This is a genomic window from Staphylococcus pseudoxylosus (assembly GCF_003697915.1).
In the GTDB taxonomy this organism is placed as follows: Bacteria; Bacillota; Bacilli; order Staphylococcales; family Staphylococcaceae; genus Staphylococcus; species Staphylococcus pseudoxylosus.
Genome location: NZ_RCVN01000003.1, coordinates 57,672 through 173,014 on the forward strand (window position 1 = coordinate 57,672; position 115,343 = coordinate 173,014).

105 protein-coding genes and 2 pseudogenes (1 of these 107 only partly in view) are annotated in these 115,343 nt (G+C 33.4%); 43 read left to right on the forward strand and 64 right to left on the reverse strand.

Translation table 11 applies throughout. The features are described 5' to 3' along the window. Nucleotides 1-317: the start of a M20/M25/M40 family metallo-hydrolase gene (locus D9V42_RS03360; protein WP_122063085.1), read on the reverse strand. It extends 1,282 nt beyond the left edge of the window; 317 of the gene's 1,599 nt are visible here — the first part of the coding sequence; the start codon lies at nt 315-317; its stop codon lies off the left edge, out of view. Between the two features lie 234 nt (nt 318-551). Next, nucleotides 552-1,943: an MFS transporter gene (locus D9V42_RS03365; RefSeq protein WP_122063087.1), complete on the reverse strand. Its 1,392-nt coding sequence runs from the start codon at nt 1,941-1,943 to the stop codon at nt 552-554. Between the two features lie 438 nt (nt 1,944-2,381). Between D9V42_RS03365 and D9V42_RS03370 the strand changes: the two genes are divergently transcribed. From D9V42_RS03370 to D9V42_RS03410, 9 genes are all read left to right on the forward strand, one after another. Further along, complete coding sequence (locus D9V42_RS03370) at nt 2,382-4,133, forward strand: sensor histidine kinase (protein WP_122063089.1); 1,752 nt, start codon at nt 2,382-2,384, stop codon at nt 4,131-4,133. A 2-nt stretch (nt 4,134-4,135) separates the two neighbouring features. Beyond that, nucleotides 4,136-4,900 carry a response regulator transcription factor LytR gene (locus tag D9V42_RS03375; RefSeq protein WP_122063091.1) on the forward strand — a complete coding sequence of 255 codons (765 nt, stop codon included), beginning with the start codon at nt 4,136-4,138 and terminating at the stop codon, nt 4,898-4,900. A gap of 121 nt (nt 4,901-5,021) precedes the next feature. Then, the gene (gene lrgA / locus D9V42_RS03380) at nt 5,022-5,465 is read left to right on the forward strand and encodes an antiholin-like murein hydrolase modulator LrgA (RefSeq protein WP_122063093.1); all 444 of its coding nucleotides are present in this window, start codon (nt 5,022-5,024) and stop codon (nt 5,463-5,465) included. Continuing rightward, on the forward strand, nt 5,462-6,163 hold the full coding sequence (gene lrgB / locus D9V42_RS03385) for an antiholin-like protein LrgB (RefSeq protein ID WP_119615149.1): 702 nt from the start codon (nt 5,462-5,464) through the stop codon (nt 6,161-6,163). The genes lrgA and lrgB overlap by 4 nt, the downstream gene beginning before the upstream one ends. A 245-nt stretch (nt 6,164-6,408) precedes the next feature. Beyond that, the gene (locus tag D9V42_RS03390; RefSeq protein ID WP_107530031.1) at nt 6,409-6,921 is read left to right on the forward strand and encodes a DUF4242 domain-containing protein; all 513 of its coding nucleotides are present in this window, start codon (nt 6,409-6,411) and stop codon (nt 6,919-6,921) included. A gap of 264 nt (nt 6,922-7,185) precedes the next feature. After that, complete coding sequence (locus tag D9V42_RS03395) at nt 7,186-7,926, forward strand: ABC transporter ATP-binding protein (protein WP_122063095.1); 741 nt, start codon at nt 7,186-7,188, stop codon at nt 7,924-7,926. Between the two features lie 13 nt (nt 7,927-7,939). Next, nucleotides 7,940-8,899, forward strand: a complete 960-nt coding sequence (locus D9V42_RS03400; protein ID WP_208639067.1) for an ABC transporter substrate-binding protein — start codon at nt 7,940-7,942, stop codon at nt 8,897-8,899. A 6-nt stretch (nt 8,900-8,905) separates the two neighbouring features. After that, nucleotides 8,906-9,667 (forward strand): ABC transporter permease, encoded by a 762-nt coding sequence (locus tag D9V42_RS03405; protein WP_107554360.1) that lies wholly within the window; start codon nt 8,906-8,908, stop codon nt 9,665-9,667. Nucleotides 9,668-9,681: 14 nt separating this feature from the next. Next, nucleotides 9,682-10,731 carry an acyl-CoA dehydrogenase family protein gene (locus D9V42_RS03410; RefSeq protein WP_122063097.1) on the forward strand — a complete coding sequence of 350 codons (1,050 nt, stop codon included), beginning with the start codon at nt 9,682-9,684 and terminating at the stop codon, nt 10,729-10,731. A 109-nt stretch (nt 10,732-10,840) separates the two neighbouring features. Here D9V42_RS03410 and D9V42_RS03415 read toward each other — a convergent pair whose 3' ends face one another. The 10 genes from D9V42_RS03415 to D9V42_RS03460 all read right to left on the reverse strand — a co-directional run bounded on the left by D9V42_RS03415 (nt 10,841) and on the right by D9V42_RS03460 (nt 19,313). Next, nucleotides 10,841-11,599, reverse strand: a complete 759-nt coding sequence (locus tag D9V42_RS03415; protein WP_122063100.1) for an alpha/beta hydrolase — start codon at nt 11,597-11,599, stop codon at nt 10,841-10,843. An 18-nt stretch (nt 11,600-11,617) separates the two neighbouring features. After that, nucleotides 11,618-12,310: an ABC transporter permease gene (locus D9V42_RS03420; protein ID WP_017722791.1), complete on the reverse strand. Its 693-nt coding sequence runs from the start codon at nt 12,308-12,310 to the stop codon at nt 11,618-11,620. Beyond that, nucleotides 12,310-13,254, reverse strand: coding sequence for an osmoprotectant ABC transporter substrate-binding protein (locus D9V42_RS03425; protein ID WP_122063102.1), 945 nt, complete (start codon nt 13,252-13,254; stop codon nt 12,310-12,312). The genes D9V42_RS03420 and D9V42_RS03425 overlap by 1 nt, the downstream gene beginning before the upstream one ends. Nucleotides 13,255-13,269: 15 nt before the next feature. Next, entirely contained in the window at nt 13,270-13,905 is a 636-nt protein-coding gene (locus D9V42_RS03430) for an ABC transporter permease (RefSeq protein ID WP_017722793.1), read from the reverse strand. Further along, a complete protein-coding gene (locus tag D9V42_RS03435; protein ID WP_107554356.1) occupies nt 13,905-15,089 on the reverse strand; it encodes a betaine/proline/choline family ABC transporter ATP-binding protein in 1,185 nt (394 codons plus the stop codon). The genes D9V42_RS03430 and D9V42_RS03435 overlap by 1 nt, the downstream gene beginning before the upstream one ends. 298 nt (nt 15,090-15,387) lie before the next feature. Beyond that, nucleotides 15,388-15,861: a thioesterase family protein gene (locus D9V42_RS03440; protein ID WP_122063104.1), complete on the reverse strand. Its 474-nt coding sequence runs from the start codon at nt 15,859-15,861 to the stop codon at nt 15,388-15,390. 1 nt (nt 15,862) lies between these two features. Then, the gene (locus D9V42_RS03445; RefSeq protein WP_107530041.1) at nt 15,863-16,828 is read right to left on the reverse strand and encodes a 3-hydroxyacyl-CoA dehydrogenase NAD-binding domain-containing protein; all 966 of its coding nucleotides are present in this window, start codon (nt 16,826-16,828) and stop codon (nt 15,863-15,865) included. Then, nucleotides 16,825-17,715 carry a beta-keto acid cleavage family enzyme gene (locus tag D9V42_RS03450; protein WP_122063106.1) on the reverse strand — a complete coding sequence of 297 codons (891 nt, stop codon included), beginning with the start codon at nt 17,713-17,715 and terminating at the stop codon, nt 16,825-16,827. The genes D9V42_RS03445 and D9V42_RS03450 overlap by 4 nt, the downstream gene beginning before the upstream one ends. A gap of 194 nt (nt 17,716-17,909) precedes the next feature. After that, a complete protein-coding gene (locus tag D9V42_RS03455; protein WP_107554352.1) occupies nt 17,910-18,458 on the reverse strand; it encodes a TetR/AcrR family transcriptional regulator in 549 nt (182 codons plus the stop codon). A gap of 258 nt (nt 18,459-18,716) precedes the next feature. Beyond that, nucleotides 18,717-19,313, reverse strand: coding sequence for a YdeI/OmpD-associated family protein (locus D9V42_RS03460; RefSeq protein ID WP_122063108.1), 597 nt, complete (start codon nt 19,311-19,313; stop codon nt 18,717-18,719). A 184-nt stretch (nt 19,314-19,497) separates the two neighbouring features. On the opposite strand from D9V42_RS03460, the gene D9V42_RS03465 reads away from it, so the two are divergent. Beyond that, nucleotides 19,498-20,853, forward strand: a complete 1,356-nt coding sequence (locus D9V42_RS03465) for an APC family permease (RefSeq protein ID WP_122063110.1) — start codon at nt 19,498-19,500, stop codon at nt 20,851-20,853. Nucleotides 20,854-21,125: 272 nt separating this feature from the next. Further along, a complete protein-coding gene (locus D9V42_RS03470) occupies nt 21,126-22,496 on the forward strand; it encodes a CitMHS family transporter (RefSeq protein WP_122063112.1) in 1,371 nt (456 codons plus the stop codon). Between the two features lie 179 nt (nt 22,497-22,675). Here D9V42_RS03470 and D9V42_RS03475 read toward each other — a convergent pair whose 3' ends face one another. From D9V42_RS03475 to D9V42_RS03490, 4 genes are all read right to left on the reverse strand, one after another. After that, nucleotides 22,676-23,854, reverse strand: a complete 1,179-nt coding sequence (locus tag D9V42_RS03475) for an MFS transporter (protein ID WP_107554348.1) — start codon at nt 23,852-23,854, stop codon at nt 22,676-22,678. A 322-nt stretch (nt 23,855-24,176) separates the two neighbouring features. Next, nucleotides 24,177-24,950: an ABC transporter permease gene (locus D9V42_RS03480; RefSeq protein WP_107554347.1), complete on the reverse strand. Its 774-nt coding sequence runs from the start codon at nt 24,948-24,950 to the stop codon at nt 24,177-24,179. Then, entirely contained in the window at nt 24,947-25,597 is a 651-nt protein-coding gene (locus D9V42_RS03485; RefSeq protein ID WP_122063114.1) for an ABC transporter ATP-binding protein, read from the reverse strand. The genes D9V42_RS03480 and D9V42_RS03485 overlap by 4 nt, the downstream gene beginning before the upstream one ends. A 103-nt stretch (nt 25,598-25,700) precedes the next feature. Beyond that, nucleotides 25,701-26,477 carry a CPBP family intramembrane glutamic endopeptidase gene (locus tag D9V42_RS03490; RefSeq protein ID WP_122063116.1) on the reverse strand — a complete coding sequence of 259 codons (777 nt, stop codon included), beginning with the start codon at nt 26,475-26,477 and terminating at the stop codon, nt 25,701-25,703. A 190-nt stretch (nt 26,478-26,667) separates the two neighbouring features. Between D9V42_RS03490 and D9V42_RS03495 the strand changes: the two are divergent. After that, a pseudogene (locus D9V42_RS03495) lies at nt 26,668-28,250 on the forward strand (FMN-binding glutamate synthase family protein). 56 nt (nt 28,251-28,306) lie between these two features. Here the strand turns inward: D9V42_RS03495 and D9V42_RS03500 are convergent. Continuing rightward, nucleotides 28,307-28,825, reverse strand: a complete 519-nt coding sequence (locus D9V42_RS03500) for a thioredoxin domain-containing protein (protein ID WP_122063118.1) — start codon at nt 28,823-28,825, stop codon at nt 28,307-28,309. A 199-nt stretch (nt 28,826-29,024) separates the two neighbouring features. Between D9V42_RS03500 and D9V42_RS03505 the strand changes: the two genes are divergently transcribed. Beyond that, nucleotides 29,025-30,101, forward strand: coding sequence for a M42 family metallopeptidase (locus tag D9V42_RS03505; protein ID WP_122063121.1), 1,077 nt, complete (start codon nt 29,025-29,027; stop codon nt 30,099-30,101). A 210-nt stretch (nt 30,102-30,311) separates the two neighbouring features. On the opposite strand, the gene D9V42_RS03510 is transcribed toward D9V42_RS03505, so the two are convergent. Beyond that, the gene (locus D9V42_RS03510) at nt 30,312-31,130 is read right to left on the reverse strand and encodes an SDR family oxidoreductase (RefSeq protein ID WP_122063123.1); all 819 of its coding nucleotides are present in this window, start codon (nt 31,128-31,130) and stop codon (nt 30,312-30,314) included. A gap of 222 nt (nt 31,131-31,352) precedes the next feature. Between D9V42_RS03510 and D9V42_RS03515 the strand changes: the two genes are divergently transcribed. The 13 genes from D9V42_RS03515 to hisIE all read left to right on the forward strand — a co-directional run bounded on the left by D9V42_RS03515 (nt 31,353) and on the right by hisIE (nt 45,812). Further along, the gene (locus tag D9V42_RS03515; RefSeq protein WP_107531486.1) at nt 31,353-32,891 is read left to right on the forward strand and encodes an AbgT family transporter; all 1,539 of its coding nucleotides are present in this window, start codon (nt 31,353-31,355) and stop codon (nt 32,889-32,891) included. 237 nt (nt 32,892-33,128) lie between these two features. After that, nucleotides 33,129-34,658 carry an exopolyphosphatase gene (ppx, locus tag D9V42_RS03520; RefSeq protein WP_167456081.1) on the forward strand — a complete coding sequence of 510 codons (1,530 nt, stop codon included), beginning with the start codon at nt 33,129-33,131 and terminating at the stop codon, nt 34,656-34,658. Between the two features lie 68 nt (nt 34,659-34,726). Next, nucleotides 34,727-36,886 carry an RNA degradosome polyphosphate kinase gene (locus tag D9V42_RS03525; protein WP_122063127.1) on the forward strand — a complete coding sequence of 720 codons (2,160 nt, stop codon included), beginning with the start codon at nt 34,727-34,729 and terminating at the stop codon, nt 36,884-36,886. Nucleotides 36,887-37,203: 317 nt separating this feature from the next. Next, the gene (locus D9V42_RS03530; RefSeq protein ID WP_122063129.1) at nt 37,204-38,520 is read left to right on the forward strand and encodes a D-serine ammonia-lyase; all 1,317 of its coding nucleotides are present in this window, start codon (nt 37,204-37,206) and stop codon (nt 38,518-38,520) included. Nucleotides 38,521-38,900: 380 nt separating this feature from the next. Continuing rightward, nucleotides 38,901-39,716 (forward strand): ATP phosphoribosyltransferase regulatory subunit, encoded by an 816-nt coding sequence (locus D9V42_RS03535; protein ID WP_107531482.1) that lies wholly within the window; start codon nt 38,901-38,903, stop codon nt 39,714-39,716. A 16-nt stretch (nt 39,717-39,732) separates the two neighbouring features. After that, entirely contained in the window at nt 39,733-40,350 is a 618-nt protein-coding gene (gene hisG, locus D9V42_RS03540) for an ATP phosphoribosyltransferase (protein WP_122063131.1), read from the forward strand. After that, nucleotides 40,340-41,596: a histidinol dehydrogenase gene (gene hisD / locus D9V42_RS03545; RefSeq protein WP_233665140.1), complete on the forward strand. Its 1,257-nt coding sequence runs from the start codon at nt 40,340-40,342 to the stop codon at nt 41,594-41,596. The genes hisG and hisD overlap by 11 nt, the downstream gene beginning before the upstream one ends. After that, nucleotides 41,596-42,600: a pyridoxal phosphate-dependent aminotransferase gene (locus tag D9V42_RS03550; protein ID WP_107554335.1), complete on the forward strand. Its 1,005-nt coding sequence runs from the start codon at nt 41,596-41,598 to the stop codon at nt 42,598-42,600. The genes hisD and D9V42_RS03550 overlap by 1 nt, the downstream gene beginning before the upstream one ends. After that, nucleotides 42,578-43,156: an imidazoleglycerol-phosphate dehydratase HisB gene (hisB, locus tag D9V42_RS03555; protein ID WP_122063134.1), complete on the forward strand. Its 579-nt coding sequence runs from the start codon at nt 42,578-42,580 to the stop codon at nt 43,154-43,156. Before D9V42_RS03550 ends, hisB begins: the two co-directional genes overlap by 23 nt. Next, complete coding sequence (hisH, locus tag D9V42_RS03560; protein WP_107554333.1) at nt 43,153-43,749, forward strand: imidazole glycerol phosphate synthase subunit HisH; 597 nt, start codon at nt 43,153-43,155, stop codon at nt 43,747-43,749. The genes hisB and hisH overlap by 4 nt, the downstream gene beginning before the upstream one ends. Then, complete coding sequence (gene hisA, locus D9V42_RS03565) at nt 43,724-44,428, forward strand: 1-(5-phosphoribosyl)-5-((5-phosphoribosylamino)methylideneamino)imidazole-4-carboxamide isomerase (protein WP_122063136.1); 705 nt, start codon at nt 43,724-43,726, stop codon at nt 44,426-44,428. Before hisH ends, hisA begins: the two co-directional genes overlap by 26 nt. Further along, the gene (hisF, locus tag D9V42_RS03570; protein ID WP_122063138.1) at nt 44,425-45,183 is read left to right on the forward strand and encodes an imidazole glycerol phosphate synthase subunit HisF; all 759 of its coding nucleotides are present in this window, start codon (nt 44,425-44,427) and stop codon (nt 45,181-45,183) included. Before hisA ends, hisF begins: the two co-directional genes overlap by 4 nt. Further along, nucleotides 45,180-45,812 carry a bifunctional phosphoribosyl-AMP cyclohydrolase/phosphoribosyl-ATP diphosphatase HisIE gene (gene hisIE, locus D9V42_RS03575; RefSeq protein WP_122063140.1) on the forward strand — a complete coding sequence of 211 codons (633 nt, stop codon included), beginning with the start codon at nt 45,180-45,182 and terminating at the stop codon, nt 45,810-45,812. The genes hisF and hisIE overlap by 4 nt, the downstream gene beginning before the upstream one ends. 88 nt (nt 45,813-45,900) lie before the next feature. On the opposite strand, the gene D9V42_RS03580 is transcribed toward hisIE, so the two are convergent. Beyond that, the gene (locus D9V42_RS03580) at nt 45,901-46,818 is read right to left on the reverse strand and encodes an ABC transporter substrate-binding protein (protein WP_122063291.1); all 918 of its coding nucleotides are present in this window, start codon (nt 46,816-46,818) and stop codon (nt 45,901-45,903) included. Between the two features lie 179 nt (nt 46,819-46,997). On the opposite strand from D9V42_RS03580, the gene D9V42_RS03585 reads away from it, so the two are divergent. Beyond that, a complete protein-coding gene (locus tag D9V42_RS03585) occupies nt 46,998-47,366 on the forward strand; it encodes a VOC family protein (RefSeq protein WP_122063142.1) in 369 nt (122 codons plus the stop codon). Between the two features lie 266 nt (nt 47,367-47,632). On the opposite strand, the gene D9V42_RS03590 is transcribed toward D9V42_RS03585, so the two are convergent. The 3 genes from D9V42_RS03590 to D9V42_RS03600 form a co-directional block, all read right to left on the reverse strand. Then, the gene (locus tag D9V42_RS03590; RefSeq protein ID WP_122063144.1) at nt 47,633-48,166 is read right to left on the reverse strand and encodes a GNAT family N-acetyltransferase; all 534 of its coding nucleotides are present in this window, start codon (nt 48,164-48,166) and stop codon (nt 47,633-47,635) included. Nucleotides 48,167-48,207: 41 nt separating this feature from the next. Beyond that, nucleotides 48,208-48,708: a GNAT family N-acetyltransferase gene (locus D9V42_RS03595; protein ID WP_122063146.1), complete on the reverse strand. Its 501-nt coding sequence runs from the start codon at nt 48,706-48,708 to the stop codon at nt 48,208-48,210. A gap of 155 nt (nt 48,709-48,863) precedes the next feature. After that, entirely contained in the window at nt 48,864-49,568 is a 705-nt protein-coding gene (locus D9V42_RS03600; protein ID WP_122063148.1) for an SDR family oxidoreductase, read from the reverse strand. A gap of 203 nt (nt 49,569-49,771) precedes the next feature. On the opposite strand from D9V42_RS03600, the gene D9V42_RS03605 reads away from it, so the two are divergent. Then, nucleotides 49,772-50,041 carry a DUF1413 domain-containing protein gene (locus tag D9V42_RS03605; protein WP_107554325.1) on the forward strand — a complete coding sequence of 90 codons (270 nt, stop codon included), beginning with the start codon at nt 49,772-49,774 and terminating at the stop codon, nt 50,039-50,041. 223 nt (nt 50,042-50,264) lie between these two features. Here the strand turns inward: D9V42_RS03605 and D9V42_RS03610 are convergent, their stop codons facing one another. From D9V42_RS03610 to D9V42_RS03630, 5 genes are all read right to left on the reverse strand, one after another. Continuing rightward, nucleotides 50,265-50,456, reverse strand: a complete 192-nt coding sequence (locus tag D9V42_RS03610) for a hypothetical protein (protein WP_029378284.1) — start codon at nt 50,454-50,456, stop codon at nt 50,265-50,267. Nucleotides 50,457-50,691: 235 nt separating this feature from the next. Beyond that, nucleotides 50,692-51,735: a mannonate dehydratase gene (gene uxuA, locus D9V42_RS03615; protein WP_122063150.1), complete on the reverse strand. Its 1,044-nt coding sequence runs from the start codon at nt 51,733-51,735 to the stop codon at nt 50,692-50,694. A gap of 19 nt (nt 51,736-51,754) precedes the next feature. Further along, entirely contained in the window at nt 51,755-53,161 is a 1,407-nt protein-coding gene (uxaC, locus tag D9V42_RS03620; RefSeq protein WP_122063293.1) for a glucuronate isomerase, read from the reverse strand. 20 nt (nt 53,162-53,181) lie between these two features. Next, nucleotides 53,182-54,585 carry an MFS transporter gene (locus D9V42_RS03625; protein WP_122063152.1) on the reverse strand — a complete coding sequence of 468 codons (1,404 nt, stop codon included), beginning with the start codon at nt 54,583-54,585 and terminating at the stop codon, nt 53,182-53,184. Between the two features lie 397 nt (nt 54,586-54,982). Beyond that, nucleotides 54,983-55,621: a bifunctional 2-keto-4-hydroxyglutarate aldolase/2-keto-3-deoxy-6-phosphogluconate aldolase gene (locus D9V42_RS03630; RefSeq protein WP_122063154.1), complete on the reverse strand. Its 639-nt coding sequence runs from the start codon at nt 55,619-55,621 to the stop codon at nt 54,983-54,985. A gap of 522 nt (nt 55,622-56,143) precedes the next feature. Between D9V42_RS03630 and D9V42_RS03635 the strand changes: the two genes are divergently transcribed. Both D9V42_RS03635 and D9V42_RS03640 read left to right on the forward strand, forming a co-directional pair. Beyond that, on the forward strand, nt 56,144-56,989 hold the full coding sequence (locus tag D9V42_RS03635; protein WP_122063156.1) for an HAD hydrolase-like protein: 846 nt from the start codon (nt 56,144-56,146) through the stop codon (nt 56,987-56,989). Between the two features lie 3 nt (nt 56,990-56,992). Beyond that, complete coding sequence (locus D9V42_RS03640) at nt 56,993-58,717, forward strand: glycoside hydrolase family 3 protein (protein ID WP_122063158.1); 1,725 nt, start codon at nt 56,993-56,995, stop codon at nt 58,715-58,717. Between the two features lie 648 nt (nt 58,718-59,365). On the opposite strand, the gene uidA is transcribed toward D9V42_RS03640, so the two are convergent. The 11 genes and pseudogenes from uidA to D9V42_RS03695 all read right to left on the reverse strand — a co-directional run bounded on the left by uidA (nt 59,366) and on the right by D9V42_RS03695 (nt 72,525). Continuing rightward, complete coding sequence (uidA, locus tag D9V42_RS03645; protein ID WP_122063160.1) at nt 59,366-61,159, reverse strand: beta-glucuronidase; 1,794 nt, start codon at nt 61,157-61,159, stop codon at nt 59,366-59,368. A 34-nt stretch (nt 61,160-61,193) separates the two neighbouring features. Continuing rightward, nucleotides 61,194-62,597, reverse strand: coding sequence for an MFS transporter (locus D9V42_RS03650; RefSeq protein WP_122063162.1), 1,404 nt, complete (start codon nt 62,595-62,597; stop codon nt 61,194-61,196). Nucleotides 62,598-63,127: 530 nt separating this feature from the next. Next, on the reverse strand, nt 63,128-64,342 hold the full coding sequence (locus D9V42_RS03655) for a helix-turn-helix domain-containing protein (RefSeq protein ID WP_122063164.1): 1,215 nt from the start codon (nt 64,340-64,342) through the stop codon (nt 63,128-63,130). Nucleotides 64,343-64,465: 123 nt separating this feature from the next. After that, complete coding sequence (locus D9V42_RS03660) at nt 64,466-65,539, reverse strand: YkvI family membrane protein (protein ID WP_107554316.1); 1,074 nt, start codon at nt 65,537-65,539, stop codon at nt 64,466-64,468. 300 nt (nt 65,540-65,839) lie between these two features. Further along, a complete protein-coding gene (locus tag D9V42_RS03665) occupies nt 65,840-66,613 on the reverse strand; it encodes an SDR family oxidoreductase (protein ID WP_107554315.1) in 774 nt (257 codons plus the stop codon). A gap of 241 nt (nt 66,614-66,854) precedes the next feature. Then, a complete protein-coding gene (locus D9V42_RS03670; RefSeq protein WP_107554314.1) occupies nt 66,855-68,213 on the reverse strand; it encodes a gluconate:H+ symporter in 1,359 nt (452 codons plus the stop codon). A gap of 208 nt (nt 68,214-68,421) precedes the next feature. Continuing rightward, entirely contained in the window at nt 68,422-69,960 is a 1,539-nt protein-coding gene (gntK, locus tag D9V42_RS03675; RefSeq protein ID WP_122063166.1) for a gluconokinase, read from the reverse strand. A gap of 35 nt (nt 69,961-69,995) precedes the next feature. Then, complete coding sequence (locus tag D9V42_RS03680; protein ID WP_107554312.1) at nt 69,996-70,676, reverse strand: GntR family transcriptional regulator; 681 nt, start codon at nt 70,674-70,676, stop codon at nt 69,996-69,998. 264 nt (nt 70,677-70,940) lie between these two features. After that, nucleotides 70,941-71,027, reverse strand: a pseudogene (locus tag D9V42_RS03685) (MerR family DNA-binding transcriptional regulator); the annotation flags it as partial. A gap of 61 nt (nt 71,028-71,088) precedes the next feature. Further along, a complete protein-coding gene (locus D9V42_RS03690) occupies nt 71,089-71,784 on the reverse strand; it encodes a GTP pyrophosphokinase (RefSeq protein ID WP_107530190.1) in 696 nt (231 codons plus the stop codon). 327 nt (nt 71,785-72,111) lie between these two features. Then, entirely contained in the window at nt 72,112-72,525 is a 414-nt protein-coding gene (locus D9V42_RS03695; RefSeq protein WP_122063168.1) for a DUF2188 domain-containing protein, read from the reverse strand. A gap of 183 nt (nt 72,526-72,708) precedes the next feature. Between D9V42_RS03695 and D9V42_RS03700 the strand changes: the two genes are divergently transcribed. Together D9V42_RS03700 and D9V42_RS03705 are read left to right on the forward strand one after the other, a co-directional pair. Then, nucleotides 72,709-73,869: a hypothetical protein gene (locus D9V42_RS03700; protein WP_122063170.1), complete on the forward strand. Its 1,161-nt coding sequence runs from the start codon at nt 72,709-72,711 to the stop codon at nt 73,867-73,869. Beyond that, entirely contained in the window at nt 73,869-75,086 is a 1,218-nt protein-coding gene (locus D9V42_RS03705; protein ID WP_122063172.1) for a cell envelope integrity TolA family protein, read from the forward strand. Before D9V42_RS03700 ends, D9V42_RS03705 begins: the two co-directional genes overlap by 1 nt. Nucleotides 75,087-75,237: 151 nt before the next feature. On the opposite strand, the gene D9V42_RS03710 is transcribed toward D9V42_RS03705, so the two are convergent. The 4 genes from D9V42_RS03710 to D9V42_RS03725 all read right to left on the reverse strand — a co-directional run bounded on the left by D9V42_RS03710 (nt 75,238) and on the right by D9V42_RS03725 (nt 80,122). Continuing rightward, nucleotides 75,238-77,106 (reverse strand): FUSC family protein, encoded by a 1,869-nt coding sequence (locus D9V42_RS03710; protein ID WP_244204772.1) that lies wholly within the window; start codon nt 77,104-77,106, stop codon nt 75,238-75,240. A 479-nt stretch (nt 77,107-77,585) separates the two neighbouring features. Beyond that, entirely contained in the window at nt 77,586-78,284 is a 699-nt protein-coding gene (gene budA / locus D9V42_RS03715; RefSeq protein ID WP_122063176.1) for an acetolactate decarboxylase, read from the reverse strand. A gap of 201 nt (nt 78,285-78,485) precedes the next feature. Further along, nucleotides 78,486-78,776, reverse strand: coding sequence for a putative quinol monooxygenase (locus D9V42_RS03720; protein WP_107554305.1), 291 nt, complete (start codon nt 78,774-78,776; stop codon nt 78,486-78,488). Nucleotides 78,777-78,844: 68 nt separating this feature from the next. Further along, nucleotides 78,845-80,122 (reverse strand): pyruvate MFS transporter, encoded by a 1,278-nt coding sequence (locus D9V42_RS03725; protein WP_122063178.1) that lies wholly within the window; start codon nt 80,120-80,122, stop codon nt 78,845-78,847. 246 nt (nt 80,123-80,368) lie between these two features. Here D9V42_RS03725 and uptA point away from each other — a divergent pair, with 246 nt between their 5' ends. Next, nucleotides 80,369-80,977, forward strand: coding sequence for an undecaprenyl phosphate transporter UptA (gene uptA, locus D9V42_RS03730; RefSeq protein WP_122063180.1), 609 nt, complete (start codon nt 80,369-80,371; stop codon nt 80,975-80,977). A gap of 292 nt (nt 80,978-81,269) precedes the next feature. Here uptA and putP read toward each other — a convergent pair whose 3' ends face one another. Next, nucleotides 81,270-82,826 (reverse strand): sodium/proline symporter PutP, encoded by a 1,557-nt coding sequence (gene putP / locus D9V42_RS03735; RefSeq protein WP_122063182.1) that lies wholly within the window; start codon nt 82,824-82,826, stop codon nt 81,270-81,272. 501 nt (nt 82,827-83,327) lie between these two features. Between putP and D9V42_RS03740 the strand changes: the two genes are divergently transcribed. Beyond that, nucleotides 83,328-85,280: a fructose-1,6-bisphosphatase gene (locus D9V42_RS03740; RefSeq protein ID WP_122063184.1), complete on the forward strand. Its 1,953-nt coding sequence runs from the start codon at nt 83,328-83,330 to the stop codon at nt 85,278-85,280. A 164-nt stretch (nt 85,281-85,444) separates the two neighbouring features. Here the strand turns inward: D9V42_RS03740 and D9V42_RS03745 are convergent, their stop codons facing one another. Then, nucleotides 85,445-87,244, reverse strand: coding sequence for a cation:proton antiporter (locus tag D9V42_RS03745; RefSeq protein WP_107554300.1), 1,800 nt, complete (start codon nt 87,242-87,244; stop codon nt 85,445-85,447). A 308-nt stretch (nt 87,245-87,552) separates the two neighbouring features. Here D9V42_RS03745 and D9V42_RS03750 point away from each other — a divergent pair, with 308 nt between their 5' ends. Both D9V42_RS03750 and D9V42_RS03755 read left to right on the forward strand, forming a co-directional pair. After that, nucleotides 87,553-88,602, forward strand: a complete 1,050-nt coding sequence (locus tag D9V42_RS03750; RefSeq protein WP_122063186.1) for a YkvI family membrane protein — start codon at nt 87,553-87,555, stop codon at nt 88,600-88,602. 245 nt (nt 88,603-88,847) lie between these two features. Beyond that, complete coding sequence (locus tag D9V42_RS03755) at nt 88,848-90,263, forward strand: anion permease (protein WP_107554298.1); 1,416 nt, start codon at nt 88,848-88,850, stop codon at nt 90,261-90,263. A 49-nt stretch (nt 90,264-90,312) separates the two neighbouring features. Here the strand turns inward: D9V42_RS03755 and D9V42_RS03760 are convergent, their stop codons facing one another. The 5 genes from D9V42_RS03760 to D9V42_RS03780 all read right to left on the reverse strand — a co-directional run bounded on the left by D9V42_RS03760 (nt 90,313) and on the right by D9V42_RS03780 (nt 94,084). Continuing rightward, nucleotides 90,313-90,879 (reverse strand): cysteine hydrolase family protein, encoded by a 567-nt coding sequence (locus D9V42_RS03760; protein WP_122063188.1) that lies wholly within the window; start codon nt 90,877-90,879, stop codon nt 90,313-90,315. 142 nt (nt 90,880-91,021) lie between these two features. Beyond that, entirely contained in the window at nt 91,022-91,615 is a 594-nt protein-coding gene (gene mhqD, locus D9V42_RS03765) for a methylhydroquinone degradation carboxylesterase MhqD (protein ID WP_122063190.1), read from the reverse strand. A gap of 30 nt (nt 91,616-91,645) precedes the next feature. Further along, complete coding sequence (locus tag D9V42_RS03770) at nt 91,646-92,545, reverse strand: VOC family protein (protein WP_122063192.1); 900 nt, start codon at nt 92,543-92,545, stop codon at nt 91,646-91,648. 81 nt (nt 92,546-92,626) lie between these two features. Further along, a complete protein-coding gene (gene mhqE, locus D9V42_RS03775) occupies nt 92,627-93,583 on the reverse strand; it encodes a ring-cleaving dioxygenase MhqE (protein ID WP_122063194.1) in 957 nt (318 codons plus the stop codon). Nucleotides 93,584-93,652: 69 nt separating this feature from the next. Continuing rightward, complete coding sequence (locus D9V42_RS03780; RefSeq protein ID WP_107530163.1) at nt 93,653-94,084, reverse strand: MarR family winged helix-turn-helix transcriptional regulator; 432 nt, start codon at nt 94,082-94,084, stop codon at nt 93,653-93,655. Nucleotides 94,085-94,293: 209 nt separating this feature from the next. Here D9V42_RS03780 and aldA point away from each other — a divergent pair, with 209 nt between their 5' ends. Next, nucleotides 94,294-95,745 carry an aldehyde dehydrogenase gene (aldA, locus tag D9V42_RS03785; RefSeq protein ID WP_122063196.1) on the forward strand — a complete coding sequence of 484 codons (1,452 nt, stop codon included), beginning with the start codon at nt 94,294-94,296 and terminating at the stop codon, nt 95,743-95,745. 110 nt (nt 95,746-95,855) lie between these two features. Here aldA and D9V42_RS03790 read toward each other — a convergent pair whose 3' ends face one another. Next, nucleotides 95,856-96,842 (reverse strand): metal ABC transporter solute-binding protein, Zn/Mn family, encoded by a 987-nt coding sequence (locus D9V42_RS03790; RefSeq protein ID WP_122063198.1) that lies wholly within the window; start codon nt 96,840-96,842, stop codon nt 95,856-95,858. 174 nt (nt 96,843-97,016) lie between these two features. Between D9V42_RS03790 and D9V42_RS03795 the strand changes: the two genes are divergently transcribed. Further along, nucleotides 97,017-97,295, forward strand: a complete 279-nt coding sequence (locus tag D9V42_RS03795; RefSeq protein ID WP_017723102.1) for a GNAT family N-acetyltransferase — start codon at nt 97,017-97,019, stop codon at nt 97,293-97,295. Between the two features lie 179 nt (nt 97,296-97,474). Here the strand turns inward: D9V42_RS03795 and D9V42_RS03800 are convergent, their stop codons facing one another. From D9V42_RS03800 to D9V42_RS15635, 4 genes are all read right to left on the reverse strand, one after another. Beyond that, a complete protein-coding gene (locus D9V42_RS03800; protein ID WP_122063200.1) occupies nt 97,475-99,244 on the reverse strand; it encodes an ABC transporter ATP-binding protein in 1,770 nt (589 codons plus the stop codon). Further along, a complete protein-coding gene (locus tag D9V42_RS03805; RefSeq protein ID WP_122063202.1) occupies nt 99,237-101,018 on the reverse strand; it encodes an ABC transporter ATP-binding protein in 1,782 nt (593 codons plus the stop codon). Before D9V42_RS03805 ends, D9V42_RS03800 begins: the two co-directional genes overlap by 8 nt. Before the next feature lie 222 nt (nt 101,019-101,240). After that, nucleotides 101,241-101,495: a hypothetical protein gene (locus D9V42_RS15630; protein WP_341866755.1), complete on the reverse strand. Its 255-nt coding sequence runs from the start codon at nt 101,493-101,495 to the stop codon at nt 101,241-101,243. 156 nt (nt 101,496-101,651) lie between these two features. Further along, entirely contained in the window at nt 101,652-101,786 is a 135-nt protein-coding gene (locus D9V42_RS15635) for a hypothetical protein (RefSeq protein WP_318755559.1), read from the reverse strand. Nucleotides 101,787-101,961: 175 nt separating this feature from the next. On the opposite strand from D9V42_RS15635, the gene D9V42_RS03815 reads away from it, so the two are divergent. Next, on the forward strand, nt 101,962-102,771 hold the full coding sequence (locus D9V42_RS03815) for a VOC family protein (protein ID WP_122063205.1): 810 nt from the start codon (nt 101,962-101,964) through the stop codon (nt 102,769-102,771). Nucleotides 102,772-102,894: 123 nt separating this feature from the next. On the opposite strand, the gene D9V42_RS03820 is transcribed toward D9V42_RS03815, so the two are convergent. The 7 genes from D9V42_RS03820 to D9V42_RS03855 all read right to left on the reverse strand — a co-directional run bounded on the left by D9V42_RS03820 (nt 102,895) and on the right by D9V42_RS03855 (nt 108,794). Further along, complete coding sequence (locus D9V42_RS03820; protein WP_122063207.1) at nt 102,895-103,554, reverse strand: NAD(P)H-dependent oxidoreductase; 660 nt, start codon at nt 103,552-103,554, stop codon at nt 102,895-102,897. A 109-nt stretch (nt 103,555-103,663) separates the two neighbouring features. After that, nucleotides 103,664-104,476, reverse strand: coding sequence for a Cof-type HAD-IIB family hydrolase (locus tag D9V42_RS03825; protein WP_122063209.1), 813 nt, complete (start codon nt 104,474-104,476; stop codon nt 103,664-103,666). Between the two features lie 302 nt (nt 104,477-104,778). After that, on the reverse strand, nt 104,779-105,303 hold the full coding sequence (locus D9V42_RS03830) for an NAD(P)H-dependent oxidoreductase (protein WP_122063211.1): 525 nt from the start codon (nt 105,301-105,303) through the stop codon (nt 104,779-104,781). A 76-nt stretch (nt 105,304-105,379) separates the two neighbouring features. Beyond that, on the reverse strand, nt 105,380-105,565 hold the full coding sequence (locus D9V42_RS03835) for a helix-turn-helix transcriptional regulator (protein ID WP_122063213.1): 186 nt from the start codon (nt 105,563-105,565) through the stop codon (nt 105,380-105,382). A gap of 17 nt (nt 105,566-105,582) precedes the next feature. Continuing rightward, the gene (locus D9V42_RS03840) at nt 105,583-105,909 is read right to left on the reverse strand and encodes a hypothetical protein (protein WP_122063294.1); all 327 of its coding nucleotides are present in this window, start codon (nt 105,907-105,909) and stop codon (nt 105,583-105,585) included. A 442-nt stretch (nt 105,910-106,351) separates the two neighbouring features. Then, nucleotides 106,352-107,887, reverse strand: coding sequence for a sodium:solute symporter family protein (locus tag D9V42_RS03850; RefSeq protein WP_122063215.1), 1,536 nt, complete (start codon nt 107,885-107,887; stop codon nt 106,352-106,354). A 25-nt stretch (nt 107,888-107,912) separates the two neighbouring features. After that, nucleotides 107,913-108,794, reverse strand: coding sequence for an N-acetylneuraminate lyase (locus tag D9V42_RS03855; RefSeq protein ID WP_122063217.1), 882 nt, complete (start codon nt 108,792-108,794; stop codon nt 107,913-107,915). A 255-nt stretch (nt 108,795-109,049) separates the two neighbouring features. Here D9V42_RS03855 and D9V42_RS03860 point away from each other — a divergent pair, with 255 nt between their 5' ends. Further along, nucleotides 109,050-109,925 (forward strand): ROK family protein, encoded by an 876-nt coding sequence (locus D9V42_RS03860; RefSeq protein WP_107555239.1) that lies wholly within the window; start codon nt 109,050-109,052, stop codon nt 109,923-109,925. 176 nt (nt 109,926-110,101) lie between these two features. Here D9V42_RS03860 and D9V42_RS03865 read toward each other — a convergent pair whose 3' ends face one another. After that, complete coding sequence (locus D9V42_RS03865) at nt 110,102-110,899, reverse strand: MurR/RpiR family transcriptional regulator (protein WP_122063219.1); 798 nt, start codon at nt 110,897-110,899, stop codon at nt 110,102-110,104. Between the two features lie 164 nt (nt 110,900-111,063). Between D9V42_RS03865 and D9V42_RS03870 the strand changes: the two genes are divergently transcribed. Continuing rightward, nucleotides 111,064-111,732 carry an N-acetylmannosamine-6-phosphate 2-epimerase gene (locus D9V42_RS03870; protein ID WP_122063221.1) on the forward strand — a complete coding sequence of 223 codons (669 nt, stop codon included), beginning with the start codon at nt 111,064-111,066 and terminating at the stop codon, nt 111,730-111,732. A 55-nt stretch (nt 111,733-111,787) separates the two neighbouring features. Here the strand turns inward: D9V42_RS03870 and srtA are convergent, their stop codons facing one another. Then, nucleotides 111,788-112,387 carry a class A sortase SrtA gene (gene srtA, locus D9V42_RS03875; protein WP_122063223.1) on the reverse strand — a complete coding sequence of 200 codons (600 nt, stop codon included), beginning with the start codon at nt 112,385-112,387 and terminating at the stop codon, nt 111,788-111,790. A gap of 204 nt (nt 112,388-112,591) precedes the next feature. Between srtA and D9V42_RS03880 the strand changes: the two genes are divergently transcribed. Then, nucleotides 112,592-113,092 (forward strand): GNAT family N-acetyltransferase, encoded by a 501-nt coding sequence (locus D9V42_RS03880; protein WP_107555235.1) that lies wholly within the window; start codon nt 112,592-112,594, stop codon nt 113,090-113,092. A 191-nt stretch (nt 113,093-113,283) separates the two neighbouring features. Then, nucleotides 113,284-114,453 carry an ArgE/DapE family deacylase gene (locus D9V42_RS03885; protein WP_122063225.1) on the forward strand — a complete coding sequence of 390 codons (1,170 nt, stop codon included), beginning with the start codon at nt 113,284-113,286 and terminating at the stop codon, nt 114,451-114,453. Between the two features lie 162 nt (nt 114,454-114,615). Here the strand turns inward: D9V42_RS03885 and D9V42_RS03890 are convergent, their stop codons facing one another. Further along, the gene (locus D9V42_RS03890) at nt 114,616-115,293 is read right to left on the reverse strand and encodes a haloacid dehalogenase type II (protein ID WP_107555233.1); all 678 of its coding nucleotides are present in this window, start codon (nt 115,291-115,293) and stop codon (nt 114,616-114,618) included. Nucleotides 115,294-115,343: the final 50 nt, after the last annotated feature.

Below are 115,343 nucleotides of genomic sequence, written 5' to 3' on the forward strand. Positions count from 1 at the left end.
GCATCGGGATCAAAAGCATACTCACTATATGAGCCAAAGTCTTCTACACCTACAGTATCAAAATGACTGATTAATACGATTGTTTTTTTAGAAGTAGGTGCCTGATAAAAAGCTACAACAGCTTCTTTTTCATCTTCAGTAACTTCAAGTAAAACCTGGGATTGATGCTGTTGAAAATAATCTAATTTTAATAGCAGATTCTTTACAAAATTAGGAAATGTAATCTCGCCTTGAGTATTAGTAACCGTCTCATGTTTAACTAAACGCTTTAATAATTTCAATCTATCTTCATAAGTTTGCCATAGTTGCTGTACCACATAACCCCTCCTAATGTAAACGCTTCCTCAATTATAATACGCTTTTAATTTCATAATCAATATATTCTCGTGAAAAAGCTTTGTGAAATTAATATTCATTTACTTAATATGGTATGAACGGCCAAATTTATATAAATATAAAAAAACAGAATTACGCAATCAATGGTATAAATTGAATGCGTAATCCCGTATCTACAATAACTAATTATAATTTAAAGTGTCATTAGTCTTAAGTTAATTATTAAATTGATTTTTTGGTACTAATATGAGTACTGCCAAAAATGCGATAATTGCTAATGCTGCATTGAACCACAAGCCAAACATTGCTCCAACTTGTATATTCGATACTACAGTCATCACAGTAAAGATCGTCCCAGATAATGCGACACCAAATGAATTTCCTAATGATGATGCCATTTTATAAACACCAGACGCAACGCCAACTTTATCTTCTGGTGCTGTTGATACTGCTGTATCTGTCGATGGTGTTGCGTACATACCTAATCCCATACCATAGATTAAATAACCTATTATACAAGCTACAATATAAACTGGCGTAGGTAAGAACGTGAATGAAATTAAAATAATGCCTATAGCGTTAAGTGCTGCACCAATTAGCATCGGTCTTCTTGGACCAATCTTTTGTAACACTTTTTCTCCGACTCTAATCATTACTAGCACAGCTACTAAATACGTAATAGACATGACACCAGATTGGAAAGAACTAAAATGTAACCCTGATTGGAAGTACGTATTAGCGACAATAAGTGTCCCTGCCACTGCATTTAATAAGAAGTTAGAGATTGTAGCACCACTATAACCTTTATGTTTAAATAGTTTAAAGTCTATAAGTGGATTTTTAACTTTACCTTCATAATATAAAAAGCAAAGTGTTGAAATAATAAATACAACAATGAGTGACATGATAAATGGTGAGAAAAGCCCATAATCCGATGATTCTGTAATAATCAAATTTACACTTAGCATTGCAATAATTAAAATAATAAGTCCTACTATGTCAAATTTAGCTTGTTTTGTTTCTTCAGTTTGTATGGCTTTTGTTTCTGGTGTATGTCTCATTAGATACATTGCCATTAATGCTACAAGAATTGAAATAATGAATATTGATCTCCAACCAATAAACGTAGACATTACACCGCCAAATAACGAACAAACTCCTGTGCCTCCCCAAGAACCGATTGACCAATAACTCAATGCGCGTTGGCGACGACTACCAATATAATATTCATTGATAATTGCCAAAGTTGAAGGCATAATACATGCTGCAGATAATCCTTGAATCGCGCGTCCAACAACAAGTAATGGCATAAACCCTGGTATTATGATTAATAACGAACCAACAATACTTAATACCAATCCGATATAGGTCATTTTCACCCTGCCATATCTGTCAGCAAGCCCTCCTGTTCCTACTACAAATAAACCACATAATAATGCGGTTAAACTTACCGCCACATTTATTGTTCCATAATTCGTATCAAATGATGATTCTAAATCTGGAATAATATTTACTAATGATTGTGCAAACAACCAAAATGTAATGACTCCTAAGAAAATACCAACAAGAAGTTTATTATCTCCTTCAAACGAATGTGTTGATTCCATATGCTTTTTTCCTCCTATATTTCCCGTAAACACATAGATCACATTTCAAAACAGGTATACACGCCTTTAACGCTATTTTCCATACAAACTGAAAAACCGCTAAAAAAGTCTATATCTATTTCAAAACTAATCTTTTAAGATACAATTGGTTTAAAATTCTGTAATAATTATATCAATTAATTTTATGTTAATATCTATAATTTTTACAAATCCTTTTAAAAGCCAATATTAATAAAATAACACTTAACTCTTAATAATGCTAAAGAACTGCGTCAATTATGTAGTTATTTACATAGAGAGTAATTTGATTCTTCCCTCTGATCACTGCTATATTGGGACATTGGACATAATTTATAAAAAATAATTCCCATAAAACTCATAATTTTATAAAATTCTGTATAATCAACCATGTCAAACTAATAAAAAAAAGGTGAAGTCATGTTAAATTTATTTATCTTATTATTAGAACGCGTTGGTTTAATTATACTGATTGCATATATTTTAATGAATATTGATCATTTTAAATCGATGATGAATGACCGAGAAAAGCGACGTTCGCAATGGCAACTGATTATAATATTTGGTTGTTTCTCTATGCTTTCAAATTTTACTGGCGTACAAATTCGTGGTGATGAAATTATCAACGGCACAGTCTATAATCATTTAAGCCCTGATGCGTCGTTAGCAAACACACGCGTATTAACAATTGGCGTATCAGGACTAATAGGTGGACCATTCGTCGCCTTAGCGGTAGCACTCATTTCAGGTATTTACCGTGTCTATATCGGAGGGGCAGATGCATACATATATTTGATTTCTTCTATTATTATTGCACTAGTTTCAGGTTATTTTGGTCATAAAGCTATGCGAGCTAATAGATATCCAACTATTGTAAAAGGTGCGCTTATCGGTGGTGCTACAGAAATTATTCAAATGCTTTGTATTTTACTATTTTCTGATAATACCGCTCACGCATGGACGTTAGTAAAACTTATTGCCTTACCTATGATATCCATTAATTCAATTGGTACAGCTATATTTTTATCAATCATACTTTCAACAATTAAGAAAGAAGAAGAAACCCGTGCAATCCAAACTCATGATGTCTTACAATTAGCTAACCAGACATTGCCTTATTTCCGTTCAGGTTTAAATGAGCAGTCCGCTAAACAAGCAGCTGAAATCATTCTAAACCTAATGCGTGTTTCAGCCGTTGCGATTACAAATCGTAAAGACATATTAACTCACGTTGGCGTTGCAAGTGATCATCACGTTGCGCAAAAAGCTATTATTACGGATTTATCAAAAATTGCTATTCAAACTGGCACTTTAAAGGAAGCCTATTCAAGTGAAGAAATTGGTTGTAACCACCCTGGATGTCCGCTAGAAGCTGCTATTGTTATGCCATTACATGTAAAAAATGAAGTCGTCGGTACATTAAAACTCTATTTTACTAACAAGCATGACGTTAACTTTTCAGATAAACAGCTTGTAGCTGGACTAGCAGATATATTTTCTAGCCAACTTGAGCTTGGACAAGCTGAGACGCAAAACGCGTTAATAAGAGATGCTGAGATTAAGTCGCTCCAGGCTCAAGTCAATCCTCACTTTTTCTTTAACTCAATTAACACTATTTCAGCATTAGTAAGAATAGATAGTGAAAAAGCAAGAGAATTATTATTACAACTCAGTCAATTTTTCCGTTCAAATTTGCAAGGTACACGTCATAATACTATTTCTTTAGAAAAAGAATTACAGCAGGTTGAGGCATATTTATCATTAGAACAAGCGCGTTATCCTGATCGATTCAATGTTAGTTTTGATATCGCTGATTCAAGCTATGGTGCTTTAGTGCCACCTTTTGCAATTCAAATCCTTGTAGAAAACGCAATTAAACATGCATTTAAAAATAGAAAACATGATAACAACATTATTGTAAAAGCCCACCAAAATAACTACGGGTTAAATATCTCTGTGTCAGATAATGGACAAGGTATACCAGTAAACAAACTTGATAAAATTGGGAAAACTAGTGTTTATTCAGAATCTGGTACAGGAAGTGCGTTAGAAAATTTAAATCAAAGATTAGATGGTTTATTTGGTTATAAAGCTAAACTTCATTTTGAATCAAATAAACAAGGTACAAAAGTAAGTTGTACAATTCCACATCACACTACAGAGGAGGGTTAATTATGAAGACAATTATCGTAGATGATGAACCGCTAGCACGTAATGAACTACACTATCTATTAAATCAAATTCGTTCTTTTGATTTAATTAAAGAAGCCGAAAATATCTCTGAAACTTTAGAATTATTACTTTATGATAACTACGATGTTATTTTTTTAGATATTAATTTAATGGATGAAAGTGGTCTTGATTTAGCTAATAAAATCAAAAACATGAAGCATCGCCCTTTGATTATTTTCGCTACTGCACACGATACTTTTGCGGTAAAAGCGTTTGAATTAAATGCCATTGATTATATTTTGAAACCATTTGAACAACAACGAATCGCACAAGCTATCCATAAAGTTGAACAAGTGCTTCACTCAAATATCGAACAACAAAATTTTATAAATAATGATAATAATCCTAATGATACACACAACAAAATTGAGAATACGCCAAACGTACTCCCTATTGAAGTTAATGAGCGGATTCATATTATTAATTTAGATGATATTATCGCAATTTCTGTCAATAACGGGGTCACAACGATAAATACGACACTCAATGAATTTGAGACTTCTGAACCGCTCAACCATTACGAAAAAAAATTAGACACTACCCAATTTATGAGAATTCATCGTGCCACTTTAATTAACAAGACACATATTCAAACAATTGAACATTGGTTCAACTATACTTATCAATTAACCATGACTAATCAATTAAAATTCCAAGTGAGCCGCTCTTATATGAAACCATTCAAACAAGATATGGGGTTATCTTGATTTTCAAGTTCTAATTTATGCATTTCAGAGACAACGTCTAGTAAGTCGCTTGCCAATTCAACTAAAGTAATCGCTTTCATTTTATAATTAACCCAAGATTAATACGGGAGGAACTTTAATTATGGAAGCAAACAAACAGCAACATGCAGCACAAACGCAGCATTCAAAAACATATAATTTTTTCCATCAAGCACTTGTGATTGCTATTATCATGCTTATTTCAAATATTATCGAAAGTTTCATGCCAATTCCTATGCCCGCTTCAGTTATAGGTCTTGTGTTACTATTTATAGCACTATGTACAGGTATTATTAAACTTGGTCAAGTCGAGAAAGTCGGCACAACGTTAACGAACAATATTGGTTTTCTATTTGTACCAGCAGGTGTATCAGTTATTAATTCACTAGGCATTTTAAGTACGAGCCCTATCCTAATTGTTTTATTAATCATTATTTCAACACTCTTATTGTTATTATGTACAGGATTCTTTGCTCAAATGCTTATAACTAAATCCTTTATTCCAAGAAAAAGACCACAAAAACAACTTGCGGAGGATAAATTATGATTGAACATTTAGCCATCAATACGCCCTATTTCGGCATCTTACTTTCATTGATACCATTTATTATAGCCACATTTTTATTTAAAAAAACTAATGGCTTTTTCTTATTCACACCACTATTTGTAAGTATGGTCGTAGGTATAGCGTTTCTAAAATTAACTGGTATAGATTATGCAAATTATAAAATTGGCGGAGACATCATTAATTTCTTCCTGGAACCGGCAACTATATGTTTCGCTATTCCTTTATATAAAAAACGTGATGTTTTAAAAAAATACTGGAAACAAGTACTAGGCGGTATTACTTTAGGTACCACTGCAGCACTCATTTGCATTTACTTAATAGCTGAAGCATTCCAATTTTCTAATGGCATTATTGCATCTATGTTACCTCAAGGTGCGACAACTGCTATTGCACTACCTGTTTCAGCGGACATCGGTGGCATTAAAGAACTAACTTCATTAGCTGTTATATTAAATGGCGTAATTATTTACGCACTCGGTACAAAGTTAATCAAACTATTTAATATTACCAATCCTATCGCTCGTGGCCTTGCACTTGGCACAAGTGGACATTCCTTAGGCGTCTCTTCAGCACAAGAATTTGGTGAAACAGAAGCTTCAATGGCATCTATTTCATTAGTTATTGTCGGTGTAATTGTTGTAGTTGTTGCTCCAATTCTTGCAGCAATATTACTTTAAATAATAGTAATTATATTATAATGAGAAAGAGAGAAATCAATAATCTAAAAGTTGATTTTTCTTTTTCTCATTTTCATTTCCATAAGCACAATGATTTAAAATTTTGGAAAGATACACTCAAGTTATATAAAATATAACAATTTTATAAGTTATCAGAAAATTAAAATTACTTATGATTATATCCTTGTATTGTGATAGGAATTGTTGTATTATGCATGTATTATTAACTTTGGAGGTTTAAATTTATGACATTATTTTTACTAGAAGCAAATGATTTAGCTTTTGCCTCAAATAAATCTGACTTAGAAAAGAAAGCTGCAGACTTAACTACAGGCTCTGTACCGACGCTTATCGAAGTACAAGCAACTGAAGATTTAACACATGGTTATTTTATCGTCGAAGCAAATAATGAAACGGAAGCAAAACAATTTTTAGAGGATGCTTCAATTAATATAAATTTAGTAAAAGAAGTTCGTTTAGTAGGTAAAGAACTAGATGAAGTTAAAGCCGGAGATCCAAAAATTGATTATCTAGTAACATGGAATATTCCTGAAGGTATTACCATGGATCAATATTTAGCTCGTAAAAAGAAAAATTCAGTTCATTACGAAGAAGTACCTGAAGTTCAATTCCAACGTACTTATGTATGTGAAGACATGACTAAATGTATTTGCTTATATGATGCACCAGATGAAGATGCAGTACGTCGTGCACGTAAAGCCGTAGATACACCTATCGATGACATTGAAAAAATTTAAAGAACTACTTTCTCAATGATATTGAGATTAGTAGTTCTAATAATTGAAGTAAAAAATCATAACTAATCACTTCACGAGTATGGGACATATATAACCCCTTTTACTTGTGAGCATTTAATATATCATGCACATTAAATGACTAATGTATAGTCATACTTGTGGGGGCGGGAATTTGAAATTCAACTATAATTTGGATTTCAATCCCGCTCCTTTATTATCAATTTAATCCCTACTAAAACGATACGAATAATTGAGGTGAAATACGTGATTCATATTGACCATATTCAACATCAATTTGGCGATAACCAAGTTATCAATGATTTTGAACTCAATATAAATAAAGGAGATATCGTTACTTTTATAGGTAAAAGCGGATGCGGTAAATCTACGCTATTAAATGTAATAGGTGGTTTTTTAACACCTACATCAGGCACAGTAAATATCGATGGTGAAATTAAACAAACACCTTCACCAGATTGTTTAATGATATTCCAGCACCACAATTTATTACCTTGGAAAAATATTAATGACAATATAAGAATTGGTTTATCACGACAACTAAGTGACAATGAAATTAACAAACATTTAAAAAGTGTTGATTTAAATAATAAAGGCACCTTATTCCCTGAAGAACTATCTGGTGGTATGAAACAGCGTGTAGCACTGTGTAGAGCACAAGTCCACCAACCAAATGTGATATTGATGGATGAACCATTAGGCGCATTAGACGCCTTTACTCGTTACAAATTACAAGACCAACTAGTTCAATTAAAAGAACAAACTGATGCTACGATTATTTTAGTAACACATGATATTGATGAAGCTATTTACCTTTCTGACAATATCATATTGCTTGGTGAAGGGTGTGAAATCATTAGTCAATACAACATTAAACAATCACACCCACGTAACCGCAATGATAGTCATTTATTAAATATTAGAAATGCAATTATGGAAAAATTTGCTTTAAATCACCATATGGCAGCACCGGAATACTATTTATAAGGAGTGTTAGACATTGAAAAAGTTATTTGTTCTTTCAGTAATGTTCCTTTTAATAGTTTCTGGGTGTACAAATGATAACCAGCAAACAGCTCATAACAATAATCAAAATAAAAAGACTATAAAAATCGGTTACCTCCCTATTACACATTCAGCTAATTTAATGATGACTGAACAAGTTAGACAACAAGCAAAAGAATCGGGATATAATTTAAAACTTGTACGTTTTAATAATTGGCCAGATCTTATGGATGCATTAAATAGTGGAAAAATAGACGGTGCTTCAACACTCATTGAACTCGCGATGAAATCTAAGCAAAAAGGTTCCAATATAAAAGCTGTCGCACTTGGACACCATGAAGGTAATGTAGTTATGGGACAACAAGGGAAGAAAGTTTCTGATTTCCATAAACATGAAAATTATAGTTTTGCTATTCCTCATCGGTATTCTACGCATTATTTACTATTAGAAGAAATTCGTAAACAACTGGGTCTTAATGCAAAAGACTTCAGTTACCATGAAATGGCACCTGCTGAAATGCCCGCAGCTTTAAATGAAGGACGAATTTCAGGTTACTCAGTTGCAGAGCCTTTTGGCGCACTGGGTGAAAAGTTAGGAAAAGGAGAAACAATTCAGCATGGAAGCGACATTATACCAGATGCGTATTGTTGTGTCCTTGTATTAAGAGATGACCTAATAAACAACCACACTGATGCTGCAAAAGCATTTATATCTGACTACAAAAAAGCTGGTTACAAAATGAATAATCAAAAACAAAGCGTGGATATTATGGATAAACATTTTAAACAAGACAGAGATGTTTTAGAACAATCTGCCAAATGGACTTCTTATGGTGATCTTACTATTGAAGAAAAAGGTTATAGCAAAATTAAGAAGTTAATTAATGAACACAAACTGTTTAAAGCACCAGATTATAATGAATTTATAGACCCAACGTTATATAAGGAAGGATAAAGTGAAATGACAACTACATTAATCAAAAAATTCACATTGCCCCTATTCACTTTCATCATTTTTCTATTTTTATGGCAATGTGTCATTTGGATAGGTAATTACCAACCTATTCTGTTACCAGGCCCTATTCTCGTAGCACAAAGTATATGGCAATTTATTATTTCCGGGGAAATATTCACACATTTAGGTATTAGTCTATTTCGTTTTTTTGTAGGTTTTGGAACTGCAATTTTAATAGGCGTACCAGTTGGGTTCTTATTAGGTCGTAGTAACACACTTTTTCATGCTATAGAGCCTTTATTACAGTTGATTAGACCCATCTCACCTATTGCTTGGTCACCATTCGTAGTTTTATGGTTTGGTATTGGCAGTCTACCAGCAATGGCGATTATATTCATTGCTGCTTTCTTCCCTATTGTCTTTAATACTATTAAAGGCATAAGAAATGTTGAACCGCAATATTTGAAAATTGCAGCGAATTTAAACCTCAAAGGATGGTCATTATATAGAAATATATTATTTCCAGGCGCCTTCAAGCATATTATGGGTGGTATTCATATGGCGGTTGGTACAAGTTGGATTTTCTTAGTTTCAGGCGAAATGATTGGTGCTCAATCTGGATTAGGCTTCCTAATTGTGGATGCGCGTAACATGTTAAATCTAGAAGATGTCTTATCTGCAATCTTCTTTATTGGCTTATTCGGATTCTTAATTGATCGACTCATTAGTTACTTAGAAACAATCATTTTAAAAAGATTTGGAGAATAAAGGAGCGTATATATATGAGTTTACAAACACTTATTAAAAATGAATTAGAACCTTATTTAATAGAAATTGACGAAGGTTCATACTACCCTAGAACATTTATTCAAAATTTATTTAAAGAAGGCTATTTCAAAGAAGATGACTTAACTAACAATTTAGAAGTGATCGAAGAAGTATCTAAATCATGCCTTACTACAGGGTTTTGTTTATGGTGTCAATTAGCATTTTCAACTTACTTGCAAAATGCTAAACAACCTCATTTTAATCAAGATTTACAACAGGCACTACTTAGTGGAAAAGTATTAGGTGCAACAGGGTTATCTAATCCCATGAAATCATTTAATGATTTAGAATCATTTAATTTAAATCATTATTACAAAGAGAATCAATTATTCGTGAAAGGTAAATTACCTGCAGTGAGTAATATAGGGCCAGACCACTATTTTGGCGCTATATCAAAAGCTGAAAACGGTGACGAATTAGTCATGTTTATTGTACATGCAAACCAAGACGGCGTTACTTTAGAGGAAAAATCAAATTTCTTAGGCGTTAATGGCTCAGCTACTTTTAAAATCGAACTAAACGATGTACTTATTCCAAAGAATCAAATTATCACTCATGATGCAAAATCATTTGCTGCTGATATCCGTCCTCAATTCGTTGCACTGCAAGTACCAATAGCATTAGGTTCTATTCGTGCTTCACTTGATTTGATACATCAATTTTCAGATGCACAAAACGGTATAAATAAATACTTAGAATACGATATTGATGATTTCGAATTACGTTTACAACAAATCAAAACAGACTTTTATCATTTAATCCAACGCAAAACTTTACAACATGATTTTGCTGAACTCATCAACTTAAAAAAACAAGCTGGCTACTTATTATTAGAAGTGAACCAAGCTTCTATGGTGAACGGTGGATCTAGAGCTTATTCACCCAAAGCACCACAAGCACGTAAATTAAAAGAAGGTTTCTTCTTCGCTGCGTTAACACCCACTTTAAGACATATAGGTAAATTGGAAGAAGAAATCAACCCTAAGCATATTACTTCAAAGTAATACATTTTTTCTTTATCGTTTGTACAATCAACTCTTCAAGTCAAAAAACCTCAACCATTTTTATGATTGAGGTTTTTATTTATGCTAAATCATTGTTTTAATTTGCTATTTATCCTACGAACCATTCAATTGCACGTTTTACAGCCTTGTCCCAATAAGCATAATCGTGCTCACCAGGTCCATCTTCAAATTGGTAAGATACATTTTGTGCATCCAAATATGCTATAAATTGTTTATTATCTTCGTAGAGTTGATCTTCTGTTCCACACATAATAAGTAACTCCGGTATTACTTTGCTTTCAGCTATTGCTTTATCTACTAAATAATACGGATCAAGTTCTGTATCCTGTGTCATTTTATCTACACCTGCAATTGCTTGGCCTGAAAAGTCATTCCAATCAATGTCTATAAAGGTTTGGGCATTAAATACAGATGATAATGGGCTCGCCTTAGCAAAACGATGACCTTGTGTTAAGGCATATTTAATCGTTCCATATCCTCCCATAGAATGCCCTGCAATAAAGTTATCCTCTCTCTTCTGTGATAACGGTAAGATTTGATGTGCATAATCTAATACTTCTAATACATAGTCAAAGTATTTATGACCAAATTCCATATTACTATAACCACTATGGTCAGCATTAGGCATAATCACTGCAATTTGATGGTCATTTGCATAACGCTCAATACTTGTATAGCGCATATAAGATGTTTCATCACTTGATAAGCCGTGTAACAATAACATTGTCTTTAATTGTTTGGGCTCTATCTCCGTATTAAAATAACTAACATCTTCAGGTAAAATTGCTATAAATTGATGGTTCATACCAATGGTTTTGGATTTGTAATTTATCGTTAACAACGCCATATCATTTCACTACTTTCATTACTGATTAATACCCTGTGGTCTATGCTTTTGTTTCTTCTGTGTTCTAGTCGTCGGGTCTAATCGTTTTTCTAATAATCTTAATACAACATCTATTAAAATTGCAATTAATGCAATAGGTATAGCGCCAGCTAAAATAAATGTTGTGCCATCTGTAGCATTTGTTCCACGGATTACAATATCACCTAAAGTCGGTGCGCCAATAAATGATCCAACAGCGACAACTCCAATAGCTACAACAAGCGCAATTCTTAGTCCGCCTAAGATAACAGATAAAGCTAATGGTAACTCTATCATGCGTAAGACTTGATTCCGTGTCATACCCATACCTTTACCGGCATCTTTAATATTTTCATCTACACCTACGATACCTGTAAAAGTATTTTTAATAATCGGTAATAAAGCGTATAAGAATACCGTTACTACTACTGTCGTTGGCCCTAAACCCATAACTAACATCAAAATAGCAAGCATTGCTATAACAGGTACAGTTTGTATAATATTTGCAATCGTAATAATCGTCCATGATAGTTTCTTATATCTAGCTATAATAATACCTAGCGGGATACCCACAATCGCTGCAAATAACACGCCATACACAGACATAAGTAGATGTTTAATAAATAAATCCCAAAGGTAGCCAAAGTTTACTGAATAATATTCGACTAATTGCTGTAATAAATTACCCTCCATTAGTTTTGATCACCCTTCTTATCATTTTCAAAATAGTTATGTTTTTTCAAGAAGTTTTCTGCAACAACTGCCGGCTCTTTGCCTTTACCATCAGCCTGATAATTAAGATTTTGCATTTCACTAGTTGAAATCTTCTTCTCTAACTTATTAATAATCGGTTTTAATTCAGGATATTTATCTAATAATTCATTTGTTGCTACCGAACTAGCTGCATAAGGTGGGAAAAAGCGTCTATCATCTTTTAACACTTTTAAATCATATGCCGCAATTCTCCCATCTGTTGAATACCCTACGGCTACATCGAGATTTTTAGAATTTAATGCATCATATACTAAACCAATTTGCATCGGTCTAACTGTATTAAATTTAAATCCATATTCTTTCGTAAATCCTGGATAACCATCCCCTTCACGATTTAACCATGAACTATCGACACCTAATTTTAATTCATCACTATGTGCTTTCAAATCAGATACTGTTTCCAAATTATATTTTTTAGCTGTTTCTTTTGTAACCATAAATGCATATGTATTTGCAAAACCATATGAATTAAAGAACGTTTGATTAAATTTGTTTTGGAAACCTTCTTGGGTAGCTTTCATTGCTTTTTCTGGGTCTTTAATAGGATCTTCATTTAATGCACCTGTTAAATCTGTACCATTGTAACGCGCACCAGACATATTTGCATCACCATTTACAAGAGCGTTGTGCTGAATTGTACTTGATCCTAAGTTATTTATTAATGTTGGTTTAATCTTTCCATCCGTATCATGTTCTATTAAAAGTCTCAACATATGAGACATAATTTGTGATTCACTCGTCGCAAGCGCTGTAATCTTGACTTCGTTGTCTGAGCTATTTCCACCTAAACCGGGTAAACTACATCCAGATAACACCGTCAGACACAGTACAAGTGCGATACAATACTGTTTCAATCGTTTCATAATGTCCTCCTTAATTTATCTGGATACTTTTAATCCTTTTGGCACTGCCCATTTTTCAACTAATGATAGTAATAGATCTACAATTAATGCTAATGCTGTGACAAGTACTGCAGCACTTACAATCATCAATGGATCGTATAAGTTTAATCCGTTAAATACAAAGTCACCTAAACCGCCGGCACCAACATAACTCGCAAGTGTAGCCCAGCTGATTACATAAACTGATGATAATCGAATGCCGCCTAAAATCAACGGTAAGGCTAATGGCAGTTCCACATCTTTCATTAATTGAAAACGCGTCATGCCCATACTGATTGCCGCTTCTTTAATATTACTATCGATATTTTTAACACCTAAAACAGTATTATTTAATATTGGTAAAAGTACATAGATAAATAAAGCTATGATTGCTGGTAATTTTCCCACGCCAAAAATTGGTATCATGACCGCAAGTACAGCTAATGTAGGAATCGTTTGTAATACACCAGCAACTGTAAGCACAATGTTTGAAGTTCTTTTCATCTTGGATAGAATTATGCCTAAAGGCACAGCTACTACAATGGCAATCAACAAAGCGATCATTGAGATATAAAAGTGTTCTACTGTTTTAGAAATCAGTTGACCACCATATTGCTCTATGAATTGTTTCATTATATATCAGCTCCTACATTATCGGGCTCTACAATTGCAGCTTCAGTAGCGCTAACATCCTCATCTAATTCTCCCCAAATACTGTCATAAACGATATCTACTAAGTTGGCTCTCGTAACTAATCCAATTAATGTTTTACCATCACTATCCACTACTGGCACATTTCTTACATTTCTCTTAAGGATTGTACGAACAGAGTCTTGTAATTTACTATCTATTCTCACTCTATAAATATCACGTTGCATCATATCAATAAGATCCTTATGCGTTCTTAAACCTTGATTGATATCTTCAATATCTAAATAACCTAATAATCTGCTATTGTTACCTACTACAAAAATAGTATCGACACGACGTGCTCTCATAATTTCTACTGCTTCATTCAATGTACTATCTGCATGTACTGTAACTGGTTTAATCATGGCATCTTTAACCGTACGCATGTTAGGTCTATCTTGTATCAATCTATTTTGACCAATAAAGTCACGTACAAAGTCGTTTGCTGGATGACGTAAAATATTGTCAGGTGTGTCATATTGAATCACTTGACCTTCTGACATAATACAAATTTTGTCGGCTAGCTTGATAGCCTCGTCCATATCATGAGTGACAAATATAAATGTTTTACCTAATTTTTGTTGTAACTCTTTAACTAAATCTTGTAGCGTGTCTCTAGTAATTGGATCCAAAGCTCCAAAAGGCTCGTCCATCAGAATAACATCTTGTTCAGCTGCCAATGCTCTAACAACACCAATACGCTGTTGCTGACCACCAGAAAGTTGTGATGGATATCTATCTAAAAATTCTTCAGGTAAGTCGACTAATTTAATTAATTCTTTTGCCTTTTTTTCTTTCTTTTCTTGTGACCATTTCAATAACTTAGGTACTAAAACAATATTTTCTCTAATAGTCATATGTGGCATCAATCCGATTTGTTGTATAACGTAACCAATTTTTCTACGCAATTCCACTGGATTCATCTTACGGACGTCTTTGCCATTAATTGTAATTTGGCCTTCAGTTGCTTCTATCATCCTATTTATCATTCTTAAGGCAGTTGTCTTACCACTACCACTTGTACCAATAAATGCTATAAATTCACCAGATTCAACCTCTAATGAAATATTATCCACAGCTTTTTTACCGCCGCCATAGACTTTAGATAAGTTTTTAATACTTAACATGGGTCAATTCCTTTCTATGTACATATTCAATTTCAACTATTTCCTTATAAATTTAGGGCTACCTGTGGATGTTATACAAATCCTAAAATAAGTAAAAACATGAGCACATATAGCCCTAATTTATTCATGTTTCGCTAAATACATCTAAATAAATAGCCATTTTGCTTAGATATTTTATCAACCTATATATAACAAGATACATCAATTAATAAAATTAAACAATTTATAATAGTGAATTTTGTTTCTTAATACATTCAAAAAACCTTTTATTCAATGGCTTAAAATTTATTAACAAAATTTATTTTCGTTTGATTCCGATATGATGCCCAAGCTCTTCTGGTTGATGTTGAATCAATGCAATATCAGCATAAAATTCAACTGATTTTCTAATAGATTCTGGAAATGGTTGCGGTTTATTAGATTTAGTATCCATCCCCATTAGCATCACTTCATATGTCGCACATCTGTCATTTTGTTCATTTTTTAATGTCATAAATACGTGTAAACGCTTTGCATCAAAATCAAACAATTCTACTGTGACAGTGAGGGGCTCATTTACTTTTATTTCTTTTAAATACATCACATGATTTTCAAGTGTGAATATAGTATATTTCAATTGTTCAATCGCTTGTAAATCTAACCCCAAATTAGCTAACCACGCGTCTGTTGCATCGCTGAATACTCGATTATACTCAGCATCATTCATATGACCATTATGATCTACCCAATTTTGTTTTACCGTTGTCGTATATTCAAATAATGATTGGGTCATATTAATACACCGACTGATTATTACTTTTTTTCATTGAAGGTGTCTCTTCTGGCCAATATGTTTCTGCAAGTTGTTTCACTTTAACTAAAAATTCATTGCGTTTTTGGTCAAGCTCTGACATGGTTTGTCCTTGTGATGAAGATTCACATCCATTGACGACTTCATCATAAAGTTCTTGTGTTAATTCAGGAGCTATTAATTTAGTCCAAGGTTTTTTCAATGCAGGGCCAAATTGTTTTAACATATGACGCATACCGCCCTCACCGCCAGCTAAATGGAATGTCATAAACGGACCATATTGTGCATAACGCAACCCAGCTGCATGGGTAAATGCTTTATCTACTTCTTCTGTAGTAGCGATGCCATCATTGACGATATGCAATGCTTCTCTCCATAAAGCCTCCATTAATCTGTCAGCTACATGTCCTTCAATTTCATGTCTCACATGTAGTACATCCATACCAATACTTTCGTAAATTGTTTCAGCTTTTACAGTTGTTTCTTCTGTAGTTAATTTACCAGGAACAATTTCAACTAACGGTAAAATATATACAGGATGGAATGGATGTGCTACTACTAGTCTTTCTGGATGTTGTAAATGCTTTTGTAATTCTGAAGGCATGATACCTGATGTACTAGAACCTATGATAGCATCTGGTTTTGCATAAAAATCTATCTCAGTTAATACTTGATCCTTTAATGATTCAATTTCTGGCACATTTTCTTGAATATGATCTGCATCTTTAACTGCTTCTTCTAAATGAGGAGTGAACGTTAAATTTTCTAAAGATGCATTTTCTGCTAAGCCAAGTTGTTCAGCATATGGCCAATTTTGTTTCACTTGTTTCAACATACTTTCAAATGCATTTTCACTCGGATCTGTCGCGATGACTTCATGTCCATGTGCTAATATTCTTGTAATCCATCCGCTACCGATTACACCTGTACCTACAACTGCAAATTTCATTTTGTACCTCCTTGTGGCGATCTAAGCTGATACTTATCACGCGCCTCTGCCGGTGTCATCGGCTCAATATCTAAAGCTTTGAGTATTTCTACTGCTTTTTCAACAAGTTGTTCATTAGATGCTTTTACACCTTTTGCTAAATATAAATTGTCCTCTAAACCAACACGAACGTTACCACCACGTTTTGCCGCTTCCTCTACTGTTGGAAATTGCATTCTTCCAATACCAAATGCTGACCATTCTGCATTTTCAGGTATACGTGTCTTAAAATATTCAATGGTTTCTGGATCATTTTCAGCGCCCCATGGAATACCTAAACAGAATTGGAATAGCGGTGTGCCTTCAATAAGTCCTTCATTTATCAATTGTTTTGCAAAAGAAATATGACCACTATCAAAGCACTCTAGTTCTGGTTTAACACCTGCATCCTTGACCAATTGAGCTTGTTTCCTCAACCAATCTGCAGGACTCAAATAAATAGCGTCGCCCATATTGACGCTACCACAATCTAATGTACACATTTCAGGTAATAACGTACCAACTGGTTCATGTCGCTCATCAGGGGTTTGCATATCGGATCCTTTTTCTGCTTTATATGGATCTTCGAGGCTTGGAATGAAATCTCCGCCTCCACCTGATGTGATATTAATAATGATATCTTCATCTGCTTCTCTAATTAGTCTTACTGCTTCTCTAAAAAACGCCACATCATGACTAATCTCCCCTGTTTTTGGGTCTCTCGCATGAATATGTGCTACAGTAGCACCAGCCTTTGCGCATTTAATTGCAGAATCAGCAATTTCTTGTGGCGTCACAGGGACATGCTTATTTTTATCTACAGTATCTCCAGCACCTGTCAATGCTGCTGTTAGCATAACTTTTTTCATTGATATAAACCTCCAAGAGCGTTTTTAATACATCGGTTAGTGTACCAACTGGACGGTTTAGTTTCAAGCCCTTGAAAATTTAAAAAAAGGAATAATCAACTTCAAATTGTCGATTATCCCTTTAGTAACGGTACTTAACATAGTTTGTTCATTTTATTATTTTTTTATAAATTACATAGACTCAAAAAAATAATTTAGTCATTTTTATCAATTTGAGTATATTCCGTCAATCTGTCCAAGACTTTTTCTCTCATCGATTCATCTAAATTATCTAAACCGAAAATTTCTGACAACCACAATCCATCAACTGCCAACCTCATTATAGTTGCGTCTACTTTATCTAGACCATCATTTTCAATATTGTGTTGCCATTCTTTGTATGTGTCCTGTAATGGTAATAGTAAATTACTGTTTATGCCTTGGGCAGCAAGCATACCAGATGTAATCGAACCGTTTTCAGCACGATGTTCACGAGTTGCTTCGATAAAGGCACGAACCCATTTACCGTTCCCATTATTATCTTTTTCTACATGTTCATTAACATTATTGCGATATAGTTCATCTGCATGGTCAACGAGTCCTTGTATTAACGCAAATTTGTTTTGAAAATGATACAATAAGCCACCTTTACTGACACCAGCTTTTTTAGCAACAGCATCTAAAGTTAAATATTCACTACCTTGTTCATCAACGATAGTTGCAGCTGCCTGTAATAATTGTATTCGTTTGGAAACTCTTGGCATTCATACACCTTCTTTCTCAATGTACTATCTGACCTGTTGTCTCGTAGTATTTTATATTCGAGCAAACTATATATGATAAACGAAAAAGTTGCAACTCTATCTTTCTATAAATTCTAAATTAAAGACATAAGTATATTATCATATTTCTAATATCATTTATGATCTATAACACAACCATGACGTATGGCACATTAGGATAATTAAAGGCCGAGACCTTAAATTTAAGCCCCAGCCTTAGCACTTTATACACTTTGAGAATTATCTATCATTCATGCCTTTTCCATTTAAAATATGATCTATATATTTTAACACGCGATTTTCACGTGTCGAAGCCCTTTTAGCCTGTCCTATGAAATACATATATTGTCTTTGTCTACCAGGAGTTAATTGATTAAATGCTTTTTCCAGTTCTGGCATTTCATCTAATTTCGCTTGTAATTCTACTGGCATTTCATAGTCTTCTGTTTCTTTCATAGGTACTTTTTTGCCTGATTTTTCAATTCTTATGGCTTCTTCAATATACCATTTAATTTCTTCTCTACGTCTTTCTATTTCTTCTAAACTTTCAAAGCGTAATTGTCTAGCTGCTTGTACATTTTTAGTTTGTTGAATCAATGTGTGATAAGGATCTTCCATAATAGCACCTTTTTCAAATAACAGGGCACAATAGTGCTTGAAGTCTTGTACAATCACTACGTTTTTATTTTCTAATGTATAACAAGGATGCATCCATTTATAATCTTCAACTAATTCAGTTTCTGTAATAATTTCACGCATCAATATAAATTCATCTTGCCACTGTTTTAATCTATCAATAAATGCATCTACTTTTATATGATTTTGTTGATTTGTCATAACAATTGCACCTCATTGTATTTTCTATTTATTTTTATTCTACTATAAATCACTCTATTTCCGCTATGATGGACTATTTCCTTTCTAAACCAAGTTTTCCGATTGATGTACTATGAATTAAATGCAAATTATGTTATGATTTTTTTATTATTTTTACAACTACATAATATATAGAGGTGATTGAATGCAACAAGCAACAAATTTAAAAAAAGTGTTAGGTCTTACAGACGTTTTGGGAATTGCGATTGGTCAAATTATCGGAGCTGGTGTCATGTCATTAACTGGTATTGGTATACAAATGACAGGTAGTGGTATAACACCAGCATTCATTTTATCTGCTGTTATCACGTTACTGACCATGTTTCCAATAGCAATATTAGGTTCAACGTTACCTACTACTGGAGGTATGTACCAATATACTAGTCGTTTATTGTCCCCCAAAACAGGTATATTTTGGCTGATGTTGTTTATGTTTTTACAAATTACCTTATCCTTATATGCGCTGTCGTTTGCGCAATATTTAGAAGGGCTTTTTCCTGGTGTTCCCGTTAGAACTGTCGCCTTCTTATTGTTAACTATTTTATTTATCGTGAATATCGTTGGCATAAAGTCTGCATCAATTATAGGAAATTTGATGGTAATCACTTTAATTGTAGCTCTATCTTGTTTCATCATCTTCGGTATGCCACATGTTCATTTTGGCGTATTTAATTCAAGCTCAATGTTCCCAGATGGATTTACAGGATTTTTCACTGCAGTCGGTTTAGTTTCTTTTGCTACTGGTGGCGCGCAAGTTGTTGCTGAATTAGGTGGAGAAATGAAAAATCCAAAAAGGGATATACCAATCGTTATAATTGTAGCTACTATATTTGTTGGTATATTATATGCCTTTATTGCATCAATTGCAGTTGGCGTTTTACCGATTCCCGAAGTAGCAGGCAGACCTTTAACAAGCGTAGCAAAAGAAATACTACCTGCCCCTATTTTCCTTTTCTTTATGATTGGAGGAGCAATGTTTGCCTTAGCTACAACACTTAATTCAACTTTTACATGGGTAACTAAAAGTTTATTAATCGCAATTCATGATGGTTATTTGCCTAAAGCCTTAGGGCACGTAAATAAGCGATTTGGCACACCACATTGGTTACTACTTATTTTTTATATTATTGGTGCACTACCTATCGTTACGGGGATGTCACTAAATGTTGTTGCGCAATTAGGTACAGGCATATCATTAATAGTATTTGCATTTCCTGCATTAGCAGTAACACAATTACCAAAAAAATATCCTGAAGCCTATAAACAATCGCCTTTTAAAGTGCCCTATCCTGTACTAATCATTATAGCAATTACTGCTATCATTGTTTTACTATATCAGTCTTATTTATTAATATCTGATTTGAAAATGGGTTATATGATAGGTACTTTAATATATATTCTACTTTCAGCTGCTATAGCACAAGTTTCAAATACTAAAGCTAATTTAAATATAGATGATATAGGTTTAAATTCAACTCAACTTTCAGAAAAAGCAAATTAACGAATTATCTTTGGCAGGAAGCAGGTTAGAAATCATAGTATGCTATTATGGTGTCAAACCTGTTTCTTTTTCTTTATTATACATTTAAAAAGATATAATTTCCTCCTGTGTATTTGTTTTACTTATTATTTAATATAAGTAAATTAATATGAAATAATACAAGAATACGCACTTAACAATATTCAACTTTGTTACAATTATCTATAATCATTACAATTTAATCAGATGATGATCAATTTTTTGTAAGCGCTTTAACTTAAGGGGGAAGTAAAATGCAACAAGAAAGTATTTGGTTAACAATTGTAGGCCTAGTGATTATTATTTCCATTGTAGGCTTATTAATTGCGCAACGTATTAGTCCTGTAGTTGGTATGATTTTAATACCAAGTATTGGCGCATTACTTTTAGGATACAATGTTGGGGATTTAGTGAAATTTTTCAATAGTGGATTGGATCAAGTTATAAACGTTGTTATTATGTTTATTTTCGCTATTATATTCTTTGGTATTATGAGTGACAGCGGTATGTTCAAGCCGCTTGTAAAAAGGTTGATATTACTCACTAGAGGTAATGTCATAGTAGTCTGTATCGTTACTGCTTTAATAGGTATCTTCGCACAACTTGATGGTGCTGGAGCAACAACTTTTTTATTATCTATTCCTGCATTATTACCACTTTATAAAGCATTAAATATGAATCGCTATTTATTACTACTTTTATTAGCACTAAGTGCAGCTATAATGAATATGGTTCCTTGGGGAGGACCAATGGCTCGTACAGCTTCAGTATTAAATGTCAAAAATGTTAACGAACTATGGTATGGCGTTATTCCTGTTCAGTTAATCGGATTTGCGCTTGTATTATTATTCTCAGTATATTTAGGCATTAAAGAAAAATCACGTATTAGTAAAAAGATTAATAACGGGGAAGTACCTGATACGCAACATCTAGATATTCATAAAATTGTAGATAATTATGAAAAAGATCAAGCTGTAAAGTTCCCAGTACGTGGTACTGCAGTTGATAAACCTTGGATTATATGGGTAAATGGATTACTAACGATTATTGTAATCGTTATGATGTTAGCTAATATCGCACCACCAGAGTTTGCTTTCTTGATTGGTGTTGCAATCGCATTGGTTATTAATTTCCCAAATGTAGATGAGCAAATGAGTCGCTTAAAAGCACATGCACCTAATGCATTAATGATGGCTGCCGTAATTATAGCAGCAGGTATGTTCTTAGGTGTTTTAAATGAGACAGGTATGTTAGAAGCTATTGCCGTCAACTTCATAACAATTATTCCAGACGCAGTCGGACCTTACTTACATATCATCGTGGGCATCTTTGGTGTGCCACTTGATTTACTTACGAGTACGGATGCTTATTATTTTGCCGTGCTTCCAATCGTAGAACAAACTGCGAGTCAATTTGGTGTGCCTTCGATTTCTACAGCATATGCAATGCTAATAGGTAATATTATTGGAACCTTTGTTAGTCCATTCTCGCCAGCCTTGTGGTTAGCAATTGGTCTTGCAGAGGCAAATATGGGGACATATATAAAATATGCCTTTTTCTGGATATGGGGATTTGCTATTATCATGTTGATTATCGCTGTATTAATCGGCGTAGTAGCAGTCTAAATTACTTATATCAATTTTAACTTTCAAACTTAAAATGGGGACCACTATCCGATACTAAATTTTACTTAGTAATTCGGATAGTGGTCCCCATTATTTATCTATAAACTATTTTATCGATTTTTATGATGACTCATTAGCTATATGCGTAACTAATTTTCGCACATGATCATATATAAACTTTATGTCTGAGCTTTATTAAATTTTGCGATATTTTTCAAACTAATGATTAATATAAAGGCTAATAAGGCAATCGCGGCACTAAAGTAAGTTGTTGCAAAAACATCTACTTTTGAAACAACTAAGCCACCTACTATACCACCGATACCAATGCCTGCGTTTAAACTAGACATGTTCCAACTCATAACTTGGCTCGTATCACCCTCTACATGTTCGATGATACCACTTTGTACAGCAGGATTCGTACTCCACTGCATGATATTCCATATAAAGATAACCATCAATAATAGACCTGTGCCCGGTAAGAAGACATTTAAGATTAACATCATAATGATAAAAATAGTTGTCGCAATCGTTAACCAACGTTTACTTGTGAGTTTATCTGATAAGAACCCACCCATTGATGTACCTATTACACCTGCTACACCATTAATCAACAATGCGATAGACACAAATGATAAATCATGGCCACTTTTCAGCATCAATGGATTAATATAAATAAATGTCACTGAATTGGCAACGAGTAGTAAAAACGTTATACTCAAATATTTTACAATTTCTGCCGGTCTTAATATTTTAGAATAACTACTTGTACGTTGCGTTGTTTCTGTACCTGTTTTAGGCGTTTCAAATTGTGGTTGTGGTACATAAAAGTACATTAGTATACCCACTAGCACGCTGACTGCGACGATAAATAAGAATGTATATCTCCACCCTACTAAGTCACCTATAATCGTCCCAATAGGTACACCAAACACATTTGCACCACTAAATCCTGAATATACAATACCAATCATTTTCCCACGGTGTTGTGGCGCTGTTAATAAGGCCGTTAACGCTAATATTTTAACCACGATTAACGCTGCCGCAGCAGATGATAAAATACGTCCAAACACCAAGATTGAAAAATTAGGCGCCATAGCAATAATTACATTCCCTATAATAAAAGTCGCTAACGCCCATAATAAGACTGGTCTCGGTGAAAAGCGATTAGTTAATTTTACTAATATTGGACCAGCTATAGCAAATGTGATTGCATATAAAGTCACTAACTGGCCCACTACCGCTTCTGAGACATGTAAATCATTACTCATTAAATTCATAATCCCAGCAACCATCATTTCAACCATACCTACTATAAATATACTTAAAATGAATGTTGCAATTCTCATCACTGACATAGATTCACTCCTCCCTTTTATAAATTTTTATTTTTACATAACCATTATATTATAAACCATTCGTCAACACGTTTGAACATTTTAAAATGATAATGATTATCCCTATGTAGTAAGCAGTTAAGATACCCATTCGTCTTTGGATTGTTAAATTTAAGTAACCTATAAAGAAGCGCTAAAAAATACCAACAAAACACTTAGCTTTGTTGGTATACCGTCTCAACTATAAATATGATAAACCCACCTTTAATTTGCGTACACCATTTTACTTTTGGAAAAGTAATTTTAGCAATAATCAAATAGACTATTTGAACACTGTTGTATATTATCTTTCTTCCGTATGCATATGGCGTCCAATCAGTTGATCTCGATGATTAAAGAATTGTTTATAACTTAAGTAAGTCGCAATTAAAGCTGACATAATCGTCGCAGTTGTATGAATAAATACAACCATCAACTGAAACTTCACTGCTTCTAAAGGTGCAACACCACCTAGTATCAACCCCGTCATCATACCAGGTATAGAGACAATACCATATGTTTTGACAGAATCAATCGTAGGTACAATTGCTGTTTTAATACTGTTTCTAATGGTTGCCTTAGATGATAACTTAGGATTTGCACCTAAAGCTAATTTAGCTTCTATTTGACTCATTTCTTTTACAAACTCTTTATCTAAATTTTGATAGGCTAAATTGATGGCTATCAGCCCATTACTTCCCAACATTCCTGCTATCGGTATAACTTCATTCGGTTTAAACTGTATCGCACCAGTTAAGATTACGCCTACTAATGGCAAGGCCACACCAACGAATATAGCTATAAATGAAATCCAAAACACATGATGCATGACTGGCGAAGCCCTACTTATTGTATTCCAAGAAGCATTTATAATAATGATTAATACAAACGTAAGCAGTAGCCATTTTTGGTTTACTCCAAAAATAAAATGTAAGAGATACCCCAATATCACAAGTTGGACCACTGCACGTAATGTAGCAATTAATAAATCTTTAATGATATGTAATTTTTCTTTATAAGAGACGATAATAGGAAATAACAATAGAAGGCCGGTTAATGCTAACGCAGTTGTACTCATGATAAATCATCCTCCTGTGCAATTCGACCTTCAACGACTTTAATTCTTTTCTTAAAGTGCCTACTAATTTGTTCATTACTATGAGTAATCCACAAAATAGAGACACCTTCTTGGGCTATATTAAAAATTAGTTTTTCAATTTTTTCACTATTTTGCTCGTCTAACGCACTAGTCGCTTCATCTAATAAAAGCATCTGTGGTTTGTACATTAACTGTCTTGCTATGGTTATTCTCTGTCTTTCACCACCGGATAAATGGTCTATTCTTGTATTGAAATGGTAATGACCCAAACCAACGGACTTCAATAAATATTTGGCTCTTTTGCGGTCAAATTTATCATTACGCACTTCTGCTGGAAAAGCTAAATTCTCTCCTATAGTTCTATCAAACAAGTCACTCTCTTGTAATAGATAACTGATTTTCATGCGCAATGTTTCTGGATCAATCTGCTCGTAAGGCTTACCATTCAAATATATTTCACCTTCCGTCGGACTAATTAAATTATTAATCAATCGCATTAATGTACTTTTTCCACTACCTGAAGGTCCTACAATCGCAATAGTATCCCCTTGCTCAATTTTCAAAGAAATATTGTTGATGATGTCACGGTTATCAACATGATATGAAACATTTTTCAGTTCTAACATGCTTCGGCCTCCCTCATATTTGCTTTACTCATCATTATTCCCTAACAAATGATGGAAATAACTAATTTCTAGAAAATATAACTTAACAACACGTTCTTAAAAGTTATTTTAAAATAACGATTGTTATAAATGATATGAAATTATTTAAACTGTGCAATGTGATAGAAACAGCTAAATTCATACCACTTTTGAGATAAACAAAGGCTAGACTTGCACCAATGATAATATAACTTCCTATTTCAAAAGGCGACGTGGCACCCATAACATGTACACTTGCGAAAAGAATCACTGACAGAACTGTAGCAAAACCATAGGTGATTTTTTTACCTAATTCATGAATAATTAAGTGTCTAAATATTAATTCTTCAATAAAAGAGGTTAAAATGACGATATCTATAAACAGCAATGGTAGCATCCAATTATTTTCAAATAATTCTTCTAGTAACATTTGATTCTGAGTTTCCCCATATTGAAGAGATTTAGGCAAAAAATCTGTCATCCATTCATATCCAGTAATTAATACTAATGAAACTATATAAGTTATCAAAATGACGAATAAATATTTTTGACCTGTCTTAAAACGCGCTATCGCAATCGGTAATAATCGATGGTTCTTATGTATTAAATAAAAACTTAGCAAAATAATAATTTCAGAGATTATTGCACTTATAATCTTGTAATCATTACCTACTACTTCACTTTTAATATTAAATAAAAAGAAAACTCCAAATATTACAGTCAAGACAATTAAAGGTACAACTTGATTGAAGAGTATATAAAAAGGAATAAGCCAGAAATCTCTTTTCACAATATGCTTACTCTGCCATTTGTTGTTTTCTTGAAATTGTTTCGTTCTTTTTAGCATTGATTCGTCATCCATAAGACACCTTCCTTTATATTTATGTATTGTAAATATATCATGATTCAAATTACTTATATATGTTTTATAAAATTTTTCATAGCAATTCATTTTTTAGAACTTTAATATTAAGTAACTTTTTCTTTTTTAAGTCATTTTATTGTAAAATGATCATTTTGTTGTAACATATAGTTAAATAGGGGGATGCTTTATGACAATATTAACCGTACTACAGTTTATTGTTAATATAATCATTGTTTTATTTCTAATAAGTGGTCTGATTATAGGTGCACTATTACTATTTAAAGATAAGCGTCAAAAACAACATAGCGTATTACGCAATTATCCTTTATTAGCTAGAATACGGTATTTTGGTGAGAAAATAGGCCCGGAGTTACGTCAATATCTCTTTTTAGCAGATACTAAAGGTAAACCTTTTTCTAGAAATGATTTCACTCATATCGTTGTAGCAGGCAAATATAATTCCAGAATGACAAGTTTTGGTACTCAACGAGATTATGAAGATGGGTTTTATATTCAAAATACTATGTTTCCTTTACAATCATCAGAATTGCACATCGATCAATCACCTATGATATCTTCTTTTATTTATCAGATAGATAATGAGCGTCTATTTAATCGTGACGAGCATAGAATAAAAACAGAAATTGACCCTTACTATTTATCAGACGACAATCAAATTATACTCGGACAAGAGCTTGAACACCCTTTCAAACTTAAACGTTTGGTTGGTCAATCTGGTATGAGTTACGGTGCATTAGGTAGTCATGCTATTACTGCCCTTTCTAAAGGTTTAGGACAAGCTGGTACATGGATGAATACAGGTGAAGGTGGACTATCAAAACACCATCTGTCTGGTGATGTAGATATTATTTTTCAAATCGGACCTGGTCTATTTGGAGTACGTGATAAACAAGGTGATTTTGATACAGACGCCTTTACACATTTATCACAGCATCCTCGGATTAAAGCATTTGAAATCAAACTAGCTCAAGGCGCTAAAACAAGGGGCGGCCATATGCAAGGCAATAAAGTCACTGAAGAAATTGCAGAAATTCGTAAAGTTGAGCCATGGAAAACAATAAATTCACCTAATCGTTTTGAGCAAATCAATAATCCGCCTGCATTACTTTCTTGGGTACATCAATTACAGCAACTTGGTCAAAAACCTGTTGGCTTTAAAATAGTCATCAGTAAAGTCTCAGAGGTAGAAGATCTGGTGCGCACAATGGTTGATACACAACAATATCCAAACTTTATAACAATAGATGGAGGAGAAGGTGGAACTGGTGCAACTTTCCAAGAATTAGAAGATGGTGTAGGTTTACCTCTTTTTACAGCACTGCCTATACTTACTTCTTTACTAGAAAAGTATGGCATTCGAGATCGTATTAAAATATTTGCTTCAGGCAAACTCATCACACCTGACAAGATTGCGATTGCACTTGGTTTAGGTGCAGATTTGATCAACATAGCTCGTGGCATGATGATTAGTGTAGGTTGTATTATGAGTCAACAATGTCATATGAACACTTGTCCAGTAGGTGTTGCCACAACAGACCCCAAGAGAGAAAAGGACTAATTATTGATGAAAAAAAATACCGTGTCACTAATTTTGTAACAAGTTTGCATGAAGGTTTATTTAATATCGCAGCTGCAGTTGGCGTTGAATCACCTACACAAATTTCTAAAGAGCATATTATTATTAAAAATAAGGATGGTAGTATTCAATCAATCCAAGACTATAAATTAAAATTAATAGAACATGTATAGAAAATCTAAAAACACTATGACAATCATTCAATATTGTTGTCATAGTGCTTTTTATTTTATCTACTTAATTGGTTTATTTTGTCAGTAATCAATGCTTCTATTTCACTTTGTTTATCTTGTAATGGGTTGAACTCAAATTGAACTTCATTAAAAAATACTGTTGGAATGCCTTTAATACCACGTTTAAATGTTTCTTCATTAATTGCTAATGAACGCTCATCCGCTTCTTTCTTAGGCGTTAAGTTAAATGTTTGTGTCATTTTTTCCTCAATTGCAGCAAAGCTCTTCTTCCATTCATCTTGCGTATCGTATAAGTCGCGTATAACTTCTATCGTTTCATTAACTTTTTGATAATCTAAATGTATATTTGCAACCGTTCCTTTTAATAAAGCTTGCTTAGTTTTATCAAAATGTTTGATTACATGTTGCACTTTACCTGCCTCAATAAATGGTTTTAGCGCCTTGTCTGCCGCTCTAAAATAGTTCTTACAATATGGACATGCAAAATTAATAAAAGATTCGACTTGAATTGGCGCTTCATTTGAACCCAATGTAAGATAATTAACTTTTGTCATTTTAACCCCTCCATTTTATCTAATATATTTATTGAAACACGATTGTTTGGTTATTGCACACTTTTAGTCTTAGTGAATTACTAAGATTTGTTTTTAGATTTATACAGTTCTTATCAATTTTTATTTAAATCAAATGACTATATGGTATTAATCTTAAAATGGTAAAATATATCTATAAATCAAAGTTGGGAGGGTTAACATGAATCAATCAGTAGAACTATTAAAATCTTTAACTGATGTCGATGGCATCGCAGGTCATGAAATGAAAGTGAAAGCTTTAATGCATGATTATTTAAAACCTGTTAGTGATGAAATTGTAGAAGACAACCTTGGTGGTATTTTTGGTAAAAAATCCGCAACAAATGGTAACAAAACATTGATGGTTGCCGGGCATTTAGATGAGATTGGTTTTATCGTTACTAAAATTGATAATGATGGATTTTTAAAATTCACTCCAATTGGAGGTTGGTGGAATCAAGTCATGTTGTCACAAAAAGTTACTGTCACAACAGACAAAGGTAAGAAAATAAGAGGCATTATCGGTTCTAAACCACCACATGTACTATCACCTGAAGAGCGTAAAAAAACGATTGATATGAAAGAAATGTTTATAGATATTGGTGTTAAAAGTAAAAAAGAAGCCGAGCAATTCGGTATTGAAATCGGAAATATGATTACGCCATATAGTGAATTTGAAACATTAGCAAACAACAAATATCTAACTGCAAAAGCCTTTGATAATCGCTATGGATGCGCACTTGCCGTTGATGTATTACAACAATTAAAAAATGATACCATCGATGTCAATTTAGTCGCTGGTGCAAATGTTCAAGAAGAAGTTGGACTACGTGGTGCTAAAGTTGCTGCTAATAAAATCAAACCCGACTTAGCAATTGCTGTTGACGTTGCAATTGCATATGATACACCAGGAATGTCTGGACAAGTTAGTGATACAGCTATTGGTAATGGACCTGTTGTCATTATTATGGATGCTTCTAATATCGGGCATGTCGGCTTTACTAAACATATTAAAGAGGTAGCTAAGAAACACAACATTTCTATCCAATTAGATACTACAGCTGGTGGCGGGACTGATGCTGGTAGCATACATGTTGCGAATGAAGGCATACCAACTGTTTCTATTGGTGTCGCATTACGTTATATGCATTCAAATGTATCGGTACTACACACAGATGATTACAAGAATTCAGTTGCACTGGTAGCTGAAATTGTTAAATCTTTAAATGATGACGTCGTAGAAGAAATAATTTGGTAATCTTTCTAACATAACTTGAGTAATTTTATGAAACTCATTTTTATATGTTAATGATTACACACTATGGAAAAAGACATCATACACTTAGCATATCATCAGTACTTTAATCTATGACCAATATGTGCTTAAACAGCTAGGCTGAGACAATTACTTTGTCTCAGCCTAGCTGTTTTATATAATTATTTTATTCATTATTATAGATTGCTTATTTTATTTAGTCGTATTTTTCCAGCTATCGTCACTTAACATTTCACCAGGCCATGTGTAAGCCATTACTCCACCATCAATAGTAATCGTCTCGCCAGTAATAAATGAACTGTCGTCTGAAGCTAGGAACGCAACAAGTTTCCCAATTTCTTCAGGTGTTCCTAATCTACCTAAAGGTGTAACCCATTTTTGATTTTCTCTAAATGCTTTACCAGACGCTTCATCAGCAGTCCCAGTCAATTTATCGACAAGTGGCGTTTCAATTGTACCTGGTGCAATCGCATTCGCTCTAATATTTTCTCGTCCATATTCTATTGCAGTGGAACGTGTGAAATTGATTACGCCACCTTTTGCAGCATTATAGCCTGAACGATTTAAATCTGCTGCTAAACCTGAGAATGACGCCGTGTTAATAATAGAACCGCCTTCATCCATCATTAATGGTAAGAAAAACTTAGTCATTAAAAACGTCCCTCTAAGATCGACGCCCATGATCTTATCGAAGACTTCTACAGGATATTCATGTATCCTACCAGCAGCATGATCAACACCCGCGTTATTAAAAAGTACATCAATTGTTGAGCATTTTTCTTTAATAGCTTCTGCAAATCGTTCTACTGCATGTTCATCTGAAATATCAACTGTATAACCTGAGGCTTTATACCCTGCATTATTAATTTCTTTAACCGTATCATGTACTCTTTCTGAGATATCTACCGCTATAACATGAGCCCCCTCTTTAGCTAAAACATGTGCGGTAGCGGCACCAATACCTGTACTGACACCTGTTAATATAGCTACTTTTTCTTCTAATCTTCCCATGATTACTCACGACTCCTTTTCTAAAATTAGCTTTTCTTCTAAACACATCTCAGTTATACACTTCCTTTTTTAATTACCTGCAAAACTTCATTTATTAGGTCTTTTAAATAAAAGCGTTTACAACAATTATATTTATTTAACTATCTAAGTTGTCAAAATTTTCATTTAATTATTAACTTTAATTTGTTATACTTTCGACAAGTTAATTGGGAGGTAAGGCTCATGTCATTAAATTCAAAAGAAAAACCAACGCTTATCAATAGATTTTTAAACATAGTAGAGAAAGTTGGGAACAGATTACCTGATCCTAGTATTTTATTTTTCTTAATGTGCTTAGGTCTCGCAGTATTAACTTGGATAATTTCATTTTTCCCTATCACAGTTAAACATCCTGGCACAGGTGATACCATTGCAATTAAAAGTATTTTAAGTAGTGATGGCTTATCAATGATATTAAATGATGCCGTTAAGAATTTTTCTGAATTCCCTGCACTAGGTCTTGTATTAGCAGTCATGCTTGGTATTGGTGTATCGGAAAAAACAGGTTATTTTGATAAATTGATGATACAAGTAGTACATAAAGCGCCCAAGAAAATTATAATTCCTGTAATTATATTAGTCGGTATCTTAGGTAATGCTGCTGGTGATGCCGCTACTATCGTGTTACCACCACTTACTGCCATGGTGTTTATCAAATTAGGCTATCACCCTATTGCTGGATTAGCTATGGCTTATGCGTCAGCACTTGGTGGTTTCTCAGCTAATGTCATGATTGGTATGTCTGATGCTTTACTTTATGCTTTTACAGAACCTGCAGCAAAAATCGTTTCTGATAATGTACATGTAAATGTCGCAATGAATTGGTACTTTATAGCAGCTAGTATTATCGTTTTATTACCAGCTGTATATTGGGTAACCATGCGATTTGTCATTCCTAGACTCGGAACATATGATACATCCAACTCAGATATTAAAGTTGATGAAGAAAATACAGGATTAACACCTGAAGAAAATAAAGCCGTTTTTTGGGCAAACATAAGCTTCTTTGCAATGATTGCTTTACTCATTATTTTAGCAATACCACAAAATAGTTTTCTAAGAAATGCTAAAACGGGTAGCTTACTTAACGATGCACCGATCATTAATGGCGTCGGTTTGATTATTTTAGTCTTATTTTTAGTACCTGGTTTAGTATATGGCATTAAAATGAAAGTATTTCATAACTCTAAAGACTTAGGTAAAATGTTGGCTGATTCTATGGGTTCGATGGGTTCTTTTATTGTGATAGTATTCTTTGCAGCACAACTACTAGCATTCTTAGAGTGGAGTAATCTCGGTGTTATTGTTGCAGTTAAAGGGGCTTCATTACTCCAAGGGCAAAATGGCATTGTATTAATCTTAGGCATTATTTTATTGAGCGCACTCATTAACTTATTGATAGGTAGCGCATCCGCTAAATGGGGCATTTTGGCCCCTATATTTATACCAATGTTAATGCTTGTTGGATTTCATCCTGCGTTTACACAAATGCTATATAGAATTGGTGATTCCATCAGTAATCCAATCACTCCGATGATGCCCTATTTACCACTGCTATTATCTTATGCGCAAAAATATGATAACAATATGAAATTAGGTTCTTTACTTTCAAGCCTAATGCCTTATACCATCGTTTTAAGTATTGTTTGGCCATTGTTTATGATTATTTGGTATTTATTAGGTTGGCCATTAGGTCCTGGTGGGCCATTAGATATGAAATAATATGTTGAAAATTACACACATAATAGACAAATCTAACAGTCAGTACATATAGCTAACTAGTGGATTTGTCTATTTTATATTGCACATTGTAATTTATGCGATTTATTTTAAATTAATTTCTATTGAGCAGTATGAAAATAATTAGTAACAAATTATTATATTTAATGTAATATAAACTTAAGAAATGGGTAAACAAAATAGAGCAATATAAATTACCTCATTAATATTTTAGGAGGCATTATGGAACGTATAGGATTAATTGATATCGGATCAAATACCATTAGATTGGTTATTTTCGAATTTGATAAAAAAACAGGACTAAATGAATTATTAAATATTAAAACACCCGCAAGATTAAGCCAATATTTAACTGAAGATCTAGCAATGAACGACGAAGGTATTAAAGTATTAACTGAAACGCTAAGTAGCTTTAAAAAAGTAGCAGATAAATTCGAAGTTGATGCATTACATCCTGTAGCTACTGCTGCAATCAGGCAATCAACAAATAGAGATAAAATCCTCGAAAAAATAAAAAAAGAACTAAATATCAAAATTAAAATTATAAACGATCAAGAAGAAGCATTTTATGGTTTTTATGCAATTACACATACTACTGATATTAATGATGGTGTTTCTGTTGATATTGGTGGTGGCTCAACAGAAGTCACACTTTTTAAAGATAAGACTCTAATAGAATCGCACAGTTTTCCTTTCGGTGTCGTTACTTTACAACGCAAATTTTTTGATGGTAAAGATCATAACGACAAATCTGCAATTAAAGATATGGAAAAATTCTTATCTAAACAATTTGACCAATTACCATGGATACAAAATCAAGAAGTTGCACTCGTAGGTATTGGTGGTTCTGCTCGTAACGTAGCACGTATACACCAGTCTGAACACTCTTACCCTATCGGTGGCGTACACAACTATACAATGTCAGAGAATAATATTGAAGAAGTATATACAATCATTAAAAAGAGTTCACGTGAGGATTTAAAGGATATTGACGGACTAAGTAGAGACCGTGTAGATATTATACTGCCCGCCGTAGCAGTCTTTAACACGCTATTTAATAAAATAGATGCCACTCAATTTACATTCTCTCGAAAAGGTCTTCGTGAAGGATATGCCATGAATGTCATTGGCGAACGACACCCAGAAGAATTTAAGAAAGAAAATATTAGAACCGATGCTTTGTATCATTTAGCGAATGAATACGGTATCGAGGAAACAAGCGCTAACCAACGCGTAAAATTAGCACAATCACTCTTAGAGCAATTAATTAAATTAGATAAAATTGAAGTTTCAGAAACAGAAAAATCTTTATTTGCTGAGGGCGCGTACTTGTATTATCTAGGTAGATTTATTGATGCGGATTCTAGTTCACCACATACCTATTATATCATTGCCAATTCAATGATAGATGGCTTCAAACATGAAGATCGTGTCAAATTAGCGTTACTCGCAAGTTTTAAAAATAAATCACTATTAAAATTCTTTAGTCACGAAACAAAATGGCTTCGTGGTAAAGAACTAGATAACATTCAATATCTAGGAGGCATTATAAAATTCGTTAATGCACTCAATATTTCTCACACAAATGCTGTTGAGCGCTTAAATCTTAAACATGAGAACGATGGTTATACCCTTTACGTTTATTATAATGGCGCGCCTATAGCCGAAGAATACCAAGCTCATAGACAAAAGAAACATATCGATAAAATCTTAAAGGAAAACATTTCTATAATCTTTACAAAATCTTAAAATTCTTATGATAAATTAAGTGTAGCAAAACATGTATCTAAGACTACTAATGAGGTGTAATAACAGTTATGCATAGAAATTTGGGAGAGAAGTATTTAAATTCACCACAGTATTATAATAATAGAGAGCTAAGTTGGTTAGATTTTAACTATCGTGTGTTACAAGAAGCACAAGATAAAAACAACCCATTATTAGAACAACTTAACTTTGTTTCTATATTCAGCTCAAATTTAGATGAATTTTTTATGGTACGGGTAGCCGGTCTACAAGATCAAGTCAAAATGGGCTATGATAAACCAGAAAACAAAGCACAATTAACACCAAAGCAACAACTTGATCAGATTAAAATTAAAAACAAGATGAACGTTGATTTACAGTATGAAGTTTATAACGAATTAATCAATGATTTACGTCAGTATCAAGTAGACATCGTAAAACCTCATCAGTTACCAGAAACGCTCTTAGCACAACTTGAAACAGAATTCAAAGTTGGTATATTACCTACTTTGACACCGTTAGGTATCGATGCTTACCATCCATTTCCTAAATTAAATAATAAGAGTTTAAATATTTTTGTAAACATTGATACAGCTGATGAAATTAATTCAGCTATTGTGCAAATCCCATCATTAATACCACGCTTTTACGCATTGAATGAAGGCGATAAACAATACATTATTATGGTTGAAGACATTATCACTTATTTTATAAATGATTTGTTTACAGGGTTTAATGTCATAAATACATTTACCTTTAGAATTACAAGAAATGCAGATTTAACCATCCATGAAGATGGTGCAGAGGATTTATTAATTGAAATTGAGCGTTTCTTAAAAGAACGCAAACGCGGTACAGCTGTACGTTTAGAAGTAGATGGCAGAGATGCAACACATGAAGATATCGTATGGATTATGAATCAATTAGAAGTTCATGACAATGATGTTTATTTCTTAGATGGACCACTCGATTTAACTATGCTTTCAGATTTAGTCGGACATTTATCTAATAAATTAAAACACTTAAAATATAATAAATACGTGCCACAAATCCCACAATCTTTAGGTGATAATAATATTTTTGATTTATCCTTAAAAAGAGATATATTTTTCCACCATCCCTATGAATCTTTCGAGCCTATCGTAGACTTTATACGTGAAGCATCTGAAGACCCTGATACGATTGCCATTAAACAAACACTTTATCGTGTGAGCAAAGACTCACCTATTATTAATAGCTTGAAAAATGCTGCAGAAAACGGTAAACAAGTTACCGTACTTGTAGAATTAAAAGCGCGTTTCGACGAAGAAAACAATGTTCATTGGGCTAGAATGTTAGAAGACGCTGGTTGCCATGTTATTTATGGTATGACACATTTAAAAACACACAGTAAAATTTCGCTAGTAGTTAAACGTATTAATAATAAACTTACTTCTTTTGTTCATCTAGGAACTGGAAATTATAATGATAAGACCGCTAAGCTGTATACTGATATGGGAATTATAACAACGAACAATGAAATTGCCGAAGATGCAATTAACTTTTTTAATTATCTAAGTGGCTATTCAATAAAACCAGTTTATAATAAACTGATTGTTGCGCCATTCGATATCCGCGATGTCTTTTTAGCTCGTATAGATAACGAAATTAAGACTCATCTAGAACACGGTAATGGGAAGATTATCATGAAGATGAATTCTTTGACTGATAAGGATATTATACTCAAATTATTCGAAGCTTCTTGTGCTGGTGTCAAAGTACAACTTATTATTCGTGGTATCTGTTGCTTAAAACCAGGAGTCCCTGGAATCAGTGAAAACATTGAAGTAGTGAGCATAGTCGGACGCTTTTTAGAACATTCTCGTATTTATTATTTCCATAACAATGGAGAAGATAAAATTTATCTCTCTTCTGCAGATGCGATGACGAGAAATATGATTAAGCGTGTAGAAATTCTATTCCCTGTTGAAGATAAGGCGATTGCAAGTCGTCTGTTAGATTATATGAATCTTCAGCTTTCTGATAATCAAAAAGGACGTTACCAAGATCAAAATGGTAATTACCACTATATTGAAAACAATTTGTCACCATTAAATTCACAAGCTTATCTGATGAATGAAGCTATAAAATTTGGTCAATCTTTACAAGAAAAATCTGCACAACCTCGAGTTATTTCATCCAATAATCGCAAAGGTTGGTTTACTAAAATTCGAAAATCTTTTAAAAAATAAATTGCTATCCTATCGTTTAGCTTTTAAGTCACGTCTCTAAAGTGTTTTACTTATTAGATTAGCAGTTACTACTCATGAAATAAGCTCATAAAAGTGGCATAGAAATCAAATTAAATCGTGATTTCTATGCCGCTTCTTTTTCTATTTGTTAACTGAAACTATTTTCTCTCACATGGCTCACAATGTTTTCTCAGATACTTGATCATAGGTAAGTTTTTTATCCATCCTATCAATGTTATCCGAGTATATACACCGATGATTAGATACACTTTGCTATAATATATATGAGAATGAATTCGAACTGTAGGAGGATGACTATGACCACGCTCAATCAACTTAAACAAGCGTTTCCTTTAATTAATAAGTTACAAGACTATACACCTTTATTCTGGGAAAATCCAAATTTTCAAAAACCAGGATCATTCCCTTTTACTATCAACGATATCGAAGAAGCTGCCGCAAGATTGGATAGGTTTACCAACTATATTCGTGTAGTTTTTCCTGAAACCGAGAAAAATGACGGTTTAATAGAATCACCTTTAAAGCATATTCCATTTATGCAAGACGCTTTAACGACATCAGAATTTCAAACTGATATAGGAAAATTATGGCTTAAATGCGATAGCCACCTTGCGATATCTGGTTCTATCAAAGCACGTGGTGGGATTTATGAAGTACTAAAATTAGCAGAAACTATTGCAATAGAGCAAGGTGACTTAAACTATAACGATGACTACAGTATTTTAGCTGAACCAAAGTATCAAACACTCTTCAGTCAATATAATGTGGCTGTTGGTTCAACAGGTAACCTCGGTTTAAGTATCGGTATTATAAGCGCAAAACTTGGATTCAGTGTAACAGTCCATATGTCGAGTGACGCACGTCAATGGAAAAAAGATTTATTGCGTGACCGTGGTGTAGAAGTTATTGAACATCAATCTGATTATCAATTTGCTGTTGCAGAAGGTAGGAAAGCAGCAGAACATGACTCTACCTGCCATTTTGTAGATGATGAAGGATCAGCCGATTTATTCTTAGGCTATGCCGTAGCAGCTTTAAGATTAAAATCACAAATTAGAGCACAAAACATACAAGTTGATGCTGAACATCCTCTCTTTGTATATCTACCATGTGGTGTTGGCGGTGGCCCTGGTGGGGTAGCTTTTGGTTTAAACCAAATTTTGGGAGAGCATGTTTATTGTGTGTTTGTTGAACCGACACATGCTCCGTGTATGTTACTAGGAATGATGACACAACTACATGATGAAATTGCTGTCACAGATATTGGTTTAGATGGTCGCACAGATGCTGACGGTTTAGCAGTATCATGCCCCTCTCGCCTCGTTGGTCAAATAATGAACAACTTACTTTACGGCGCATGTACTGTATCTGATAAGCAAATGTATCGATATTTATATACTTTGAGCCAAAAGGAACACATATTCATTGAACCTTCAGCAGCTTCTGGTTTTGCTGGTATAAAATCAGCAACTCAAACAGCAATTAATAATGGCATTGCTGTAGAAAATGCGAACCATATCGTTTGGGCAACAGGTGGTAATATGGTGCCTAAAGATGAAATGCTCAAGTACGTAGATTATGGCAAGAACTTAGTTGAAAATAATAACTATTAATTTCACTCTTCGCTACAACAATATATAAAAATCACTCAAGCAAAATAAATTACATGCTTAGTTAAATTTAATCTTGTTACTATCAAAACTTAGAATTGCATAATGGAACAGCAATCAATTTTTGGTAAAATCATTTTGTTATTTCGCCTAGTTAACGATGACTCAACATACTAAGTCCGCGACATCTATTTATGGCTCGGACTTTACTTTTATTTTTTATTAAAATGTATCATGTGTATATTTTGAGTTGGCTAAAATGAACTCTGCTCATTATTTTCAGAATATTTATTGAATTACAAAAACATCTATGTTAAAGTGTTCTTTATCAATTCACTTTAGTTCGGTAGAGAAACAAAGTAAACGTAAAGGATGGTTATACTATGAATGCTACAACACTTATTAAAAACAAAGAAATTGAACTCGCCTTTTTAAAGCATTTTCAACAAGCCGGATTTAAACTTGTCGATTTCAGCTTTATAGAATCTCTATCATGGCAAACACTTACAAAAGATGACCTTCAACAAATGACAGAGCGTAGTTTCTGGCAACATGACCATCATATCTTTGCGCTACGCAATGATTTTACTGATCAATTATTGCGTTATTATAGTAATTATCCGCGACAGTTAAGCAATGTGGCTTATTCAGGCCCTATTGTGCGTGATAATGAAGTCTATACTCAATTAGGTATAGAACACTACAATCCTACCATTACAGATATGCAAGAAGACTTTATGACTTTTTATGAGTTTATAAAAACCTCACTTAATGATGAGATAGATTTTGTTATTTTAGGACATTACCAGCTTATTGACTTACTTTTAACGACTAAAGAGCAAACTGATGAGGTATTAAAACTCGTCCAAGAACGCAATATTTCAGAGCTTACTTCGCAACTTGGTATCGCTCATCCAATCGTTCAATTATTAACTACTAAAACGACAGAACAACTGGATCTATTAAGTCAGCTCTTCCAACATGACCATCGTACTATACAAGCGTTAAGACGTTGGGAGCAGTGGTTCAAATCACTTGGTATTAGTGATATACATCTAGATATTACACCTCAGCCACCTCGTTCATATTACAAAGGTGCATTTATGAGATGTCATCTTAAAGAAAATAAATCTCAACAACTAACTGGTGGTTTTTACAAAGGTGATTTAGAAGGATTTGGACTCGGATTTATTTTATAAAAAAGGAGCGACACACATGCTTACAGTAGCTTTAGCAAAAGGAAGATTATTAAAAAGCTTTATTGCTTATTTAAATGAGATAAATGAACAATCATATGCACAAGCGTTAGAACAGAGAGAACGTCAATTATTAATTACTGTTGATTCTATCCAATTTGTATTAGTTAAAGGCAGTGATGTCCCTATCTATGTGGAACAAGGTGTAGCAGATGTAGGTATTGTCGGAAGTGATGTACTGGAGGAAAGTAATTATACAATCAATAACCTTCTAGATTTACCTTTTGGCAATTGTCACTTTGCTTTAGCCTCTAAACCAGAAACAACTAATTTCACTAAAGTTGCTACATCCTATATGAAAACAGCACGTAAATATTTTGAAGCGCAAGGACTTGATGTAGAGCTCGTAAAATTATCTGGTTCTATCGAGTTAGCTTGTTTAGTTGATATGGTAGATGGCATCGTTGATATCGTCCAAACCGGCACAACATTGAAATCTAACGGGTTAGTCGAAAAAGATACCATTAAGAATATAAATGCAAAACTTATTACCAACAAGCAATCATACTTTAAAAAATCAACGGAAATTGACGATTTAATTCAAACTTTGGAGGTGTCACTCATTGATTATAAATAAAGAGACATTTTTAAATGACTATTTAGATCAGTCCTCTTTAAATGAGGATTTGTATCCCCTAGTTAAAACAATTTGTGAAAGAGTTAAATTGGAAGGTGATCAAGCACTCAAAGCCTACAATAAAGAGTTAGACAAAGTAGATACACCTCAATTAGCAATTCCATTCTCAGAGTTAGAAGCAGCCTTCCACCGGTTAGACAATAACTTGCGAGAAGCTTTACAACACAGCCACGCACGCATTGAAACTTATCAAAAATCTATCAAATGGACAAGTCAACAAGGTTCTACTGAATGTTATGAAATGTATCATCCTATAGAACGTGTTGGTGTTTATGTACCTGGTGGCAAAGCGAGCTACCCTTCAACTGTATTAATGACTGCAACGCTTGCGAAAGTTGCTGGCGTCGAAAATATTACTGTTGTAACACCACCGCAAACAGATGGTCTACCTGATATCGTTTTGGCCGCATGTTATATTGCTGGCGTTGATAATGTATTTCAAGTCGGTGGCGCACAAAGTATAGCTGCACTTGCTTATGGAACTGAGACAATACCTAAAGTAGATAAAATTGTCGGCCCAGGCAATCAATATGTTGCCTATGCGAAAAAATATCTATTTGGACAGGTGGGTATAGATCAAATTGCTGGACCAAGTGAAATTGCTTTAATCATTGATAATACAGCTGATTTAGATGCGATTACATATGATGTATTTGCACAAGCTGAGCATGATGAATTAGCACGTACATTTGTTATTAGTGAAGATGAGGAACTGCTACAACAACTCGAGCAAAAGATTCAACAAACACTCACTGACATTGAACGTCAATCTATCGTAAAGGCAAGTTTAGCTAATCACCATTTCTTGATTGTAGTTGATGATTTCACAGAAGCTTGTGATTTAATGAATCAAATCGCACCTGAACATGCGTCAATCCAAACCGCTTCACCACGAGACTATTTAAATCATGTACGCTATGTAGGAGCTCTATTTTTAGGTCATTATTCACCAGAAGTCATAGGTGATTATGTTGCTGGACCAAGCCATGTATTACCTACGAATCAAACAGCAAGGTTTACGAACGGTTTATCAGTGAATGACTTTTTAACGCGTCACTCGGTCATAGATTTGTCTCAAGATACCTTCAATCAAATTGAAAAGCCCGCTCGTGAGCTTGCTCATATTGAACAACTATATAACCATGAACAATCTATTGAAATTAGAACAACAAAGGGGTCATATTGATGATAAGAATTAACAAAAATGAAAGCCCACTTCGTCCTTTAACAGATTCACAACTAGCTACAATAATACGAGAAGCATCATTTAACTTTTATCCAGATGATGAATACGAACGCTTTAAAGCAGCTTATGCAAATTATTATGGCTATACTGCTGAACAAGTTATAGCTGGTAATGGATCTGATGAACTGATTCAAAAATTAATGTTAATCATGCCAGAGGGCCCGGCATTAACACTTAATCCAGACTTTTTCATGTACCAGGCTTATGCCGCTCAAGTAAATCGTCCTATTGAATTTGTGGAAGCTGAGGACGATTTAACATTTAACCTTGAACAGATTTTACAACGGATTGAGGAAGTGCAGCCAGCATTTTTTATAATGAGCAATCCCCATAATCCATCGGGCAAACAATACGGTACTACATTTTTAAAAGCTATAGCTGACAAGATGAACAATATTGGTGGTTATTTCGTAATAGACGAAGCATACCTGGATTTCGGTGAAGCTTACAACTTTGATATGCAACCGCATGTACTACAAATGCGTACCTTATCAAAAGCATTCGGTATCGCTGGCCTAAGATTAGGTGTTCTAATTGGTACACCTGAGACAATTCAGCATATACAAAGTATTGAGCATCCCTATCCACTAAACACGCTTACGTTACACATTGCTTTGTATATGTTTGAACATCCTGAAAAAACCAAAGAATTCATAGATCATCAACGCCATTTAGCACTGAGATTAAGAAACTTATTTAGCGACTATGTTGCAGATATTATGGTCGTATTTCCGTCATATACTAATTTCGTACTTACTAAAGGAACGGAAGCACAAAACTTAGGGCAATATATTCAATCACATGGTTTTTTACCTAGATTGTATGATGAGCCAGAAATGAATGACTATGTGCGTTACTCCATTGCGACAGATTCACAATTGGATGACTTAGAAGAAATTATTAAAACTTGGAGGTCTCAATATGATTTATCAAAAAACACGTAACACTGCTGAAACACAATTAGCTATTTCACTTGCAGACGACAATCGTCCAAGCAAAATCAACACTGGCGTGGGTTTTCTAGATCATATGTTGACCCTCTTCACCTTTCATAGCAACTTATCTATTACTATTGACGCAAATGGTGATACAGAAGTAGACGATCACCACGTCACAGAAGATATTGGTATTGTTTTAGGGCAATTGTTGTTAGAAATGACCCGAGAAAGAAAATCCTTTCAACGTTATGGCGTAAGTTATATTCCTATGGATGAAACATTAGCACGTACTGTCGTAGATATTAGCGGGCGCCCTTTCCTTTCATTTAATGCACATTTAAGCCGTGAGAAGGTAGGCACGTTTGATACGGAATTAGTAGAAGAATTCTTCCGTGCATTAGTCATTAATGCACGCTTAACAACGCATATTGATTTAATACGTGGTGGCAATACCCACCATGAAATAGAAGGAATCTTCAAATCTTTTGCGCGTGCACTTAAAGCATCTCTATCAAGCAATGATATGGAAGGCACACCATCATCTAAGGGTGTGATAGAATGATTGCCATTATTGATTACGGCTTAGGAAACATTAAAAATGTACAACGTGCAATCAACCATCTTGGTTATGAATCTAAATTAACAGATGATCCAAAAGATATTGAAGCTGCTGATATGATTATTTTACCTGGTGTCGGCCACTTTAAAGATGCCATGCAAGCTATTCAATCACGAGGTTTAGTGGAGATTTTGCAATCTGTTACCAACAAACCTATGATTGGTATTTGTCTTGGTATGCAGCTGCTATATGAGTGGAGTGCTGAAGGCGAAGTATCTGGTTTAAAACTAATTCCAGGTCAAATCATACCAATTGAAACGCCCTATCCAGTACCTCACTTAGGTTGGAACAACCTAATTAGTAATCAACCAACACTTTCTCAAGATGTCTATTTTGTACATTCTTATCAGGCAGAAATGTCAGCATATGTTGTAGCATTTGCCGAATATGGCACACAAGTCCCTGCAATTGTACAATTTAAAAATTATATAGGCATCCAATTCCACCCTGAAAAGAGTGGCGATGATGGCTTAGCAATACTTAATCAAGCACTGAAAGGTGGATTCCTAAATGATCAAACTATGGCCAGCCATTGATTTAATCAATGCAACAAGCGTACGTCTTACTGAGGGTAAATATGATTCCGAAGAAAAAATGTCACGTAGCGCTGAAGAAAGCATTCAATTTTATAATCAATACAATTGTGTAGATCGTATTCATATAGTAGATTTAATCGGTGCTAAACAACAATCATCTATTGAACAAGACTATATTAAAGACTTACGTGCTCTAACTGATAAACCTATAGAAGTTGGTGGTGGTATTAGAAGTCTAAAAACCATTGAAGCGTATTTTAACGATGGTATTGATTATTGTATTATCGGTACCAAAGGTATTCAAAACTTAGAATGGTTAGCCGAAATGGCACACCAATATCCTAATCGTTTATACCTTTCAGTAGATGCCTATAGACGAGAAGTAAAAATAAATGGTTGGGAACAAGATGCTGAACTAGATTTATTTGAGCTAATTGAAAAAATTGAGTCATTACCAATTGGCGGTGTCATCTACACAGATATTTCAAAAGATGGGCGACTAGAAGGACCTAATTTTGAAATTACTGGACAATTAGTCAACGCAACTCAAAAACCTGTGGTTGCTTCTGGCGGTATCCGTCATCAACAAGATTTAGAAAAATTAGAATCACTTGGCGTCTCAGCAGCTATCGTAGGTAAAGCTGCACATAACCCTACTTTTTGGGAGGGCTTATCATGATTAAAAAGAGAATCATTCCTTGTTTGGATGTTAAAGATGGACGCGTCGTTAAAGGCATACAATTTAAAGGATTAAGAGATATTGGTAACCCAGTCGAATATGCACTGTATTATAACGAGCAAGGCGCCGATGAATTAGTTTTTTTAGATATTTCACGGACAGAAGCGGGTCATGACCTAGTGTTGGACGTTATTGAAGAAACGGCAGACAAACTATTTATACCATTAACTGTCGGTGGCGGCATATCAACTATTGATGATATTTCTCAACTCTTAAATCATGGTGCTGACAAAGTATCATTGAATTCAAGCGCACTTAAAAACCCTTCATTTATTAAAGAAGCCAGCGAAAAATTTGGTAGTCAATGTATATGTATCGCTATAGATAGTAATTATGATAGTGAATTAAATGACTATTTTTGCTATACGCATGGTGGTAAGCAACGAACAGACAAACGTGTTTATGATTGGGTTCAAGAAGTTGAAGCTTTAGGTGCCGGTGAGTTACTTATCACAAGTATGACGCATGACGGCATGAAACAAGGATTCGATGTTAATCATTTACATGAAATCGAACAACTTGTAAATATTCCAGTTATAGCTAGTGGAGGCGGTGGCAATCCAGAACATTTCGTTAATTTATTTAAGCAAACTGATGTTTCTGCTGGTCTGGCCGCAAGTATTTTACATGATAAAGAAACAACTGTAGATGAAATTAAAAAAACAATGTCCCAAGGAGGTGTCCCAGTGAGATGAATACACAACAACCTGATTTTAGCAAAGGGCTGCTACCAGCTATATTGCAAGATGTGAATACAAAACAAGTGCTAATGCTCGGTTATATGAATGAAGCAGCTTATCAACAAACACTCACAAGTGGCGTTGTTTGTTTTTATTCACGTTCCAAAGATCGTTTATGGACAAAAGGAGAAACATCTGGAAATACTCAAATCGTAAAGGATATCCATTTAGATTGCGACCAAGATACACTCCTTATCGATGTTGTACCAAATGGGCCAACATGCCATACAGGTAGTCAAAGTTGCTTTAATACACCTATACCTTTCAACGTGCAACAACTAGAACAGACCATAACTACTAGTGCCAAATCTAATAAAGAAAACTCCTATACGCAATATTTATTGAATGAAGGATTAGAAAAAATTACGAAAAAATTCGGTGAAGAATCATTTGAAGTTGTCATAGGTGCAATGAAAAATGATCGCAAAGAAGTAACGAATGAAACTGCTGATTTAATGTATCATCTATTTGTGTTATTACACTCCTTAGATATAAAATTTGACGATGTGGAACAAGTTCTAGCTCAACGTCATCAAACCGATAATAATTTCAAAGGAGAACGCACAGATATTAATCATTGGTAATAATGTCTTAAATAAAAAGACGAGATGGATGAGGAACAAAAATCTATTTTTAATAAGATTTCTGTAAACCATACGCATCTCGTCTTTTTTATTTGTCTTTCAACAACTCTTTTTTAAATAACTTTGCTTGTTTTTCTACAGAAATTAAATCTGCATATATTGCTTCATCCATATCATAATAAATTACGTTACCATTTTGTACAGCTTGGTTATTTTTCCAAGTGTTTGATTTTACGAAATCATTGTTAGGTTTCTGCCCTTCTTTTGTAGGGAGTAATAAATAATCTCCTGAATAATCATTAAATTTTTCTTTGGGAACTTTCATAAATTTCTCTTTTGGCATCACTTTTTGGGCTTCGGGATCCTCTTTTAAATTGAATCCTTCATAGATTGCTTCACTGCCCCGACCAAATCTAGGACCGAATTGATATATATCCTTGGCTTGAATATCCATGATTGAAAAAGTTTTATCTTCACCAATTTCTTTTTTAATTTCTTTACCATCTTTTGCTAGTTTGGATGCTAATTCATTAGCTTGCTCTTTAGCTTTTGCTTCTTTATTTACTAGCTTACCTATTTCTATATGTGTATCTTTATAATCCATATTCTGCACCTTCATTGGAACAGTTGGCGCTATTTTTTCTAATTTTTTGTTATTTTTATTTTCTTTATATGTAATGATTAAATCGGGTTTTAATTTTGCTGCTGCTTCCACATCTTCCGGGTCTATCTTCTTAATCTTGCCCATATCTAAATATTTGGAATCAGGAAAAACACTCGTTATCGCAATTGGTTTAATACCTAATTTTTTAAAATTGCCATAATTAGCTGTTAAATCAAGTACTCTCTTAGGCTTTTTAGGAATTTGGACTTTACTACCTTCACTTGTTGTATATGTTTTCGTCTTGGTATCTTCTTTTGAAGTTGCATCTTTAGACTCAGTGTTATTACCACAAGCTGCTAAAAATAATAATAAACACAACATGAAATATAATAATTTCTTCAAAATATTAACCCCTTCCATAGTATTATACTTCCATTCTAATCGAAAACGATTATCAATTGCAATATAATAATATAGAATTTTTAATTAATTATAGTATTACAATTTTCAATCTCACAAATTATTATAGTCGTTTTATTTTTACACTTTTGATATTATCAATTACAAAAGGAGTTGTTATTATGGAAAAGCATTTTATAGGAATTGATCATGTTCAAGTTGCAGCACCTGCAAATCAAGAAGATTTGGCTAGAGCATTTTATGCTAAAAAATTAGGTTTTAAAGAAATACCTAAACCAGATAACCTTGCACAAAAAGGTGGTGTTTGGTTTCAAATCGGTCAACAACAGCTTCATATTGGTGTTGAAAATAATTTTAGCCCCGCCAAAAAAGCACACCCAGCATTTGCAGTACACAACGCAACAGAAGTAAGAAAAAACCTCGAATTACAGGAAGTAGAAATTGTATACGGAGATGAACTTGAAGGTGCTGATCGCTTTTATATTTACGACCCTTTTGGCAATAGGCTTGAAATTATAGAATGGCTGTAAATCGACTCTATATATAGAGCCACTCTCTAAAGAGCCACTTCTTTATTTATAAAGTTAGTGGCTCTTACACATGAGTTCCTACTCAGGTGTTCCTCTTTTAAAAGCTAGTGGGACTTATGCATGAGCGTTAGCTTAGGTATTCTGTATTGAGTTATCGAGACTTACACATCGGACTTATTCAGAGCGTCTACTAAAAATTTTCAATTATGGCGAGGGGCTATGTAACATCTTATCGCAAACACATAGCTTATCATCATAAACAGATGTCACTCAAAAAGATAGATGTCGCCCATTTCCTCATAATTGTTATAACTGCTTATTTTTTCAAATCCTAACGATTGCGCAGTCATAATAGAAGGAAAGTTGTCTTTTTTTGTGCGCACAAGTATTGGATGGTTCACTTGTATGTCGTTTTTCACATACGCTATGATTGCTAAACATGCTTCTTTGGTAAAACCTTTTCGTGTATACTCTGGATTCAATCGATAAGCCAAATTAAGGTATGTTTCACCTAACATTGTTTTATATGTCAAGCCACACATACCAACCATTTGACCGCTTGCCTTTTCTATCATTAATGCGTAACCAAAACGGTATTTAAACCAATGTTCAATCCATGACTTAAGCATCTCTTCTGTTTCTTCTATACTTTGATGAGGTCCCGCTGGATTATAAATGTTTGTTCTCGGATCTGAGTGTAAACCATGTAAGTCAGTTAAGTATTCTTGAGAAGGTCTTACTAAATATAATCTATCTGTTTCAATAATAAAGTTTGTCTCCATAATATAATCTGTCTCCATATTTTACCCCACCTTAGTTTAATATCTGCAACTGCTATATATTATAATTCCATGTACATTAAATCTTCATCATAATAACTATTACCATCAAATAGTGCTTTGGGTTCAGTTCCGTACCACTTAAATCCTAGTTGTTCATATAATGCAATAGCGCTTTTATTTTCGGATAGTACACATAATCCAATTATTTTCACAAAGCCTAGTTCATTTACCTCGCTAATTATTTTTTTAATCAGTAAACTGGCAATACCTTGTCGTCTATATGAAGGATCACAGTATATCGTTACTAAGTTGCCTTTATGTTTCACTTTTTCTAAGGTTTCACTATAAAAAGTACCTATACAAACTAATGCGGTGTCGTCAAACGCACCCATTGTAAATTGAGTTTCTGAAGATATGATTCGAGATTTAAACTTACCTAGTGGGAATTTCACCTCACGTTTGTAAGTAGAGGCAAAACCTTTCGGATCAGTTTGCAATGATTTCAAACGCAGCTTACGATATTGTTTCACATCGCTTTCAATTAATCGCCTATAGTACATTAATTATCACTTCTTTCATAATAAAGGGGCACAAAAATATAAATTTTAAGAGTGAGACAAAAATCAACATTTATAATTTGATTTTCACCTCACTCCCATATGATTCACAGATGACAAAGTACATCATCTATAAAACAACACTTACCTGTGCTATTTTATACTGGTCTTACGGTAACTTCATTGATATTGACATGACTAGGTTGTTGTAACGCATAAACGACAGCTTCAGCAATATCTTGCGGATCTAACTTCTTACGAGAACCCCAATCTGTGTTACCGCTTAATGGTGTGTCTACCATACCAGGTGAAATACTTGTGACTCTTACACCTGTTTTAGCTAATTCTTTTTCTAATCCTTGTGTAATCGTATGTACCGCCGCTTTAGATGCGCTATATAAGGTACTTTGTTTTGTCACTTCAAAACCAGAAATAGAAGCAATATTTATAATATGCCCGGTAGATTGATTTAAAAATATTGGTAAAACTGCATTAATACCATATAAAGTACCTTTGACGTTGACATCAATCATATTTTCCCATGCTTCAACATCACCATCTGTAATGGCAGAAGAAAGCATTAAACCAGCACTATTCACTAATATATCTACATGACCAAATTTATTTTCAGTCTCTTTTACTAATTTGGCTACTTCATCTTTTTGCGTAACATCTACGATATGTGTATCAATTTCAGACTGACTATTTTCTTGAAGTTGTTTTGCTACATCTGATAAACGTGCTTCATTACGTCCTGTTAATACTACTTTAACACCATGTTGTGATAATGTTTCGGCAATACTTGCGCCGATACCACTACTCGCACCTGTAACAATTGCAACTTTATTTTTTAACTCACTCATCCATATCTTCCTTTCTACTTCAATTTAACTATGTATAAGGTTATTTCCCTATTTTCACTTATTTTATCATGTTAATTTATTTTTTATTAAATTTTTGAATTATAACAATTATAACAATTATTCATTACCTATACTTCCATTTAATGTGGGTATATAATGGGTGTATATCAATTTAATAACGTTTGTTAAAAGGGGGATTAAATTTGAATTTTGATGAAAGAATCAATCATTTACATGTATCTATGGCCAAAGATAATTTTGAATTTCGTTTTGAAGCTTTGTTTGAACAAGAAGAATGGATTCAAATGTCTTTAAGTCAACGCAATCAACTGGAACGTGAATTCCGTAGCTACGTGGAACAACATGATCATTTACGTATACCGTATGCTTCACAAGACCACATTCGCATGCGTATGTACAATTCCGTTTATGATTTTAATTCGGTTAAACATAATTTCAAGGCATATATCTAAGCTCAGCCGTTCAATAGATTTTCGTTTAAATTAATATAGAAAAAGCCTACACTACTGTAAAAACAATAGTGTAGGCTTTTCTTAATACTGGGGGTGAGGGTGTTTAAATAAATCATGAAAGTTTCACTGGGGAGAAAAACTTACACGAAGTTAATAGGTTTTTATTGTAAGCGCATATTAAAAACACTATTAAACTTCAATTCACATCGATGTATACAGTGTATTATTGGTTAACTAATAGCTCTTTCTTTAAACCATAGTTGTAAATTTTCTCTGCATCAATGTAAGCTATATAGTCAATACTTCTGTATCCATCTTTAATGTCATTAATAATACCTTGATTTACACCTGTGTGTGTGTAAATTTCATAACTACTTTCGTTTGAAAAAATAACTGCTTCAATTACTTTTCTCATAATTAATCACTCCGTAGTTTTTCTATTAAGAAGCTTTGTTTATCTTCTACACCCTTATCATAATCCATGTACTAGTAAATTAAAAGTATTTTGTGATTATTTTCACAAATTTATCACTTTTATTCTTTTTCCGTGTTCCATTAAAGTCTTATATTTGACATTTCTCTTTGCCCATCAAACATAATCATTATTAAACCCTTTAAAAACGCTGGCACTTATTTTCTAGGACTTTGTGCTATGCTTTTTTAACTATTGCCTCATATAAACCATTTAAATATGTTGCACCTAGTGCTCGATCATATAAACCATACCCTGCTTTTCCTGTTTCTCCCCAAATCATACGTCCATGATCTGGTCTGATTGGTCCTTCGTATCCAAAATCATGTAACGCTTTTATAACTTCATACATATCGATAGAACCTGCTTCTGATAAATGTGCAGCTTCCTGGAATGACTTATTCCCAACTAATTTCACATTACGTGCGTGGACAAAATGAACCCGTCCTTTTTGACCAAAATATGCTAACATTTCTGGGAAATTATTTTGCTTATCCGAACCCAAGGAACCTGAACACATAGTCAAACCATTATACTTAGACGGATGTAAGCGAATGAACCTTTCTAGATTTTCTCTATTTGTAATAATTCTGGGTAATCCAAATATCCCCCAAGGTGGATCGTCTGGATGTATAGCCATCAGTACATCTGCTTCTTCTGCCACAGGTATTACTTTGTTAATAAAGTAACTTAAATTCTCCCATAACTTTTCTTCATCAATTGTTTTGTAATCTGCAAAAAGTGTAGCTAAGTCTTCTTTCGTATAGCTTGAATCCCACCCCGGTAAAGAGAGTTCACCTTTTAGTGGATCCATTTTAGCAATTTCTTCTTCATCATATATGAGCGCTGTTGAACCGTCCGCTAACGGAAAATCTAACTGTGAGCGCGTCCAATCAAATACTGGCATAAAGTTATAGCACACTACTTTAATACCTACTTGTCCTAAATGATGTAACGTTTGGCAATAATTTTCAATATATTTATCGCGCGTTGCCTTCCCTAATTTGATATCTTCATGTACAGGTACACTCTCAATGACCGACAGCTCTAAATTTGCATTTTCAATTTCTGATTTGAGCTCTTGGATTTTATCTAATGGCCACACTTCGCCTACTGGTATATCATAGATTGCGCTGACAATACCTTTCATACCTGGTATTTGCTTGATATATTCTAAGCTGATGGGATCATCCTTACCATACCATCTAAATGTCATTTCCATTCCAAATGACAGCCCCTCTCTAAATCAATTTAAAGTAATTATAAGCGTTGTAATAACAAATATTTTTAATTAACTTCCCTAATAAACTTGAGTCATCTGGTATTTCTCCTAACTCCACCAAATCACCAATATAAGTACATAGAATTCTTCTAAAATAATCATGTCTTGAGTAAGAGATAAAACTTCTAGAGTCTGTTAACATGCCAACAAAATGCATCAATAACCCTTGATCTGCTAATGATGTCATCTGATTTAACATGCCGCGTTTCGTATCATTAAACCACCATCCCGCACCATGTTGCACTTTACTTTGTATGTCAGTGTTATTTTGAAAATTTGCAATAGTAGATCCTATAACGTCATTATATGCCGGATTTAAATTGTATAATATTGTTTTGGGTAAATGCTCACCTGAAGCCATCATATTTAGCAAGCTATTTAAGTTTTCAGCAAGATTTTGTTGATCTCGTATAGAATCAAAACCAGCATCGGGTCCTAATTGTTCAAATGCCACAGTATTATTATTACGTATTGCGCCAAAGTGAATTTGCATAACCCAGCCTTTTTCATTATAAATCTTGCTTAATTCATTTAATAAAAACGTTTGAAATTGTGCATATGCTTTATTACTTACTTTTTGTTTTTCCAACCCTTTTTGGAAGATATCATCAATATCCGCGCGATTGTAAGACTGATACTCAATCGTATTTAATCCATGGTCTGCTAATCGTCCACCTCTATCATGGAAATAATTAACTCGTATTTTTATAGCTTCTATAAAGTCATCTACATTACTAATAGGATGTGTTAAGCCACTTAATGTTTCTATGAATTCAGCAAAACTTTCTTCGCCAACTTTAAAAGCAATATCTGGTCTAAACGAAGGTAAGACCTGAGTCATGAAGTTTGTCTGAGTACGCAACTCATCATGATAACGCAAATCATCTGTAGGATTATCTGTAGTACAAATCAACTTAACATTTGATTGAGTAATTAAAGATTGTGCTGTAATATTATGACGCTGCAAATAACTATTAACTTGATCATATATTTGATCAGCATTGCGTTCGTTCAACACTTCATGCACATCAAAATACATCGCTAACTCTAAATGAGACCAATGATATAAGGGGTTTGCAACCGAATTTTCTAATGTAAGTGCCCATTTTTTAAACTTCTCTCTTGGAGAAGCATCACCAGTTATATAGTATTCATCAATACCTTGTGCACGCATTGCTCTCCACTTATAATGATCTCCCCCTAACCACAATGCTGTGATATTATCAAAGTGTGTATTCTCACTAATTTGCTGTGGGTCTAAATGGCAATGATAATCATAAATAGGCATATCTTTTGCGTATTTATCATATAGCTCAACTGCTTTTTTATTTTGTAACATAAAATGATCAGTGATAAATTGTGTCATTACTGAAAACGCCCTTTCCATTAAATTTCTTCTCTTAATGCTAGTTCTTTAACAATTTGTTTATGACGCTTATCTGTTAGCGGATAACCAATTAAGAAGATAATTAGCGCAATTAAACAACCTACACCTGGCACAGCAAAGAATAATATTTTAAGACCTATTAAAGTTTCCGTAGTCTGAGCAACATTGGGCTGATAACCAATCATCGTTAATGCAAGACCAGGAATAAAACCTGCTAAAGCTTGTGAAATCTTACGAGTGAAACTATAGCTTGAATACGTAATACCTTCAGAACGTATGCCAGATTTCCATTGCCCATATTCAACTACATCAGCAATAAATGCCCAAGTTACTGTATTAGGTATAACTAAAAAGAATGAAGAAATTGTATTTACTATTAAAAATGTCGTTATATGATCTCCAAAAAGTGCAAAGTTTAAAATTTCACACAGTACGAATCCAGCTATACCTATAATAGCTGTCATCTTTTTCCCTACTTTCTTACTTAACAACGTTGTTATATAAAGCGCTGGAATAAGCACGGCAAAGTTTAATGTACTTACAAGACCAACTAAATTAGGTGCATCCATAACATACTGGAAATAGTATAATTGAGATGACTGTTTTAAAAACATCGACATAATTGTTAATAATGTATAAATCGCTAATACTGCAAAGGCTCCATTTTTCAACAAGCTCACAAATGCCTTTTTACCCATACCTTTTGTCTTAGGACGTTGTATCACGTGTCTTTCTTTAACATTTTTATAACAAATTAAATGTAGAACAACTCCTACGACAGCTAATAATGCAACTGCAACAGGGTAACCAACTGCATGATTTGGAAACTGATTAACTAACGGTATGACTACAATACCTGCCACAAATAATGCCGCTTGTGACCCTAAGTTTCTATATACTGAAAGCTGGGTTCTATCTTCAGCATTAACAGTCATAGACGCAGAAAGTGACCCATAAGGTATATTTACAACTGAGTACGCCGCATTAAATAACATATAAGTTGCAAATGCCCAAATCGTTTTACCAGTTTGATCTAAATTTGGCGCAATAAATGATAAAACCGTACAAATTGCAAGTGGTACTGTACCATATAAAATAAACGGTCTAAATTTACCACGTTTTCCAATATTTGTTCTCGAATCCACATAAGTGCCTACACCAGTATCTACAAAAGCATCAAATATTTTTGAAACAAGAAATACAAGCCCACCATAAAAAGCGGAAATACCTAGTATATCCGTAAAAAATTTCAATAAATATATTTGTCCCATATCAAACATCATACCGTTACCTAAATCACCTAAACCGTATGATAATTTTTCTTTGAATTTTAATTTTGGTGTACTAATATCGTCAAATTTTTCTTGCTTTGTTTGTTCTTTCTTCGCTGACATTGAAACCATAAGATGACCTCTTTCTAACGTTTGATGTCCCCTAAACATTTACTTAAACATTAAAATTATATAAATATAACTGTCTTTGTCTTTATTTATAGTTTTATAAGTACTTCTTTTATAAATACTTTAAAAATAATTTGAATCATAGAATGATTACAATAAAGGATAGTCAAACCTATCTATATTCATATTCCAATTGCACATATATTTTCATAAGTTAAAGATTCTATAACTTTATTTTGTAACCCCAACGATATATGTAAACGATTTCAATAAAATTCAAAATTTTTTACGACTCATACTCATATTACCTATATCGTTTGTTAATCAACAATTACTGATGTTTAAAATGTTATGCTATTTACTGAAATAATGAGAATTGACAGTTACCAAAGTTAAAATGTTAAGCTTTTATATTTTTAAATCTTTCCACAAATGCACGTGTTTGTTCTACAATAATTCGATCCGCCCCATCTTGAGCACCTTTGGTTAATGCACTACCAATACCTATGGCAAACGCCCCTTTTTCATACCATTCATGCATATTTTCTATGGATACGCCACCTGAAGGCATCATTTCTACTTGTGGTATCGGTCCATGTACATTTTTTATAAAATCTGCCCCTAAGCCATCTCCAGGGAATAACTTCACTACGTCAACACCATGTTGCAAAGCGGTTGTTATTTCCGTAACCGAACTACATCCTGGTAGATAAGGTATCGTATATAAATTACACATCCTTGCTATTTGTGCATCAAAATGAGGACTCACAATAAATTTTGCTCCATTCATAATTGCGATACGCGCTGTAGTAGCATCCATAACTGTTCCGGCACCAATTAAAACATCAGTTTTATATTTCGTACTTAAAGATTTTATAACTGTTTCCGCATGTGGTGTCGTAAATGTAACTTCAATATTTAGTATGCCTCCTTCAATTATTTGTTTACATTTTTGCCATGCATCATCCTCCGTATTACCTCTAACAACCGCAACCAGATAATTTTCTTGTAGTTGTTGTAAAGTTCGCATTTTATTCATCATCATCTTCCTTTTCTGATTAAAATCTCATACTCAACTCACTTTCATTATATTTTTTATTTATTTTCAGTCAATTACAATAAAAATTTGTCTAAATAGTGTCGTCATATAATTCGCAATAGAATCATTCGAAAGTACTTGATAAATCTAAGATCAATACTAATATCTCAAATTTCAAATGATATAAAAATTAAGTAGCGTACAAATTTGTAGTGGCGCAGTTAATCAATTGAATTATTGAAATATATGCTCTTTTTTATAAACTTATTAACATTTTTAGAAATAAATTAGCCTAAAATAGCATTTTTGTGAATTAAATCACATAATTAATGATTATTCTGTAGTTTTTTTGAAAGCTAAATGCTAACTTTAATAGTGTAAAGAAAGCGCTTTATCATATGGATTATCTGCTTTAATAGCATAATAATTCCAATCGTCTTTTACACTACTCAACTCAATTATGATTGTAAAAGACATTATGATAATCACTTTATTTAAACTTATGGGAGAGGAATTTTAAAAATGATTCAATCTTTATCACACTATAAAGCTAAATATAATAAACTCATTTGCGTTGATTCAGATGGATGTGCCATTGATTCTATGACTATTAAACATGAACGCGCTTTTGGTCCAGCACTTGTCGAAGAATGGCATCTCGAAGATGAATCAGAAAGGATCTTAGAACGATGGAATGCATTGAACCTTTATGAAATAACCAGAGGCATCAATCGTTTTAGAGGTCTTGAAAAAATGTTAGGAGAACTTGTTGCAGAAGGTTTAGACATTCAAGGATATGACGACATAAAACAATGGGTACAAACTACCCAATCTTTTTCAAATCCTAGTCTAGAAGAAGCTATTGAAGATAACCCAAACAAATCTGGTTTACGCAAAGCTTTATCTTGGTCTCATAAAGTCAATGCACGCATTAAAGAACTTCCTAGTATCGGTCCTTTTAATCACGTACATAATGCCTTAAAAGATACCGCTTCATTTGCAGATATAGCTATCGTATCGTCAGCCAACCTTTCTGCAGTTCAACATGAGTGGGAGTCTTATCATTTAACACCATACTTGAATGGCATGTTCGCCCAAGAAGCAGGTACAAAAGAGCGTTGTCTCGAAGTATTAAAGTCATTCTATAACTTAGAAGATATTATTATGCTAGGTGATGCTAAGGGCGACTTGGAAGCTGCTCAAGCACATGATTTATATTTTTATCCTATTCTTGCCAGCCACGAAGATCAATCATGGCTAGATTTTCACAATAAATACTTAAAACTATTCAAAGAAGGTCGTTTCAATCAAGATATACAATCTTCTTTAATTTCTATTTTTTATAATAATTTTGAAGGAGTGAAATAATTAATGGTAAAAGTAAACCTAAAAACATCCCCTTATAATCTAGACGACACACAAATTGCTTGGGTTGAAGAAACACTAAAAGATTTATCAAGTGAAGAAAAAATTGGACAACTCTTTTTCAATTTATTTTCATTAGAGGGTGGAAAAAAATTCCACGATGCAGATTTGAGTAATAAAGAAGTTTTAGAACGTTATCATATTGGTGGCGCACGTTATGAAGGCGGCAATAAAGTTGAAGTACAAAGCTTACTCAATGACTTACAACAAAATACAAAGATACCTGTACTTGTCGCAGCTAACTGTGATTCTGGAGGTAATGGCGCATGTAAAGATGGCACTTATATTGCAAGCGCAGCACAATGTGAAGCTGCTCAAGATACTAAGGTTGCATACAATGCTGGGCTCGTTTCTGCACGTGAATCTTCAGCATTAGGTGTACATATCAATTTCGACCCGTGTGTAGATATTCTTAAGAACTGGCGCAATACTATAGTAAATACACGCTCATATGGTACAGAGGCACAAACGGTCATTAAATATTCTAGTGCCTTTATTGATGGTTTCAACTCAGAACATGACATGATTACATGTATTAAACACTTCCCTGGGGATGGTACAGAAGAGCGTGATCAGCATTTAGTATTGGGTGTAAACGAATTATCTACAGAAGAATGGGACAATAGTTTCCGTAAAGTTTATCAACACCATATTGATCGAGGCGTACAAATGATTATGGCTGGGCATATTGCACAACCTGCTTATTCTAAAAAGTTAAACTCAAACCTAGAAGATAAAGATATTTTACCAGCAACATTATCAAAAGAACTTATCACTGATTTACTTAAAGATGATATGCATTTTAATGGTTTTGTCGTTACAGATGCTAGTCATATGTTAGGTATGACTGCTTCTATGCGTCGTGAAGATTACGTACCTCTTTCAATTGCTGCTGGATGTGATATGTTCCTCTTCTTCAATGATTTAGAAGAAGATTATCAATTCATGCTAAACGGATATAACAATGGTATCATCACAGATGAACGTTTAGATGATGCTGTTCGCCGTATCTTAGGGCTAAAAGCACAATTGAATTTACACAAAAAACAAGTAGACGGAACAATCATTCGCGCTAAAGAAGACTTGCAAGTTATCGGTTGCCAAGAACATTTAGACATGCGTGCTGAAGCTGCTGATTTAGGTATTACCCTCGTAAAAAATACATTAGATCAATTACCGATTCGTCCAGAAACACATAAAAACATTCGCCTTTATGTAATTGAAGGTGAGAAAGATGGTATTTATAAATCTGCTAATAATGTACCAGAAGACATTATTAAAGAACTTGAATCGAGAGGTTTTAATGTTACTTTAAACGATGGTTCAACACGCGTTAAAGGTAAAACATTATCTTATCGTGAAGACGTTGATGCAGCACTTGTCTTCGCTAACATTATCGGTTATGCTGCTGAAAATAACTATCGAATCAAATGGGGTACTGCAATGAGCAATGAAATTCCTTGGTATGTACACGAAGTCCCAACAGTGTTTGTCTCATTAAATTTCACAACTCATTTACACGATGCAACAATGGTGAAAGCTTATATAAATGCTTATCATTCTAACCCTGAAACTATTAAACAAACAGTCGATAAAATTATGGGGTTGAGCACTTTTAAAGGTACTTATAACGATTTGGTTTGGACTAATAAATGGCAAGCCAAATTATAATATAGACAACAACATAATATAAATGAATAAATAGGGATTAGGAACATCAATCCCAGAAAAAGAAACACTCAAATGGTTTAATTTGTACTGAACCCCAAAAGTTGTACTTTGGTTTAGTATTATATTTCGAAGAGGCTGGGACATCAATCCCAGAAAAATAGCCCTCAGATGATTCAATTCATCTGAGGGCTTCTTTTTGTTTATTCAATACTTCGTATTGTTTGGCTCGCTTTCTTAGGAGACAGCTTCAGCCTGTAGTCTTCACCTAGTCCTGTTCCCTCAAGAGTCTCGCCAAAAATACGTCACATTCATATGTAATTTTACATTAAAACACTTTAAAAAAATAAGGCTCTTGCGTATAGTTTAATAAAAACTACTAAACTAAATCAATGAGCTAACTATGATCAAAACAATATTGAAAAAGACAATTTCTATTTTAATTCAATAGAAATCGCCTTTTTTCACTTATCCAAGAACTTTATGTCTCAGATTCTTAAACATTATATTGGGCTCGTGGGACTTATGCATGAACTTTTACTCACATCACAGTTAAGTCTGTCATGCTTTCACTTCTAGTCATCCTTATCTCGGGTATGACAGAAACCTTTTAAATAAATTATATTTCTGTCTGACTCCCATCCTTATCTATTATATTTTATATCCAAAATCCGGAATATTTGACCATCTTTCTTTGAAGTAATGCGCAACGGCTTTTGGCCTTCTTTCACGTGTGAAAATCCCTTTCTTATTTCCTTGAACTCTAATAATACCAGTAGAAGTTTCAAAATCTGCAAAATTCCATACCTGTTCTCCAATAAATTGTGGATACTTATCAATAACTTCATGATTGGCTTCATAATAACGTATTTGGTATTCCTCTGTGAATAATTCATCGTTTAATGCATGCATTCCTGCCACTGTATCGGCGCCATATTCAGTAAACATAATTGGTTTACCTGGCTGTTTAATACTCCAACCATCTAACTCTTCTGCTAGGGCCAATTTAGCTGCTTTCAAATCTGCTGTTTGAGTATACCAACCATAGTACCTATTTAAGCATAAGACATCGACTAAATCTTGCACTTGGCATGTGTCTGGTTGAGAAGTCAGTATGGTTACAATTGTAACAGGTCTCTGTTGTGGATCACATGTTCGTGCTAAATTCACTAATGGTTCGAAATATGCTTTGGCCCCCTGTTCGTCAGAAGCTGGCTCATTGGCAATCGACCACATAACTACACAAGCATGGTTTTTATCACGTTCAATCAACCCTTTAATCACAGCTTCATGCGCCGCTTTTGTACCTATTTCTTCAAATGTATTTCTTGCTTTTTCACCAGTTAAAATGGCATTAAAGTTTAAATGAACTCCTACAGCAGTCGTTTCATCAATCACCACTATACCTTGTTCATCAGCTAAACGCATCATTTCTTCCGAATACGGGTAGTGCGAAGTTCTAAATGAATTCGCCCCTATCCATTTCATCAAGTTAAAATCTAATACATTCGCTACTTCATTCATACCTCTGCCATGATAATAACTATCCTCATGCTTACCAAAACCTTTAAAATAAAACGGCTCTCCATTAATTAAAAATTTATCCTTAGCCACTTCGACAGAACGTATACCAAATCGCTCAGCATAAGTATCAATTAACTCTCCATCGTCTATAAGTGATACTTCTAAATGATATAAATACGCATTTAATGGTTTCCAAAGATGTGGATTCTGAACCTTTATCGTACCTTCTACACCTGTTGATTTCGCTATAACTTCCTTGTCTTCATCCACTAATCGAACCTCAACTGTCCCTTCGCTATGGCTCGTACTCACTTTATAATTTACATAAGCATCATCACCTTGTAATTCAGGTACAATTTCAATATCTTGAATATGCATCTTAGGTGTTGTATATATTTTTACAGGTCTATGTAACCCCGCATAATTGAAGAAATCAAAGTTTGGTGTGTTCTTCTTAATCACATTTCCTTCTGCATCTATTATTTCGTTATAATCTCCAACCGGTAAAGTTGTTTCATCTAATATATTATTTACGCATACCGTTAAACGATGTGTCCCAACTGTGTAAGCTTTATCTAATGTTACTTCAAATGGTAGGAAACCACCTTCGTGTGATGTTACCTCTTTACCATCAATATATACAGTTGCCTTATGTGTTGCTGAACCAAATCTTAAAACAATACGTTCATTATTTAATACGTTGGGAACAGTAAATGTTCTTTCATACCAAACGTTCCCTACATGGTTACGAATATTAGCAGTGACACCTTGATCATTGAACGAACCTGGCACAGCCATGACTTGTTCAGTATTTAATGGTTGTGACACATCAATGTGATCTTCATTTTCCTCTAATTTAAAAAGCCAAATACCATTCAAATCAATCATACTTCTAAATTCATTTACAACTGGATACAACATACTCACTTACTCCTTTCATTTTCATTAAATCTATCTACAATTCTTCTCTCAATGCTAACTCTTTAACAATTTGTTTATGTTTACGGTCAGTTAATGGATATGCAAAGAAGAATAGTATGACTGCAATTAAACAAGCTGTCGCAGGAACGATAAAGAATAATACTTTCAATCCATGTAATGTATCTGCTGATTGAGTGGCATTAGGAACAAATCCAATAAGTGTTAAAGATGCACCTGGTATAAAGCCTGCTAAACCTTGTGATATTTTTCTTGTAAAACTATAACTTGCATATATAATTCCCTCAGATCTAAGACCCGATTGCCATTGTCCGTATTCCACAACATCAGCAATAAATGCCCAAGTTACAGTATTAGGAATAACTAAGAATAATTGTGCAACGGTATTAATAACTAAGAACATCACGATATGATCTGAGAAAAAAGTGAAATTGATGAATTGGAATAGAATAAATCCTCCTACACCTATAATCGCAGTCATTTTCTTACCAACCAATCTACTTAAAAACGTTGTTAATATTAACGCTGGAATTAGCACAAGGAAGTTGAGTGTACTAACTATCCCTACTAAATTTTGTTCTCCTAAAACATATTTAAAATAATATAATTGAGAAGCTTGCTGTAAAAATAGTGCACTAATTGTTAAAAGTGTATAAATTGCTAATATGATGAATGGTCTATTTTTCAATAAATTTAAAAACGCCTTACGACCAATTCCTTTTTCTTTCGGTCTTTCAATCGTATGTCTTTCAGTTACACCTTTATAACAAATCATATGGAATATTACCCCAGCAATAGCAAGCATCCCAACTGCTATTGGATAACCTATTTGATGATTTGGAAATAAACTAACAACAGGTATAACGACAATACCAGATATAAACATTGCGCCTTGAGATCCCATGTTACGGAATACCGATAATTGCGTACGATCATCCGCATTAATAGTCATAGAAGCAGACAGTGAGCCATATGGAATATTTACAAATGAATAAGCTGCATTAAATAACAAATACGAACCAAAAGCCCATATAATTTTGCCTGTTTGTCCTATCTCTGGTGATAAAAATGTTATGACTGTAAGTATTGCTAACGGAATACTGCCATATAAAATAAACGGTTTAAATTTACCACGTTTAGCAAAATTAGTTTGGTTATCTACGATTGTACCTACAGCTGTGTCAACAAAGGCATCGAAGAATTTCGAAACTAAAAATACTAAACCTCCTACCCACGAAGGTATTCCTAATATATCAGTATAAAATAAAAGTAAGTAAATCTGCCCCATATCGAACATCATGCCGTTACCTAGGTCACCAAATCCATAAGATAACTTTTCCTTAAATTTCAACCTAGGCTCCTGAATCTCTTTAAAATGCTTTAGTTTACTGTTTGCTGGCTTTAATTTTGCTGTAACCATATCGATTACCTCTTTCCACTATTGAAGATATTGGATAATTAATTGTTCCAATAACTTCTTAGTATGTATTCGTAACTGTATTCATAATTAACACTCAATAAGCAAACACATTAAATTGTAAGCGTTTTCTTATCTGTGTAAAAAAAGTAACTCTACAAATTCCTTCATCATTTCGTAATGATTGAATACATCCCCTGTAAGTAATTTATAGAGATCTTTCTTTTATTATATTTTTTAAAATTAAACAGTCAATACAAAAATAACAACGTTGTTATAAATGTATAATGTATATCCTTATGATTTGAACTGAGATAACACGAATAAAAGCTATAACTAAAGTGTATTGTAAAAATTACATAGAGCGAAATGATTTATTAGAAAATACACTACTTAAATTGTTTTAATATATTCTAAAATTGCATTTTCCATACTGTTTTGTCAATTTTTTAAGACTTTTTTTACATTTTTTATAATTTTTTTACCAAAACAGCAACTTTCTTTATAAAATTTAATTTTTTGAAGTTAATTTCTTAGTAAAATTCTTTATGCTCTGTTCTATATTTTAATGGAGGCACGCCATATTGCTTTTTAAAGCATTGTGTGAAGTAACTTTGTTCTTTAAACCCTACATATGAAGCAACTTCTGAAACTGTCATCTTAGTTCTAGCAATCAAATCACGTGCTTTTTTAATTCTTAGTTCAATGATATATTGTGAAATTGATTTGTGAATTTCTTGATTAAATATCCTAGATAAATAACTAGGAGCTAAATCAACATGACTCGCTAATTCTTTTAAGGTCAGCGTATTGTCCAAATTTCTTTCTATATATTGTATTACTTTACTTACTTTTGGACTATATGCATTGGCTTTTGTCTTCATAGCTCTTTCCGCGTACTCTTTAACAATTTCATGAATAATTTCATCAAGCATCTCACTGTCCATAGTTTGATCAATAATAGCAGCATATCTCTCAGATATTTCATCAATGTGAATTAAGCTAATACCTGCCTTTTCCCCTGCCTTTCGACATAACGTATTGATAAGAAATGCTTTATATTGTTCATTAGAAACATCATCTTTAACTCTACGTAAACCAGCCACAGATACATTCATTTCATTTAAAATTGATAACGCTTCTGTCACATTCCCATTTTCAACTGCCGTAAGTAATTGATTCTCTAAATTATAGCGTTGTTCTATTTCTTGTAGTGTATAATCCATTTGAGCTCTTGATTCAGCCAACACTTCTATTGTTGAATGAAACTTGAAATCAATCTTCACTGTTTCATAAACAACGTTTCTCTTTTTTAAAAAGCGAATTGCTAACCGACACATCTTTTGAGCTTTAACATGATGACACAAAGGTATACTAAGTAAATACTGTTTTAAGATGGACAACTTTGATATTTTAATATCTGCTCTTTGCAGTAACTCATTACAACGTCGTTCATTCGGTCTTTGCTCCATATAAGGTCCAATGATATAAATCTGCTTATTTTTCTTAAATTTAAAAATCAAAAAATTAACATCAAAACTGTTTGAATAATGATAAATTTTATTACTATTCATATGAACAATAAAGTGCTTAAGCTCAGTTTTAAACTGTTTTCTTGCAGTATTTGTAAATGGTGTTTTAATATGTGTGCTAATCCCCTTTATATCACTCATATCATAACCTTCCAATTGGATACCCAATAGTTGAAGTGCATTCATTTGTAAAATCTCTAACGTGTTCTCATTCATAAAAAAATCACCCCATTCCTTTATTATATTATAACTAAAAATAAAGGAATGGGGTTATAAATTTAATTTCATTTTATTAAGCCTTAGGTTTCATTTTATTTTAATAGCATTTTTTTAAATCATTTATGCATTTTTATTATGAAACTTAAGTTTAAATGGTGCATAGCACAATACCAAAATAAGTACGAGCCCTAAATAACCAATTAATGGATAGAATATAGCTACTAAATCTGTAAATCCGACAAAACTTAAACACAATCCCACAATTACTGCTATCGTATAGAATATTTTAAATCTCATCGTATCTACTACCGTAAAGCGTGACGCAAAAGCATAAAACATTCCTAATCCAGTATTAAATATCATACCGAATATAACGATTGCCATGATAATACCTAGCACAGGCGAAATATTATTTACAATACCTAACATTGGCATATCCATATTTCCAACAACATCAATTTGCGTGAAAATAGCCAAGTGGCTCAATACAATCATAATACCTAAAGCAAGACCACCAATTAATCCACCAGTTGCAGCAACCTTCGTATGCTTCTCTGAACCTCCCATGACTATAGCCATTGAAGCACCAACAGCAGTATTAAAGGAAGCGTAGTTCACTCCAGCAACAAACCAGTTTGGTAATGTTGAAGGTTTAGCATCTGATAATGTATCAAGCTGTGAAAATGGTGTGTTTGTAGTAATAAAACTATAAACTGAAATTAGGATAATAAATATAATTAAAAATGGCGTTATATTACCAATAACTTTTACAACACCTTCAACCTTTAACATACCTGCTAATAAGATTAATGCAGTCATTAATAACGTACCCACAATAGAAGGTAAACCAAATTGTTGATTAAGGTTTGAACCCGCTCCTGCAATCATTACTACACCTACACCAAATAATGTAAAGATAATAACTAAGTCAATAATCCAACCAAGTACTTTTCCTACCAATGATTTTCCCGTTATATGATGTATCACTTCTTTATGAGAATCTGTCTTAAATTTACTTCCCAGCCATACAAGCATCATACCAACATAAGTAAATAGTGCCGTTGTAATAATTGCACCAAACGTGCCCATAATACCAAAACTTGTAAAATATTGAAGTACTTCTTGGCCAGAAGCAAAACCAGCGCCTACAATGACACCAATAAATGCACTTGCAATTAATAAGATCCTTTTCATAATGTAATCCCCCTAAATTAAAAAGACAAAATAACTTACCCCTTAAATCATCATAAAATGATTATATTTATATAGCTTAACTTTCTGACTCATTTATAAATCGATATCCCATTTATCATATATATAATGAGCAATCGCTTCTACATTTTATCATTTAAAGCGTAGTTTATGTTGTATTTTCAATAGTATATCTTTGAGCTGATCACTTAGTATATTGCTATTCTTCAATATTCCATAAAAAAGAGGCAAGTACAAACACGTTATACTCGCCTCCTATAGCTAATTGTTATGAATAACTTGTTATCTTAATAAATAACCACCATCCACAGGTAATGTTGTCCCTGTCACATAGTCAGATGCACTACTTGCTAAAAATATTAAAGGTCCCATTAAATCTTCGGGCACTCCCCACTCACCAGATGGTATATGCCCTTTAATTTCTGGCCCTCTTATTGGATCTTCTTCTAATACTTTAGTCATATCAGTACGAATGTAACCAGGAGAAAGTGCATTCACTTGAATGTTATAAGGTGCTAATGCATCAGCATACGCACGTGTAATACCTACGACGCCATGTTTACTAGCTGCATATGGAAAGATATTTTTACCTGCACGATATGACTGCATAGAACCTATATTAATCATTTTACCAGTTTGCTGTTCTGTCATAACTTTAGCCGCTTCATGTGCCATATAATACGTTGCATTCAAATTGATATCTATAACATTTTGCCAATCTTCATCTTTATAATCTAAGACATTATTTCGAATTTGAACGCCAGCATTATTTACTAAAATATCTAAACTTCCCCATGTTTCCACTGCTTGCGCAACAACTTTTTCGGCTGCACCTTGTTCTTTTAGATCTTGTTGTATAAAAGACACTTCACCTTCATTCTGTTCCACACTTTCTTTTAAAGCTTCCCACGCTTGATTTGAAGAACTTACAACTGTGACATTAGCGCCATACATCGTTAATGCGATAGTGTAATATTTACCTAAACCTCTAGCGCCACCTGTCACAATTGCATTTTTTCCTTTTACAGAAAAACTATCCGTGTTAAATTTTGTCATTTACAGTTCCTCCTTGTTAGTCATAATATTCTTTACTTATATTATATAATTTTAAATTGTCATTGTGTTGATAAAAATAAAGGAGTCAGGTAGAAACCAAAGTTTGATTTCGCACACCTGTCTCCTCAAGTTTTTTCATTGTCATTACTTTATTAGTTCAATGAACGCTTATTATTAGATTTTTTATCCTAATCTTCTGCTGTAATATATTCAACTAATTTATAGTTAATCTTTAAATCGTTTATACAAAAATGCTTAATATTAATATAAAAACGAGTCCTGAAACTGAAATTACTGTTTCCAGTAGTGACCAAGTTAAAAATGTTTCCTTGACTGTTAAGCCAAAATATTCCTTAAACATCCAGAACCCTGCATCATTAACATGGGATAATATAACACTACCTGCACCTATCGCAAGCACTACTAAAGCCACGTTAACATCTGACGCTTGTAATAACGGTAATACGATTCCCGTTGAAGAAATCGCCGCTACTGTTGAAGACCCTAGTGCAATACGTAGTACTGCAGCCACAATCCACGCTAATAGTATAGGAGACATTTCTGTACCTTCGAACAATTTAGCAATGGTATCTCCAACACCGCCATCAATTAGAACTTGTTTGAAGGTACCACCACCTCCAATAATTAAAATCATCATACCAATTGGATAAATTGCATTAGATACTGAATCCATAATTTCTGAATTGTTACGCCCTTGCTTAATTCCCATTGTAAATATGGCAAATAATACTGCAATAAGCATCGCCGTTCCCGCTGTACCTACAAAGTAAACTACAGATTCAAAACCGTTCGTCGCTGTTTCATTACCTGTAATTAACTGTACAATTGTAGAAAACAACATTAGGATAACTGGTGAAACAGCTGTTAGTAAACTAATACCAAATCCTGGCATCTCAGCTTCACTAAATTCTCTTTGTGCACCTAATGCTGATATGTCACCTTCACGAGTATAAGCAGTTGGTGCGATTTTTTGTGCAATTTTATTAAATAATGGTCCCGCTATCAATGTAACAGGAATAGCAATAATAATACCGTACATTAACACATGGCCCAGGTTAGCTTCCAATTCTTTTGCAATAACTACTGGTCCTGGATGTGGTGGCAAGAAGCCATGTGTTACAGATAAAGCTACTACCATTGGTAAACCTAGTTTCAACTGTGATACATTTGCACGCTTAGCTATAGTAAACACTAATGGTATTAACAATACTAATCCCACTTCAAAGAATAGTGCGATACCTACAATAAATGCTGCAACAAGCATTGCCCATTGAACATGTTTATAGCCAAACTTTTTAATCAACGTGTCAGCTATACGCGTCGCGCCGCCACCATCAGCAAGTAATTTACCTAAAATGGCGCCAAGCCCAAAAATCAAAGCAATATGGCCAAGTGTGCTGCCCATACCATTTTCAACAGTTTCAATTATTTTATCTAAAGGCATTCCCAGTAATATTGCAGTTACAATAGATGTAATGATTAATGAAATAAATGTATTTAATTTCAAGAAAATTATTAATGATAGTAATACGATAATACCTATTACCACCGTAGCCAATGGCCAAATTGTTTCAAACATCATCGTTCTCCCCTTCCATAGTAAAGAATGAATGTAGCTAACAGACATAGCTACCCCACTCTTGGTAACGCTTTCTTTTTGTTCTAAAAAAACTTTTCTCACTGTGTTATTTATAGGTATGTAGGAAAGGTAATTAAATAAATGGTCACCCAATGACAATTACTAATTACAGCTTTCCTTCTCCTCCAACCTACTTACTTAATTATCATTAATCCATATGTTCACGTTGGAACGCTGAAATTTCTGTATAACGATCCTCTAATGAACGGCTTAAATTTATAAATATTGAAATTAATTGTTGGTATATTTTCACATTGTCCTCATTTGGTTTATGTTCATTTGTAGTACCAACCATTTCCTCAATAATTGAGAAATCCTCAATTTCTCCTAACGCTTTCATTCCTAATACACAAGCACCTAAGCATGAGCTTTCATAACTTTCTGGGACACTTAAATTAGTATCGAAAATATCTGCCATCATTTGACGCCAAACTTCACTTTTAGCGAAACCACCTGTAGCTTTAATAGTTGATGGTGTCTCATCCATAACCTCAATCAAGGCTAAATAAACTGTATATAGATTATAAAGCACACCTTCTAAAGCAGCTCTAATCATATGTTCCTTTTTATGAGATAACGTCAATCCAAAGAAAGAACCTCTTGCATCTGCGTTCCATAATGGCGCTCGTTCACCTGCTAAATACGGGTGGAATATGAGACCTTCCGCACCAGGCTTAACTCGATTAGCAATTTTAGTTAGTACATCATATGGATCTACTCCTAAACGTTTTGCTGTTTCAACTTCACTTGCTAATAACTCATCACGTAACCATCGTAGTACTACGCCACCATTATTAACGGGGCCACCGATAACATAATGATCATCTGTTAATACATAGCAAAAGATTCTTCCTTTATCATCAGTACGTGGTTTATCTATAACTGTTCTTATAGCACCTGAAGTACCTATAGTTACAGCAACTTCACCCTTTTTAAAAGCGTTCACGCCTAAATTAGATAATACACCGTCACTTGCGCCAACAACGATTGGTGTATGCTCATCAATGCCCATCAATGTTGCGTAACGACGTTTCATACCTTTTAATATATGTGTCGTTGGTACAAGTTCAGGCAATTGTGATTCGTTAATACCTAATAGTTCGAGCGCTTCTTTATCCCAAGATAATGTTTCCAAATTCAACATACCTGTTGATGATGCCATAGAATGATCTATTACAAATTGCTCGAATAATTGATAGAAAATATACGTTTTGATATCAGCAAAAATAGCTGTTTGATTATATATTTCTTGTTGTTCATGCTTCATCCAAAATATTTTAGATAATGGAGACATAGGATGTATTGGCGTTCCAGTTCTTTGATAAATCGCATCACCATTATGGTTATTTTTAATTTCTTCTGCGTATTTGCTTGCTCTATTATCAGCCCAAGTTAAATTTTCAGTCAAACGTTGATTGCTAGCGTCCATTGCTATAAGACTATGCATTTGAGCGCTAAATGAAACTAATTTCAAGTCCTTTTTATCAATATCAGCTTCTCTCATGACATATTTGATTGTCATTAATACCGCATCAAATAACTCATCTGGATTTTCTTCTGATATTTCGACATTCGGTGTATGCAAAGGATAACCGATATTATGTTTCATTATAAATTGACCTTTTTCGTCATAAAGCACTGATTTCGTACTTGTTGTGCCTATATCGACACCTATCATGTATTTCATGCTTTTGCCTCCCGATTCTTTACTACGTTAAAATGCTAAGTTAACCAAAAGCTTTCGATATCATCACCTACGTCATCAAAGTTCAAATGAAATGCTTCTTTCAATTTATACGCATCTTTATTTGCAATTGCTTCAATAAATACTTCGTGGTTTTGGTGAATTCTTTCAAAGTCTTCAGGGTTTTCATTCATTCGTTTACGCATAGATAGCAAAATAAGTGCTTCCATTACTGGGCGTAAATTATTCCAACATGTTTTTAAGTATTGATGTTTAGACGCCATAATTGTTACTTCATGAAATTTCATATCATGTTCAGTAAACGCTTCTGCGTCTTCAAATTTAACCGCTACCTTCATCATTTCCAATTGTTTGCTTAATTCTTTTACAATTTGATTATGCATTTTGGGCTTAATCCTACTGAACGCAAATGACTCAAGCATAATTCTTAAATCATAAAGTTCTTCTTTCTCATTATCATCAAATGGTAAAACTTCTGCACCCATTCTTTCTAGATGAATTAATTGATCTTGTTTTAACAATTTAAAAGCGTCTCTAACTGGTGACCTACTGACGTTAAATTCTTTGGCAATTTGATTTTCCGTCAATAAAGTGTCAGGTGTTATCGTACCATCAACAATTCTCAAACGAATTTCAGCTGCAATCATTTCGCCTTTTGACACACCGTCTAACCATTGTTCAGGATATGAATAATCCACTAAAACACCACCTCTTTATCAATACGATATACTTGTATACAAGTATGATAATACACAACCGCCAATATTGCAAGCGCTTGCAATTGCTGATCAATATGGTAAATGGCATAAAAAACCGACACATCAGGTTTTTTAGACCAAACGTGTCGGCAAAAATTTTATTTAGTGACGCAAATGTAAATGTGTAAACATTTTATTTCTTATCTTAATTACGCTTTTCTTAGTAGTTTGGAAGCTTCCATTATCTTCATCCTTAGTTGAAGTTAACAGACCCTTTCTATCATAATATTGAATTGTTCTTATTGAGACATTACACCGCTTTGCTAATTCACCTGTTTGATATTGAGTCATTTTTTATACCTCCTCAATAAAAATATACATGATGACGTTACGTAATCAGCAAATTATTTAATTAATTTTTAAATACTTCTGAGTATATATCTTGTAGTTTGCTTTCTACAGAAGTAATATCTGTGGCACACTGTTTCAATACAGATCTATATTTTTCTGTGTTTTCACTATTTTTATAACGAATTTTATGTTCTAGACTAGCCCACATATCCATCCCTATTGTTCTTATTTGTATTTCTACGGGTACAAGCTCCATAGAATGTGCTAAGTAAACTGGTATAGTCACTACAATATGCAGACTACGATATCCATTTTCTTTTGGATGTTCGATATAATCTTTACGCTTTATCAAAGTAACATCTGCCTGTTTAAGCAATAAATCTTCAATCACATAAATATCATCCAAATAATTACAAACCACACGGATTCCAGCTACATCTAATATATTCTCTTTTGCGGATTCTGTACTTATATCACAGCCCTTACGTGCTAATTTGTTTATCAAACTTCTCATCTCTTTAACACGACGTTCCATATGATGTATTGGATTATGTTTGTACATCTGTTGAAATTGATCGTCTAATATATCTAGTTTTGTACTTACTTCTTTTAATGCTGAAGAATATAGTTGTTCCAAGGCAACAAAACCAACAACCATTTCTAGAGCCTCTTCCGACTCATTGATATGGTCGATACTTTCTTTAAATTCTTCCTTCAAATCGTCTACATTTAACGAAGGTTTACGTTCTATGTACATATTTCGTACCTCCAATTAATCACTTCTTATAGAGCATTATAGCTAATTCTAATTTACAATTTAAATATAAAGCTATACTTTTCTATAATTTCTACCATATAAAACGCGTGATGATTTCAAAAATTTATTTATTTTAGTCAATTAATATTCATAAAATTACAAATAAAAAGAGCAAGACAGAAATCAATTTTTGCTGAAATGATTTCATTGTCTCGCCCCGACATGTATGGCTAAGAATTACAGACTAAATTGTCCTTAACATCTACTTATGCCAAAAACTGTTTTACTATTTCAACAATTATATAATCTTATGACTAGTCCATGTAGTTATTCGTTCTTTTTATGCTCTATAATTTCTGTTTCACGGTTATCTGTAATATTACGTGCTCGTTTCATCGCATCTTCTTTTTTAGGAAAAGTATCTGATGCTTGTTTTGCACCATCTGATTTAACTTTCCATTCGTTATCTTCATAATACACATGAACGTCTTTTTGGTTTAATTTCGGATTAGCTGAATCATCTTGTTTATGCTGTGTAATTTTTTTATTTTTTAGTTCCTTTAATTCGCTGTCTGAAGCATCTCTATACCAAGATTCGGCTTGTTTAGTTGCGATGGGAATTACACTTTCTTCCTTATAACCATCTTTTAACATGGCATTGCCTATATCAATTGCTTTTTTGCGTTCTAACTCATCAAAATTTTTCCAACTTTGCGGATAATCTTCCATTGTCCAAGGCATGACTACCACTTCCAATCTATTTATTCTTGCTTACTGTTTACCACTAATAAATTAGTATAAACCGTTCATTGCACTCAACTCATTTTATAGAACGTAAAGCTAATCATGATTACGCGTTGTCATAAAGGGAATTGTAGTACATATATTAAGTTAATAAATTCTATACAGATTGGAGGGGCTTATATGGCGAATATCACAGTAGGTTTAATCCCTTCACCTGATATGCCACATAAAATGGTAAATAAAATATACGATGAGTTACCTAGAGCAATTCAGGAACAGACAAATGATGAAGGTTGGCGCTTTGATAAGCATGTTGCTTCTATAGTTGGTACTGCTGAACATATGGACAAAGCAATGGATATAGCAACAAACATGAAAAAGCAAAAAGAATGGGATTATGCCATTTGTATTACTGATTTACCAAATTTTTCTAACCGAAAAACAGTTATCTGTGATATCAATTACGATAATAATATTGCACTCATTTCACTGCCCGTCTTAGGAGCAATAACACTTAAAAAGAAATTGAAACATTTCATCACTTATGTCATTCAATTATTACAAAATAGTGGTTCTGACAAGCAACTTCTTAATAAACAACATTTTAAATTAACTCAATTCAACACTGTAATTCCAAATGAAGAAGCACAAGATCAAAATCATCAACGTATTATCGTAAAGTCCACAACTATAGGATGGCTTCATTTAATAGCAGGAATGACCTATGCCAATGAACCGTGGTCCGCAATCTTTGACTTTAAAAAAATAATTTCAGTTTCATTTGCTACTGGAACATATATATCGATTTTCTCTACCCCTTGGGATTTGAGTTTAGAATATGATTATTGGCGGTTTATATTACTTATGTTGTTATCTATATTCGGGATGGTTGGCTGGCTCATATATTCTTATAATTTATGGGAACGACAAAGCCCTAAAACTCAAAAACTATATAGATATATCTATAATTTCACTACAGTGACCACTTTAACTACCATCACACTCTTTAACTTTTTAAGTTTATTTCTATTACTAACAGTTAGTACTTTACTCTTTGTCCCACCAGAATTATTTTCAAATTGGACAACACTTAACAGTAAAGCACCTACTTTAATTAACTATATTAATTTAATTTGGTTTATAACTTCTCTAGGTATCTTGGCAGGAGCAATGGGTTCAACAGTAGAGAATGCAGAGAAAATCAAACGTGTAACTTATTCATTTAGACAATATTATAGAAATAAACAGTTAGAACAAGAAGATGAAGATACTTATGATAAACACGAAGAACATCACTCTTACGTAGGGCAGAAACAAACACATAGAGAGGAGCGTAATTAATGTGTCGTAATATTGTGAAAATAGGCTTAGTTGCAGCTCCTGGCGTAACTGAAAAAATTGCTTGCCATCTAAAAACAGAGCTACCAGAATTGCTTACCTCACATTTTTCTGAAAACCATGAATGGCAAATCGAGACAATCATTGACCCTCTTACTGGTTCTGCTGAAACCGTTCAAAAAATATTTCGTAAAATTTCTGATTATCAAAATAACAACGAATGGCAATATACAATTGGTCTAACCGATTTACCAATCATTAAAAAGGGAAATGCTGTCGCATTTGATATCAATAGTAGTAATGGCGCAAGTTTAATCTCTATACCATCTTATGGTTGGCGTCCTATAAAAAAACGGCTCCAACGCTCTATATTAGGTATTATTGATGCCATTGATGAATATAATGAATCAAATATGAAACAAGCGGAAGGTGAAGATGAAAGTGAACAGCAATTGAATGCTCAATTTCCCTTTTCAAACTTAGTCACAAAAACTGAATACTTTGAAGATACCGATTCAAAACACACGTTATATTATGTTTCTTCAAATACAAAAGGATCATTTCGTTTAATTAGTGGTATGACATTTGCGAATAATCCGTTTAATATGTTAAAAAGTCTTAGTAATGTAGTTGCGATCGCATTCACCACTGGTGCTTTTGGTATCGTTTTTACTACGATGTGGAATTTAAGTTTTGTCTACTCTGCATGGCGCATGCTATTCATTATGTTGGTTGCCATTTTAGGTATGATGGTATGGATTATTGTTGCACATAACTTATGGGAATCATCAAAAGAAAGCAACAATAAACAAATAACAATGTTATATAATTTAACAACTACTTTAACATTAACTGTATCTATTGTTTTTTATTACTTAATTTTATTTTGTCTTTTTTTACTGGCTTCACTCGTAGTTTTACCGCCAGGCTATTTAGGACAAACGCTACAGTTAAATGGACCTGCTAGCTTCATTACTTATATTAATCTCGCATGGTTTGCAACTTCTATTTCCACCGTTGCTGGAGCAATTGGTGCTGGTTTAAATAATGAATCACAGATATTAGAAAGTACATATGGTTATCGGCAAAAACAACGCTACCAAAAAATGGACGAAGATGAAAAAGCACGTGCTGAGAGAGAAGAAGATGCTCAAGATGCTATTAAAGCGAAAAAGCAAGAAAGCGAAGCAAAGGCTAAGCAATATAAAGATAGTGATTAGGTTCCTGCACATACCGACAGTCTAACCCGAGACAAACCGTAGTCTCCCCCCCATCATATTATAGGCAATTTAAGCACTGACCTTCTCTATACAAATAAGCCGCCCTTAATGCTAACAAAGTAGCAAAGGGCGGCTTATTTTAGACATTTAGTTATACTGTCGCTTCTTGTCTTACATGCAAACAGTTAGTTTGAATACTCAACAGTGACGTTTTTACATGTGCGTACTGAGGTAAATCTGGTAATGTTTTCCATTGAATATGATTACCTCTTTCAAAGTGTTTAGCAATATTTTCAAAAACCAATAAATAATCTCCCATCGTATCATCATCTATATGATAACGTTGTTCATTACTTAAAGCTCTTGTCAGTATAAAACTGATTTCTTCCAAAGCATAAATACTAGGATAATAGTATTGTATCACCATTTTATTACTAAATATTTCACCATTTGCACTGTTATAAACTTGCGTCATATTATTTAATTTAACGCTGAGTTTTAGCATTTCATGTTTATCTTGTTCCCTTGAAGCATATTTATTACTGGAAAATAGATAATGGAAAATGACTGCTTCATCTCTAGCAACTGCTGCTAAAGTATCTGGCAACATAGATGAAGCCGTTTTTCTGCCAATAAATAGCAAACAAACTACTGCAATGAGGATACCTACTATAACATCTATTACTCTTGGTAAAGCAATTAAGATGGTCAAATGGTTAGACGCAAGTCCATTTAATAAAATAACTTGTATTGTAATAAATATCACTGCAAACGAATAGTTGGCACCGACGAACATTTCAGTTATACCTGCTGCAACTGCCAATAATATAATTGCTACAGGAATTGGCGGCGTTGCTAATAATATGAGTGATAAGAATAACACACCAATAATGGTACCAATGCCTCTAGCCCCTGCACGTTCAAAACTATGCAATGTAGTCGATCCTAATAATACAGTATGTGCACTTAATGGAATCCAATAAGCTTTTTCAAAATCGAACATGAGCGCTATAAAAATAGCAATTGCCATGATGACGATATAACGTATTGTATTTCTAAATACAAATGAATCTAAAGTTAAATTTTGTATCATGCGTTGTCCATAAATTGGCACACGAATATCTATTTCATGTTCCACACGTTCACTGTCTGCATTCATAATCGCATCTACTTTAATAATACTATCAACTAAATTTTGATTTACAGCATCTACTTCTACTTTTTGTGTCCATTGACGGGTTGTATTACCGTGTGAATAAACACGTTTAATCACATAATCTGCCATCTCTTTTATTTCTTCTGGCAACGGGCGTGCATCCTTTTCATTCAGCTCCAATAATTCTGAATGAATACCTTGCGCCGTATTATGTAACAATAACAGACGTTGAAACTCTGCTGATTCTTTGGATTTTGCTGTACTTGATGTGATGAGTTGAATATCTGAATTTCTAAATGCCGTTACTGCAAATTGTGACGCTTTAGCAAACGCCTGTGCATCGTCAAAATTATAAATCAATTGCTTGATTATATTGTAATCATTTCTAATTGCTTTTGATTCTGTAGATTCTTTGGATAACATTATTACTAATATCACAATAACAGTTGCTAATAGTCCTCCGACAAACATTGCGCCGCCTCTTGTTAAAGCTTCTTCTGGGGCTACAGGTAAGTTGATTGGCAAACTAAATGCAACGATAAAAAACGTGGAAGACGGTCCAGGGATATTAAGAGAGCTAAAGATGTAGTATGGTATGACGGAAACAACTAATAGTAATACACCAAATATGATTGGTTGGCTAACGGTTAATGTCCCTAGAACCATAGCTAAAGATAAACCTATTGCTGAAAAGAGCACCATGCGTAATTTAGATTTAGCCGGACCTCCAAAGACATAGATATGTGCCAAGGTACCAGTTGAAATTAGTAACCCTATAGAAAAATAGCCAGTGACATAACCAATAAGTAAAGGAATTAACATTAAGATACATTGTCTAATTCCTTTTGCTACATCAATCTTCATCGAATCGAACCGTAGTAAAGATTTTATATAATTAGTCAATATGGTCAAGCATCTCCTTTTCTATTTAATTTTTACAATGATATGTATAATTTTATTAAATCTTCCGCCACATAAATAGAGCGGGACAGAAATCAAAGATGTGATTTCCTATTCCCGCCCTCATAAGGCTGATTAAATAGTTAAAAGTTTTGTATTAAAACATGCCATCTTAATTATTAGATAATCGATATGCTATGTCCATCTTAAACAACAACTAACATTACTTACTATATTAATAAACTTGAATTATTAAAAAGCCATATGATTTAGTGAATTTGTTCCTAACTTATTTAGTTTAATAAAATATATAACGTCATCTTAAATATATATACTTATCTAGAAGTATTACTTCTCTATTTTAACACTTTTTTTAAATTCTTCTAGATGCGATTCGTATGAACACTTTGTGACTTATTCAACAAAAAATTAATGGTTGTTTTTTACTCGGCTTCTTTAATATCTGCTTCTACATTGGAATAATCAATATCTGCTTCTAAGAAAGTTTGATTATTTACTGGGAAATGTTGTTCTAGCGTCTCTATATTACTCAATTCAACAATACCATGATTCATTTCAAAATCTAGTACATGCCCTCCGACTGATTGATAATCATCTACAAAATGTAAGTGGAAGCCACTAGCAGCTATACCATGAAATAATTGTGGGGCATAAAAGCCAACAATTGTACCATCTATTTGTTCATGCGTGAATTCTGGCTGACGCTTAGCAGATTCAATAAGTTTCGTATAGGGTTTCTCTTGTTTTGGCATCATACGCACATGTACCATTTCAAATTTACCAGTTATTTTTACGGCTATAAAAATATTGTCACTTAAAGCCTTTTGTTGTACTTTATTCAATAATGTTTCAGAATCAGTTATATTACGCACATCAAATTGAGCATCTGGTTTGAATGGTGTAACCGTTGCAAAAGGTGTTAACTCGTCGCCCTTCAACTCCTTGAATTCTCCATATTCATTTGCATGAAAAGCTTGATTATCTAATATAATCACTTCACCATCAGAACCTGTGAGTGTTCCTATACCTAAATCACCATGTTCTAAAATTTCATTAATTGTTGCAGTACCTTCTAATAAACCCGCCATTAACGTTCCTAAAGTACCATGTTGATATAACATTATTTTTACACTCCTAAAACTACTTTTCTCTATCAAAATCATTATTGTATTACCCGCAACATAAAATTATACACTTATTAATATGATTAAAACAGTATCTTGCTTATCTTTCCCAAGATAAAGAAAGTGGAATAGAAATCAAAATTGCATTTTGATTTCTATTCCACTCTCTTATTATTTCAATACATTTCAAATAATTAGTTATGTTGTTTGATCTTGAGAAACGCTAATATCTGGTTTTTCAACTAAATATTGACTTACTTCAGCAAAAAATGCTTTAAAGTGATCAGAATTGTTATGTGCTTCAACAGCTGCTTCATCTTTGTAACGTTCGATAAAAGCAAAAGTATTAGGTTCGTCTGTTTGTTCAAAATGTTTATAAAATAATGAACCTTCCTCAGTGCTAGCACCTTCAAGTAATGGTTTTACTAATTCTAAATAACCTTCTCTTTTAGCTGGGTCAATTTTCATTATTGCATTAATAGTAATCATATTTTTCTCCTCCTCATAAGTATAATTATTATACTAGGAGGTAATCAAAAAACACAAATAATTAAACTTTATAAATTTTCTTTTTCTATAATTAAAGGTTGATCCGGTTTTACAAAGAACCACATAATAATCGCAAACACTACTGGAATTATTACTAATTCTAATGTCATTGTCCAACCTACGATGTCAACCATCATACCAGCCAATAACGGACTTAATAATGCACCAATATTCCCCCACAGATTCATCCAACCTGATACCGAACCAGAGAAATTACGTCCTAAATCCGTCGCAGCTGCCCAACTCATTCCTGTGGCAATACCAATACCTCCGAGACATAATGATAGCCAAAATACATTAACGACTAGATTGTCTGTTTGTAGTGACATAAATAATGAGATACAGAATACTAAGAAACCCATAATCGCAATTGATGCACGTGCCACAAAACGAGATTTACCACTTTGTAACAGTTTATCTGAAATTGCTCCTCCACAAAGTATAAGTAAGAACATTGCTATCCAAGGAGCGCCTGCTGCCCAAGCCATATCAGGATCAGTAAGTTTCACTTTATACTGTTCCGTAAGATATGTAGGTAACCAAATTAAAAATAACGAAACTACGAACTGTACTACAAAATATTGTGCTGCTATCGCATAAAAACTAAAGCGCGTGAAAAAGATATTCCATGGTGCATTGGATTTTTCCGTCTTTATAACATCTCTATTTTCAATAATATAATTCTTCTCTGCTTCATTGACCATCTGGTGTTGTTCTGGTAAATCTTTTGCAATTACCATCCATAATATAGCAATAACAAAACCTACCGCACCAAATATATAAAATACGGCTTGCCAACCAAACATATTTACAATTGCTATCGTTACTACTGGGGCAATTACAGGACCAAAATATGAACCAGCAAGCAACGCACTAGATGCACGTCCTTTTTCACCTTTTGCAAACCAGTTTGTATTAAATACAGCATTAGAAGGATACATTGGCGCTTCTCCGACACCGAATAAAAAACGTACGGCGTAAAGCATACCATGATTTTTTACAATACCTGTTAAAATCGTAAATGCGCTCCACCAAACAAGTGCAATAGTTAATAATTTTTTTGACCCAAATTTTTCAGCCAAAAATCCAGACGGCACTTGCATCAATGCATAGCCTAATGAGAAAAATGATGCTAATAAACCGAATTGTGTTTTATTTAAGTTTAAGTCTTCCATCATCGGTCCTGCAATTATAGATATATTGGAACGGTCCATATAAGCAATTACTCCGATAATAAAAAATGCTATTGCAAAATACCATCTAATATTTGTTCTTTTTTCTTTCATCTCTCTCCAACTTTCTCCCTTAAGTAACTAGTCATCATATGACCTATTGTTTTTTAATGATATTACCACAAAATGAAATCGCTTACAATAACTTTTTTACTTTTTACATGATTATATAAAACCAATCACAATATCATACTTGAGCCCTATGTATGTTCCGTGGACAATTTAGTATTTTAGATTATACTTAAATATGTACAAAAAAAATTAACAAAGTTTGATTTTAAAGGAGCCAATCATAGAGCTATGGAACAAATACTTACCGACTTTATTAGCACATGGGGCTATGCTGCCATTGCAATATTAATATTATTCGAAAACATATTACCTTTCATACCTTCTGAAATTATTTTAACCTTTGCAGGACTAATGTCTGTTAAATCAGGATTATCTATCCCCATTCTTTTTACAATTTCAACCATTGCATCATTGATAGGTTTACTTGTCCTCTATTATATAAGTAGACTTGTTTCTGAAACGCGTTTATATCGTTTCGTTGATAAATATGGCAAATGGATTAAATTAAAAGGCAAAGATGTTGAACGTGCGAATGATTGGTTTAAAAAACATGGTGCCATTGCAGTGTTCATCTGTCGCTTTATACCAGTTTTACGTGTACTGATTACTATCCCAGCAGGAATCAATCGTATGAATGTTGTAGTTTTTACAATTCTTTCATTAATTGGTACAACCATTTGGAATTTCGCTTTAATTTATTTAGGCAAATTATTGAGTGCTAGTTGGGATGTATTAATGAATGGTTTACATACCTATTCGTATATTATGTATGTCATTATTATTTTAGCGGTGATTTTTGTCTTTTATAGACTTTTCAAAAAAGACCGTGTCCAATAAGAACGCGTTTGTTTAGCCTAATAAATTAACAGGCTAATTTAATTCACTTAAAAACCAATAAAATAAAATTTTACGCTCTTATCGCAATAATAATATCATTGCGGTAAGAGCGTTTTTTATACTGATATCTTTAATTTCCAAAACGTTATCAATATTTGACATAAAAAAGACTAACTTCCCCCTTTGAAGTTAGCCTTTCACGATCTATATAAAATTTCTCCCTTATTAAATGACACTATAATGTTGCGCTGAACAAGTGAATATCAGACATAATTTAAACCCCTTTTTAAAATTATGATTCACTCTGTTCATCTTTATTTTTAACAATTCGACGTACATCAGCTAAATCAGTCGCTACATCAATTTGTGGTTTTTTAGTCAATTTACTGACTATGAATGTAACAATCAGACTTGTTAAAAAGCCAGGTATGATTTCATATAAATTAAAGAAATCGTTTATATCTCCTAGTGGTTTAACAAATGCAATCCATAGTATAACTACGATTGCACCCGACAACATACCGCTGATAGCGCCGGTACGACTTAAACCTTTCCAATATAACGACAAGAGCACTAGTGGCCCAAAGGCTGCACCAAAACCTGCCCAAGCATTACCTACAAGATTTAATATCGTATCATTAGGCGACCATGCAATCCATATAGATATAATCGCAACGATTATAACTGATATACGCCCAACCAATACAAATTCTTTTTGATGTTCTTTAGCGGCTTCTTCACCACGAAACAACTTATAAAAGTCTTCTGTTAATGAACTTGATGTCACTAGCAATTGCGAAGATATCGTGCTCATAATCGCAGCTAAAATGGCCGCAAGTAAAAACCCACCAACAAGTGGATGGAACAATATTTGTCCCATTAAAATAAATAACGTCTCAGGATCTTTTAATTCAACCCCATTGCTATTTACAAAAGTGATACCTACCAGTCCAACACCCACTGCACCAAGTAAGCTAATCGCCATCCAACCTATACCAAAACGTCTTGCTGTCGGTAATTGTTTAATAGATTTGATAGACATAAAACGAACAATTATGTGTGGTTGACCAAAATAACCTAACCCCCAAGCAAAGAAAGAAATAATACCTATAAACGTTGTTCCTTTAAATAAATCTAAATTTGTAGGTTTTAATTCTGCTGCTTGTGATATGGTATCTAGACCACTTAATTGCATCATCGCTACTATCGGGACCATTACCATAGCAATAATCATAACAACCCCTTGGAAAAAATCTGTTAATGATACTGCTAAGTAACCTCCGAAGAACGTATATGCAATAACTATAATTGCCACTAATAACATACCAAAGTGATAATTCAATCCAAAGGCACTTTCAAACAAAACGCCTCCTGAAACCATTCCGGAGTGAGTGTAAAGCGTAAAGAATACAACGATAATTCCACCTGCAATTATTTTAATCAGATTTGATTTATCATCCACTCTATTTTTAAAGAAATCTGGTAGTGTAATTGCATCTCCAGCCTTTTCCGTATAAACACGAAGACGAGGTGCTACAACTACATAGTTTATGTATGCGCCAATTGTTAAGCCTATGGCTAACCATGCTGCAGATAATCCAGTTGAATACACTTCTCCTGGTAATCCCATAATCATCCAACCACTCATGTCAGATGCCCCTGCAGACAATGCCGTTACATATGGACCAATATTTCTTCCACCTAACATATATTCACTTACGTTGCTCGTAGATTGTTTAAATCCATAGTATCCTATGCCTAATAAAACAATAAAATAAACACTCAGCATAATATATGTTTGCCAATTTGGATCTACTTGACTCGATAATGATGTCCCCAATGTAAACATGAAACAAACTCCTCCCCTTATAATTTTGTTACATGCATATATTATACAAAAATAATCATCAAATTAAACAATAAATCGTAAATTTTTTGTTAGCTTGTATATATAACAACCTAATAATACGCTCTAAATACTGTTACAAAAAGATTTTAACGCCTAAAAATTATAATTGTACAATTACACTTTTATAACAAAAATACTTCTATTAGCATTCACAAAAATGTATGTTTATCACAACATTTATGTAAATATCAAAAATAACATATTTAAGTAACATAAGGATATCACGCTTCATATTCGCCTTTTAACGCTTCATATAAAACACTTTTTGACACTAGGTTATACAATCAAGCCATATCTTCGAATTTAATTAAAATTCATAATATAATAAGTAGTAGACAAAAGATTGTGTTTTAATGCTACAATAAGAAACATATAATGGAAGCGTTTTACTAATTTGTATTTTATACTTTAGAAATTTATTCAACTGGAGTGACATAAATAATGCATAATTCAACAGACAAGAGTGTAAAAGAAAGATTTTTAGATTTACTTTCTGAACAATTTGATACTAAAGAAGCGCTCGCAACTGAAATCATCAATTTAGAATCTATTTTGGAACTTCCAAAAGGGACAGAGCACTTTGTTAGTGATTTGCACGGAGAATTCCATGCCTTTCAACACGTTTTACGCAATGGTTCAGGGAATGTTCGTTCAAAGATTAATGACATTTTCCAAGATACGCTAACGCGTAAAGAAATTAATGAGTTTTCTGCTTTGGTTTATTATCCTGAAGAAAAATTACAACTCATAAAAAATAGTTTTAGTTCCAAATCAGAATTAAATGAATGGTATATTACGACCATTAACCGTCTAATTAAACTAATTACTTATGCATCATCAAAATATACACGTACAAAACTACGTAAATCTTTACCTGAGAATTATGTTTTTATTGTAGAAGAATTATTGTATAAAAGTAATAAATATAATAATAAACATTCCTACTACGAAACGTTAATCAAACAAATTATAGAATTAGAACAATCAGATGATTTAATTATTGGCCTATCTTTCACAGTACAACATCTAGTGGTTAATCACTTACATGTCGTAGGTGATATTTATGATCGTGGACCTGAACCGGATAAGATTATGGAAACACTCATAGATTACCCTTCTGTCGATATTCAATGGGGTAATCATGATGTACTATGGATTGGCGCATATGCAGGGTCTAAGGTTTGTCTTGCAAACTTACTTAGAATTTGTGCACGTTACGATAATTTGGATATTATTGAAGATGCATATGGCATCAACTTACGACCGTTATTAACACTTGCTGATAAATATTATGATGGAGCAAATCCAGCATTCCGCCCTAAAAATGCTGAAGGTTTATCTGAATTAGAGTTAGAACAAATCACTAAACTCCATCAAGCCATAGCTATTATTCAATTTAAATTAGAAGCACCAATTATCAATCGCCGACCTACATTTGAAATGGAAGAACGTTTAGTGCTAGAAAAAATTGACTATGAAAAAAATGAAGCAACACTTTACGGAAAAACATATCCATTAGAACACACTTGTTTCCAAACCGTTGATCCTAATGATCCAAACAAGTTAACTGATGAAGAAGCAGATGTAATCGATAAATTATTATTATCAGTTCAACAATCCGAAAAACTAAAACGCCACATGACTTTCCTTATGCAAAAAGGAAAACTTTACTTACCTTACAATGGAAACTTACTTATCCATGGTTGTATCCCCGTCGATGAACAAGGTGAAATGGAATCAATGGTTATTGATGGGGTGAAATGTTATGGCAGAGATTTATTAGACCATTTCGAGGAATATGTACGAATAGCATTTGACCATAAAGATATTCAAGATGATTTAGCTACAGATTTAGTTTGGTATTTATGGACTGGTAAATACTCTTCACTATTTGGCAAACGTGCAATGACTACATTTGAACGCTATTTCATCAAAGATAAAACAGCACATAAAGAAACTAAAAATCCTTATTATTATTTACGTGAAGATGTAGATATGTGTAAAAAAATGCTAAAAGATTTCGGTTTAGATCCCGAACAAGGTCATATTATCAATGGTCACACCCCCGTGAAAGAAATTGATGGAGAAGACCCAATTAAAGCTGATGGTAAGATGATTGTCATTGATGGCGGATTCTCGAAAGCTTATCAATCAACAACAGGTATCGCTGGATATACTCTACTTTATAATTCATTTGGTATGCAGCTCGTGGCCCATCAACACTTTAACTCTAAAAAGCACGTATTGCTTAACGGTGCTGATGAACTCTCAATTCGTCGTGTCGTAGATAAAGAATTACAACGAAAAAAAATTCGTGATACAAATACTGGTCATGAAATTCAAGCACAGATTGATATCTTAAAAGAATTAATGCATGATCGTTTTGTAAACTAGAGACACCCATAAATACGAATATAAAAAATAATCCGAGGCATATAGCTATGTCTCGGATTTTCTATGAATAAAAGAAGTATCTATGAAAACAAAAACCTATCGACAAAGATGAACCCTTTGTCGATAGGTTAGCCTGAGAACACGTTCTCACTCTGTTTAACTTCTTATATATTTTGATGTAAGTAAGCATCTTTTAAATAACCTATTACACCTTCCTCAGCTTCAGAGATAAACTGATTGCTACGTTTGAATGTTACTACACTATTATTATCTATATGATAGAGGACCATATCGTTTTTAGTTAATTGATTTTGTTTTTTCGCTGGTATTTCTAAAATATTGTGTTCACTTATAAAACGATTAAACCAACGGGATGTGAAATTCCAATCAAAAAGAATATGATTTCTAATCGGACCATCTACGTTACTACGATCATGTTCATCACTAAACGACACTGGCATCATATCTACATGTTTCAAACCAAATTCTGGAACTAACTCATTAAAAGCTAAGCTATTAAATATAAAGGATTGTGTCATCAATATACATTTATTATATCGTGTCATATCTGCATATATTCGATCATTGCTTGATAATAAGTTGCCATCGAAAACTTCAAATCCTAATTCTTTTGACCGTTGTGTTGTATTACTAAATAAATTAAATGTCATAACTGGTATGTTATGGCTTCTTAATTTTGCTCCAAGATGAAAGGAAAATTCACTTTCCCCTACTATAATAATGCCTGGTGGTTCAGTACTAGACATATGCATAATCTTACTTAATGGTAAAAAGCTAAAGCCATATATGACAACGGTAATAAATACTAAGCCAAAAGTCACTGGCGTTATATATTCTGCCATCGGCGTTCCTTTTTCAATGAATAATCCACCGAAAAATTGCGCTACAGTTAATACAACTATACCTCTAGGAGCCATCATTGATACCATCGCTCTCTCTCGTTTAGATATCTCAGTGTTCACTGTAGACAAGAGGATGGAAATTGGTCTTACTAAGATAATCATAATGGCACAAAAAATAAATAGTTTCCAAGACATAACACTTTTTAATACTTCTAAAGTTAATGAAGAAGTGATTAATATAAATACAGTGGAAATCATGATCGATGATGTATTTTCAATAAAATGATCTGATTCCTTAAAGATTAAATCGTGTCTCTTCATACGTGCCATCATTAGACCAAATATCGTAACTGCTAATAGGCCTGATTCCGGTAAAATCTCATCACATATCGAAAAAATTAATAAAATAAAGATTAATTGTATCGGCGGCATCAAATTTTGTGGAATAAGATCTTTTTTAATTAACCACATAAATAAGTACGATGCACCAAATCCAATAGCAATTGCAATGAATAAACTTATAATAAATCTAGCTATTAACTGCAAATCAAATCCTTGTTCTATAATTTGAAAAATATAAAAAGCACCTAAAGCAAGCATTGGTCCAATAGGATCAAGTATAATACTTTCCCATCTTAGTATTGAATCAACACGCTTTTTAACTTTCGCTTGTTTTAATAATGGTTGAATCACAGTTGGTCCTGTGATTAAAAATAAGCCACCTAACACTAACGAAATAGATAGTGAAAAACCAATGATATAATGTAGTGTGACCGCCCCAAGTATCCAAGCAATAATTGCACCTATCGTGATAATACGTATAACCGCTTTAGAAATTCCTTTAATTTCACGAAAATCTAAATTACTACTTCCCTCAAACAAGATAATTGCCACTGCTAATGAAACTAAGGGACTGAATACTTCTTCCCCCAAACTTTCTTGCGGATTGATTAAGCCAAATACTGGTCCTACAAGCAATCCAACTATAGCCATAACTACAATAGATGGCCATTTAATTCTATTCGCAAACCATTGACTAAAAATACCCAATGCCAAAAATATAACAATGAGTAATGTTAACGGTAAATTTAATAATGACACATGACTCACACTCTCCCGATTTTTTATATTTATTACCTGGTATTTTTATGTAAATTAGCTACTAAATTAAAGCATAAAATAAAGCAATAAGAAGACATATTATCAAAAATTTTATATTAACGCACTAAAAATGTTTTTCTTTTATTTATTACTTCAGTTCTCTCTCAAAAGTTCACTCTATATACACAATTGTATTCAGTATATAAACTTCAGTGTTTAATTTTACCTTATTTTCATATAAAATGATTCACTGTGATACTTTTCTACAAAATTTTACAATTTCAAACAATGAAAGGATTTCAACTTCTATGACAAACTTGAAGGAAATTATTATTGTTGCTTTTGCATTTGTTGGCGTTGTTGTGGGTGCTGGATTTGCAACTGGACAAGAAATTTTTCAGTTTTTTACAAGTAATGGGAATTTTAGTGTTTATGGTGTGTTCATTACAGGATTCATCATTACAATTGGCGGTGGCTTTGTACTACAAACTGGTTATCGCTTACGCTCTCATAATCATACTGAACCAATTAAACACTATTTACCACGTCCTATCGCAACAGTATTTGATATTATTTTGACTTTATTTTTATTTGCACTAGCTATGATAATGACCGCTGGTGGCGCATCAACCATTCACGAAAGTACAGGAATGCCTTATGTATTTAGTTCATTAATTTTAGTTCTCGTTATCCTACTAACACTATTCTTAAAATTTGATCGTCTTATTACCGTTTTAGGGATAGTTACACCATTTTTAGTAATTATTGTTACAATCATTGCTGTCTATTACTTTTCTACAGGTCAGTTAAACTTCAATGCTGCACATCATTATTCAAATAGTGAGGGTCGCTCAGACCAATGGTGGTGGTTTGATGCAATTAATTACGGTAGTTTACAAATTGCCGCTGCTTTTAGCTTTTTATCAGTTATGGGCGGCCGTTTAAAATTTGAAAAATCAACAGTTTGGGGTGGTATATTAGGTGGTATGACCATTACATTCTTACTCTTGATGCTCAACTTAGGTATGATTACTGAATTCACACAGATTACTGGTGTTGCGTTACCTTCATTGTTGTTAGCAAAACAGATTTCTCCATTTATTGGGATTTTTATGTCGGTTGTAATGGTATTGGTTATTTATAATACCGTCGTTGGGCTTATGTACGCTTTCGCATCTAGATTTACTACGCCTTATACTAAAGCCTATTATCGACTAATCATTGTGATGACAATCGTTACATTTGCCACAACGTTTATTGGTTTTATCGAATTAATAGGCAAGGTATTTCCAGTTATGGGCGTATTTGGTTTTATTCTATTAATACCAATCTTGGCAAAAGGAATATTGCGAAAATAGACACATTTAATTTTGCATAGTGACTTTGCGCTTAATACCGTGCTATAAAACCTTATTACTATTTTTTAAAAGATTCACCCATTTAAACACCAACTTTACAATATGTATTGTCATAATTATAATTATTATGACAAATTTATAATAAATTAATAGGATAGGAAAATATATGGGCACTATAAATTATATTTTTTATTTCTAAATCACTATTTTTTTATCACAATCATACGTAAAGGAAGATGATTCTAATGCACGAAGGCATTAACTACAAAAAATTTATTTTTCCTATCGTTGCAGGCATCATTATCTGGCTATTCACACCACTTAGACCAGATGGTTTAGATCCTGCTGCTTGGCACATGTTTGCTATATTTGTAGCAACAATCATTGGGTGTATTACACAACCACTACCGATAGGTGCAATTGCTATGATAGGTTTCACATTAACTGTGTTAACTAACACGGTTAAAATCGATACTGCTGTAGCTGGGTTTGGCAATAGTAGTATTTGGTTAATTGCAATGGCCTTTTTCATTTCTAGAGGCTTTGTAAAAACTGGTTTGGGGCGACGTATTGCATTGCAATTCGTTAAATTGTTCGGTAAAAAAACGCTTGGTTTAGGGTATTCACTTATTGGTGTAGATTTAATCCTTGCACCTGCCACACCAAGTAATACTGCTAGAGCAGGTGGTATTATGTTTCCTATTATCAATGCACTATCCCGTTCATTTGGTTCAAAACCAGAAGACGGTACGCAACGTAAAATGGGTGCTTTTCTTATATTTACAGAATTTCATGGTAACTTAATTACTGCAGCTATGTTTTTAACTGCTATGGCTGGTAACCCACTTGCACAATCTCTTGCAAAACATCAAGGCGTCGACATCACTTGGATGCACTGGTTCTTAGCAGCGTTAGTCCCAGGTATTATTTCATTAATACTAGTACCACTTATCATTTACAAAATGTATCCACCAGAAATTAAAGAAACGCCAAATGCCAAATCATGGGCACAAAATGAACTCACTGATATGGGCATCATGGCTAAAAGTGAAAAATTCATGATTGCCATCTTTATTATTGCACTTGGTCTTTGGGTTCTAGGCAGTACATTAAATATTAATGCCACTTTAACTGCCTTTATCGCATTATCACTATTACTCATTACAGGTGTGCTCACTTGGAATGATATCCTTAAAGAGACTGGTGCATGGAATACATTAGTTTGGTTTTCAATCCTAGTGATGATGGCGAATCAACTCAATGAACTCGGCTTTATTCCTTGGTTAAGTGAATCGATATCAGGTAGTTTAGGCGGCTTAAGTTGGCCAATCGTTTTAATTATTTTGATACTCTTTTATTTCTATTCACATTATTTATTTGCGAGTTCAACAGCGCACGTTAGTGCAATGTACTCAGCCTTACTCGGTGTGGCTATCGCTACGGGAGCACCACCATTATATAGCGCATTAATGTTAGGTTTCTTCGGGAATTTAATGGCTTCTACAACACACTACAGTAGCGGTCCAGCGCCCATCCTATATTCAGCTGGTTATGTTACACAAAATCGTTGGTGGACTATGAATGCAATACTTGCCTTCTTCTATTTTATTGTATGGTTAGGCGTTGGATCATTATGGATGAAACTCATCGGCCTTATGTAATATATAACCCCAAGCCATGTTAAACACATTAAACATGGCTTGGGGATTTTTAATGAATTGATTTACTTGTCCATAAATCTGTGGTCATTATATCAGCGTATCTTGTTAAAATTTTATTGAGTAAAAATTGATGTTTTGCTTCATCTTGGTCGGCTATAGCATCCGATAATATAGTCAGTTTATAATCCTTATCTGCCGCTTCAGTGGCCGTAGATAGTATAACACCACTAGTACTCACACCAGTTAAGACAAGATGTTCTACTTGTAACCCACGCAATAATACTTCTAAATTACTGCCTGTAAATGCGCTTAATCTATGTTTTGTAACGAGTGGTTCATGTGTTTGGCGTCCTAATGCGTCAAGAATTTGTGTCTCTTCATCTGCTTTATTCATCCGTAAGCCGTTAGCTTTCATTTGTGCAAACATTTTATTATTAGGTGATACCTCTAAAAAGTCACCTGTAAACGCAACACGAATAAAAATAACCGGTATATTTTGCTGACGAGCAAAATTGATTGCTTGCTTATTAAAATGAATAATGCTTTCTTTCTGTTCTAATCCACGCACTATTCCGTTTTGCATATCCATGACTATAAGCGCTTGGTTATTCTCCATATATTCATTCCACCTTTTTATTCTATTGGTATTCAATAAACATTATAAATGAATTTATAACTACTTACTCAAATTGAACTCATACAAAATAAGCCACCGAACATCATACTTCATTAATGTATGATGTCGATGGCTTATTATTTTATAAATCTAGTAATGATTGCCCTGCTGCTACACCTGCTTGAGTTAATTCATGACTATTAACCCAAACTTGCTCTACTTGAGCACCGCGACTTTCGAAGATATGAATTACATTTTCACTAGCCTCGACAGGAACAATTGGATCATGTTGTCCCATTGAAAGTAATACATTCATATTACTTAGATCCTTGTTATCAACAAGATCTACTGGGTATAAAGGCGCATATAATAAAGCTTTTTCAAAAGATGTGTCCTGATGCAAAATCATGCTGATTGCAATGTTTGAGCCGTTTGAAAAACCAACAGGTATCGCCTTTGACAAGTCAAAATTATAGCGTTCTGCCGCTTCTTTTAAAAATGAGATTAATCTATTCGTACGATATTCTAAATCTTCTAAATCGTATTTTCCTTCTCCCAGTCTTTTGAAGAAACGATTCATTCCATTCTCAGAAATTTCACCTCTGATACTGAGAACATTGTATTTAGGGTTAAGTGCTTGAGCTAAAGGTAATAAATCATTTTCGTCCCCACCAGTACCATGTAATAAAATAAACGTTGGCGCGTTTGCTTCACCTTCTCTAAAAATATGTTCCATAAATTTTCATCTCCTTTTTCATCTTTAATGTTAAACGCGTATCTGTGGTAATAAACGTAATAACGCTTCTCTTCTATCTTCATACTGTGACGGTAATACTAACTTTTGACCTAACTGCTCAAAAGGTTCGTCTATCGTAAACCCAGGACCTTCTGTTGCAAATTCAAAGATAATACCACCGTGTTCTTTCATGTAAATTGCATTAAAATAGCTACGGTCTTTAACCTCTGTTACGTGATAACCTTTATTACTCATATACGCTTGCCAATCAAGATGTGCTTGGTTTGTTGGAACTGACCATGCAATGTGATGCACAACGCCAACTCCCCAACGAACGTCAGTGTCAGCAATTTGTTTTTTCACTATAACATGATGACGCCACTCACCTTGTGTTTCAATATGAATATACCCTTCATCTTCGTTCGTTTTAACCAGACCCATATCAGTTGTTAAAGTTTTTACAGTCTCTTGCGGATTTGAAGATAGTAGTGTGACACCGTGAAAACCAATAATGGCTTGTTGGTCTCTTTGCTCCTTGTCATCTTCTACTAATGCTAGCGGTAAATCATGTATATCTTCAAACTCTAACGTTTTAGATTCAAATAATTGTGTAGTCATTGTTTTTATTTGATTCATTTCCAAATGTTGTGTCCAAGCCTCTAAAGATCCTTTTGGCACTCTGAAAGCAATACGTTCTACTTGGCCGTTCCCAATATGTCCTTTATGAGTATTTGGCCAGTTGAAGAAAGTAATGATTGTACCATTATCTACTGAATCATTCGCAAAATATAAATGATAAGTTGAAGGATCATCATAATTTACTGTTTTCTTGATTAGTTTCAAGTTTAATATATCTCTATAAAATTTTATATTTTCTTCGGGGTTACCTACAATGGCTGAAATATGATGGATATGTTGAATTGCTTCCATATCGTTGCCTCCTAACTTTCTATTTATTTCGTTATTACATTTCAATATGGCTTCGTTGTTATTAATTATGACCTTTGCTAGTTATCTTCTAGTGTCAAATGGACGTATTTCTGATTCAATATACTCACGTTGTGATTCTAAAAATGGCGGTAGCGCTAAACTTTCACCTAATGTTTCATAAGGCTCATCATCCATAAATCCAGGGCCATCTGTTGATACTTCTATTAATATATGACCAATGCGTGCATATAGTGCCTCGAAGTAAAATCTATCGACTAAACCTGAATTGCCTATACCCGCTGCTTTATATTTTTCTAACCACTGTTCAATTGCTTCATGATCTTTCAATCTAAATGATACGTGGTGTACTTCACCATAACCTTGTCTCGCTTCAGGACCTTCAGTATCTTTTCTTAAAATAACTTGGCCGCCGTTACCACCTTCACCAACTTCTAAAATTGCTACATCTTCTTCTACAATCATTGCTTTCATACCATAAATTTCTTCTAAAACTTTCTTGAAGTCATCAAAATAACTTACAGTAATTTCAATCGGACCTAAACCATAAATCGCTTTATCACTTGGTACTGGGCCATTTTTCCATGGTTTACCAGGTGCAACGCCTTCATTATCCTCATCAGATACAAGTTGATAACTTTGTCCGTCTTCTTCTTCAAATGGTAATACTTTTGTGCCAAATAATTCTTGTATACCTTCATGTTGCACGCCGAACTCATTAAAACGTTGTTCATAGTATTCAAGAGCCGCGTCATTAGGTACTCTGAATGATGGACGTGTAATTGAATTTGTACCAGGTGCACCTTTAGGTACATTAGGAAAATCGAAGAATGTCATATCTGTACCTGGAGAGCCTTCATCATCCGCAAAAAATGTGTGATACGTGTATATGTCGTCTTGATTAACTGTTTTCTTAACAAGTCTCATGCCTAAGACTTCAGTGAAAAATTTATAGTTTCTTTCAGCGTCGTCTGTCATAGCTGTTACGTGGTGGATTCCTAATAATTGATTATTTGTCATAGTAAAACTCCTCTTTATAATTTTATCTCGATTTCGAAGTAATTTAATTTAAAATTTTAAGTGCTACGACTATTCTATAGGTTGAGCACTTAGTTTTTTTAAAGCTTGTTGCAATACAGTTATTTCATCATTAGTTAATACTGAAAATGTTGATTCTAATGTTGAAGCATGATCAGGAAAAATTTCATCCATCATTGCATAGCCTTTTTCAGTTAATGATGCGTTCGTTACACGTTTATCTTGTTCATCCCGCTGCCTACTTACGCATCCTTTTTCTTCAAGTTTATCCACAACATAGGTAATACTACTACTTGCAATCAGTACTCTATTACCAATACGTTGTATCGGTTGGTCGCCTTTGTTATAAAGTAATTCCATCACTGCAAACTCAGTTACATTTAAGCCATGCCTTTGGACATCCTTTCTAACAATCTTCATTAAATGATCTACTGTTCTATTTAAACCAACAAACGAATTTAAAGATTCTTTCGTACGATCCATAGGATTCACCAACTTTCCGAATTTTATTTCGAATTCGAGATAAATTATAAACCCGCTTCTTCAATTAGTCAACACTTAAGTATAAAAAATATACTAAAAAGTTCTAAACAACCTCCAGCAAGGTTATGCTGCTTCTAATTTTATAGTTAGTTAATGACTATTTACTTTTAAAAATAAAGTATGTCGTTTTCAGAAGGATTATTAGTGGTATGCATATAGTGTGGAGGTGTCAAACATTGAATCAATTATTTATAAACAATGAATTTATCGAAAGTAAATCAACAGACACTATGGATGTTATCAATCCTGCAACTGGAGAAAAGATAGATACCATAACTTTTGCAACTGAGTACGAAGTTAACGATGCAATTGCTAAATCAAAACAAGCACAACTAGAATGGGAGCAAACACCAGAACCTACTCGCTCAGATCACGTTAAGTTACTCATACCCCTACTCGAAAAAAATAAAGATGAACTTGCAACATTATATGTTAAAGAACAAGGTAAAACCCTCGCGTCTGCAAAGGGTGAAATAGATAAAGCCATACACTTTATTAATTATATGACTAGCTTAGGTATGAACAATAAAGGGGAAGTGTTACAAAACACTAGAGAGAACGAGACCATTTTACTAACTAAAAAGCCGATTGGTGTTACCGCAGGAATCGTTCCATGGAATGCACCTATTATGGTATTAATGAGAAAGGTCATCCCCGCGATCATCACAGGTTGTTCTGTGGTCATTAAACCAAGTGAAGCAACTTCGTTAATAACACTGAAAATCGCAGAACTTATTCGTAATTCAACAATTCCAGCAGGACTTGTCCAAATACTTCCTGGCACAGGCGAAACGGTTGGTACTCAATTAGCACAACACCCTGATATCCAACTTATTTCACTTACAGGTAGCATGAGAGCTGGTAAATCAGTGTATGCTGAAAGCGCCAATACAGTTAAAAAAGTAAACTTAGAACTTGGTGGTAATGCTCCAGTGCTAGTAACTCCTAATGCTAACTTAGATAAAGCCGTTGATTACATCGTTACTGCCAGAATCAATAATGCTGGACAAGTATGCACTTGCCCTGAACGTATTTTTGTACACGAAGATGTTCACGAGGATTTTGTTAATCAATTAAAAGCTAAAATGGAACAATTAACTGTAGGTGATCCATTTGATGAACAAACTGATTACGGTGCAATTATTAACCAACAACAACTTGATAGTATTGATGAGAAAGTCCAAAATGCCATAAAAAATGGCGCTACTTTAATTACAGGAGGACATAAAATAGAACGTTCTGGTTTCTTCTATGAACCTACTATTTTAGATCATGTAAACGTTGAAGATGACGCTTTTAAAAATGAAATTTTCGGCCCTGTTCTACCTATCGTAACTTATCAAGATTTTGATACTGCAATTGCACAAGCCAATGATACAAATGCCGGTTTATCGTCCTTTATCTTCTCTGAAAATTTAAAAGAAATTATGTTAGCTACTGAAAAACTTAAATTTGGTGAAGTCTATGCAAACTGTGAAGCCGAAGAAGTAGTGAATGGATTCCATGCAGGTTGGAGAGAATCTGGTATTGGCGGTGCCGATGGTGTGCACGGTTTAGAAGAATATTACAACACAACTGTTTCCTATATAAGATATGACTAAAACATGACACAGCAAATTTTAAAATAATTTTTTTAATCAAAGAAAACTGTTGTATTAAATGATCATTTAGTAGTACAAAACCCTGAGACATAATCTGTCTCAGGGTTTTGTTAATCTTCTTCATTTAATGCTTTATCTAGTGATTTTATATTGCGTTTCATTAAGGATTGATAAGTAATATTACTCTCTTTACTTTCTTCTTTAGAAAGTGTTGCCATATTATGAAAACTTAATGGCGTTGAATTAGATTCTTTCTGTATTACATCAGTAACTTTCGTTGAAATATTTTGCTCATAAAGTACATAAGGTTGTTTAGTTTGTTTGATATTATTAACAATATTCATCAAGTCTCTTTGACTAGGTTCTTCGTTATTCATACCACTGACACCTTCTTGTTTAAACCCATAACGATTGGCTAAATACCCAATGGAATCATGAGAAATCACTACAGTGTCACGCTTTGGATGCTCTGTAATTTCATTTAATCTTTGATTGATATTATCTAAATCGTTAACGACTTGTTTATAATTTTTCTCGTAATAAACTTTATGTTGAGGGTCTTTTTTTACTAAATCATCTTTGATGGATTTCACCATTTTTTTATTAAGTACTGGATCTAGCCAAACATGAGGGTCTTCACTGCCCTCTTCATGGTGATGTCCTTCTTCTTCGTGCTCATGATCATGCCCTTCATGCTCGTGCTCATGTTCATGATTTGCAACTAAATCATCATGTGTAAAGTTAGCTGCTAATGCTAATTTTAAATCTTTATTATTAATAGAACCTGCAATTTTTTTAGCCACTGGATCCATTTCTTGGTTAGAATAAATAAACAAATCACCTTTTGCAATATTAACCATTTCCTTTTGTGTTGGTTCAAAGGTATGCATATCGGCCCCTGGTGGATAGATAGATTCTACATCTACATATTTACCGCCTATTTGTTCAGTAAAACTTTGAAACGCAAATACTGTAGTATAAATTTTAAGTTTATTTTTTGAACTGACGTCTTTGTTTTCGCCTTTATTGATATTGCCACACGCACTCAACATTACAACAACTACACATGCCATAATGAGTATTATACTTTTTCTCAAAAAACGCCCCTCCAAATCGAAATTATTCCGTTAAAACTATAAACTTATTTTTATGATATTTCAATGGTTTTTACTTAATCTACTAATATTATTTCTTTATTCACTACTTGTTTTGTTTAACAATCATTCAAATGTGATATTTAATATATATGACTTATAAATAGGAGAGATAGTATGGCTGAAATTAAACAAGGTTCAAACAAGTTTTATATCGGTGACGACGAAAACAATCCACAAGCACAAATCACTTTCCAGCCTCAAGGAGATAATCAAATCAATATTGACCACACTGGCGTTCCTAAAGAACTAGGTGGCCAAGGTATCGGTTCTCAATTAGTAAAATCCGTAGTTGATTATGCTCGCGAAAACAACTTAAAAGTTGTTGCTACTTGCCCATTTGCTAAAAACGTGATTGAAAAAAACGATGAATACCAAGATGTATACGCTGGATAAAGCTAAAAATGCCAATCAAACAGCATTAATATTTGATTAGTTAGACATGCGTTTAGTTCATTTGTATACAAACGAAAGGTGAAACTAAGCAGAAATTAACGACTTAGTTTCACCTTTTTCATAATGTTAAATATAAATTAAATTAATGATAAACACACTACTCTCTTTAGAACAAAACCTTAACCATTTTGAAGTAAATACATATTATGATATATGCCTTTTTGTGTAATTAATTGTTCATGCGTACCACGTTCGACTATTTCTCCTCGATTCAAAACAAAAATCTGATCTGCATCTTGAATTGTAGATAATCGATGAGCTATCGCTAACGTTGTACGACCTTTACGCATTTCATTTAATGATTGTTGTATCTGTTCTTCAGTCTCAGAATCAATATTGGCGGTTGCTTCATCTAAAATCAAAATTTTAGGGTCCGTAGCAATTGTTCTAGCAAATGCAATTAACTGCCTTTGACCACTTGAAAACGCACTCCCCTTTTCAATTACTTTGTGCTGATATTGTTCAGGTAATTGCTCGATAAAACGATTAGCATGAACAAATTCTGCCGCTGCCTTCACTTGTTCATAGGTCATTGTAGGATGATATAATTTTATATTAGACGCTATAGTGCCATAAAAGATAAATGCATCCTGTAACACTAAACCTATCTTTTCTTTTAATTCTGATTTAGGTATTGTCTTGAGAGAATGTCCATCTATCTTAATATCCCCACGTTGATATTCATAAAACCTCATAAACAAATTGATGATTGAACTTTTACCAGATCCAGTGTGACCAACAAGTGCTATCATTTCTCCAGGATTTGCAGTAAAATTAATATCTTTTAGTACATCAGTCTTGCCATCATAACTAAAACTAATATTTTCAAACTCTATTTTCCCAGAATTTATGTGATTTGATGCAATTTCATTTTGCTGCGGCTCATAAGTATCGTCATCGATTAGCGCAAAAACTCTACTCGCCGATACAAGCGCTTGCTGTAAAATATTTAAGTTTTGACTAACTTGATTAATCGGTTCAAAAAAACGTTCCATGTATTGAATAAATGCAAAAACTACACCCGCTGTCACGCCAGTAGTAAAACTTATTATACCGAAATAAGCAAGAATCATTACAATAGCAAAGATTGAGATAGAACTAATAGCCGGCCTTAACAATAAGCTATCTAATTTCACAGTTTTCAACATATAATGGTAATGTTCATCATTAATCTGGTTGAACTCTTTGTTTAATCGTCTTTCTTGATTAAAGGCTTGTATCATTTTCATACCTTCAATTGACTCAGCTAGTTTTGAATTCAAATCTGATAAACGCTGCCTTGATTTTGAAAATAAATACGCTGAATACTTACGATAAGTAGACAAAATAACAAAAATAATCGGTAAAAAGACAAGCGCTATCAAAGCTAATTTAACGTCTAATACAAACATCATGACATAACTAGATATCATCAAAAATAATGCCATAATAAAAGTTGAGAACACTCCCACGATCATGTCCACAATGGTTTCCGTATCATTTGTCAGTCGTGATACAATACTACCACTCGGTACTTCATCAAAATACTTCATACCTAATTTCCCTAGTTTATTAAAAGCATCAATCCTCAATTGTTGGATCACTTTAAATGCTAAATATTGAAAGAGATATTGGCTAAAATAAAGTGTTAACGCACCAATTATTTGCACACTTAAGAAAATCACAATGAGCCAAATCATAGCACTTCTCGGAAAGTCTTGTGGCGTTAAATAATCATCAATAAATATTTTCACCATATAGGGGGTCATCATGCTAGCAACAGTTGCTATAATCAATGTTAAGAATGCTAAAACAATAATCCACTTATAGGGCAATGTGTATTTAAATAACCTTATCAGCACACTTCCTTGGTCTTTAGCCGTTAAGTTAGCGTGTTCATAGTCAGTCATCTTCACCATCCCCTTTCGTAAGATTGTCTAAGTTGCGCGACAACTTGGCTTGTAACGCTTGTGCTTGATATGTTTCATAATACCATCCTCGTTGTTGCATTAATGATTCATGATGACCACGTTCAATTATTTCCCCTTCATCCATAACAATAATAAGGTCAGCATGTTTCACGGCACTCATACGATGCGCTGTTATAATATTAGTTTTATGCTTTCTCAAATGTTCTAAGTTTCCTAATATTACCTCTTCAGTCTGTGCATCTACCGCAGATAATGAATCATCTAAAATCAATACCTCAGGATTCAATAATAAAGCTCTCGCTATCGAAACCCGTTGCTTCTGCCCACCTGATAATGATACACCCCGTTCACCTACAACTGTTTGGTAGCCATTAGTAAAATTCATAATATCATCATGGATATGGCTTAATCGACTTACTTCATATATTTGCTCATCCTCTATAGCCTCATTACTAAACGCGATATTATTTCGAATCGTAGTAGAAAACAAGAAATGTTCTTGCGGCACATAGCCAAATTGACCTCTTAATAATTCAACTTTATAGTCACGCAACGGATAAGCGCCATACGTTATATCTTGAGCATGTTGCGTATCGAACTCTCTTAACAATAGCTTTATTAATGTACTCTTACCCGAACCTGTACGACCAACAATACCAACGGTGTCGCCTTGTTTAATTGTAAAATAAATATCATACAATCCTTGATTATCATTGCCCGGGAAATTAAAATATTCCATATTAAATTGAATATCACCTTGAGGACTGTCATCAATTTTATAATGCGTATCGATGCCATTAGGTAAGTTTCCGATTTCTTCTATACGTTCATAAGAGGCTTTGGCTCTTTGTACAATGTTAAAAAATAGCCCTAATGCCAATAACGGCCATACTAACATCCCTAGATACGTTGTAAACGTGATGAGTTGTCCTAAGGTTATCTCATTATGAAAGACCATTTGTGCCCCAAACGTGATAGACAAAAAGTAACTCATACCAATGACTAACGTAATTGTTGGATCAAATAATGCGTCTATTTTAGATACTTTAAGGTTTTTATCAACCACATCATCACTTAAATCTTTAAAGTCCGCTTGATCACTGGATTCGTAGCCAAATGTTTTAGTAACTTTAATCCCTGCAACACTTTCTTGCGTTTTGTCATTCAATTTACTAAATGCCGCTTGCGCTTTTTTAAAACCTTTACTTAAAAGTGCTCCATAAAAACTAGTTAATAACACCATAAATGGTAATGGTATCATGGCAATCAAAGTGAGTTTCCAACTTACTGTTGTAGCCATCGTTATAATTACAGTGCCCCCTGTTATCAATGAATCTGCAATCATTAGGATTCCAGCGCCTGCTGCATTTTGTACAGCACGGATATCATTTGTAGCATGGGCCATTAAATCTCCTGTACGCCTATTTTGGAAGAATATAGCACTCATATCCGTGTATTTTTTAAAAAGATATGTCCTTAATATTTGCCCCAGTTTTTGACTCGTTCCAAATATAGATAACCTCCATACATATCTAAGTACATAAGTTAATATGGCAACTATAATCAATATAGCTAAATAAACCATTAATAACTTAGATGTTAATTGATTTGTCGTCATTTGATCTATCGTACGCCCGATAATCTGTGGTGGTACAATTTCAATTAATGCAATTAACAATAATGTCCCTAAACCAATAATATAACTTAGTTTTTGCTGTTTAAAAAACCATCCCAATTTCCAAAATACTTTCATCCCGTCACCCCCAATGATGTTTTTATTCTATGTTCTCATATCTTACCACATGTAGATATATGTAAATAGAATAGATATTTTACACACTGATACAACTTGAATTTCAAAAAAAAAATAGAAACCTAAAATCTAAGCCTTTACATAGATTTCAGGTTTCCATCTTCTATTCATTAGATCAAGTTGAAGGTGTGTAAGTTTATATTAAATACGATTTCATTTAAGCTAATTTGACTTTCTTCTTTGTTGTTCTTGAAATTCATAAAAAACTTGAAACATCATAATAAGCATCGCCGGATTATATGTTTTAGTTTCAACATATAAATCATGTCTCAAAGCTAACTTGAACCGCTCTGATTTAGTTTGCATCAACTCGTTATTGCCATCAGATACTTTAACACTTCTTGAAATGAATCCTGAATGGAATTTTAATATATCCCCTTTATCACCCTCAAACTGCATAGAAGGCTTAAACCCCATCTTAGAGCGGAAGATTCCGATTTTCTGACCATTCTTTTCTACTTGCCAAACTGTTTTAAACGGTGTTTTAATCGCTCCACCAAGTGTTTTTTCTTGTAAAATCCGAAAAGTATCATGGCCATCTGTGATTTCAAAATTTTGTTTACTGTTACCAAATCATGCCATCGCTTCTTGCCCCATAGAGGTATAAAATAATTGTAATTCAAAAGCTACTTCCTCATTATCATCATATATAGCGATTGTAGACTTTGATGCATTAAAAAAGTTTTCTTTGAAATAATAATGTGTCATGTTTAACAGTCCTATCTATGTATTTTCTGTCATAACGTTATACCCCATTTCACACCATATATATTAATTAAAAAGTATTATCATTATAAGTTCATTCAATTGACTAGGTATACTTTTTATACTAAAATGATGTTTGTAATCCTTAAAAATACAGTAAGCAATAAGGAGTTTGACAATGTCTTTTCACGATAAACAATCCATACAAGTCACTCATATCACTTTAAATGTTGCTGATTTAGCAAAAATGACAACTTTCTATACACAAATTTTAGGAATATCTATAAAGTCAGAGTCTAATACAGGTGTTACTTTCAATATAGGAAATAATGGACATAGCTTAACTTTACAAGAAGTCAAAGATGGTAGACGTCCCTCTATGAGAGAATCTGGGTTATTCCATATTGCCTTATTATTGCCCAATAGACAAGATTTAGGTAATTTTTTATATCATGCTGCAAGTCTAGGCGTACAAATTGGTGGTGGAGACCATCTTGTTAGTGAAGCGTTGTATTTCGATGATCCTGAAGGTAATGGCATTGAGATTTATGCTGATCGACCTAAAGAGCATTGGCTATGGGATGATAATAAAGTCAAGATGGATACACTTGCAGTAGATGTCGATGACTTAGTAGCACAACGTAGTCAAACTGGTTGGCAAGGCATGCCCGACAATGCGAAAATTGGTCACTTACATTTGAAAGCGGCCAATTTAGAGGAATCACAAGATTTCTATTTAAATAAACTTGGACTTGAGCATATCGCTGATTTTCCACAAGCACTTTTCATGTCTACGAATCATTACCATCATCACATCGCGATTAACACATGGCAATCCAATATCGTACGCCAAGGCAATGATAGCAGTCTTGGTTTATCAAAAGTATCGATTTACAAACCAAATGCAGATAGAGAACAATTTGAAGGACCAGAGGGTTTTGAAATTATCATACACAACAACGAAAACTTTGTAGCCGATAAAATTTAAAGTACTTTGCTAATAGATAATGACCATGACTCTATAATTTGAGATAAAGTTCCCCTCAAAACAAATAAGGAGTAGGACAGTAATTCAATTTCAAAATTACTATTCTACTCCTTATTTATTTAATTATTCTAACCATTCAACGACATCAGTTTGTAGTTGACGTACTTTAGCTTTAGGCTCAGTTTCTCTGTATCCAAAAGCTACCATAACAGAGGGTGCAAAGTTTTCAGAATCAACAATACCCTTCTCTGATAAGTACGCTGTGACAGCATCTAAATCAAATCCTTCAATAGGACATGAATCTATATTCAATAATGCCGCACTCGTCATCATATTACCAAGGGCAATATAAGTTTGCTTTCTCGCCCAATCTAGTAATGACTGTGGCGTATCATTTATATGAAAACTAGTTTGGAAATTATCAAATTTTTGTTCTGTAGCAGGAATACTCTCTTCACTATATTGTTTAATATTTCGTATCATATGTTGCACATATGGTGATTGTGAAGTCACATTTTTACGTGCCAAAATCAAAACAAAATGACTTGCCGTATCTAATTGGCCTTGTGCTCCCCAACTAATTTCTTTAAGTTCATCTCTTATTTCGCGGTTTTGAACTACTACAAATTTCCACGGCTCCAATCCTAATGAACTTGGAGACAATCTACCCGTTTCTAATATCGTATTAAAATCACTATCTGAGATTTTTTTATTAGCATCAAAACGTTTTGTTGCATGTCTAAAATTAAAAGCATTTAGCAGCGTTTGTTGCATTTGATCCATAACTTTTGTACCCTACCTTTCAATTTAAGTACTTTTAAGTATAGTCAAATTCCATATCTTATTAAAACGATATGTTTATAAATTTCGTACCAAGTTATGAAAACTTTATTTAAGAATAATTAAGCGGCTGTAGTACTTGGTTCTCAATAGTTGTTAATACGCCTTGTTCATCATGAGACGGTGCCACATTATTAGCAATTTCAAATAATGTTTCATCTTCACTATTTGCCATGACGTAGCTATGTTTGGCTAATTGCAACATGTCTAAATCATTATTAGCATCACCAAAAGCCATCAAATCTTCTGCATCTATATGCCAGTGTTTTAAAAGTCTCTCTAAAGCACTACCTTTAGTCATTCCTGGGATAATTAAATCAATACTATCACGGCCGCTAGATACTAACTTTAAATTTTCACTGAATTTTGTACTTAAATCTTCATCTAATGTAGGATGAGATGCTCTGTTAATATTAAGCGCGATTTTTACATATTCATCTTCTGGTAAATCTTGAAAACTATCTATCTCTTCTAGTTCGCGATAATAGAAGTGAGCGTCTTTTTTAAATGTATCTGTATTATCTTTTAAAATATAAGCACTGTTTAGACCACAAACAATTAAATTATTAATTTCACGTTCAACATTTAAGTAGTTAATAATTTCTTGGTAAAAATCTCTATCAAATGCTTGATAGTCGTATAAAGTATCCCCTTCATAAATGACAGCACCATTTTCAGCTACAAAGAACATGTCACGTTCACCAAATATCGATTTTAATTTTGCATATTGATTGCCACTTGCTGCTATAAATTTAATATTTTGGGCTTTAAGTTGCTGAAATATCTTATCAAATCTATGTTCATCATATGTCTTGTTTGAATTTAAAAATGTACCATCCATATCAACTGCGATTGCTTTTATCATAATTGTCCCCTCAAATCTTCCAATTTATATGTACGCCCTTTCATTATATCGACAATGCTCATTGTTTCAAAGTAAACCTATGCACTTCATATCGATGACTAACATAATTTAGCGTTAATGAACCACCCCATATTGTGTTGTATTTCTACACTGCATTAAACTCAATTAAATAAATATCATTCAAACAAATTATCTTCTTATAATTCTTATTTACGCATTATGCTTTGAACAGTCATAAATTCAACTATTGTTAACCTAAAATTTGAGCATGTGACATCTCTTATGCCACATGCTCACTCATTTTATATTTGTTTAATAAATGATAAATATGACTCGGTATTTTCTGCTAATTGACTCGGTGTAATCGTAAATGCGCTATATAATTTATGTGCACCTACATAATTTGCTTTTACGAAACGCGTTGTCGCAATCATAGGACTAATTAATTCATCTATTGTAAACTGGACATTACCTTCAGGTGTATAAGCTTCTGGTACAGCCCCGATTGAAATTGCTAATCCAATTTTCTTTCCTTCCAAAGCATTTCCTTGCGAACCATACGCCCAGCCATAGGTAAATACTTCATCTAAATATTGTTTTAATAAGGGTGGACAGCTATACCAATATAATGGATATTGAAAAATAATATGATCGTGTGCTTCGAGCAATTTTTGTTCTTTTTCAATATCAATCTGACCGTGTGGGTATTCTGGATAAATCTCGTGAACAGTTACTAATTCCTCATGTTGAGATAATTCATCTCTCCATGCTTTATTGACAGTTGAATTGTTAATGTCTGGGTGCGCAACTACAACTAATGTAGACATATGTTCATTCCTCATTTCATTACTAATTTAATAGCTTTATATTAAACTTCCCTTGTTCAAAAGGAAACTGATATGCCTATGAAAATAACTCGTCCACCGTGACATTAAACTGTTTAACTAATTTAAATGCTAAGGTTAAAGAAGGATCATATTTATCGTTTTCAATCGCATTTATTGTCTGTCTTGAAACATTTAAATTTTTACTTAACGTTTCCTGAGATAAACCCTTTTGATTTCTATAAATTTTTATTTTATTCTTCATTTGATCAACCTTTATTATTATGTGTATTTCTTTTTGGTCATAAAATAATTAAACACTAATAAAAATAAACCTATTAATATAAATATAATTTCAGGATAAGTTGATGTTAAAGCACCCTCAACTTCAAACCAACCAAAAATCCTTAATAATAATAAAAATAATAGTGAATATATGAGCCAAATAAAACTCTTCGACAGAATTTCTATAAACATTTTACTTTGTCTTTCATCATAACGTGATTGTGATTTATTTTTGTCTAAAGTTTCAGCAGGCAAAAATTTATTTGTAAACCAAGTCCAAAAGCAAGAAAATACCAAAACGCCAATGAAAAATATAAAATTCATAATTCCATCTCCTAAACGTAAAAAGTTTTTGACATCATCCATATAAAATAGCCTCTAATAAATGTCAAACATCTTTTACACCTACTATGATCTTAATTATATATATATACTACCTTTCTATAACAAATTAAAAGCCGAGACAATAGGTCTCAGCAAGATTATTTTTTCTTATTTTTTTCATAATAGGGTACTAAAAATATTACAAAAATTGCGCAAAGGATAGCTACAACTGAACCTAAAGGCATAAATGCCCCTCCTTATATTGGGATAGTTTATAACTCATTAATTATACTAAATACTGTTACTATAATACCATCACCAATACAATTAAATCTATAAACCAAAGTATTAAATAAGTAAAATAGGCAATCTTTAAAAATAAATAAAGAGACTGACATATTTATCCAGCCTCTTTATTTAATAAACCCTTTATGACATTATATTACTTTTCTTTTTTATCATGAGTCTTCGCAATATAATTGGTACTTTCATTAATATCAAAAATTGTTAAACCTTTAATGTCTTTTTGTTCACCAGGTATAATCATACTAATAATGTATGAACAAATAAATGCAACACCAAATGAAATAATAGATACAAAGAATGGTGAGTTGCCACCACCCATACCATTAAAGATATAAGCAAAAATAATTCCCAATATTAATCCTGCTATAACACCCAATGTATTTGTTCTTCTTGTAAAGATACCTACAGCAAACACGCCTGCTAATGGCACGCCCACAAGCCCTGTAATTAATAAGAATAAATCCCATAGATCATTTGAATCAGAAGCTATTAAATAAATAGACATGCCAAATCCAAATAATCCTGAAATAATAATGATCCATCTCGCAGTTCTTACTTCGGCCTTTTCTTCACCTTTTCCAAAGAACCTATGTTTGATGTCTACCGATAAACAAGCTGATATTGAGTTTAAACTTGATGAAATTGTAGACTGTGCTGCAGCAAATATCGCTGCAATTAATAGACCTGCAATAAATGGTGGCATTTCAGTAAGGATAAAATACGGCACGATTGAAGATGTATTAAATCCTTCAGGTAATGCACTTTCATGATTATAGAAAGAATATAACATGGTTCCCATACCATAAAATAAAGGTGCTGATATTAATGCTAATGCACCATTCATCCAAAGTGATTTTTTCGTTTCTTTCATAGATTCAGATGCTTGGTACCGTTGTACAACATCCTGACTCGCAGTATACTGATGTAAATTATTGAAAATATTTCCTAGAAAAATAATTGGAATAGCTGCCGCTGCAGTGTTAAGTTTCCAATTATCTACGCTAATAACCTTTTTATGTTCAAGCGCATCAGATACTACTGTTCCCATACCACCTTGAATATGCATAACGCCTAAGATAATTATAGCTGCTGCGCCACCTAATAGAATGACCCCTTGGATAAAATCACTCCATACAACGCCTTCAAAACCACCTAAGAATGTATAGAGTATACATAAAATACCTACTAAACTTGCAACGACATATGGATTCATATCCGATACTGCTGTAATTGCAAGTGTCGGTAAATAAATAACGATAGCTACTCTCCCTAAATGAAAGAATACAAAAAGTAATGACCCAATAACACGGACGCTAGGTCCAAATCTCGCTTCTAAATATTCATATGCCGATGTCACTTTTAACTTTTTGAAGAATGGTACATAGAAATAAATGAGTAATGGAATAATAGCGACAATTGCTATATTACCTGCTATATATGACCAGTCCGTCAAAAATGCCTTTTCAGGTGTCGACATAAAAGTAATTGCACTTAATGTTGTAGCATAAATAGAAAAGCCTACTGCCCAAGACGGTAATCTACCACTTGCAGTAAAAAAACTATCTGTATTTTGACTCGCGCGTTTCGTAAAATAAGCCCCGATTAATAACATAACGACAAGGTAAGCAATAACTGCTACCCAGTTCCAAGCACCAAACCCTACTTGCTGCATTTACTTCAACCCCTAACGTGATGTCTTATAAGTTATAGTCTTTGATTAACTTTGCTAATTTACTTCTATTCGTCTCATTAAACGGCTTAAATGGTCGTTTCGGTAAACCACCATCTATACCACGTGTAGCTAAAATTTCTTTTAACGTAGAATATATCCCCATAGATAGTACCGTTTCTATAATGTCATTAGTATCATGTTGAATTTGGTAAGCCTCATCAAGCTGGCCGCTTTGAGCTTTTTCAAATATTTGTCTTGCACGTTTACCGTTTACGTTATACGTAGAGCCTATAGCGCCATCTACACCTGAAATCGCAGCCTGTACAAGCATTTCATCAAATCCAGAAAGTATTAATTTGTCTGGAAAAGCTTTACGTATACGTTCTAATAAGAAGAAGTTTGGAGCAGTATACTTAACACCTATTATTTTTTCATGATTAAATAGTTCAGCAAATTGTTCAATAGAAATATTGACACCTGTAAGGTCAGGAATCGCATAAATAATCAAGTTATTTTGTGTCGCTTCAATTAGTTCAAAATAATAGTCTTTGATTTCTTCGAAGGTAAATGGATAATAAAATGGTGTCACTGCAGAAATAGCATCATAACCTAATTCTGTAGCGTATTTCCCTAATTCTATAGCTTCATTTAAATCTAAAGATCCTACCTGTGCAATCAATGGAACGTCGTCATTAACCGCTTCTTTTGCAACTTTGAATACTTGCTTCTTTTGCTCTTTGCTTAGTAAAAAGTTTTCCCCTGAACTACCATTCACATATAAACCGTCTAAGCCCTCAGTTTCAATCGCATTCTTAGCAATTTGCTTTAGACCTTCTTCTTTCACTTCACCGTGTTCATCAAATGGAACTAATAATGCTGCATATAACCCTTTAAAATTCTCTTCCATATATTTTCCTCCATCTTTTGTTCATATATTTTTATTAACCCTAAAAGCCCTATTACTTTAAGTTAAGGATATAAAGCTTTTCTATTTACAGTTCAAATTGTAAACGCTACCATTAACAGTATCAATAGGATTTTGAAAATATTCATCACTCATACTAAATATTGATGAAAATATTTTTCATAGTTATTATAGCTACACTTTTAAATAAAAAAATGATACATATTAATGTAAGTATTATGAATGGAGGTATGAATTATGACTAATTATAAAGTAGCAATTGATATCGGAGGTACTGATATTAAAGCGGCTGTACTAGATGAAAATTTAAAGTTTATAAATTATCAAAGAATACCTACACCAAATAACATCAACGAATTTATTGCTGATGCAATCTTTGAACTTGTGTCTCATTTTAAAGAAACTTATATGATACACCCTTTGCAAGTGGGAATTTCTAGTGCGGGTGTCATCAATGAAGAGAATGGAACTGTAGTATACGCTGGTCCTACGATTCCAAACTTTATTGGTACAAACTTTCATAAATTACTTTCACCATTAAACGCAGAAGTAAAAGTGTTTAATGATGTGAATGCGGCACTACTAGGAGAGCTTACTTTACATGATTATGAAGCAGATAATATTTTTTGCCTTACATTGGGGACAGGTATAGGAGGGGCTTTTTACAATAAAGTGGGTCGCTTATACAATGGTGAGCGCAATAGAGCCAACGAAATCGGTTATTTATTATATAAACCTCAAGATAGATTAACGTTTGAGCAACGCGCTTCAACTCAAGCATTGAAGTTTCTAATGAAAACGCATGCCTTACCTTATTCAGATGATGTACCTAAACTTTTTAAATTAGCTGAGCAACAAGATGCATTAGCAATCTCCATCCTCGATCGGTGGAGTACACATGTCGCAGAAGGCATTGCACAAATTCAAATTATTTACGATCCGGGGTTAATTTTGATTGGTGGTGGTATATCTTCCCAAGGTACACAATTACTAAATTATATCACCCCTAAAATCGAAGAATTTTTACCACCAAATTATGGTCACGCACCTGTATTAACAACTCAAACCCAAAATCACGCCTCGTTATATGGCGCAATATCTAGATTTTTATAATCATTGTTCTAAGTTTGATTGTGGAAGCGAAACAAGTCTAAATATCATTTCGAATTAAAGTTATCGTTTCGCCTCCATAATTTTAATGAAAACGCATTGATACAAACGTATTTTCAAGCTACAAATAATCCATTCATTACTTTACGGTACACTGATTAAATTTATATCGTTGAAAGCTATTCATTTAATATGATTTTTTTTGTATGCTGATAGACGTTTTGCATATAATCATCATCTAATAGCAAATAACTTACAATATCAATTAAGAAAAGCGTTGCTATTTGTGTATTAATAAATCTTGTATCATTTATTCTAGATTGATCTGTCGTAATTAATACTAAATCTGCACATTGTGTTAACGCACTACCCTCGTAATTTGTAATTGCGACAACATATGCACCTCGTTCGTGCGCAACTTCTGTTGCTGCAATCAATTCAGTAGTTTCCCCACTATTTGAAATAGCTACAAATGTATCAGAGGCCGTTAATAACGATGCAAAAATTTTCATTTGATGTGCATCTGTTGATACATTCCCTTTTAATCCCATACGCATCATACGATAATAAAATTCAGTCGCAGACAAACCTGAACTTCCTAGTCCAGCATAAATAATTTGTCGACTACGCATAATTTGATTTACCAGACTTTGAATTTTTTCATCAGAAATAAATTCGCCTGTCTGTTGAATAATATCTTGATGATATTTATGAATACGTTGTATAAGTGGACTATTTTCTATAACATTGTCTGTCATTTCTTGTTGCAAATTAAACTTCAAGTCTTGGAAATTATCATAATCTAATTTATTACTAAAGCGTGTAATAGTGGCTGGTGATGTGCCTATAGCATGCGCCAATGAATTGATCGTAGAAAAAGCATCATCAAATTGATTACTTTGAATGTATTCAACGATTTGTTTGTCTGTTTTCGTAAATAAGTGGCGATAGCGTTGCACACGATTTTCAAATTTCATTAGGATTCTCCCCTTCAAATATAAATATAATCTCAGTATAAATGAAAATATTTTTCATAACAATTAAATGTATTGATTATTATTTTCTCAATGTTATATTAAAATTACAAATCTAAAGGAGTTTAATGATTTATTAAATTTATCAAAGTTATGGAGTGTATATTATGTTACCACAAGGATTAATTGTGTCATGCCAAGCATTACCTGATGAACCACTACACTCGTCATTTATCATGTCAAAAATGGCGTTAGCAGCTTATGAAGGCGGCGCTGTTGGTATCAGAGCAAATTCTAAAGAAGATATTATTGCGATTAAGCAAGAGGTTGATTTACCAGTAATTGGTATCGTCAAACGATATTATGATCATTCTGATGTATTCATTACTGCAACTAGCAAAGAAATCGATGAATTAATTGAAAGTCAATGTGAAGTCATTGCTTTAGATGCTACAAAACAAACACGTCCCAAAGAATCATTACCAGCACTTGTAGCCTATGTTAGAGAAAATGCTCCTCATATTGAACTTATGGCAGATATTTCAACACTAGATGAAGCAATTAATGCTGATAAACTTGGTTTTGATTATATTGGTACTACATTACATGGTTATACGTCATATACAAAAGGTCATGTTTTATATGAAAATAACTTCCAATTTTTAAAAGATGTAATAGCACATGTCGATGCTAAAGTCATAGCTGAAGGCAATGTCGTCACTCCTGAAATGTTTAAAACTGTAACAGATTTAGGTGTACATTGCACTGTTGTTGGTGGCGCCATTACACGCCCTAAGGATATTACCAAACGATTTATTGACGTTTTAAACACATAAAATTAAAGTAGCTGAGACATTCATCAATAATGTCTCAGCTACTTTAATTTTATTATTATACCGCTTCAGCAATAAATATTTTACGGTCTTCCCATTGATTCGTTTGTTCGTTATAGTTGTCACACGTTATTAGTGTAAGTTGCTGTTTAGCCGATTGTTGTTCTTCAAGCACTTCTACGTCTTCTGGTTTTACGTCAAAGATTTTAACAATTCTATACTCATTTTTCTTATTTCCTGTTTTAAAATACACTTTACTGCCTACTTTTGCCTCTGGTAAGTTTGAAAATTGATAATCTGAATCTCCTGTATAGGTATGGCCAGCAATCGAGATGTTTTGATCTTCTAATGATTCATCAGCCTCAGCAAAACTGACCCCTCTATTGAGTTGTTCCGGTGTAGCAGGTCCTGGATAGACTGGCGTTTTAATATCTGCATCTGGTATTGATAAATAACCAGCCATTTTCGTTTTATCTTTAGGAATTTCAACTTCTTGATTTTTATTTTTCAAAGTATCTTTATCATAAGTTTCTATCTTTGTTGCATCATCTTTTTTTGTTAAATAATCATCGATATGTGGTTTAGCAAAAAGGTAAATCGCCGCTAAAATAAGTAATATGCCTACCACAGTAATCAAGTGATTAGTCCATTTCTTCATCTTTTTTGTTTCTCCTTTTGAGCAATTTCATATTTAAAAAGTCATATCAAGTATAGCACAATTCATTAATTATATTTATTAATATAAAATCATAAAAAGCATGTATATATCCACGTTAATTTTCATAACAAAAAATTGCACCTTGTGTAAAATAAGTGTTAAATAAACATATGACATAATATAAAAGATCGTGGGGGGATTTTTATGATAAGACAAGCAGTTAAATCAGATTTACCAAATATATTAGACATTTACAATGATGCTATTTTAAATACCACAGCCGTATATACTTACAATCCACAAACACTTGAATCGCGCGAGGCTTGGTTTGAAAATAAATCAAAGAATAACGAACCTATTTTAGTTTATGTGGAACATGACGAAGCTATTGCCTTTGCAACTTATGGTTCATTTAGGGACTGGCCAGCTTACCAATATTCTATTGAACACTCAATTTATGTAAGTAAGTATCACAGAGGGAAAGGCATCGCTTCGAAATTATTACTTGAAATCATCCATCATGCACAAAGAAGTGGCTATAAAACATTAGTTGCTGGTATAGATGCTACAAATGATTACAGTATTTATTTACATAAAAAATTCAATTTCACACATTCAGGTACAATTCAACAAGTAGGTTATAAATTCGATAAATGGCTAGATCTTGCATTTTATCAATTAGATTTAAATAAATTTGATAAATAATATATAACTAAAACATATTTTTCAAAAATCAATACGCCTATAAACGATAACTAAAATTAGCAACGGTAGCGGACACCTAATTTCTTTATAAAAATTGGGTTCTCTGAGGCTCAAATTGCTAATTTGTTTTGTTATTTAGACCTAGTGGTATTAATTATAATGTATTGATTAATTTTGAAGGAAGTGTTTATATGGCAGTGTTTTCAAAAGATGAGCGTGTAAAAATATTATCAGATATTATTGAAATTCAGTCTGTAAATGAAAAAGAACTTGATGTTGCTCATTATTTGCAACAGCTTTTTAAAAAACATGATATTCATACAGACATTCTAACGTTGGATGGTGAATCTTCCCGTGCTAACCTTATTGCAGAAATCGGAAACGGTAAACCTGTAGTCGGCATTTCAGGACATATGGACGTCGTAACAACTGGTGATAGCGATAAATGGCATTATGATCCTTTCAAATTAACGGAAGATGATCAAGGAAGATTACACGGCCGTGGTTCAGCAGATATGAAATCCGGACTTGTAGCGTTAGCAATTAGTTTAATTGAAATTAAAGAAGCAGGTCTATTGAAGCAGGGGTCTATTCGCTTTATGGCTACAGCTGGTGAAGAAGTCACAAGTAATGGAGCCGCCTTGTTACATGAAAAAGGCTACATGGACGATATAGACGCATTATTAATTGCAGAACCATCTCAAGATGGCATTGTCTATACACACAAAGGTACGATGGACATACAAGTTACTTCTAAAGGGAAATCGTCACATAGTTCCATGCCTGAGCTAGGCTTTAATGCAATTAATCCTTTAGTTGATTTCATTCATTATTTAAATAAAGAATATAACAAAGTGGATGCAAGTAGTGAGTTATTAGGCACTCCTACGATGAATTCAACAATTATAAATGGCGGAGACCAAGTTAACTCTATTCCTGAATACGCTGAGTCGCTATTTAATATGCGTACTATTCCACAATTTGATAATAAAAAATTCGAAGAACTATTCAATCGTATTAAAGAAAAAATTGAAAAAGAAAGTAACGGAGACATTACTGTAAATCCTTATGTTAATCGTGACCCTGTTTACACTACAGGCGATAACTCATTTTTAAAATTGGCTAAATCTTTAGGCGACGAATATTTCAACAGAAATTTAGAAGTAACTTCTTCTACTGCAACTACAGATGCTTCTTATTTAATGAAAGACAAAGATGAAGACTTCTCATTTGTCATGTATGGTCCAGGTGAAACAGGACAGGCGCACCAAGTCGATGAATACGTATATAAAGATGTATACCTTACATTCATTGATTTGTACATTCAATTATTAACAGAGCATCTAAATCAATCTAAATAATGTTTGAGTTCAAATTTATTAAACACGAAACATTATTAGTATTACAATCTACTTAGCCTTGTTGGGGGCGGGAAAACGAATCATAAATTTTGATTACGTCTTCCCGCCCCTATTTTTATAAAAGTCTGTTGTATTTTAAGTACTTATATAACCATTTGCGTCTTACCTTTTATTCATTTCTAGCCATTTAACCATTTCATTTAAATTATTAACTGTCATAGTTGGTGACTGTCCATTATAGTCAAAATGTGATTTACTACGATTTACCCATACTGTATCAAAACCAAAATTAGCTGCTCCTGAAACATCCCATGCATTTGAAGAAACGAATAAAATATCTTCACGTGTCATTTGATAATATTTCAATATTAAGGCATAGCTAGCAGGACTAGGTTTGTATTGCTTTATTTCATTAACACTCATAACAGTATCTATATACTTGTTAATTTCAGAGTTATCGACTAAAGGCATTAGCATATTGTCATTAGCGTTTGATAATACACCAATTTCTAAGTTTTTCGAATTCAACTCCGAAAGCACTTTTGGAATTTCTTTAAAATAGTCTAAATCTAAAAATGCATCAAAGAGTTGATTTACATCTTCTCTATTGTATTGAATTTCATGAACATCTAATACATAGCGTAGTGATTCTTTAGTCAATTCATCAAAAGGAATATATCTTTGCATCACTTGTCTTAAAAACATATGCTCTAACTGGGTTTTACGCCAAAGTTGCGAAATGGATTTTGCTTCTACTTCATTGAATTGACCCATATCGTTTTTTAGCGATTCCATATCAAATATTGTACCGTAAACATCAAAAATAATAGCTTTATACATATATAACCTCCCTTTCTTGGTAAAAATCAGACTTACTTACTCTTTAGCAC

Coding starts and splice junctions, on each gene's coding strand:
- D9V42_RS03550 (WP_107554335.1), top strand. CDS start 41,596: ATGATAAGAATTAACAAAAATGAAAGCCCACTTCGTCCTTTAACAGAT.
- D9V42_RS03470 (WP_122063112.1), top strand. CDS start 21,126: ATGCAACAAGAAAGTATTTGGTTAACAATTGTAGGCCTAGTGATTATT.
- D9V42_RS03710 (WP_244204772.1), bottom strand. CDS start 77,106: ATGAAGATTGATGTAGCAAAAGGAATTAGACAATGTATCTTAATGTTA.
- D9V42_RS03740 (WP_122063184.1), top strand. CDS start 83,328: ATGCATAATTCAACAGACAAGAGTGTAAAAGAAAGATTTTTAGATTTA.
- D9V42_RS03530 (WP_122063129.1), top strand. CDS start 37,204: ATGACCACGCTCAATCAACTTAAACAAGCGTTTCCTTTAATTAATAAG.
- D9V42_RS03415 (WP_122063100.1), bottom strand. CDS start 11,599: ATGGCGTTGTTAACGATAAATTACAAATCCAAAACCATTGGTATGAAC.
- D9V42_RS03450 (WP_122063106.1), bottom strand. CDS start 17,715: ATGAAAAAAGTTATGCTAACAGCAGCATTGACAGGTGCTGGAGATACT.
- D9V42_RS03585 (WP_122063142.1), top strand. CDS start 46,998: ATGGAAAAGCATTTTATAGGAATTGATCATGTTCAAGTTGCAGCACCT.
- D9V42_RS03600 (WP_122063148.1), bottom strand. CDS start 49,568: ATGAGTGAGTTAAAAAATAAAGTTGCAATTGTTACAGGTGCGAGTAGT.
- D9V42_RS03855 (WP_122063217.1), bottom strand. CDS start 108,794: ATGGAAGAGAATTTTAAAGGGTTATATGCAGCATTATTAGTTCCATTT.
- D9V42_RS03625 (WP_122063152.1), bottom strand. CDS start 54,585: ATGGTTTCAATGTCAGCGAAGAAAGAACAAACAAAGCAAGAAAAATTT.
- aldA (WP_122063196.1), top strand. CDS start 94,294: ATGCATATAGTGTGGAGGTGTCAAACATTGAATCAATTATTTATAAAC.
- D9V42_RS03770 (WP_122063192.1), bottom strand. CDS start 92,545: ATGGAAGCAATTCAACATATCCATCATATTTCAGCCATTGTAGGTAAC.
- D9V42_RS03500 (WP_122063118.1), bottom strand. CDS start 28,825: ATGACAAAAGTTAATTATCTTACATTGGGTTCAAATGAAGCGCCAATT.
- D9V42_RS03865 (WP_122063219.1), bottom strand. CDS start 110,899: ATGAAATTTGAAAATCGTGTGCAACGCTATCGCCACTTATTTACGAAA.
- D9V42_RS03805 (WP_122063202.1), bottom strand. CDS start 101,018: ATGAAAGTATTTTGGAAATTGGGATGGTTTTTTAAACAGCAAAAACTA.
- lrgB (WP_119615149.1), top strand. CDS start 5,462: ATGATTGAACATTTAGCCATCAATACGCCCTATTTCGGCATCTTACTT.
- D9V42_RS03595 (WP_122063146.1), bottom strand. CDS start 48,708: ATGTACTATAGGCGATTAATTGAAAGCGATGTGAAACAATATCGTAAG.
- hisB (WP_122063134.1), top strand. CDS start 42,578: ATGATTTATCAAAAAACACGTAACACTGCTGAAACACAATTAGCTATT.
- D9V42_RS03440 (WP_122063104.1), bottom strand. CDS start 15,861: ATGACCCAATCATTATTTGAATATACGACAACGGTAAAACAAAATTGG.
- D9V42_RS03890 (WP_107555233.1), bottom strand. CDS start 115,293: ATGTATAAAGCTATTATTTTTGATGTTTACGGTACAATATTTGATATG.
- gntK (WP_122063166.1), bottom strand. CDS start 69,960: ATGAAATACATGATAGGTGTCGATATAGGCACAACAAGTACGAAATCA.
- uxuA (WP_122063150.1), bottom strand. CDS start 51,735: ATGGAAATGACATTTAGATGGTATGGTAAGGATGATCCCATCAGCTTA.
- D9V42_RS03445 (WP_107530041.1), bottom strand. CDS start 16,828: ATGAAATTTGCAGTTGTAGGTACAGGTGTAATCGGTAGCGGATGGATT.
- D9V42_RS03835 (WP_122063213.1), bottom strand. CDS start 105,565: ATGAAGAATAAAATAAAAATTTATAGAAATCAAAAGGGTTTATCTCAG.
- D9V42_RS03815 (WP_122063205.1), top strand. CDS start 101,962: ATGTCTTTTCACGATAAACAATCCATACAAGTCACTCATATCACTTTA.
- D9V42_RS03370 (WP_122063089.1), top strand. CDS start 2,382: ATGTTAAATTTATTTATCTTATTATTAGAACGCGTTGGTTTAATTATA.
- D9V42_RS03410 (WP_122063097.1), top strand. CDS start 9,682: ATGAGTTTACAAACACTTATTAAAAATGAATTAGAACCTTATTTAATA.
- D9V42_RS03880 (WP_107555235.1), top strand. CDS start 112,592: ATGATAAGACAAGCAGTTAAATCAGATTTACCAAATATATTAGACATT.
- D9V42_RS03850 (WP_122063215.1), bottom strand. CDS start 107,887: ATGCAGCAAGTAGGGTTTGGTGCTTGGAACTGGGTAGCAGTTATTGCT.
- D9V42_RS03515 (WP_107531486.1), top strand. CDS start 31,353: ATGTCATTAAATTCAAAAGAAAAACCAACGCTTATCAATAGATTTTTA.
- D9V42_RS15635 (WP_318755559.1), bottom strand. CDS start 101,786: ATGACACATTATTATTTCAAAGAAAACTTTTTTAATGCATCAAAGTCT.
- D9V42_RS03800 (WP_122063200.1), bottom strand. CDS start 99,244: ATGACTGACTATGAACACGCTAACTTAACGGCTAAAGACCAAGGAAGT.
- D9V42_RS03705 (WP_122063172.1), top strand. CDS start 73,869: ATGTGTCGTAATATTGTGAAAATAGGCTTAGTTGCAGCTCCTGGCGTA.
- mhqE (WP_122063194.1), bottom strand. CDS start 93,583: ATGACAAATAATCAATTATTAGGAATCCACCACGTAACAGCTATGACA.
- D9V42_RS03860 (WP_107555239.1), top strand. CDS start 109,050: ATGACTAATTATAAAGTAGCAATTGATATCGGAGGTACTGATATTAAA.
- D9V42_RS03460 (WP_122063108.1), bottom strand. CDS start 19,313: ATGACAAATCAACAAAATCATATAAAAGTAGATGCATTTATTGATAGA.
- D9V42_RS03435 (WP_107554356.1), bottom strand. CDS start 15,089: ATGTTAAGTATTAAAAACTTATCTAAAGTCTATGGCGGCGGTAAAAAA.
- putP (WP_122063182.1), bottom strand. CDS start 82,826: ATGTTTACATTGGGGACATCATTATCGAGTCAAGTAGATCCAAATTGG.
- D9V42_RS03885 (WP_122063225.1), top strand. CDS start 113,284: ATGGCAGTGTTTTCAAAAGATGAGCGTGTAAAAATATTATCAGATATT.
- mhqD (WP_122063190.1), bottom strand. CDS start 91,615: ATGGAACATATTTTTAGAGAAGGTGAAGCAAACGCGCCAACGTTTATT.
- D9V42_RS03475 (WP_107554348.1), bottom strand. CDS start 23,854: ATGTCAGTGATGAGAATTGCAACATTCATTTTAAGTATATTTATAGTA.
- D9V42_RS03465 (WP_122063110.1), top strand. CDS start 19,498: ATGCAACAAGCAACAAATTTAAAAAAAGTGTTAGGTCTTACAGACGTT.
- D9V42_RS03610 (WP_029378284.1), bottom strand. CDS start 50,456: ATGAGAAAAGTAATTGAAGCAGTTATTTTTTCAAACGAAAGTAGTTAT.
- hisH (WP_107554333.1), top strand. CDS start 43,153: ATGATTGCCATTATTGATTACGGCTTAGGAAACATTAAAAATGTACAA.
- D9V42_RS03720 (WP_107554305.1), bottom strand. CDS start 78,776: ATGATTACTATTAATGCAATAATGAAAATTGACCCAGCTAAAAGAGAA.
- D9V42_RS03650 (WP_122063162.1), bottom strand. CDS start 62,597: ATGGTTACAGCAAAATTAAAGCCAGCAAACAGTAAACTAAAGCATTTT.
- D9V42_RS03660 (WP_107554316.1), bottom strand. CDS start 65,539: ATGAAAAGGATCTTATTAATTGCAAGTGCATTTATTGGTGTCATTGTA.
- srtA (WP_122063223.1), bottom strand. CDS start 112,387: ATGAAGAAATGGACTAATCACTTGATTACTGTGGTAGGCATATTACTT.
- D9V42_RS03665 (WP_107554315.1), bottom strand. CDS start 66,613: ATGACAAAATTTAACACGGATAGTTTTTCTGTAAAAGGAAAAAATGCA.
- D9V42_RS03430 (WP_017722793.1), bottom strand. CDS start 13,905: ATGAAACAATTCATAGAGCAATATGGTGGTCAACTGATTTCTAAAACA.
- D9V42_RS03535 (WP_107531482.1), top strand. CDS start 38,901: ATGAATGCTACAACACTTATTAAAAACAAAGAAATTGAACTCGCCTTT.
- budA (WP_122063176.1), bottom strand. CDS start 78,284: ATGTTATATCAACATGGTACTTTAGGAACGTTAATGGCGGGTTTATTA.
- uxaC (WP_122063293.1), bottom strand. CDS start 53,161: ATGACACAATTTATCACTGATCATTTTATGTTACAAAATAAAAAAGCA.
- D9V42_RS03820 (WP_122063207.1), bottom strand. CDS start 103,554: ATGGATCAAATGCAACAAACGCTGCTAAATGCTTTTAATTTTAGACAT.
- uptA (WP_122063180.1), top strand. CDS start 80,369: ATGGAACAAATACTTACCGACTTTATTAGCACATGGGGCTATGCTGCC.
- D9V42_RS03390 (WP_107530031.1), top strand. CDS start 6,409: ATGACATTATTTTTACTAGAAGCAAATGATTTAGCTTTTGCCTCAAAT.
- D9V42_RS03420 (WP_017722791.1), bottom strand. CDS start 12,310: ATGGAGGGTAATTTATTACAGCAATTAGTCGAATATTATTCAGTAAAC.
- D9V42_RS03640 (WP_122063158.1), top strand. CDS start 56,993: ATGGTAAAAGTAAACCTAAAAACATCCCCTTATAATCTAGACGACACA.
- lrgA (WP_122063093.1), top strand. CDS start 5,022: ATGGAAGCAAACAAACAGCAACATGCAGCACAAACGCAGCATTCAAAA.
- D9V42_RS03490 (WP_122063116.1), bottom strand. CDS start 26,477: ATGGATGACGAATCAATGCTAAAAAGAACGAAACAATTTCAAGAAAAC.
- D9V42_RS03590 (WP_122063144.1), bottom strand. CDS start 48,166: ATGGAGACAGATTATATTATGGAGACAAACTTTATTATTGAAACAGAT.
- D9V42_RS03840 (WP_122063294.1), bottom strand. CDS start 105,909: ATGAATTTTATATTTTTCATTGGCGTTTTGGTATTTTCTTGCTTTTGG.
- D9V42_RS03755 (WP_107554298.1), top strand. CDS start 88,848: ATGCACGAAGGCATTAACTACAAAAAATTTATTTTTCCTATCGTTGCA.
- D9V42_RS15630 (WP_341866755.1), bottom strand. CDS start 101,495: ATGGGGTTTAAGCCTTCTATGCAGTTTGAGGGTGATAAAGGGGATATA.
- D9V42_RS03795 (WP_017723102.1), top strand. CDS start 97,017: ATGGCTGAAATTAAACAAGGTTCAAACAAGTTTTATATCGGTGACGAC.
- D9V42_RS03630 (WP_122063154.1), bottom strand. CDS start 55,621: ATGAATAAAATGCGAACTTTACAACAACTACAAGAAAATTATCTGGTT.
- D9V42_RS03365 (WP_122063087.1), bottom strand. CDS start 1,943: ATGGAATCAACACATTCGTTTGAAGGAGATAATAAACTTCTTGTTGGT.
- hisIE (WP_122063140.1), top strand. CDS start 45,180: ATGAATACACAACAACCTGATTTTAGCAAAGGGCTGCTACCAGCTATA.
- D9V42_RS03375 (WP_122063091.1), top strand. CDS start 4,136: ATGAAGACAATTATCGTAGATGATGAACCGCTAGCACGTAATGAACTA.
- D9V42_RS03670 (WP_107554314.1), bottom strand. CDS start 68,213: ATGTTTGAAACAATTTGGCCATTGGCTACGGTGGTAATAGGTATTATC.
- D9V42_RS03525 (WP_122063127.1), top strand. CDS start 34,727: ATGCATAGAAATTTGGGAGAGAAGTATTTAAATTCACCACAGTATTAT.
- D9V42_RS03405 (WP_107554360.1), top strand. CDS start 8,906: ATGACAACTACATTAATCAAAAAATTCACATTGCCCCTATTCACTTTC.
- hisF (WP_122063138.1), top strand. CDS start 44,425: ATGATTAAAAAGAGAATCATTCCTTGTTTGGATGTTAAAGATGGACGC.
- D9V42_RS03455 (WP_107554352.1), bottom strand. CDS start 18,458: ATGCCAAGAGTTTCCAAACGAATACAATTATTACAGGCAGCTGCAACT.
- D9V42_RS03635 (WP_122063156.1), top strand. CDS start 56,144: ATGATTCAATCTTTATCACACTATAAAGCTAAATATAATAAACTCATT.
- D9V42_RS03750 (WP_122063186.1), top strand. CDS start 87,553: ATGACAAACTTGAAGGAAATTATTATTGTTGCTTTTGCATTTGTTGGC.
- D9V42_RS03690 (WP_107530190.1), bottom strand. CDS start 71,784: ATGTACATAGAACGTAAACCTTCGTTAAATGTAGACGATTTGAAGGAA.
- D9V42_RS03760 (WP_122063188.1), bottom strand. CDS start 90,879: ATGGAGAATAACCAAGCGCTTATAGTCATGGATATGCAAAACGGAATA.
- D9V42_RS03505 (WP_122063121.1), top strand. CDS start 29,025: ATGAATCAATCAGTAGAACTATTAAAATCTTTAACTGATGTCGATGGC.
- D9V42_RS03485 (WP_122063114.1), bottom strand. CDS start 25,597: ATGTTAGAACTGAAAAATGTTTCATATCATGTTGATAACCGTGACATC.
- D9V42_RS03830 (WP_122063211.1), bottom strand. CDS start 105,303: ATGTCTACATTAGTTGTAGTTGCGCACCCAGACATTAACAATTCAACT.
- D9V42_RS03510 (WP_122063123.1), bottom strand. CDS start 31,130: ATGGGAAGATTAGAAGAAAAAGTAGCTATATTAACAGGTGTCAGTACA.
- D9V42_RS03425 (WP_122063102.1), bottom strand. CDS start 13,254: ATGAAACGATTGAAACAGTATTGTATCGCACTTGTACTGTGTCTGACG.
- D9V42_RS03655 (WP_122063164.1), bottom strand. CDS start 64,342: ATGAATGAGAACACGTTAGAGATTTTACAAATGAATGCACTTCAACTA.
- D9V42_RS03780 (WP_107530163.1), bottom strand. CDS start 94,084: ATGGATCGTACGAAAGAATCTTTAAATTCGTTTGTTGGTTTAAATAGA.
- D9V42_RS03695 (WP_122063168.1), bottom strand. CDS start 72,525: ATGCCTTGGACAATGGAAGATTATCCGCAAAGTTGGAAAAATTTTGAT.
- D9V42_RS03480 (WP_107554347.1), bottom strand. CDS start 24,950: ATGAGTACAACTGCGTTAGCATTAACCGGCCTTCTATTGTTATTTCCT.
- D9V42_RS03870 (WP_122063221.1), top strand. CDS start 111,064: ATGTTACCACAAGGATTAATTGTGTCATGCCAAGCATTACCTGATGAA.
- uidA (WP_122063160.1), bottom strand. CDS start 61,159: ATGTTGTATCCAGTTGTAAATGAATTTAGAAGTATGATTGATTTGAAT.
- hisG (WP_122063131.1), top strand. CDS start 39,733: ATGCTTACAGTAGCTTTAGCAAAAGGAAGATTATTAAAAAGCTTTATT.
- D9V42_RS03700 (WP_122063170.1), top strand. CDS start 72,709: ATGGCGAATATCACAGTAGGTTTAATCCCTTCACCTGATATGCCACAT.
- D9V42_RS03725 (WP_122063178.1), bottom strand. CDS start 80,122: ATGAAAGAAAAAAGAACAAATATTAGATGGTATTTTGCAATAGCATTT.
- hisA (WP_122063136.1), top strand. CDS start 43,724: ATGATCAAACTATGGCCAGCCATTGATTTAATCAATGCAACAAGCGTA.
- D9V42_RS03825 (WP_122063209.1), bottom strand. CDS start 104,476: ATGATAAAAGCAATCGCAGTTGATATGGATGGTACATTTTTAAATTCA.